Origin of the sequence: Pseudomonas sp. BN414, assembly GCF_029871275.1 — a bacterium.
GTDB lineage: Bacteria > Pseudomonadota > Gammaproteobacteria > Pseudomonadales > Pseudomonadaceae > Metapseudomonas > Metapseudomonas resinovorans_C.
The window spans coordinates 288,358-400,912 of the sequence record NZ_SSOL01000078.1; the positions used below are offsets into that span (position 1 = coordinate 288,358).

A 112,555-nucleotide genomic window follows, 5' to 3' on the forward strand; every position below is an offset into this window, starting at 1 on the left:
CAGCGCTATAGGTGAATGCCTCATAGGGCTGGAATTTCGGCAAGGGTTCGATGGAGCCCTTGGGGCGAGCGCGAACTTCGTCCATGTAGGCTTGCAGATCGCCAAAATCGTTGCCGACACCGCAGCCGGAAAGGCCGGCCAGCATCAGGGCACAGAGCGCCAGACGGGCGCGAGGACTACTCATTTCTGCAGCCCCTTGTCGTTGTAACGGTAGGTCTTGGCCAGGATCGACATACGCAGTTTGGAACCGCTTTCGTTGGATAGCGGTTTGATCTCGAAATCATGCAACGTCACGATTCGCGGCAGGCTGGCGACGCCACTGACGAAGGTAGCGAGGTCGTGATAGCCGCCCACCACCGAAATCTGGATCGGCAGCTCGATATAGAACTGCTGCACCACTTCCGGCAGCAGCTTGATCTCTTCGAACTCGAGGCCACTGCCCAGACCGGTACGGGTAATGTCTTCCAGCAGGCCCGGCACTTCGGTGTCGCTGGGCAGTTGGCGCAGCAACGCACCAAAGGAGGTTTCCATCTCCTTCATCTGCTCCTTGTAGGCTTCCAGGTTTGCAGCCTGGAACGCCTTCGCGGCGAACTGCTCCTTCAGCGTCACTTCTTCGGCACGCTTCGAGTCCCACTGGAGCTCGAGGTCCTTGAGGTGGAAGTTGTAGCCCAGCACCAGCACGAGAATCAGCAGCAGGATGCAGGTAATGACCTTGACCGCAATGGGCCAGGAACCGAGGTTATTGACGTCAAGATCGGCCAGATCGATCTTGCGCAGGCTTTCCAGGGAGTCGGAGAAACTCATTTCGCGGCTCCTTTGTTGGCGGTGTTCACGGCTCCAGACTTGCCGATTTCTTCCTCAGAACCTGGCAGGGTCTGCTGCACAGTCAGCTGGAATACGTTGGCCTGATCTACCGCGCCAGCCGTGACCGCCTTGACTCCGGTGAGGTTTGGCGAGGTCAGCCACTCAGAAGCATCCAGGTTACGCATCAGGTTGGAAACCCGGTTATTCGACTCGGCTGCGCCGACGATGTCGATGCTCTTGCCAGTCATCTTCACGCCGGTGAAGAAGACGCCATCGGGCAGCGTCCGCACCAATTGATCGAATACACGACCGATGATCGGTCGGTTGCCCTGCAGATCCTGGATGATCTTCATCCGCTCGAGAAGCTGCTGGCGGCGGGTCTTCAGCTCGCTGATTTCCTTGATCCTGGCGTCCAGGACGGCGATTTCCTTGCGAACGAAGTCGTTGCGTGCCTGCTGGTTCTCGATAGCGTTGTTCAGGTATTGGTCACCGAGGAACACCGCGCCGGCGCCCAGCGCCAGTACGGCTCCCAGTGCGACCAGGAACCGCTGCTTGCGCTCCTCGCGCAGCTGCTCACGCCAGGGGAGTAGGTTGATGCGCGCCATCAGTCGAAACTCCTCATCGCCAAGCCGCAAGCAATCATCAGGGCAGGAGCATCGCTGGCCAGGGCGCCCGCATTGACCTTGCTACTGAGCGCCATATCGGCGAAGGGGTTGGCAACCAGAGTCGGAGTACCGATCTTCTGCTGAATCAGGCGATCCAGGTCAGGAATCGAGGCGGTACCGCCGGCCAGGAGGATGTAATCCACGTCGTTGTACTGACCCGCGGCGAAGAAGAACTGCAGGGAACGGGATACCTGCTGAACGACTGCATCCTTGAACGGTTGCAAAACCTCGCTGTCGTAGTCATCCGGAAGACCACCTTGCTTCTTGGCAAGACCAGCTTCCTCGACCGAAAGCCCGTAGCGGCGCTGGATCTCCTCGGTCAGCTGACGCCCCCCGAAAAGCTGCTCCCGCGTATAGATGGTGCGACCGTTGTGCAGCACGCTGAGGGTGGTCATGGTCGCGCCGATGTCGACGACAGCCACGGTGAGCTCGTCATGGGAATCGCCGAGCTGGGCCGAAAGCAGTGAATAGGCGCGTTCCAGCGCATAGGCTTCAACGTCGACCACCTTGGCGGCGAGACCGGCCAGGGCGAGCGCTGCCTCCCGCACTTCGACGTTCTCCTTCCGGCAAGCAGCCAGAAGTACGTCGACCCGCTCCGGGTTGCGCGCCGAGGCGCCCTGCACTTCGAAGTCGATGGCGACTTCTTCCAGCGGATAGGGAATGTACTGGTCAGCTTCGATTTTCAGCTGGTTCTCCAGATCATCATCGGAGAGACCGGCTTCCATCTCGATTGTCTTGGTGATCACGGCCGAACCGGCCACGGCGACCGCAGCGACCTTGACCCCGGTTCGCGCCTTCGTGACCACACGGGAAAGCGCCTGCCCGACGCCCTCAAGTTCAGCGATGTTCTTTTCGACGACTGCGTTCGGAGGGAGTGGCTCGACGGCATAGGACTCCACTTTGAAGCGGCTTCCCGAGCGACTCAATTCAAGGAGCTTGACTGAGGTCGAGCTGATGTCGATCCCCAACAGCGAATTCGCTTTCTTATTGAAGAGCCCTAGCACGACCGATTTCCTATCAGCGTCCGAGACTTACGGACGATTTATGTTTTTCCACATTAAATAGCAGTCTTGACAGAAGCGCAAATGGCTCCCCCGGAAAAAAAACGCTTATAATGTGATCGGCTTTTGCCTTTTATCATCGCCTTTCGTTTAACTCATTCTTTTGTCTGGAAATCCACAAGCCTTGATGCGCCTGCTGAAGTTCTTCTGGTGGTCTTTCGTTGCCGTTTTCTGTGGCCTGTTGCTCAGTTTCAGCGGCGCTTACCTCTATCTTAGCCCCAGCCTTCCGTCCGTCGACTCGCTACGCCGGATCCAGCTCCAGATCCCGCTGCGCGTGTATAGCAGCGATGGCAAGCTGATAGCTGAGTTCGGCGAGATGCGCCGTTCTCCCGTGCGTTTCGCCGACATTCCGCCCGATTTCATCCAGGCTCTGCTGGCTGCCGAGGACGACAATTTCGCGAACCATTATGGCGTCGACCTCACCAGCCTGATGCGCGCTGCCACGCAATTATTGAAGACCGGCCACATCCAGACGGGCGGTAGTACCATCACCATGCAGGTGGCGAAGAACTACTTCCTCACCAGCGAAAGAAGTTTCTCTCGCAAGATCAATGAAATATTGCTGGCCCTGCAAATTGAACGGGAACTCAGCAAAGACGAAATTCTTGAACTTTATGTGAACAAGATCTACCTCGGTAACCGCGCATACGGTATCGAGGCCGCCGCCCAGGTCTATTACGGCAAGTCCATTCGCGAAATCAGCCTGGCGCAAATGGCCATGATCGCCGGCCTGCCCAAGGCGCCCTCCCGCTTCAACCCGCTGGTCAATCCGACCCGCAGCAAAGAGCGTCGCGACTGGATTCTCGGCCGTATGTACAAGCTGGGACGAATCGACGAAGCCCGCTATCAGCAAGCCATCAATGAGCCGATCGACGCCAGCTACCACGTTCCGACCCCGGAACTCGCCGCGCCCTACATCGCCGAGATGGCCCGGGCCGAAATGGTTGGCCGCTACGGCAGCGACGCCTATACCGAAGGTTTCCGGGTCACCACCACCGTTCCCAGCGACCTTCAGCAGGCAGCCAACTCCGCTTTGCGCGAGGGCCTGATCGATTACGACCAGCGCCACGGTTACCGCGGACCCGAAACCCGCCTGCCGGGCATGACCAAAGAGACCTGGCTGCAGGAGCTGGCCAAGCAGAAATCCCTCGGCGGCCTGGAACCGGCCATCGTCACCCAGGTAGAGAAGAGCGGCATCCTGGTCCTGACCCGCAACGGCCGGGAAGAAGCCGTGAGCTGGGACAGCATGAAATGGGCCCGCCCCTTCCTCAACACCAACAGCCTGGGCGCTCGCCCTCAGCAGCCTGCCGATGTCACCCAGGTGGGCGACCTGGTCCGCGTGCAGCGCCAGGCCGATGGAAGCCTGCGCTTCGTCCAGCTGCCGGCGGCACAGAGCGCGCTGGTCTCGCTGGACCCGATCGACGGCGCCATTCGCGCCCTGGTGGGTGGTTTCTCCTTCGAACAGAGCAACTACAACCGCGCCGCCCAGGCCAAGCGCCAGCCGGGCTCCAGCTTCAAACCCTTCCTTTATGCCGCCGCGCTCGATAACGGCTTCACCGCCGCGAGCCTGGTGAACGACGCCCCGATCGTCTTCCAGGAAGCGGGCATGGAAGAAGCCTGGCGTCCGAAGAACGACAACAACACCTTCCTCGGCCCGATCCGCCTGCGCGAAGCCCTGTACAAGTCACGCAACCTGGTTTCGATCCGCGTCCTGCAGGCAGTCGGGATCGACTATGCACTGAATTACGTCAGCCGCTTCGGCTTCAACAAGGATGACTTGCCGCGCAACCTGTCCCTGGCCCTCGGCACCGCCAACCTCACACCGCTGGAGATCGCTGGCGGCTGGAGCACCTTCGCCAACGGCGGTTACAAGGTTCAGCCCTACCTGATCGATCGCATCGAGAGCCGCGACGGCAAGACGCTGTTCGTTGCCAATCCCCCACGAGTTCCGGAGGGGGAAGTGCAACCCACCGAGGTGGCACAAGCCAACGCCGCGCCAGACACCCTGCTCGCCTCTGCCGATGCCGCAGCACCTCAAAGCCAGGCGCCGGCCGTCGCTGAGCGCATCGTCGACCCGCGCACCACCTTCATCCTGAACAGCATGCTGCAGGATGTGATCAAGCGCGGCACCGGCCGCCGCGCGCTGTCCATGGGTCGCAGTGATATCGCCGGCAAGACCGGGACCACCAACGAGTCCAAGGACAGCTGGTTCTCCGGCTACAACGCTGACTACGTCACCACGGTCTGGGTCGGCTTCGACCAGCCGGAGAGCCTGGGTCGCCACGAGTATGGCGGCACCGTGGCACTGCCGATCTGGATGAACTACATGAGCAGCGCACTGAAAGACAAGCCGGCTCACGTCCAGCCCGAGCCTGCTGGCCTGCTGACCCTGCGCATCGACCCACTCAGCGGCCGCGCCGCCAGCCCCGGCACGCCGGATGCGTTCTTCGAACTGTTCAAGAGCGAGGACACACCGCCACCCATGAGCGAACTCGAACCCGGCCTGGCCATTCCAGGCAGCCCGCTGCCAGCCGACGAAGCAGCCCCCATCGACCTGTTCTGAGAACAGGCCAATAAAAAAGCCCCGCATTTGCGGGGCTTCTTTTTGCTTCCGGACTTAGCCGTTGAACACTTCGTCCACCGAATTCAGCGGATAGTGCTTCGGATAAGGCAGGGTCGCTACGCCGGATTCGATGGCGGCCTTGGCCACAGCATCGGAAACGACGGTGATCAGACGCTTGTCCATGGGTTTCGGAATGATGTACTCACGGCCGAATTCCAGGGAGTCCACGCCGTAGGCGTCGCAGACGTCCTTCGGTACCGGCAGCTTGGCCAGATCGCGCAGGGCGTTGGCGGCGGCGATCTTCATCTCTTCGTTGATGCGGGTGGCGCGTACGTCCAGAGCACCGCGGAAGATGAAGGGGAAGCCCAGCACGTTGTTGACCTGGTTCGGGTAGTCGGAGCGACCGGTAGCCATGATCACGTCGTTGCGGGTCTCGTGAGCCAGTTCCGGCTTGATCTCCGGGTCCGGGTTGGAGCACGCGAAGACGATCGGGTTGGCCGCCATGCGCTTCAGGTCTTCCGGGCTCAGCAGATTGGCGCCGGAGAGGCCGACGAACACGTCAGCGCCATCCAGGGCTTCGGACAGGGTGCGCTTGTCGGTTTCGTGAGCGAAGACGGCCTTGTACTGGTTCAGGTCGTCGCGACCGGCATGGACTACGCCCTTGCGGTCGATCATGAAGATGTTCTCGACCTTCGCGCCCATGCTCACCAGCAGCTTCATGCAGGAGATGGCGGCCGCCCCGGCGCCGAGGCAGACGATCTTGGCTTCGGCCAGGCTCTTGCCGGCGATTTCCAGGGCGTTGAGCATGCCAGCGGCAGTCACGATGGCGGTGCCATGCTGGTCATCGTGGAAGACCGGAATGTCGCACTGCTCGATCAGGGTGCGCTCGATCTCGAAGCACTCGGGTGCCTTGATGTCTTCGAGGTTGATGCCACCGAAGGTGATGGAGATGCGCTTGACGGTGTCGATGAAGGCCTGAGGACTTTCAGCGTCAACTTCAATGTCGAATACGTCGATGCCAGCGAAACGCTTGAACAGGACACCCTTGCCTTCCATTACCGGCTTGGAGGCCAGCGGGCCGAGGTTGCCCAGGCCGAGGATTGCAGTGCCATCGGAAATGACCGCTACCAGATTGCCCTTGCCGGTGTACTTGAAGGCCAGCTCGGGATCACGCGCGATCTCGCGTACCGGCTCGGCGACGCCCGGGCTGTAGGCCAGCGACAGGTCGCGGGCGGTGGCGGTCGGCTTGGTCAGCTCGACGCTGAGTTTCCCGGGGCGGGGCTGGGCATGGTATTCGAGAGCGGCCGTTTTCAGATCAGACATTTTGGCATTTCCGCTTTTGCTTGTGACAGACGTGACGGGCGAGCATACGCAAGATGCTGGGGGCTAACAAGACCGTTCAGTCACTCCACGTCAACCCCTCTAACGTACGACTTTTAGCCAGTCTCCGGGCTTTGGCTCGCCGATTGGATACAAATTATTAAGCAATCGGATACGATTTTCCAGATCCGCTTGAGGTCCTGGTAATTTGCTTTCCCGGGCCAGGCTGGCCACGGTCTGGCCGGCCTTCACCTGGATCAGATGGAGGCGCAGCGGCTGGCCCAAGGCCATTTCCTCCTTCTTCATCGGACGGAAGCTACGGATCACAGAGAGAAACTTGTCGTCTTCGCTTTCCAGGGACGCCTTATTGCGGATGGCTCCCACAAAAAGATAAGCCTTGTCTTCCTTGTAGATCACCGCCACACGTCGCGCGGGACTCCCCGCCAACACGGCCGTGGCGCCCTGGAGGCCGGCCTGCTGCAGCGGCTCTTCCATGGACAGGCGCTGACTGCCAGCCTTCTGCCGCAGGTAGTCTGCGGGCGCCAAGCTGGGCTTGCTGCCATCCATGGTCATGGCGATGAAGGCCTGTTGGTCTGCGCTGTGGGTGATCACCGCATCCGGGCGATTGACCAGGCCCCAGCCATCAGGGAAATGGAAAGTGAAGTCCAAGCCGGCGTGATAGAAGTCCTGCCCACGACGCACACCGGTTTCAGCCGAATCACCGAACGGCAGTCCCTCGAGATGCTTGAGGAAGACCTCCCGGTTCACCACCTGATTACTGCCAGCCAGCGACTTTGCCGGCCCCACTACCTGTTTCAGCCGGGTATCGTTGTCCGGGTGGGTATCGAACAGCCCGTGATAACCCGACGGCGGCGCCTCCTGCCCCTTGCGCTGCGCCTGGCTACGGGCAAATTCCTCCTGGTTCTTCAGAACTTTCACCACTTCGATCATGGCTTGCGGGTCATAGCCGCTGCGCGCGAGGTACTGGGCGCCGAGGCCGTCAGCCTCCAGTTCCATGTCGCGACCATAGCCGCGCACGAAGGCAGTCCCCAGCACGTTGGTCAGATCACCGGCGGCGCCGACGCCAGTACCGATGGCGACCGCCTGACCCAGGATGTTCCAGGCGGTGGACTGGCTCTGCTGCTGCACGCTGTGCCGGGCAGTAACGTGCCCCACCTCGTGCCCCAGCACAGCGGCGAGCTCCGCTTCCGAGTTCAGGTACGCCAGCAGGCCGCGATGGATATAGATGTAGCCGCCCGGCAGGGCGAAGGCGTTGATATCCGGCGAATCAACCAGTGTGAAGTGGTAAGGGATAGCGCTGCGATGGCTGTGACTGGCGACGCGCTGCCCGACCTCCTGCACATAAGCCTGCAGTTTCTGGTCGGCATAGGGCGGGTTCTGCTTGACGATTTCCTGGTTGTAGCGGCGACCGAGGTCCAGCTCCTGCTGCTCGCTCATCATCACGAAATTGGTCTTGCCGGTGGCAGGGTTGACTGCACAGCCAGCCAGCAGGGAAGAAGCGAGAAGCAGCGCCATGACGAGCGCAGGGAATCTCATCGAATCACCTCGAGCATTCCATTGTGGGTAAGGGGGAGCATCCAGCGGGAAACCTTCGTATTTACGCCGCCGCCGCGTGCACGGTCAATGACCCAACCCCTCGCCTCCACTCGCCTACCGACCAGCCGTTGCAGCGCGGCGGCATTGAACTGGTGCTGGTGCTTGAGGTTGATCCGCAGTACCAGCGGCCCCTCCAGTTCCAACCAGATTCCACCCCGGTTGCGCTCCACCCGGGCGACCCGCCCCTGCACCAGCGCGAATCCGCTGCGGCGCAGTTGCCAGGGCGTCTGCTGAGGCGCCTGGCGCCAAAGCCCCCGACCGGCGCGACGAGCTGAACGTTCAGCCAGCGCATGACAGCCACTAAGGGCCGAATTGGGAGCGATGACGATACGAAAAGCCAGTCCGTCAGTGAGCAGGAACTCTTCGAGATTGCGCCCGCGATCGTCATAGAGATGGGCCAGCGTTCGACCGTAGCGATCCTTCGACTCGCGCCCCAGCCGAAGCGCGACGCGTCCGCCATTGGCTTGCACCAGCCCGGCGAGTCGCTGACGGGCGGCTACGGCGTAAGGCTCAGCCGACCGCCCCTTACGAGCCAACTCAGGCGCATTCAGACCGATCAGACGAACGCTTCGTCCATCAACCAGACGCAGCGTATCCCCATCGACGACTTGTCGGACTTGATAGGTAGGAAGTTTCCCGGGAACCGGGCAGGCAGCATGAAGGGAGAAACTCAGGAGCCAGAAAAAGAAAAAGGCGCCTGTCATAGGCGCCTTTTTCGTCAGCGGGGACTTGGCCATCAGGCCTTCCCAGGCTGTATCGGCTCTTACTTGGCGCCGAATACGCCGAAACGCTGCTTGAAGCGATCGATACGGCCGCCGGTGTCCAGGACCTTCTGCTTGCCGGTGTAGAACGGGTGGCACTCGGAGCATACGTCGAGGCTGATGTTCTTGCCGAGGGTGGAGCGGGTCTTAATGACGTTGCCGCAGCTGCAGGTAGCTTCGATCGCGACGTACTCGGGATGGATTTCCGGTTTCATTGCTTGATCCTCAGGTCTGGCGTGCCGCCACCCGACCCTATGTCGAGTACCGCACGGAAACAGGCGGCGGATGATACCAGAGTGAGTGTGCGTTGCAACCTGCCGGCCGCGCCGGCTGTCGCGCTGGGCCGTGCTAAGATCGCGCCTTTTCCGACAGGACCGCCGCTTGCCTGACGCTCCCATCTTGCGCCTCGCGCTGCCCTCCCCGCTGCGCCGCCTGTTCGACTACCGTGCGCCCGCCGGCGTACCCCGCGCTGCCTTGCAACCGGGCGTGCGCCTGCGGGTGCCCTTCGGTCGCCGCGAGATTATCGGCGTGCTGGTGGAGCTGGCCGAGAAAAGCGAGGTGCCGGCCGACAAGCTCAAGCCTGCGCTGGAATTGCTGGACAGCCGCCCCCCGCTCCCACCGGCGCTGTTCAAGCTGTGCCTGTGGACCGCCCAGTATTACCAGCACAGCCTCGGCGACACCCTGAGCTGGGCACTGCCGGTGCTGCTGCGCCAGGGCGAGCCAGCGGAAGCCCGCCAGGAGCGTTTCTGGCACGCGACGCCTGGCGCCAGCCTCGAAGATCCACGCCTGGCCCGCGCCCCGCGCCAGCGCCAGGCCCTGGCCACGCTCGCGCAGCATCCCCACGGCGTTGCCCACCAGCTGCTCGCGCAATTGCAGCTGAACAAGGACAGCCTCGAAATCCTCCTGGAGAAGGGCCTCGCCCGAGTGGAAGTGCGCCGCCACGCGCCCAGCGAACGCCATGGTCCGCTGCTGGCTCAACCGGAGCTGCCGCTCAACGCCGAGCAACGCGCTGCCTTTGACGCAGTGCATGCCTCATTCGGCAGCTTCAACGCCCTGCTCCTGGCTGGCGTCACCGGCAGCGGCAAGACCGAGGTCTACCTGCAACTGATCCGCCAGACCCTCGAAGCCGGCAAACAGGCGTTGGTGCTGATCCCCGAGATCAACCTCGGCCCGCAGACCCTCGAACGCTTCTCCCGCCGCTTCAATGCGCGCATCGCCCTGCTGCACTCGGCGGTGAACGACCGCGAACGCCTGGACGCCTGGCTAGCGGCCCGCGACGGCGAGGCTGACATCATCATCGGCACGCGTTCGGCGCTGTTCACGCCACTGAAGAACCCGGGACTGATCATCATCGATGAGGAGCACGACGCGTCCTATAAACAGCAGGAGGGTCTGCGCTACCACGCTCGCGACCTCGCTCTGGTGCGCGCTCGCCAGGAGAACATTCCGATCCTGCTGGGCTCGGCCACGCCCTCCCTGGAAAGCCTGCAGAACGCACACGCCGGGCGCTACGGCCTGTTACGCCTGACCCAGCGCGCGGGGGGTGCCAAGCAGCCGCGTTTCCTGCGCCTGGACGTGAAGAGCCTGCCGCTGGATTCCGGCATCTCGATGCCGCTGCAACAGGCCATCGCCCAGACCCTGGCCGCCGGCCAGCAAGTGCTGGTGTTCCTCAATCGTCGCGGATTCGCCCCCACCCTGCTGTGCCATGACTGCGGCTGGATCAGCCAGTGCCCGCGCTGCGACGCACGCATGACCCTGCACCAGCGCTTCAACGAATTGCGCTGCCACCATTGCGGCCATACCCAGCGCCAGCCGGCCTGCTGTCCCGACTGCGGCAAGGTCGATCTGCGTCCAGTCGGCGCCGGCACCGAGCGCGCCGAGGAACGCCTGGCGATCCTCTTTCCGAAGACGCAGGTGCTGCGAATCGACCGCGACAGCACATCGCGCAAGGACGCCATGGACAAGCTGTTCGCCACCATCCAACGCGGCGAACCCTGCATCCTCGTCGGCACCCAGATGCTCGCCAAGGGGCACCACTTCCCCCGTGTGACCCTGGTGGCCATCCTCGATGCAGACGGCGGGCTGTTCTCTGCGGACTTCCGCGCCAGCGAACGTATGGCCCAGCTCATCGTCCAGGTCGCAGGCCGGGCCGGGCGCGCCGAAGAGCCGGGCAAGGTGATCATCCAGACCCACCTGGCCGAGCATCCACTGCTGGTGCAGCTCACCGAGCAAGGTTATTTCGCCTTCGCCGAACAGGCCCTGTCCGAACGCCGCGCCGCCGGACTGCCGCCCTTCGCTCACCTGGCCCTGCTGCGCGCGGAAGCGCACAAGCCGGGGCAGGCGGAAGAATTCCTCGACAGCGCCTGCGGGGAAGCCGAACAACAACTGGCCGAGATGGGACTCAACAACGTCGAACTCCTCGGCCCCGTGCCCGCGCCCATGGAACGCCGCGCCGGCCGCTATCGGGCGCAGCTGCTGCTCCAGGCCAACGCCCGGGCGCCGCTGCACCGGCTGCTGACGCCCTGGAGCCAGGCCCTGGAACAACTCCCCGGCGGCCGTGCAGTGCGCTGGTCGCTGGATGTGGACCCCATCGATCTGTTCTAGAACGACCACCCGGCCGATATTGCCCACTGGTCCTTGCAGGCCGCCGCTTAAAACTTGAAGCTGCGGCCGCAGCCCGCCGATAATGCACAGTTTTCAACCAGCGCCAGCCCTTCCCGGGCGGCCGGAAGAGCAGAAGATGAAAGACACCATTCGCCAGCTGATCCAGCAAGCCCTGACCCGACTCGCCAGCGAGGGCGTGCTGCCCGAGGGCCTCAGCCCGGCTATCCAGGTGGAAAACACCAAGGACAAGAGCCACGGCGACTTCGCCAGCAACATCGCCATGATGCTGGCCAAACCCGCCGGCATGAAGCCGCGCGACCTGGCGGAAAAGCTGATCAACGCCCTGCCCCAGGACGAGCAGGTCGCCAAGGTCGAGATCGCCGGCCCCGGCTTCCTCAACTTCTTCCAGAACAGCCAGGCACTGGCCCAGCGCCTCGAAGCCGCGCTGGCCGACGAGCATCTCGGCGTGCGCAAGAATGGCCCGCAACAACGCGTGGTCGTCGACCTGTCGGCGCCGAACCTGGCCAAGGAAATGCACGTCGGCCACCTGCGTTCCACCATCATCGGTGACGGCGTCGCACGCGTCCTGGAGTTCCTCGGCGACACCGTGATCCGCCAGAACCACGTGGGCGACTGGGGCACCCAGTTCGGCATGCTGCTGGCCTATATGCAGGAACAGCCGGTCGGCAGCGACGCCGAACTGTCCGACCTGGAATCCTTCTACCGCGCCGCCAAGAAGCGTTTCGACGAGTCCGCCGAGTTTGCCGACCGCGCCCGCGAGCTGGTGGTCAAGCTCCAGGCTGGCGACCCCGACTGTCTGAAGCTCTGGACCCGCTTCAACGAGATTTCACTGAGCCATTGCCAGGCCGTCTACGACCGCCTGGGCGTGAAACTCACCATGGCCGACGTGAAGGGCGAGAGCGCCTACAACGACGATCTGGCCAACGTGGTCACCGACCTGCGCGCCAAGGGTCTGCTCACCGAGAGCGACGGTGCCCTGTGCGTGTTCATGGATGAGTTCAAGAACGCCGAAGGCAACCCGCTGCCGCTGATCGTGCAGAAGGCCGGTGGCGGCTACCTCTACGCCACCACCGACCTGGCGGCGACCCGCTACCGCAGCGGCGTGCTCAAGGCCGATCGCGCGCTCTACTTCGTCGACCAACGCCAGGCCCTGCACTTCCAGATGGTCTTCGCCTGTGCCCGCCTTGCCGGGTTCGTACCCGACAGCTTCGAGATGGAGCACATGGGCTTCGGCACCATGAACGGCGCGGACGGCCGTCCGTTCAAGACTCGCGATGGCGGCACCGTGAAGCTCATCGAACTGCTGGACGAAGCCGAACAGCGCGCCTATGACCTGGTGAAGGGCAAGAACCCCGACCTGGACGAGGCTGAGCTGCGCCAGATCGCGCGGGCCGTGGGCATCGGCGCGGTGAAGTACGCGGACCTGTCCAAGCACCGCACCAGCGACTACAGCTTCAACTTCGAGCTGATGCTGAGCTTCGAGGGCAACACCGCGCCCTACCTGCTTTACGCGTACACCCGCGTGGCCAGCGTGTTCCGCAAGCTCGGCAAGGACTTCTCCGAGATCGACGGCCAGATCATCCTCGCCGCAGAACAGGAGCAGGCCCTGGCCGCCAAGCTGGCGCAGTTCGCCGATACGCTCGGCAATGTGGCCGAGAAAGGCGTACCGCATATCCTCTGCGCCTACCTCTACGACCTGGCCGGCCTGTTCTCCAGCTTCTACGAGAACTGCCCGATCCTCACCGCCGAAGACCAGGCCACCCAACAGAGCCGCCTGCGCCTCGCCGCGCTGACCGGCCGCACCCTCAAACAAGGCCTGGAGCTGCTCGGCCTGCAAACCCTGGAACGCATGTAACGGACTATGGCGAAGAAAAAACCTGCACCCAAGCGCGGGGCCAGCCGCTACCAGGCACCGGCCAAGAAACCGGTGCCCGGCTGGGTCTGGTTAGCCATCGGACTGGTCATCGGTGGCTTCGTGGTCTTCCTCAACCAGCTCGAGCCCGGCCGCGACGAAGTGCGCCGGACCAAGCCCGAGCAGGCCACGAACGGTGCCGCCAGCGGCAAGGCCAGCAGTGATGCCGGCAAGGCCCAGGCCAAGCCGGCGACACCGCCAGCCCCGGAACCGGCGAAGCCGAAGTACGACTTCTACACCCTGCTGCCGGAGTCGGAAGTGATAGTGCCGCCGGAAGCTGTGGCCAAGGAGACGCCGGCCACGCCGCCTGCGCAGAAGCCGGTCACCCCGGAAGAAGCCGCCAAGATCGACGCTGCGCGCGCCCAGGCCGCCCTCAACGGCGAAACCCCGCCGCCCGCGCCGGTGGTGGCCAAGGCGCCAGTCACCAACCAGTTCTTCCTCCAGGCCGGCTCGTTCCGCAAGCGCGACGACGCAGACCGGGTGCGGGCGCAGATCATTCTTCTGGGACAGAACGTCCAGGTGGAATCCGGCACTGTGCGCGAGGAAACCTGGTACCGCGTACTGGTCGGTCCCTACGCCAACCGCGAGCAACTCGCCTCGGCGCAGAAGCAGCTGGCCGGCAGCGGTTTCAGCAACCTGCTGTTACAGCAGCGCCAGAGCCGTTGAGCTGTTGATTACCGCGCCCGGTTGAAAAGCCGGGCACGGCCCCCCATCTGAGTTTCCATTCGGGCATTTTCGCCCCGCTGCGTGGAGACTCTCCCCTTGACCACCATCGTTTCAGTCCGCCGCAACGGCAAAGTCGTCATGGGCGGCGACGGCCAGGTTTCCCTCGGCAACACCGTCATGAAGAGCAACGCCCGCAAGGTCCGCCGTCTTTACCACGGTCAGGTCCTGGCCGGCTTCGCCGGTGCCACTGCCGATGCCTTCACCCTGTTCGAGCGCTTCGAAGGCCAACTGGAAAAACACCAGGGTCACCTCGTCCGTGCCGCCGTCGAACTGGCCAAGGACTGGCGTACTGATCGCTCCCTGAGCCGCCTGGAAGCCATGCTCGCCGTGGCCAACAAGGATGCCTCGCTGATCATCACCGGCAATGGTGACGTGGTCGAACCCGAGCACGGCCTGATCGCCATGGGCTCCGGCGGCGGGTTTGCCCAGGCCGCCGCCATGGCGCTGCTGCAACACACCGAGCTGTCCGCCCGCGAAGTGACCGAGACAGCCCTGAACATCGCCGGCTCCATCTGCGTGTTCACTAACCAGACCCTGACCATCGAGGAGCTGGACAGCGCCGAGTAAGGCCGCCGTCCCGCATTGGAGCAACATTCATGTCCATGACGCCCCGCGAAATCGTCCACGAACTCAACCGCCACATCGTGGGCCAGGATGACGCCAAGCGCGCCGTCGCCATCGCCCTGCGCAACCGCTGGCGCCGCATGCAGCTGCCGGCCGAGCTGCGCGCCGAGGTGACGCCGAAGAACATCCTGATGATCGGACCGACCGGTGTCGGCAAGACCGAAATCGCCCGTCGCCTGGCCAAGCTGGCCAACGCACCCTTCATCAAGGTGGAAGCGACCAAGTTCACCGAAGTGGGCTACGTCGGCCGCGACGTCGAGTCGATCATTCGCGACCTGGCCGATGCCGCCGTGAAGATGATGCGCGAGCAGGAAATGCATCGCGTGCGCTACCGCGCCGAAGATGCCGCCGAAGATCGTATCCTCGACGCCCTTCTACCCCCGGCACGTACCGGCTTCGGCGACGAGCAGCCGCGTGAGGATTCCAACACCCGCCAGCTGTTCCGCAAGCGTCTGCGCGAAGGCCAGCTGGACGACAAGGAAATCGATATCGAAGTGGCCGAATCCCCGGCCGGCGTGGAAATCATGGCCCCGCCCGGCATGGAGGAGATGACCAACCAGCTGCAGAACCTCTTCTCCAACCTCGGCAAAGGCAAGCGCAAGACCCGCAAGCTGAAGGTCAAGGAAGCGATGAAGCTGGTGCGCGACGAAGAAGCCGCGCGCCTGGTCAACGAGGAAGACCTGAAAGCCGCTGCGCTGGAAGCCGTGGAACAGAATGGCATCGTCTTCATCGACGAGATCGACAAGGTGGCCAAGCGCGGAAACGTCGGCGGCGCCGATGTCTCCCGCGAAGGCGTGCAGCGTGACCTGCTGCCGCTGATCGAAGGCTGCACCGTGAACACCAAGCTGGGCATGGTGAAGACGGACCACATCCTGTTCATCGCCTCCGGTGCGTTCCACCTGTCCAAGCCCAGCGACCTGGTGCCGGAACTGCAGGGCCGCCTGCCGATTCGCGTGGAGCTGAAGGCACTGTCGCCGGAAGACTTCGAGCGCATCCTCACCGAGCCCCATGCATCGCTGACCGAGCAATACAGCGCGCTGCTGAAGACCGAAGGCCTGAACATCGAGTTTGCCCAAGACGGCATCAAGCGCCTGGCCGAGATTGCCTGGCAGGTCAACGAGAAGACCGAGAACATCGGTGCCCGTCGCCTGCACACGCTGATCGAGCGCCTGCTGGAAGAGGTTTCCTTCAGTGCCGGCGATCTCGCCGCGCAACACGACGAAACGCCGATCCACATCGATGCCGCGTACGTGAACGGCCACCTCGGCGAGCTGGCCCAGGACGAAGACCTGTCGCGCTACATCCTCTGACAGGTGCACACTGAAGATAGCCGGCACGCCGGCTATCTTCGTTTGGAGACCCCGACATGCGCATCCCCAGCGGTATCGAACTTCACAAGGCCTCCAGGACCTTGACGCTGAAGTACGGTCCGGACGAAAGCTACACGCTGAGCGCCGAATTCCTGCGCGTGCATTCCCCCTCGGCGGAAGTACAGGGGCACGGCAAACCCATCCTGCAGTACGGCAAGCTGAACGTCGGCCTGACCAAGCTCGAGCCGGCCGGCAACTATGCCCTGAAATTGACCTTCGATGACGGCCACGACAGCGGCCTGTTCACCTGGGATTACCTCTACGAACTCGCCACCCGCGAGCAAGCGCTGTGGAACGACTATCTGCAGGAGCTTGCGGCCGCAGGCCGCTCCCGCGATCCGGACGAATCCGTCGTCAAGCTCATGCTCTGAAGCGGTGCGCAACGCGCCCCATTCCCGCCCTGACCGCCCAAGGTTAGGGCGCTTTTTCTAAATGCTCGCGACATACTCCCGCTGCAGCGAACTCTCTGCGGTCCGCTTGCGCAAACTGACAAACTCGGGTAACCAAGTTCTGGCAAGTTCCATGCATTTGGCATCGCCAGATACAGAGAAATTCGCGAAGTTCGCTTCGCCTTCCCGGTAACCCGAGCGTATCAGCGCGCTGTTCCGCCAGAGCGCTGTTCGACTCAGGACAATGGAGCGTCGTAGATGAGCAACAAGAACAATGAAGACCTGCAGCACCAAGCCTCGGATAACACCCTGAACCTCAATCCGGTCATAGGGATCCGCGGCAAGGACTTGCTGTCTTCAGCGCGGATGGTGCTGTTGCAGGCCATCAAGCAGCCTTTTCACAGTGCAAAACACGTCGCCCATTTCGGTCTGGAATTGAAAAACGTTCTGCTTGGCCAATCCGGTCTGCATCCGGAAGCCGATGACCGCCGCTTCAATGACCCGGCCTGGAGCCAGAACCCGCTCTACAGACGCTACCTGCAGACCTACCTCGCCTGGCGCAAGGAACTGCATAGCTGGATCTCCGAAAGCAACCTGTCGAGCCAGGACGCCAGCCGCGGACACTTCGTCATCAACCTGATGACCGAAGCCATGGCACCGACCAACAGCATGGCCAACCCCGCTGCGGTCAAGCGCTTCTTCGAGACGGGCGGGAAGAGCCTGCTGGATGGCCTCTCCCACCTGGCCAAGGACATGGTGAACAACGGTGGCATGCCCAGCCAGGTGAACATGGATGCCTTCGAGGTCGGCCAGAACGTCGCCACCACCGAAGGTGCCGTGGTCTATCGCAATGATGTCCTCGAACTGATCCAGTACAAGCCCATCACCGAAAGCGTGCATGAACGTCCATTGCTGGTGGTACCGCCGCAGATCAACAAGTTCTACGTCTTCGACCTGTCACCGGAAAAGAGTCTGGCGCGCTTCTGCCTGCGCAACGGCCTGCAGACTTTCATCATCAGTTGGCGCAACCCGACCAAGGCACAACGCGAATGGGGTCTGTCCACCTACATCCAGGCCCTCAAGGACACGATCGACGTGGTCTTGAAGATCACCGGCAGCAAGGACCTCAACATGCTTGGGGCCTGTTCCGGCGGCATCACCACCGTCGCCCTGCTTGGCCACTACCAGGCCATTGGCGAGAACAAGGTCAATGCCTTCACCCAGATGGTCAGTGTGCTCGACTTCAACCTCGACACCCAGGTCGCCCTGTTCGCCGATGAACAAACCCTGGAAGCCGCCAAGCGCCGCTCGTACCAAGCCGGCGTGCTGGAAGGCAAGGACATGGCCAAGGTCTTCGCCTGGATGCGCCCCAACGACCTGATCTGGAACTACTGGGTCAACAACTACCTGCTGGGCAACGAGCCGCCGGCCTTCGACATCCTTTATTGGAACAACGACACCACGCGCTTGCCCGCCGCCTTCCACGGCGAGCTGGTGGAGATGTTCAAGACCAACCCGTTGACCCGGCCCAATGCCCTGGAAGTCTGCGAAACACCCATCGACCTCAAGCAGGTCACCTGCGACTTCTACTGCCTCGCAGGCACTTCGGACCACATCACCCCCTGGGAAGCCTGCTACCGCTCGGCGCGGCTGCTGGGTGGCAAGTGTGAGTTCGTGCTGTCCAACAGCGGCCACATCCAGAGCATCCTCAACCCGCCTGGCAACCCCAAGGCGCGTTTCTCCACCAGCAGCGACATGCCGGCAGACCCGAAAGTCTGGCTGGAGAACGCCACCAAGCACGCCGACTCCTGGTGGCTGCATTGGCAGCAGTGGATCGGCGAGCGCTCCGGCAAAACCAAGAAAGCCAACTTCACCCTGGGCAACAAGGCCTTCCCGGCCGGTGAAGCTGCGCCTGGCACCTACGTGCACGAGCGATGACAGACTGCGCCCTGCGCACCACTGCCCATGGCACCAGGAAGTGCCCTACGCGCCGCCGGTATCTGCCGGCGGTGCCGGTCAGGCACCGCCTGGCAGATTCGGGGGGCGCTCGCGAACGCTTCCCCCGGCGTTTTAATCAATAGGGCTTTGCGCATGCCGCTACCTTTCGTATTCCGCACCATCGAGCTGGATGGCCAGACCATCCGAACCGCCGTTCGCCCCGGGCAGTCGCACATGACGCCGCTGCTGATCTTCAACGGCATCGGCGCCAACCTCGAACTCGTGTTTCCCTTCGTTCAGGCCCTGGACCCGGACCTGGAAGTGATCGCCTTCGACGTACCCGGTGTCGGTGGGTCGTCCACCCCGCGTACGCCGTACCGTTTCTCCGGCTTGGCCAAGCTCGCCGCGCGCATGCTGGACTACCTGGATTACGGCCAGGTCAGCGCCATTGGCGTGTCCTGGGGCGGTGCGCTGGCACAGCAGTTCGCCCACGACTACCCGGAACGCTGCAAGAAACTGATTCTCGCCGCCACCTCGGCCGGCGCCGTGATGGTGCCCGGCAAACCCAAGGTGCTCTGGCGCATGGCGAGCCCGCGACGTTACATACAACCGTCCTACGGCGTGCACATCGCACCCGACATCTACGGGGGCGCCTTCCGCCGCGACCCGGGCCTGGCCATGGCTCACGCCAGCAAGGTGCGCTCGTCCGGCAAGATGGGCTACTACTGGCAACTGTTCGCCGGTTTCGGCTGGACCAGCATCCACTGGCTGCACCGCATCCGCCAACCCACGCTGGTGCTGGCAGGCGACGACGATCCGATCATTCCCCTGGTGAACATGCGTCTGTTGGCCTGGCGGATTCCGAATGCGGAACTCCATGTCATCGACGACGGTCATCTGTTCCTCGTGACCCGCGCCGAAACGGTGGCGCCGATCATCATGAAGTTCCTCGCCGAGGAGCGTCATCGTGCCGTGATCCATCCACAGGCATTGCCGCTGCGTAATAGCTGAGAACCTGCCGCTCCCTTGTGGGGCGGCCGCATGACGCCCGAACCAGACCGGTGCGTGCTGTCATCAACTTGAATTTTGCTGGAGATAGTCTGGAATGCCCTTCGGGCTCCTGGTGGTACAAGCCTTGCTGTAGTCCTCCTGAACCACGGACCGAATACGGAGCGTTGCCCCATGCGAGAAAAACAAGTCCCGGGCACCTTGCCGGCACCAGCCGCTTTCATGAACGCGCAAAACGCCATCGTCGGCCTGCGCGGCAAGGATCTGCTTTCCACCGTACGCAACCTGGCGCTACAAGGGCTGCGGCATCCGGTGCACAGCGCACGGCACATGCTCGCGTTCGGCGGCCAGGTCGGTCGTGTGCTGCTTGGCGATACCCTGCATCAGCCCAATCCGCAGGACAGCCGCTTCGCCGATCCTTCCTGGCAGCACAACCCCTTCTACCGTCGTGGCCTGCAGGTGTACCTCGCCTGGCAGAAGCAACTCAGCACCTGGATCGACGAGAGCGACCTCAGCGACGACGACCGCGCCCGCGCGCGCTTCGTCATGGCCCAACTCAGCGACGCACTGTCGCCCACCAACAGCCTGCTCAATCCGCTGGCCGTTAAGGAGCTGTTCAACACCGGCGGCCTCAGCCTGATCAAGGGACTCAGTCATCTGGTGGACGACCTGCTGCACAACGACGGCATGCCCAGCCAGGTCAGCAAGCATGCCTTCGAGATCGGCCGCAACCTCGCCAACACGCCGGGTGCAGTGGTCTACCGCAACGAGCTGCTGGAGCTGATCCAGTACAAACCAATGAGCGAAAAGCAGTACCTGCGCCCATTGCTGGTGGTGCCGCCGCAGATCAACAAGTACTACATCTTCGACCTCGCCCCGGATAAGAGCTTCGTCCAGTACGCCCTGAAGAATGGCCTGCAAGTGTTCATGGTGAGCTGGCGCAACCCGGATGCGCGGCACCGTGAATGGGGCCTGTCGACCTATGTGCAGGCCCTCGAAGAAGCCTTCGAAGCCTGCCGCGCCATCACCGGCAGCAAGGAAGTGAACCTCGCGGGAGCTTGCGCTGGCGGCCTCACCATCGCCGCATTGCAGGGACACCTGCAGGCGCGCCGGCAGTTGCGCAAGGTCACCAGCGCCACCTACCTGGTCAGCCTGCTGGATAGCCAGGTGGACAGTCCCGCCGCGCTTTTCGCCGATGAGCAGACCCTGGAAGCCGCCAAGCGTCGCTCGTACCAGGCCGGCGTTCTGGACGGCAAGGACATGGCGAAGATCTTCGCCTGGATGCGTCCCAACGACCTGGTGTGGAACTACTTCGTCAACAACTACCTGCTGGGCCGCGAGCCCCCGGCGTTCGACATCCTCTACTGGAACAACGACAACACCCGGCTGCCCGCCGCCCTGCATGGCGACATGCTGGATTTCTTCAAGCACAACCCGCTGACCCGCAGCGGTGGCCTGGAGATCTGCGGCACCGCCATCGACCTGCAGAAGGTCACGGTGGACAGCTTCAGCGTGGCGGGCATCAACGACCACATCACCCCGTGGGACGCCGTCTACCGCTCCGCGATGCTGCTGGGCGGCGACAGCCGCTTCGTGCTGTCCAACAGCGGCCACATCCAGAGCATTCTCAATCCGCCGGGAAACCCCAAGGCCAATTTCTACGAGAACGGCAAGCTCAGCTCCGACCCACGCGCCTGGTACTACGACGCCAAGCACGTACAAGGCAGTTGGTGGAGCCAATGGCTGGGCTGGATTCAGGAGCGCTCCGGCGAGCAACGGGAAACCATCATGGCGCTGGGCAACCAGGACTACCCGCCGATGGAAGCCGCGCCTGGAACCTACGTTCACGTGCGCTGAAAAACATGCGTGATCGGCCGCGCGAGACGCCGGCCGGTCCTTCACTTTCTCTTTGAATGCCTGACAAGAAACCTGGATGAAGACCCGCGACCGCATCCTCGAATGCGCCCTCGAGCTGTTCAACCTCAACGGCGAACCCAACGTCACCACCCTGGAAATCGCCACTGAACTGGGCATCAGCCCCGGCAATCTCTACTACCACTTCCACGGCAAGGAACCGCTGGTGATGGCGCTGTTCGAGCGCTTCCAGGAAGAGCTGGCGCCGCTGCTCGACCCACCGGCCGATGCGCAACTCGACGCCGAGGATTACTGGCTGTTCCTGCACCTGATCGTGGAACGCCTGTCGCAGTACCGCTTCCTGTTCCAGGACCTGTCCAACCTGGCCGGCCGCCTGCCCAAGCTGGCCCGTGGCATGCGCAACTGGCTGAACCACCTCAAGCGCACCCTGGCCGCCCTGCTGGCTCGTTTGAAGTCCGAAGACCAGTTGGTCAGCGATACCGAAGCCCTTGGCCAACTGGTGGAGCAGATCACCCTGACCCTGCTGTTCTCACTCGACTACCAGCGGGTACTGGGCAGCGGAGGCGAGATACGCCTGGTGGTCTATCAGGTGATGATGCTGGTCGCTCCGCACTTGCGACCCGGCTCCCGCCACGCGGCGGAGAACCTCGCCCGGCGCTACCGGGAGACCTGAAACGAAAACGCCCGGCAATGCCGGGCGTTTTCGTCATACCGATACAGCTCAGGACTGGCTGGCCGGCGGAGTTGCCGGTACTGCCGGAGTCGGAGCCGGTGCTGCTGCCGGTGCTGCGCTGGGAGCCGGAGTAGCAGCTGCTGCGGTCGGTGCTGCGGGAGCAGCAGCCGGTGCGGCAGGCTTGGCGGCCTTGGGCGCGGCGGGTTTCTTCACGGCCGGTTTCTTCGCGGCTGCCGGCTTCGCAGCAGGTTTCGCTGCAGCGGGCTTGGCAGCTGTCGCCGGTTTGGCAGCGGCAGGCTTGGCAACCGGTTTAGCAGCAGGCTTGGCTGCAGCTGCCGGCTTGGCGGCGGGTTTCGCCGCAGCTTTTGCCGCAGGCTTGGCTGCCGGTTTAGCAGCAGGCTTGGCAGCGGCTGCCTTGGGCGCCGGTTTGGCAGCAGCGACTTTCGCAGCCGGTTTTGCAGCAGCTTTAGCGGCTGGCTTGGCGGCGGGCTTCGCAGCAGCTTTGGCAGCCGGCTTGGCGGCAGTCTTGGCAGCAGCGGGCTTGACCGATTTCGCCGACACGCCAGTGAGTTTCTCGAGCTGCTTGGTCAGGGTATCGACCTTGCCTTGCAGGTCCTTCACTTCACTGCGGCTGGGCACGCCGAGACGGGAAATGGCGCTGTTCAGACGCTTGTCGAAAGCCTCTTCCAGCTCGCCCCATTTGCCAATCGCCTTGCCCCGGACCTCTTCGACCTTGGACTTGGCCGTGCCCACGCGGGCGCCGACCTTCGACTTGACCGCGTCTACCTGCTTGTCCACTTCGGTCTTGGCCTGCTTCTCAGCCTTCTCACCATCCTTGACCAGCGTATCGAACAGCTTGGAGCCGTCGTTGCTGACCTTCGAGTAGGCCCCCAAGCCAGCCAGCCAGATCTGGCGCGAGTATTTCTCGATCTCGCCGATCCAGGAGTTGGTGTCTTTATCGGTTTTCTTCTTGCCAGCCATCCTGCTCTCCTTATTTGGTTCGCGCGACGTGCTCGAGCAACGCGCTCAGCTCATCAAGCTTAGCAGAGAGTGCCTCAACGTCCTGCCGGGAGGGAATACCAATGCGGTTGAGCGCGCTGGCTACTCGGTTGTCGAACGCCTTCTCGATCTTGTCGAGTTGGACTTCGACTTTTTCCTTCACGCCGGTGACGCTGTTCTTCACGCTGTCGAACTGGCTGTTGGCGGCTTCGACCTGCTCATCGACGAGCTTCTTGCCTTGCTTCTCGACGCCTTCGCCGGCCTTCACCAGCTCCTTGAAGTAGTCGACGCCTTCGGCGCCGGCCTTGGCGTAGGCACCCAGGCCAGCCAGCCAGATCTTGCGGGCGTAGAGCTTCACGTCGCCGATGACAGTGGACTTGCTTTCGGCTTTCTCGAGTTTCTTCTTGACGGCTACTTTGGCCATGGTGCACCTCACGCGGAATGGTAGATGACTCGCCCTTTTTCAGGACTTGAGCGCAAGGTAGCGAGGAAAATTAGAAACCGCATACTAGCCGCGAAAGTGGCCGTTCAGGTGGGCGCGGATTCATTCGCGAAGGGCCGCCAGGCGGCCCTGGGAAGGGATGGGGCTCAGACCAGGTATTCGTCCAGCGCCTTCTCGATCTCGCGCTTGATGCTACCGCTCATGGCCGACAGCAACAGGCCCAGCTTGACCTCCACGCGCACCTTCGAATCGCTTACCTCGATCTGTCCGTCGGCGCCGCTGCGCTTGAATTCCAGGGTGTCTCCGCGCCATTGGTAACGCACGTCGTATTCGCGCGCCAGGCGCTCGGCCAGTTTCTCGGCTTTCCCACGGACGGCTTCGCGACCGAGGGCATGGGAACGTTCGACTTGGATGCGGGACATGGGGGGTTCCTGAACTGCGACCTTTGGTCGCGTGAATATACCAGTGCCCGCGGCCCCTGACCGCGTCCGCCGCCGTCGGGCGCCAAGACAAAGCCGGACGCGGGCATTAGAATGGCCGCCATTCAATTCCGGTGGCAGCGACATGAACGATCAGCGCAAAGGCAACGACGCCGAACCCACGACCCACTTCGGTTATCAGCAGGTCCCCGAAAGCCAGAAGGCCGACAAGGTCGCCGAGGTCTTCCACTCGGTAGCGGCCAAGTACGACCTGATGAACGACCTGATGTCCGGGGGCGTCCACCGCCTGTGGAAGCGCTTCACCATTGAGCTGTCCGGCGTTCGCCCGGGCAACCGCGTGCTGGACATCGCCGGCGGTACCGGCGACCTCACCCGCCAGTTCTCCCGCCTGGTCGGCATGACCGGCGAAGTGGTACTCGCCGACATCAACGCCTCGATGCTCAAGGTGGGCCGCGACAAGCTGCTGGACAGCGGCGTGGCCGGCAACGTCAGCTTCGTCCAGGCCGACGCCGAGAAGCTGCCCTTCCCCGATAACCACTTCGACGTGGTCACCATCGCCTTCGGTCTGCGCAACGTCACGCACAAGGACGAAGCCATCCGTTCGATGCTGCGTGTACTCAAGCCGGGCGGCCGCCTGCTGGTATTGGAGTTCTCCAAACCCACCAGCGGCCTGCTGTCCAAGGCCTACGACGCCTACTCCTTCAGCCTGCTGCCGCTGATGGGCAAGCTGATCACCAACGACTCCGAAAGCTATCGCTACCTCGCCGAGTCGATCCGCATGCACCCGGACCAGGAAACCCTGAAGGCGATGATGGTCGAAGCCGGCTTCGAGCGCGTCACCTACCACAACATGACCGGCGGCATCGTCGCCCTGCACCGTGGCATCAAGCCCTGATGCTGACCCAGGCGCTGCTGGCCGGTATCGAGCTCGGCCTGAACCGGGTGCTGACACTGGACAGCACGGCGCTGCCGCGCATGGCATCCCTTGAAGGCAGCGTCATCAAAGTGGACTGCCAGAGTCCGGCCCTGACCCTTTTCCTGCTCCCCGGCGGCGACGGCCTGAAGCTGTCCGCCCACTGGTCCGCTCCCGCCGATTGCCGCCTGCGCGCGCCGGCCAGCAGCCTGCTGAAGCTGGCCACCACGCGGGAAAAGACCGCCGTCCTGCATAGCCCGGAAGTCACCCTCGAAGGCGACAGCGGAGTGCTCCTGGAGCTGGCCGCTATCCTCCAGGACCTCGAGCTGGATTGGGAATACGAGCTGTCGCGCTGGCTCGGCCCGGTCGGTACCCAGTTGCTCGCCGGCCACCTGAAGCTGCGCGCCAATTGGGCAGGCCAGGGCCTGGAAAGCCTGCGCCAGAACCTCGCCGATTACCTGGCCGAAGAGTCGCGCACCCTCGTGGGCCGCCGCGAAGCCGACGCACGCTTCGCTGAACTGGATCGCCTCAAGCTCGCCCTCGATCGCCTCGACGCCCGCGTCGAACGCCTGAACCAGAGAACCAAACCCTTAGCATGAAGCTGCTCGCCGCCCGCCGCCTGTTGCGCATCCAGCAGGTCGTCATCCGCTACCGCCTCGACGACCTGCTGCTCGAACTGCCGCTGCCCTGGTGGCTGCGCACGCTGAGCCACGTCCTGCCCTGGCGCTGGCTGCCGCGCAAGGAACTCAGCCTGACCCGTGGCGAGCGCCTGCGCCTAGCCCTGGAAGACCTCGGTCCGATCTTCATCAAGTTCGGCCAGCTGCTTTCGACCCGCCGTGACCTGATGCCGCCAGACATCGCCGATGAGCTGGCGCGCCTGCAGGACCAGGTACCGCCCTTCGCTCCGGAGAAAGCCGTCGCACGCATCGAGGAACAACTCGGCGCCAGCGTCAGTGAAGTATTCGCCCGCTTCGACGTGGAGCCGCTGGCTTCGGCGTCGGTGGCGCAGGTCCACGCCGCGCAGCTGAAAAGCGGTGAAGAAGTGGTGGTGAAGGTGATCCGCCCGAACCTGCGGCCGATCATTCGCCAGGACCTCGCCTGGCTGTTCATCCTCGCCCGGCTCGCCGAGCGCGTCTCCGCCGATGCCCGCCGCCTGCGCCCGGTGGAAGTGGTGGACGACTACGAAAAGACCATCTACGACGAACTCGACCTGCTCCGCGAGGCGGCCAACGCAAGCCAGCTGCGCCGCAACTTCGATGGCTCGCCGCTCCTCTACGTGCCCCAGGTCTACTGGGACTGGTGCCGTCCCAAGGTGCTGGTGATGGAGCGCATCTACGGCATCCCGGTGACCGACCTCGCCACCCTCGCCGACCAGCGCACGGACATGAAGCTGCTGGCTGAACGCGGTGTGGAAATCTTCTTCACCCAGGTGTTCCGCGACAGCTTCTTCCACGCCGACATGCACCCCGGCAACATCTTCGTCGCCACCCGCCAGCCCTGGAACCCGCAGTACATTGCCATCGACTGCGGCATCATCGGCAGCCTCACCCCCGAGGACCAGGACTACCTCGCCCGCAACCTGATCGCCTTCTTCAAGCGCGACTACCGGCGCGTGGCCCAGCTGCACATCGACTCCGGCTGGGTACCGGCGGAAACCAAGGTCAACGATTTCGAGGCGGCCATCCGCACCGTCTGCGAACCCATCTTCGAGAAACCGCTGAAGGACATTTCCTTCGGCCAGTTGCTGTTGCGCCTGTTCCAGACCGCACGCCGCTTCAACATGGAAGTCCAGCCGCAGCTGGTGCTGCTGCAGAAGACCCTGCTCAACATCGAGGGCCTCGGCCGCCAGCTCTACCCGGACCTGGACCTCTGGACCACGGCCCAACCGTTCCTCGAGCGCTGGATGCGCGAGCGCGTCAGCCCAAGAAGCCTGTTGAACAACCTGCAATCCCAGGTGGAACAGGTGCCCCACCTGGCAGGCATGACCCGCGACCTTCTGGAGCGCATGAGCCAGCCGCACGCCGCCGACCCGCCGCCGACCTGGCAGAAGCGCAACGACGGCCTGGCCCTGCGCCTGCTCGGCGTCGGCCTGCTGCTGGGCGCCGCCAGCCTGGGCCTGGAGCAGCACCTGCAGGCCTGGCCGAGCTGGCTGATGCTGGCCGGCGGTCTATATCTGGTGCTGCGCCGATAGCCAGCCCCGAATGGCACTGGCACACTAGTTCGAATCCGAGCGCCGGCCCCTGAGGCCGGCACAGTTGTGGAAGACGCAATGAAAGACTGGCTGGAAGAGATTCACTGGAACGCCGATGGCCTGGTCCCGGCGATCGCCCAGGACTACAAGACGGGCCGCGTGCTGATGATGGCCTGGATGAACCGCGAAGCCCTCACCCTTACTGCCGCCGAGAACCGTGCCATTTACTGGTCACGCTCCCGTGGCAAGTTGTGGCGCAAGGGCGAGGAGTCCGGTCATGTACAGCGTCTCCACGAATTGCGCCTGGATTGCGACGCCGATGTCGTCATCCTGATGGTCGAACAGCTGGGCGGCATCGCCTGCCATACTGGACGCGAAAGCTGCTTCTACCGTGTCTTCGAGAATGGCGGCTGGAAGACCGTCGACCCCGTACTCAAGGATCCGCATGCCATCTATGCCGCAGGACACAACCATGAGTGATACCCTCGCCCGCCTGGCCGAGGTGCTGGAGGAGCGCAAGAACGCCGCCGCCGACAGCTCCTACGTCGCCAGCCTGTACCACAAGGGCCTGAACAAGATTCTGGAAAAGGTCGGCGAAGAAGCGGTGGAAACCATCCTCGCCGCCAAGGATGCAGCCGTCAGCGGCGATTCCAGCGACCTGATCTACGAAACCGCCGACCTCTGGTTCCACAGCCTGGTCATGCTCGCCGCCCTCGGCCAGCACCCCCAGGCCGTACTGGACGAACTGGACCGTCGCTTTGGCCTGTCCGGGCACGCCGAAAAGGCCGCTCGCCAGCCCTCCGCCTGACAAAGACAATCAAGAGGAATACACCATGGGCATCTTCGACTGGAAACACTGGCTGGTCATTCTCATCGTCGTTGTACTGGTCTTCGGCACCAAGCGCCTGAAGAACCTCGGTTCCGACGTCGGCGAAGCCATCAAGGGCTTCCGCAAGGCCATGAACACCGAGGAAGGCGACAAGGCCCCCGAGCAGACCACCACCGCCCAGCAACCCGGCGCCACGCTGAACCAGCCGCACACCATCGACGGCCAGGCGCAGCAGGTGCAGGACCCGGTGACCCGCAAGGACTGATGACCCATGTTCGGTATCAGCTTCGGTGAACTGCTGCTGATCGGCCTGATCGCCCTCCTGGTGCTCGGGCCCGAGCGGCTGCCCGGCGCGGCGCGCACGGCGGGTCTCTGGATCGGCCGTCTCAAGCGCAGCTTCAACGCGATCAAGACCGAGGTCGAGCGCGAAATCGGCGCCGACGAGATCCGTCGCCAGCTGCATAACGAACACATCATGGCGCTGGAAAAGCAGATCAAGGAAAGCATCGTGCCTCCCACGGTCGAATCCCTGCTTTCCGAGGCAGAGCCTGAAAGCGACGCCGCACCGGCAAGTCCCGCGCCCGTCGCCCCGGCTACGCAACCCGCACAGGCAACACCGGCACCGGCCACCGCCAAGGCGCCGACAGCTGCAGGTGTGGCGGCTCCCAACCAGGCCGCCCCGACTGCGCCTGGCCAGGCCCCCAGTGCCGCGTCGACGTCTCAGCCATCGCCCCAGGCGCCCATTGAACCGCAGCAGCCGTCCCGCACCCCATGAGCGACCAGAAGCCGGAACAAGACCAGGAAATGCCCCTGGTCTCGCACCTCACTGAACTGCGTACGCGCCTCCTGCGCTGCGTGGCGGCGATCTTCCTGATCTTCGCGGGCCTGTTCTACTTCGCCCAGAAGATCTACACCCTGGTATCGGCGCCCCTGCGCCAGTACCTGCCGGAAGGCGCGACCATGATCGCCACCGATGTGGCCTCGCCCTTCCTCACGCCCTTCAAGCTGACCATGGTGGTGGCGCTGTTCCTCGCCATGCCAGTGATCCTGCACCAGGTTTGGGGTTTCATCGCGCCCGGCCTGTACAAGCACGAAAAGCGCATCGCCCTGCCCCTGCTGGTCTCGAGCATCGTGCTGTTCTATGGCGGCATGGCCTTCGCGTACTTCCTGGTGTTCCCGCTGATCTTCCACTTCTTCGCCAGCGTGACGCCCGAAGGCGTGTCGATGATGACCGACATCAGCAGCTATCTCGACTTCGTGATGACGCTGTTCTTCGCCTTCGGCGTCGCCTTCGAGATTCCCGTGGCCGTCATCCTGCTGATCTGGATCGGCGTGGTCGACGTCAGCTACCTCAAGCGCATCCGCCCCTACGTGATTATCGGCTGCTTCGTGGTGGGGATGGTCCTGACGCCTCCGGACATCTTCTCCCAAACCTTGCTGGCCGTGCCCATGTGGCTGCTGTTCGAGGTCGGCGTGTTCTTCGGTGGCATGATCCGCAAACGCGGTGATCATCCGGAAGACGACGCCGAAGAGCCCGGCGACCAGCCGCCCGCTACCCGCCCGTGAACCTGCTGCTTCTCGAAGACGCCGATTTCATCGCGGCGGACCGGGTGCGCCTGGAAGGCCGGCGCCTCAAGCACCTGCATGAAGTCCACCGCGCCGAGGCCGGCGACAGCCTGCGGGTGGGTCGCCTGGGCGGCCAAATGGGCCAGGGTCGCTTGCTGAGCCTCGAAGCCAGCTGTGCGGAGCTGGAAGTCAGCTTCGACCAGCCGCCGCCAGCCAAGCTGCCCATCACGCTGCTGCTGGCCCTGCCCCGTCCGAAGATGCTCCGCCGCGTGTTCCAGACCGTCGCCGCCATGGGCGTTCCGCGCCTGGTCCTGCTGAACAGTTACCGGGTGGAAAAGAGCTTCTGGCAGACCCCTTTCCTCGATCCGGCGGCCATCCGTGAACAGCTGATCCTGGGTCTGGAGCAGGCACGGGACACCGTGCTGCCCGAAGTCGTCATCGAGAAGCGTTTCAAGCCCTTCGTCGAAGATCGCCTGCCGCAGCTCGCCTCCGGCACCCTGGGCCTGGTAGGTCACCCCGGTGACCACCCGCCCTGTCCCCGCGCCGTGAACGAGCCCATCACCCTGGCCATTGGCCCCGAAGGCGGCTGGATTCCCTACGAGGTCGAGAAACTGCACGAGGCCGGCCTGCAGCCCGTTCAACTCGGCGAGCGCATCCTGCGCGTGGAGACGGCGGTAACGGCGTTGCTCGCCCGGCTGTTCTGAGGCGCGGCGCTGGCGTAGGCTGGCAACATCCTCTCCGCTATCGAGATTGAGCCATGCGCCCGCTGACCATCGACCTCGACCAACTCGCCTTCGCCCTCAACACCTTTGGACTCGACCACTACCTCGACCTGCTCAGCGGCAAGGTGCTGCTAATCCCCGAAGAAGACACCGATCCCGAACTGGAAGCCCTGCTGCGCGAGGAGCCGGAGCGGTTCCTGCTGGTGGAACCCCTCGGTCAGGCCGACGAACTGCGGCTGATGCAGGAGTTTCTCCATGAAGTGGTCCATCCCCACGCCTATTCCGCCCTGGAACAGGCCTTGGCAAGCCGCAAGCCGGCGCGCACGTTCCGCCACGTGCTGATGGAATACCCAGTGCTGCTGGAAGCCTGGCACGCCTACGAGGCAGCCCGCCTGCGCGAGCTGGCCCAGGACTGGTTGGCGGAGAATGAGCTGCAACCGGCGACGCCACTGCACTGAGCCCTAATGGGGCTCGGGATGGTCGTAGGTTGTGGCTGAGGTCACGAAGCCCAACATTGTGGACGCCGAGCTTGGCTTTGTTGGGCTTCGCTCCGCTCAGCCACAACCTACAAAAGGCCGGTTCCGCTGGCCTGATCAGAGCACCTGCCGCAGGAAGCTCTGCGCGCGCGGGTCCTGGGGCTTGTCGAAGAACTGCGCGGGAGGGGCGTCTTCCAGCAGCTTGCCGTGATCGAAGAACAGCACCCGGTCGGCCACTTCGCGGGCGAAGCCCATTTCGTGGGTCACGCAGACCATGGTCATGCCTTCCTGGGCGAGCTGCTTCATCACGTCCAGCACCTCGCCGACCATTTCCGGGTCGAGAGCGGAGGTCGGTTCGTCGAACAGCATCACCTTGGGCTCCATGCACAGGGCACGGGCAATGGCGACGCGCTGCTGCTGGCCGCCGGACAGGCGCGAAGGGTATTCGTTGGCCTTCTGCGCGATGCCGACCTTGGCCAGCAGCGCCTGGGCCTTGGCCTCGCGTTCGGCCTTGCCACGCTTGCGCACGACTTTCTGGGCCAGGCAGAGGTTCTCCAGCACGGTCATGTGCGGGAACAGGTTGAAGTGCTGGAACACCATGCCCACTTCGCGGCGGTAGGCGTTCACGTCGGTCTTCGGGTTGGCGAGGTCGACGCCGTCGATGCTCACCGAACCGGAATCCAGCTCCTCCAGGCCGTTGAGGCAGCGCAGGAAGGTGGACTTGCCGGAGCCCGACGGGCCGATCACCACCACCACTTCGCCACGCTTCACCTGCGTGGTGACGTTATCCACAGCCCGCACCTCTTGGCCGCGAGCATCGAAGACTTTCACCAGGTTTCGGACTTCAATCACTTTTCCCGAGCCTCCGCTCCAGACGGCTGGCGATTTGCGACAGCGGCAGGTTGATGACGAGGTACAGCGCAGCGACGCAGAACCAGATCTCGAAGGTAGAGAAGGAGGTCGTGATTGCCTCGCGGCCGCTCTTGGTCAGTTCGGTAATGGCGATGACCGACACCAGCGACGTGTCCTTGACCAGGCTGATGAACTGCCCGGCCAGCGGCGGCAGCACACGCTTGAACGCCTGCGGCAGGATTACGTGACGCATGGACTGGCCCGCGGTCAGGCCCAGGGAGCGTGCCGCCTCGTTCTGGCCACGGGCGATGGACTGCACGCCCGCGCGGACGATTTCGCCCACGTAGGCGCCGGTGAACAGCGCCAGCGCCGCCACCCCGGCGAACTCGCGGGAGAGGTTCAGCACGGTGCCGATGAAGAAGTAGAAGATGAAAATCTGCACCAGCAGCGGCGTACCGCGCACCAGCTCGACGTAGACGGTGGACAGGTCGCGCAGGGTGGGGTTGCTGGACAGTCGGCAGAGGCCGGTGAACAGGCCAATCAACAGGCCGAAAGCGCCGGATACCACGGAAATCCACAGGGTGGTCCAGAGGCCCCAGAGCAGCGGGCCGGCGGCCCAGTGGCGGGTCACACCGATCTGGTCGCCTTCGGAAACATCATCGCCCTGGCTCACCTGCAGGCTGTCGCGAGCGACTTCCAGCACCTGTTCCTCACCGCCCTCGGCGGTCAGGGTCACGCGGGCATTGTCGCCGGCGTCGGCAATGGCGCTGACGGTGCCGTAATCGGCAGCGCGCTGACTTTCCTCCGCCTGGTAGGCGAAGTACTGGGGTACGCGATTCCAGCGCCATTCGTAGGAAATCAGTGAGGTGGAGTACCAGAGTCCCCAGCCCACCACGACCAGGATCAGACCGGTCAGGATGTGCCAGGGCCAGTTACGGCGATGTTTTCTAGTCACGGGAAATCTCGCTCATGGCGGGTAACAAAAGGCAGGCCCGGCCTTGTGGGCCGGGCCTGTCATAACCAACGCGGCCCTGAAGCCGGCGCGGCCTTATTCCATCTCTTTCAGCCAGTCGTTCTTCTTGAACCACTTGGTGTGGATGCGATCGTAGGTGCCGTCGTGGCGGATCTGGTTCAGCCAGTTGTTGACCCAGTTGATGCTGTCGTAGTCACCCTTCTTCAGGCCGTAGGCCAGGGGTTCGAAGGTGAAGGGCTCTTCCAGGAACACCAGTTTGCCCGCACCGGCCTTGTTCACCGCGACCACGTTGTACGGGGCGTCGTAGATGAAGGCGTCGGCCTTGCCGTTGACCACGTCCATCACCGCTTCCTGCTCGTTGTCGAAGCCGTGGTACTGGGCCTTGGAGATCAGCTTCTTGGCGACCATCTCGCCGGTGGTGCCGATCTTGGAGGTGATGCGGTACTTGGCATCGTTCAGGTCCTTGTAGGACTTGATGTCGCCTTGCAGCTCCTTGCGGATCAGCAGGGTCTGGCCGACCACGATGAAGGGCTCGGAGAAGTTGATGCGCAGGTTGCGCTCCTGGGTCAGGGTCATGCCGGAACCGATCATGTCGAACTTGTCGGTCAGCAGGGCCGGGATGATGCCGTCGTAGCTGGTGGACACCAATTCCAGCTTCACGCCCATGGCCTTGGCCATGGCTTTGAGCAGGTCGACTTCGAAGCCGATGATCTCACCGCGCTTGTTGGTCATTTCGAAGGGCATGTAGGTCGGGTCCATGCCGACACGCAGGGTGCCGCGCTTGACTGCATCATCGACCATGCCAGCGTGGGCCAGGCCAGTCAGTGCGCTGGCGGCGAACAGCAGTGACGCGAGAAACTTTTTCATTCTTTCTCCTAATGGGGCGGCTCGTTGAGAAACGTTTACGAGGCAGTCGAGGCGACGCCTCGGCCACGCAGGTAGCGTTTCAAGAGCCTGCCAATGGGGCAGCTCGTTGTTGTTGTGCAGCCCACGAACGACGGGGCATGGCGCGCATGCTAAACCGCATCTTCGTGGATGGCGAGTCGCAGGAAGCAGATATCGGGCCAGCTCAGCTTTCGAGCAGGAAAGTGACCGGTCCGTCGTTGACCAGGTGCACCTGCATGTTGGCGCCGAAGCGGCCAGTGGCGACCTGTGGATGCTTGAGGCGGGCCTGCTCCACCAGATAATCGAACAGCTCCTCACCGCGCGCCGGGGATGCTGCGGTGGAAAAGCTGGGGCGCAGGCCACTCTTGGTATCGGCGGCCAGGGTGAACTGGGATACCAGCAACAGCCCGCCGCCGACCGCGCCGAGGGACAGGTTCATCTTGCCCTCGGTATCGGCGAATACGCGGTAGTTGACCAGTTTGTGCAGCAACTTGTCGGCGCTGGCCTCGGTGTCCTGGGGCTCGACGCCGACCAGCACCAGCAGGCCCTGGTCGATGGCCCCGACCACTTCACCTTCCACCTCGACGCGGGCGGCACTAACCCGTTGCAGCAGTGCCTTCATCAGGCGTCTTCCTCGGGCGGCAGTTCCAGCAGGCGGCGCGCCATCTGGTTGGCGGCGCGTACCAGGGCATCGGTGATGCCGGCCTCGGACGCGGCGTGGCCCGCGTCCCGAACGATCTGCAGCTCGCTGTTCGGCCAGGCCTTGTGCAGCGCCCAGGCGTTATCCAGGGGGCAGATGACGTCATAGCGGCCGTGCACGATCACGCCCGGCAGATGCGCGATGCGCGGCATATCGCGGAGCAGCTGATTAGGTTCGAGGAAGGCGTTGTTGACGAAGTAGTGGCATTCGATACGGGCGATGGACAGGGCGCGCATCGGTTCACTGAAGCGCTCCACCACCGGCGCGCTCGGGCGCAGGGTAGCGGTGCGGCCCTCCCAGGTGGACCAGGCCTTGGCGGCGTGCATCTGGGCGATCTGGTCAGGGCCAGTCAGGCGTTTGTAGAAGGCCTGCATCAGGTCGCCATGTTCCTCGGCCGGGATCGGCGCCAGGTAATCTTCCCAGTAGTCGGGGAACATGCGGCTGCAGCCTTCCTGGTAGAACCACTCGAAGTCCTGCGGACGGCACAGGAAGATACCGCGCAGAATCAGGCCAAGCACGCGATCCGGATGCGCCTGGGCATAAGCCAGGGACAGGGTGGAACCCCAGGAACCGCCGAACAGGACCCACTTGTCGATCCCGAGGTGCTGGCGAATGCGCTCGAGGTCCGCCACCAGGTCCCAGGTGGTGTTCTTTTCCAGGCTCGCATGGGGCGTCGAGCGGCCGCAGCCACGCTGGTCGAAGGTGACGATGCGGTACAGGTTCGGATCGAAGAAGCGCCGGCTCAGGGCGTCGCAGCCGGCTCCCGGGCCACCGTGGATGAACACCACCGGCAGCCCTTCCGGCGTGCCGCTCTCGTCCACGTAGAGCACGTGCGGCGCATCCACCGCCAGCTCGTGCCGGGCGTGGGGTTTTATCTCCGGATACAAAGTCTGCATTCTTGGCTCCCGAATCTGTGCGAAAGGTCGACTCCTGGGCGAGTCCGGCCTTTTAATCTGCCGGGCATCATAACGAGGAAAAAGGAGTTCAGCATGCTACTCAGGAAGTTCGCTCTGCCGACATTATGCGTTCTGGCAATCCTAGCCGGTTGTGGCCGGAACGACCCGGCAGCGGAGCTGGATGCAGCGGTGCAACAACTGCAGGACAACCTCGAAGCGAAGAAAACCGCTGCGGTGCTGGAGCAGTTGCACCCGCAGTTCATTGCCCAGCAACAGAACGACCGCGACTGGGCCAAGCGCACCATGACCCTGCTGTTCATGCGCCACAAGAATGTCAGCGTGCTCGCCCTCAGCAAGGCGAACAGCCTCGACCCGACCTACCGCGAGAAGGGCTACACGGATGCCCAGGTGGCGCTCACGGGTGCCGAGGGGCTGATTCCCGACAGCGCACGCCATTACGGGGTGAAGCTGGAGTGGTGGCTGGACGATGGTGAGTGGAAGCTCGCCCGGATGGATTGGCAATGAGCACTCCCCTCACCCATCGCATCCGCGCTGCCGGGCTGCTGGTACACGAGGGCCGCATCCTGCTGGTCAAGCACGTGGTCGGCGGCGATACCTACTGGATCCCGCCAGGCGGCGGCTTCGAATCGGTCAGCGACGAATGCACCCGCGATACGGTGCGCCGTGAGTTCAGGGAAGAAACCGGACTCGACGTCGACGTCGGCCCGCTGGTCTACGTCCGCGAATTCTCCGAACCGGCCATGGGGCGCTTCCACATGGAACTGTTCTACCGGATCGACGCCTGGCGCGGCGAACTCAGCCTGGCCAACCTGAACGGCCTGGGTGGCGACGAGTTCGAGATCAGGGAAGTGGGCTGGATCAGCCGTGAGGCGCTTGCCGCCCTGCCTTTCTACCCGGCCGAGTTGCTGGATGATGTGTGGGAACGGGTGGCGGCCGAGGAGGTGGTGATCCGTCACCTGGGGTTGCAGCGCTAGAGCCCTTGGCTATCGTCGCAATCAGCTCTTGATCTGGAGTGCCGGGTTCACGGGGCTAGCCTTGGGGTTTTGGGGGCTTCCACTTTCGCGAGGACAGTCGCCATGCGCCCGGACCTGTTGGAGACCGACTATCTGGTGATCGGCGCCGGCGCCGCGGCGATGGCCTTCGTCGATACCTTGCTCAGCGAATCCGACGCCACCGTGCTGATGGTGGACCGCCACGCCCAGCCCGGCGGCCACTGGAACGACGCCTACCCCTTCGTCCGGCTTCACCAGCCCTCGGCCTGCTACGGCGTGAATTCCCGTGAATTGGGCAGTGGCAAGAAAGACAGCTCCGCGCTGGGGGAGAACCTCTTCGAACTGGCCTCCGGCACGGAAATCCTCAGCTATTACGAGCAAGTGATGAATCAGCGGTTCCTGCCTTCGGGGCGAGTGCGCTACTTCCCCATGTGCGACTACGTCGGGGATCGCGCAGCGGACCATCGTTTCGTTTCCCTGCTTGGCGGCGCTGAGTATCGCGTACAGGTACGGCGGAAACTGGTCGACGCCACGCACGCCCAGACCCAGGTGCCTGCCACTCATCCGCCGAAATACCGGGTGGCTGCCGAGGTAACCTGCGTGCCACCCAACGCGCTGCCACAGATCCGCCAGCCACATCCCGCCTATGTGGTGGTCGGGTCCGGCAAGACCGGCATCGATACCTGCCTGTGGCTGCTGCAGAACGGTGTGACGCCGGAGGCGATCCACTGGATCATGCCCAGCGATCCCTGGCTGGTGGATCGCGCCACCCTGCAACCCGGCCTCGAATACTTCGAGCAGTGCGTGCGTGGCGTCACCGCGCAGTACTCGGCCCTTGGCGCCGCTACTTCGCTCGCAGACCTGTTCGACCGGCTTGAACAGTCGGGCCAGCTGCTGCGTATCGATCCTTCCGTCACGCCACGGGCCTATCGCGGCGCCACCGTTACCCGAAGCGAGCTGAACGCCCTGCGTGGCATCGGACACAAGGTTCGGCTGGGCCATGTCGAGGCGATCGAGCCAGGAAGGGTTCTACTGGACGGTGGCAGTATCGAGGTGCCCGTAGGGGCCTTGTTCATAGACTGCAGCGCCAACGGCCTGGCCGGTTGGGGCGTGGCGCAGGTGTTCGACGGGAACAGGATCAACCTGACCTTCGTCAGCAACAACCAGCCGGTGTTTTCAGCCGCCCTGATCGCCTACGTCGAATTTCACCTGGCCGACGACGCGGCGAAGAACGCCTGCTGCCAGCCGGTCCCGGTGCCACGGGTTGCGGAGGACTGGCTCAGGGTATGGGGCGTCTACCTGGGCAACTTCCAGCGCTGGCGCGAAAACCAGGCCCTGACCCAATGGCTGTTCAGCTCCCGCCTGTTCCTGATGACCACCGTGGTACGCGACGTCCGGCCGGACGACAGTGAGCGCCATGCCCTGCTCCACGAGCTGACCCTCGCCCGGCAGCAGGCAGCGGTGAACCTGCCCCGGCTGATGGCGCTGCTCGCCTGAGCAGAAGGCGTGGACATGGGCACCCCGACGCTGGAAACCCTCACCGTCAACGGCATCCGCATGCGCGTCGCGATGCAGGGCGAAGGGCCAATGGTGCTGCTATGCCACGGCTTCCCGGAGCTGTGGTACGCCTGGCGGCACCAGCTCGATGCCCTCGCGGCGGCTGGCTTCAAGGTGGTCGCCCCGGACATGCGCGGCTACGGCGGAACCGACGCCCCGCAAGCCGTGGAGGCCTACTCCAGGCTGCACCTTGTCGGGGACATGGTGGACCTCGTGCGGGTGCTGGGGGAGCGCCAGGCGGTCATCGTCGGGCACGACTGGGGAGCCATGGTGGCCTGGACCGCCGCCCTGCTGCGGCCGGACCTGTTTCGCGCGGTGATCGGCATGAGCGTGCCCTTCGCGCCACCCGACCCGACGGACATCCTCAAGTTGCTGGAGGAGCGGGGCATCCAGGATTACTACATGCAGTACTTCCAGGCCCCCGGCGTGGCGGAAGCCGAACTGGAGCGGGATGTCAGCGCAACCTTCCGCCGCATGCTCTTCTGCGGTTCCGGTGATTGGCAGGGCCTGCCGGCATTCGGCCGCCTGCAGCCCGGCCAGGGCTTCCTGGGCCACATGAAAGAGCCCGACGTGCTGCCGGCCTGGCTCACTGAAGACGACCTCGATTACTACGTGCAGGCATTTCGCCGAAGCGGTTTTCGCGGTGGGCTGAACTGGTACCGGACCATGCGCCTCTCCAGCGAACTCATGGCACCGTGGCGCGGCGGAATCATCCGCCAGCCGTCGCTGTTCATGGCTGGAACCCGGGACTCGGTGCTCGCTTTTCCGGTCATTCCCCAGTTGATCGCCGCGTTCCCGCGAACGCTGCCCGGGCTACGCGGCTGCCACCTTCTCAATGGCGCCGGGCACTGGATTCAACAGGAGCGGGCGGAGGAAGTCAGCAGCCTGATGCTGGATTTCCTCCGCGCCCTTTGAGGCAACGACGGCACTCACCGTTGCCTGTCAGGGAGGTCAGCGGCCGTAGCGCTGCTGCCCCCACGCCAGCATCGCCTGCAACAGCTTCTCCAGCACCGCCTGAGTCGGCACCGCAAGGTCCTCGCGGTAGTCGAAGGGCACCTGCTCATCCATGTAGGTGCACTGCGCGAGCTCCAGCTGCACGGCATGGATGTGCTGGTCCGGCTGGCCGTAGTGGCGGGTGATGTGACCACCCTTGAAGCGGCCATTGAGCACGTGGCTGTAGTCCTGCGCGTCGGCGCAAACCGCCACCAGGGCATCGGCCAGACCCGAATCGCAACTGGCGCCGGCGTTGGTGCCAAGGTTGAAGTCCGGCAGCCGGCCATCGAACAGGCGGGGGACAAAGGAGCGGATGGAGTGGGCGTCGAACAGCATGGCGTAGCCGAATTCGTCCTTCATCCGCGCCAGCTCATCGCTGATGGTCTGGTGATAGGGCGTCCAGATATCCGCCAGGTAGCGCGCCCGCTCCGCCGCGGAAGGCTCCTCGCCCGCCCGGTACAACGGCTCGCCATCGAATAGCGTCGCGGGGTAGAGGCCGGTGGTGGCGGTGGCATAGAGCGGCTTGTCGTCGGCTGGGCGGTTCAGGTCGATGACGTAGCGCGAATACTGCGCCGCCAGCGTGCTCGCCCCCAGCTCGGTGGCGAAGTCGTAGAGGCGCGGGATATGCCAGTCGGTGTCGGTGAGGTCCCAGCCAGCTTCCACCATCCCGGCTTCCACCGCCGGGGTCAGGTGGGTGCCGGGGTGCGGCATGCTGATCAGCAATGGAGCGTTGCCGCGACTGAAATTCAGTACGTTATCCACAGTCGATCTCCTGTCCATGTCGAATCACCCGCTTGGGCAGGTCGCCGCCCAGCCAATAGGCGAGTTCCGCCGGGCGTTGGATGTCCCAGGCGATGAAGTCGGCCACTTTGCCGTTCTCCAGGCTGCCATGGCTGTCGGCCAGGCCCAGGGCCTTCGCGGCGTGCAACGTGGCGCCGGCCAGCGCCTCCTCCGGGGTCAGGCGGAAGGAGGTGCAGGCCATGTTCAGCATCATCCGCAGTGACAGCGCCGGGGACGTACCGGGGTTGAGATCGGTCGACACCGCCATCGCCACACCGTGCTTGCGCAGGGCATCGATGGGCGGCAGCTGGGTTTCCCGCAGCAGGAAGAAGGCGCCCGGTAGCAGCACGGCAACGGTGCCGGCCTCAGCCATGGCGATGGCGTCGTCCTCAGTCATGTATTCCAGGTGGTCCGCCGACAGCGCCTGATAGCGTGCGGCGAGGGCGGAACCATGCAGGGAGGACAACTGCTCGGCATGCAGTTTCACCGGCAAACCGAGCGTCTTCGCGACCTTGAAGACGCGTTCCACCTGGGCCGGAGAGAAGGCCAGGTGTTCGCAGAAGGCGTCCACCGCATCCACCAGCCCCTCATCGGCGAGCGCCGGCAGCATCTCGTTGCAGATGTGGTCGATGTAATCATCGGCGCGACCGGCGTATTCCGGCGGCAGCGCGTGAGCCGCCAGGCAGGTGGCGCGCACGGTGATCGGCAGGGTCTCGCCCAGGCGCCTGGCGACCCGCAGCATCTTGCGCTCGCTGGCCAGGTCCAGCCCGTAACCGGACTTCACCTCCAGGGTGGTGACGCCATCGCGCAGCAGCTGGCGCGCACGACGGCTGGCGCTCTCCAGGAGCTCCTCCTCGCTGGCCTCACGGGTGGCGCGCACAGTGCTGGCGATGCCGCCGCCCTGGGCGGCAATCTCGGCGTAGCTGACGCCTTCCAGGCGCTGTTCGAACTCGCGGCTGCGGTCACCGCCGAACACCAGGTGCGTGTGGCAGTCGATCAGTCCCGGAGTCAGCCAGGCGCCACCGAGATCGACTTCGACATCGTAGGGAATGGCGGGCAGTTCAGCGCGCGGGCCGATCCACTCGATGCGCCCGGCGTAGGTCAGCAGCACGGCATCTTCGATGATCGAGTACTTGCCGCCCCGCATGGTGGCGGCGTGGCAGTTGTGCCAGAGGTGTTTCATTGCAGGCCTCCGGTGCGAACGGAAATCCCTTCCAGCGCAGCACCGTCACGTAGCAGGTCGGTGGCACGGGCGATATCCGGTGCCAGCCAACGGTCCTGGTCATAAGCCGGCACCTGTTCGCGCAGGGTTTCCCACGCGGCCGATGTGCCGACACCGAAGCCCCTCGGCTTGTGGAACTCGAAAGCCTGGGCGGCAAACAGATATTCGATGGCAAGGATACGGCGGCAATTCTCAACCGCCTTGCCCAGCTTGAGGGCGGCGCTGGTGCCGAGGCTGAGGTGGTCTTCCTGCAGGCCGGAGGTAACGAAGTTATCCACAACGGCCGGCTGCGCCAGCTGACGGTTTTCCCCGACCAGGGCAGCGGCGACGTACTGGGCGATCATCATTCCCGAGTTGACCCCGGGCTGGCTCACCAGGAATGCCGGCAGGCCGCTGACCAGCGGGTTGACCAGGCGATCCAGGCGGCGCTCGGCGATACCGCCAATCTCGGCCACGGCGATGGCCAGCAGGTCGGCTGCCATGGCCACAGACTCCCCGTGGGGGTTGGCCTGGGAAACGATCTTGTAGCTGTCCGGGGTCCCCAGCAGCAGCGGGTTGTCGTTGGCCGAAGCCAGTTCGGTATCCACCTGCTTCTCGGCATGGGCCAGCTGATCTCGGCAGGCGCCATGCACTTGCGGGATGGAGCGAATGCTCAGGGCGTCCTGGGTGCGGACACCCTTGCTTGCAGCGATCACTTCACTACCGGCCAACAGAGCCAGCAGGTTGGCGCCCACCGCCTGCACGCCGGGGTACGGTTTGAGGGCGATGATGTCCGGATCGAAGGCGGCGATCTGTCCGCGCAGGGCTTCGAAACTCATGGCGCCGATCACATCGGCCCAGCGCATCAGGCGCTCGGCATCATCCAGGGCGAGGCAGGTCAGACCGGTCATGCAAGGCAGGCCGTTGACCAGGCAGAGCCCGTCCTTGGCGCCCAGACGCACGGGTTCGAGGCCTTCGGCCGACAGCGCTTCGGCAGCGGGCACTACGCGACCGCGATAGCTCACTTCGCCGACGCCGAGCAGGGCGATGCCGACGTGGGCCATGTGGGTGAGATAGCCCACCGACCCCTGAGACGGCACCTGCGGGGTGATGCCGCGTTCCAGCAGCGCAAGCAGCGCTTCCACCACCTGCCGCTGCAGGCCGGAGCGGCCGTGGCTGTAGTTGGCGATGGCGCAGCAGATGATGGCGCGGGTCTGCTCTTCGGCCAGCACCGGGCCGACTCCGCAGGCGTGGCTGAGCAGGGTGTTGCGGGACATCGTGGCGAACTGCTCGGCGGTCAGCACGACTTCGCTGAGTGCGCCGAGACCGGTGCTGATCCCGTAGGCGCGCTCGCCCCGCTCGACGATGCGGTCGACGATGCCGCGGGCATTGTCGATGCGCGCCCAGGCCGACGGCGCCAGCTCCAGGCGCGCGCCGTGGCGCGCCACCGCCACCACCTGGCGCCAGTTCAACGGCGAATCGCCCAGCAGGACTTTCTCGGGTAACGACATTCAGCTGTTCCTTACAGATTGGCCACGCGGCGCTGGACGAAGCGATCGACGTAATCGTCCGCCGGCTGATGGAGGATCTCTTTCGGCGTGCCAACCTGGATCAGTTGGCCGTCCTTGAGGATGGCGATGCGGTTGCCGATGCGCACGGCCTCGTCGAGGTCGTGGGTGATGAAGACGATGGTCTTCTGCAGGGTCTTCTGCAGCTCCAGCAACTGCTCCTGCATGTCGGCACGGATCAGCGGGTCGAGGGCGCTGAAGGCTTCGTCCATGAGGATGATGTCAGTGTCCGAGGCCAGCGCCCTGGCCAGGCCGACGCGCTGGCGCATGCCGCCGGAAAGCTGGTGCGGGTAGGACTTCTCGTAGCCCTTCAGGCCCACGGTGGTGATCCAGTGCTGGGCGCGCTCCAGGCAGTATTCCTTGGTCTCGCCGCGCACCTTGAGGCCGTAGGCGACGTTGTCGATCACCGACTTGTGCGGCAGCAGGCCGAAGCTCTGGAACACCATGCTGATCTTCTTGCGACGGAATTCGCGCAGCTCTTCCATGTCGTAGCGCAGGATGTCTTCGCCATCAACCAGGATCTGCCCGCTGGTGGGGTCGATCAGGCGATTGAAGTGGCGCACCAGGGTGGACTTGCCGGAACCGGACAGGCCCATGATCACGAAGATCTCGCCCGCGCCGATGGACAGCGACAGGTCATTGACCCCGACCACGCAGCCGGTGTTGGACAGCACGTCCGCCTTGCTCTTGCCCTGCTGGATCAGCGCCAGGGCTTCGTCGGCGCGCTGGCCGAAGATCTTGAATACGTTCTTGACGACGATCTTGCTCATGTTCTCGCCACTCATTTGCTGGCTGCGTGCCGCGAACGGCCGTAAGCCTGGGTGATGCGGTCGAAGACCACGGCCAGGATGACGATGGCCAGGCCCGCTTCGAGGCCCTTGCCGACGTTGAGGGTCTGGATGCCCACCAGGACGTCCTCGCCGAGACCACGGGCGCCGATCATGGAAGCGATCACCACCATCGACAGGGCCATCATGGTGGTCTGGTTGATGCCGGCCATGATGCTCGGCATCGCCAGTGGCAACTGCACGCCGAACAACTGCTGCCAGCGGTTGGCGCCGAAGGCGTTGATGGCTTCCATCACCTCGCCGTCAACCTGGCGGATGCCGAGGTCGGTCAGGCGGATCAGCGGCGGCGCAGCGTAGATCACGGTGGCGAAGATGGCCGGCACCTTGCCCAGGCCGAAGAGCATCAGCACCGGGATCAGGTACACGAAGCTGGGCATGGTCTGCATGATGTCCAGCAGTGGCATCAGCACCGCACGCAAACGGTCGCTGCGGGCCGCGAGGATGCCCAGCGGAATGCCGATCAGCACCGAAATGAAAGTGGCCACCAGCATCAGCGCCACGGTCTGCATCAGTTTGTCCCAGAGCCCCACGGCGCCTACGAGGAACAGCAGACCGGTGATCACCACCGTCGGCAGGATGCGCCGAGTGGCGTGCCAGGCAATCCCGGCGATCACGATCAGCACCAGCCACCAGGGTGTGGCGCGCAGCAGGCCTTCGAGGTAGACGATGGCGTAGAGCAGGGTGTCGGAGATGTGGCGGAACACGTCGCCGTAGTTGGTCACCAGGCTGTCGACCCAGCTGTTGACCCAATCGGCGATGGAGAAGGTGAAGCGTTCAGGGAACATGGCTCGCTCCGGTCAGGTGATGGGCCCTCTCTTCCGTCCGAAGAGCGGGCCGTGATAGGGGGACTGCCTCAGCCTCAGAGGGCGGCTTCGATCTTCTTCGCCGCATCCTCGCTGACCCAGGCGTGCCACACCTCCGGGTGCTCCTTGAGGAAAACCTTGGCCAGGTCGGCCGAGTCCATCTTCTCCTTGGCCATCTTCGCCAGGTTCTGGTTCAGCAGGTCGATCGGCAGGTTGACCTTCTTCAACACGTCCACCAGTTCCGGGGCCTCGTCATGGAAGGTCTTGGACAGGCCGACCTGGATGGTCACGCTCTTGTCCACGCCGGGCTTCTCCTCCAGCTTGACCAGGTCCGCCTGGCCCATCAGCGGCGTCGGCGACCAGTAATAGAAAAGAATAGGCTCGCCACGGCGATAGCTCGACAACACGGCCGCATCCAGGGCCGGGCCGGTGCCGGGGCGGAAGTTGGTGAACTTCTCTTCCAGGCCGTAGCTCTTCAGCATTTCGCTGTTGTCCAGCTCGCAGGTCCAGCCAGCCGGGCAGTTGTAGAAGCGCCCCTTGCCCGGCTCCTCCGGGTCGCGGAAGAGTTCGGCGTACTGGCCCAGGTCGGCGATGGACTTGAGCTGCGGCGCCTTGGCCTCGATGCCGCGCTTGGCGTCGCCCTCGATCACGTAACGCGGTACGTACCAGCCTTCGGTAGCGCCGACGATCGGTGCACCCACGCCCACCACCTTGCCGGCGGACGCGGCCTTGTTCCAGGCGTCGCTGCGGCCGATCCATTCCTCGGCGAATATCTGGATGTCGTTGTTGCCCAGGGCCTGCTCCATGGTGATGGAGTTGCCCGGCAGGCTGTCGGTCTCGCAGCCGTAACCGTTCTTCAGCACCAGTTGCAGCACGTCGGTGAGCAACATGCCGCTTTCCCAGTTGAGCCCGGCGAACTTCACCGGCTTACCGGATTCACACCAGCCCGCCGCCTGGGCGGAAGCCGCCCCGGCCAGCAGACCCGCTGCACACATGAGGCCCAACACTCGCTTCTTGAATTGCATGTTCCGACGCTCCTGAAACTTGGTAAGGGTTAAGGCAGTTCGTTCATCGACAGAAGCCGGTTGTGCCGGCTCCCGGTGCCAGTGACTGGCAATTGTTGTTTTGACGACCGGTGACGACTCGTGATCGTCCCGGGTACCTCAAGCAGTTGCGGTCTTCCCGACCGGGGCAGGACGCGTGCGCCCCACCCTCCCGCTCCCTACTTCAGGTTCACAGGCTCGGCAGCAGCGTTGCCGGGACCAGCGCGTTCAGGCATCCGCTGGCCAGCAGGTCACTTGCCGTTTCGATGTCCGGGGCGAAGAAGCGGTCTTCCTGGTAGTAGGAGACCTTGGCGCGCAGCAGGCCGCGGGCTTCTTCGAGCTTCGGCGAGCTCTTCAGGCCGGTGCGGAAATCCAGGCCCTGGCAGGCACCCAGCCATTCGATGGCGAGGATGCCGCGCACGTTTTCGGCCATGGCCCAGAGACGCTTGCCGGCGTTCGGCGCCATGGACACGTGGTCTTCCTGGTTGGCCGAAGTCGGCAGGCTGTCGACGCTGGCCGGGTGGGCCAGGGCCTTGTTGTCGCTGGCCAGGGCGGCGGCGGTGACCTGGGCGATCATGAAGCCGGAGTTGACCCCGCCGTTCTCCACCAGGAAGGGCGGCAGCTGGGACATGTGCATGTCCATCATCAGCGAGATACGACGCTCGGACAGCGAGCCGATCTCCGCGATGGCCAGCGCCAGGTTGTCAGCGGCCATGGCCACCGGCTCGGCATGGAAGTTGCCGCCGGAAATCACATCGCCCTCTTCGGCGAACACCAGCGGGTTGTCCGAGACCGCGTTGGATTCGATCTCCAGCACCTCGGCAGCCTGGCGCAACTGGGTCAGGCAGGCGCCCATGACTTGCGGCTGGCAGCGCAGGGAGTACGGGTCCTGCACCTTGTCGCACTTCTCGTGCGAGCGGGCGATTTCGCTGCTGGCGGTGAGCAGTTCACGGTAGGCGGCCGCCACGTCGATCTGGCCGCGCTGGCCACGGGCGGCATGGATGCGCGCATCGAAGGGTGCACGGGAACCGAGCATGGCTTCGACGCTGAGACCGCCGCAGACGGTAGCGCCGGCGAACAGATCCTCAGCCTCGAACAGGCCACGCAGGGCATAGGCGGTGGAGACCTGGGTGCCGTTGAGCAGGGCCAGGCCCTCCTTGGCGGCCAGGGTCAGCGGCTCAAGCCCGGCAATGGCCAGGGCCTCGGTCGCCGGCAGCCACTGGCCCTTGTGACGCGCCTTGCTTTCGCCGAGCAGCAGCAGGGACATATGCGCCAGGGGCGCGAGATCGCCGGAAGCGCCTACCGAGCCCTTCAGCGGGATATGCGGGTAGACCTCGGCGTTGACGAGGGCGATCAGTGCATCGATCACCTTGCGACGGATGCCGGAGAAGCCACGCGCCAGGCTGTTCACCTTGAGCAGCATGATCAGACGCACCATGGCGTCATCCAGCGCTTCGCCAACACCGGCGGCGTGGGACAGCACCAGCGAACGCTGCAGCTTTTCCAGGTCGGCCGGGGCGATGCGGGTCGAGGCCAGCAGGCCGAAGCCGGTGTTGATGCCGTAGGCGGTACGGCCTTCGGAAACGATGCTCTCGACGCAGGCAACGCTGGCGTCGATGGCCTTGCCGGCGCTGGCGTCCAGGGTCAGCCGCAGGGGCTGCTGGTACACCTTGCGCAGGTCGGCCAGGGTCAGTTGGCCTGGTTTCAGATTCATATTCATCGAGGTTCTCCTTGGCCGCTTTTCGGCCTTGTCCGCCGCCGCCTTCCGCTGGCGACGTGCTTTAAAAAGTGGAGGCGGCGATCACACCGCATCCCGTTTCGAATACCCGACTCAAGCGCCGTTGGCGGCCTTGTTCAGGTTCATGGAATCCGCCGGCAGCACCATGTGCTCCGGCACCGCCCGGGCGCTGCGGCGAGCAACCAGGTAGTAGAGGACGCTGGGTACGACCAGGCCGATGATCCAGGAGATATCCACGCCGTCCAGGTGCGCCACCATCGGCCCGGTGTAGAGCTTGGTGGAGATGAAGGGCATCTGCACCAGCACGCCGATGGTGTAGACGATGATGCCCGGCATGTTCCAGCGGCCGTAGCGGCCATTGGGATCGGACAGCGCCGGTACGTCGTAGCGCTCCTTGGTGATGAAGTAGTAATCCACCAGGTTCACCGCACTCCAGGGCGTAAAGAAGGCCAGCAGGAACAGGATGAAGGACTTGAACGCACCCAGGAACGAATGCTGGCCGAGCAGCGCAACCAGGGTGGAGGCGCCCACGATGCCGATCACGAAGCACAGGCGCTGGGCGCGCGACACTTCGATGTGCCCACGGAAGCCACTGATGATGGTGGCGATGCACATGAAACTGCCGTAGGAGTTCAGGGTGGAGATGGTCACCTTGCCGAAGGCGATGCTGAAGTACAGCAGCGCAGCGACAGCGCCGGTGCTGCCCAGACCGACGATGTAGGCCACCTCGCGGCCGGCGAACTGACCATTGGCCATGGCGGCGGCAAACACCCCGAGCACCATGGCGACCTGAGCGCCGATCACCGAGCCGAGGCCGGCGGCGAGGAAGGTCTTCACGGAAGAGGTACCACTGGGCAGGTAGCGCGAGTAGTCGGCCACGTAGGGGCCGTAGGCGATCTGCCAGGAAGCGGCCAGGGACACCGCGAGCAGGAAGCTGGACCAGCTGAAGTGGCGGTTCTGCAGCAGCTCGCTGATGTCGCTCAGCACCATGACGCGACTGAACAGGTAGATGAACGCGATGATGCCGAGCACGCTGGCGATGCGGCCGATGTAGTGGATCACGCGGTAGCCGAACGCGGTGGCCAGGACGATCACGGCGGCGAAGATGAGGATGCCGGCGCTGTCACTGACACTCAGCAGTTGGCCGATGGCCTGACCGGAAAGCACGGTGCCGGTAGCGGTGAAGCCGAGGTACATCAGGCACACCAGGACGATCGGGATGGCCGCGCCATAAACACCGAACTGCACCCGGCTGGAGATCATCTGCGGCAGGCCGAGCTTGGGCCCTTGGGCTGCGTGCAGCGCCATCACCGCGCCGCCGAAGAGTTGGCCGATGAACAGGCCGATCAGCGACCAGAACACGTCGCCGCCCAGCACCACGGCAAGCGCGCCGGTGACGATGGCGGTGATCTGCAGGTTGGCGCCCAGCCACAGGGTGAACTGGCTGTAGAGGCGACCGTGGCGCTCGGCCTCTGGAATGTAATCAATCGAGCGACGTTCGATCAGGGGCTTGGCCGAAGGCTCGTGGGACTGGGTCATCTAACTGTTCTCCGATACGGCTGTAGTGACGATCTCTTGTTTTTGTCCGTGTGCAGATTCGAGAACTGTCTTGCCTGCCTGGCGCTCTGCGGCGCCTCCATTGCGGGCATAGGGCCCATGCGCAAGGCTCCGATCCTGGAGCTGACATCTGCGCATGGGCCTCGACCTCAGCGTTTGCCGGTGATCATCGGCAGGTTCAGGCCCTGTTCCTTGGCGCAGTCGATGGCGATCTGGTAACCGGCATCGGCATGACGCATGACGCCGGTGCCTGGGTCGTTGGTGAGGACGCGGGCGATGCGTGCCGCGGCTTCGTCAGTACCGTCGCAGACGATGACCATGCCCGAGTGCTGGGAGAAGCCCATGCCCACGCCGCCGCCATGGTGCAGGGAGACCCAGGTGGCGCCGCTGGCGGTGTTCAGCAGGGCGTTGAGCAGCGGCCAGTCGGAAACGGCGTCGGAACCGTCCTGCATGGCTTCGGTTTCGCGGTTCGGGCTGGAGACCGAGCCGGAGTCCAGGTGATCGCGGCCGATGACGATGGGCGCGGACAGCTCACCGCTGCGGACCATTTCGTTGAAGGCCAGGCCGAGCTTGGCACGCAGGCCCAGGCCGACCCAGCAGATACGCGCCGGCAGGCCCTGGAAGCTGATGCGCTCGCGGGCCATGTCCAGCCAGCGGTGCAGGTGGGCGTCGTCCGGGATCAGTTCCTTGACCTTGGCGTCGGTCTTGTAGATGTCCTGCGGATCACCGGACAGGGCAGCCCAGCGGAACGGGCCGATGCCACGGCAGAACAGCGGGCGGATGTAGGCCGGGACGAAGCCGGGGAAGTCGAAGGCGTTGGCCACGCCCTCTTCCTTGGCCATCTGGCGGATGTTGTTGCCGTAGTCGAAGGTCGGCACGCCCTGCTTCTGGAAGTCGAGCATGGCCTGTACATGCACGGCCATGGACTGCTTGGCAGCCTTGACCACGGCAGCCGGCTCGGTCTGTGCGCGGTCGCGGTACTGTTCCCAGGTCCAGCCGATCGGCAGGTAACCGTTCAGCGGGTCGTGGGCGCTGGTCTGGTCGGTGACCATGTCCGGGCGTACGCCACGGCGCACCAGTTCCGGCAGGATTTCAGCAGCGTTGCCCAGCAGGGCGATGGAGATGGCCTTGCCTTCGCCGGTGTACTTGGCGATGCGCGCCAGGGCGTCGTCCAGGTCGGTGGCCTGCTCGTCGACGTAGCGGCTGCGCAGGCGGAAGTCGATGCTGGTCTGCTGGCATTCGATGTTCAGCGAGCAGGCGCCAGCCAGCGTCGCGGCCAGGGGCTGGGCGCCGCCCATGCCGCCGAGGCCGGCGGTGAGTACCCAGCGACCGGCGAGGTTGCCGTTGTAGTGCTGGCGGCCCGCCTCGACGAAGGTTTCATAGGTGCCCTGGACGATGCCCTGGCTGCCGATGTAGATCCAGCTACCGGCGGTCATCTGGCCGTACATGGCCAGGCCCTTGGCATCCAGTTCGTTGAAGTGTTCCCAGGTCGCCCAATGGGGTACCAGGTTGGAGTTGGCGATCAGCACGCGCGGTGCGTTGGCGTGGGTCTTGAAGACGCCGACCGGCTTGCCGGATTGCACCAGCAGGGTCTCGTCTTCGTTCAGCTCTTTCAGGGTCTCGACGATCTTGTCGTAGCACTCCCAGTTGCGCGCGGCACGGCCGATGCCGCCATACACCACCAGCTCCTTCGGGTTCTCCGCTACCTCGGGGTCGAGGTTGTTCATCAGCATGCGCAGCGGCGCTTCGGTCAGCCAGCTCTTGGCGTTCAGCTTGTTGCCACGCGGGGCGCGGATTTCGGTGTCACGGAATTTGGTCATGCCTGGCTCCTCGTAGGGTGGTTGCGGTGGCAACGTTACTGCCTGACTGCGCGGGAAAAGCAGTGCACATCTGCACACATATAAACTTGTACATACAAGCATATGCAAGCTAGGGGCCAAATCCATTCAGGCGAGTGGCAAAGGCAGGGGAAAGCCTTGCGGCGCAAGGGTTACAGCGCAGCAAGATGTATAGACAAGTGAAGAAGCAGACAGCGGAAAAACTGTTACCGCGCAGGGGAAACGCCCGCTTTCGAAGCAGGCGCGCCCCGAACTGGGGCCTTAGGTAACAACTACTTCAAGGAGGCATCGATTCGCTGCGCGACGTCCGCCGGCACCCAGCGCGACCAGACATCGCGATGCTGGCGATAGAAGTCGACGGCCACGGGCGCAGCCTCGGCATGCTCCTCCGCCATGCGCGCCAGAATGCCGTTGAAGAGCGGCAGGGGGATTTCCAGCTTGGCGAAGGCGTCCACCAGGGGCTGTGCCTTTTCATGCAACTCGCGGGACACACCGATGGAGATCTTCGCCGGTAGCGAGCGGGTGCCGATGGGTTTGGGGTTGTTCGGGTCGATCAGGGTTTCCCAGGCCTTCTGGTCGAAAGGCGGCTCTTCCAGCTGTACCAGCTGGTAGCGGCCCATCAGCGGTGTGGGCGACCAGTAGTAGAAGAGAATCGGCTGGCGCTGGCGGATCGCCGAGGTGATGGCCGCATCCAGCGCCGGTCCGGTTCCGGTGCGGAAGTTCACATAGCTGTCTTCCAGGCCGTAGGCCTTCAGCTTCTGGGTGTTGACCCCTTCGCAGGTCCAACCCGTGGGGCAGTTGTAGAAGCGCCCCTTGCCGGGCGACTCCGGGTCCTTGAACAGCGCCTTGAAGCGCGGCAGGTCGCTCACCGAACGCAAGTCGGCAGCGGGCGCGCCCTCCCCTTTCACCAGGTAATCCGGCACCCACCAACCTTCTGTGGCGCCCTTGACCGGCTCGCCCACGGCGAACACTTCACCCGCCGCCTCGGCCTTGCGCCACAACTCGCTGCGTCCGGCCCACTGCTCGGCGATCACCTGGATATCGTTCTGCCGCAGGGCGTTCTCCATGGTCAGCGTGTTACCCGGCAGCACATCGGTCTTGCAGCCGTAGCCCTTCTCCAGCAGATAGCGCAGCACTTCGGTGGTGAACATGCCGCTTTCCCAGTTCAGCCCGGCCAGCACCACGGGTTTGGGATAAGGACATTCGGCAGCGGAGGCGGAGGTGGGCAGCACCAGCGACAGGGCGATGGCAGCGAGGACGCTGTGGCGTGGCATGGGGCAGCTCCGAGAGGCGTGGCGGGCGACAGGTTAGGTGTAGACCCTGTGGCGCGGTCATGCCCGATTACGGAGCGGCGAAAAGGCTTCTACTGTGGGGGCGAATTCATTCGCTGTGTCTGCATTGAGCGTGCAAGTAGCTGAATTGCCCGTAGGAGCTGGCTTGCCAGCGAATAGCCCCTTTTCGCTAGCAAGCTAGCTCCTACAAGGTTCCTGGACCGATGGGCGATCTCTGGCAACAGCTAACGCAGACATAGCGAATGAATTCGCCCCTACAAAATGAATCGGCCGCCTGCCTTAGCGAGGCATCAGCTCGATCAGGCAGCACGCGGCCGTGCCATCCAGCTTCAGCTCGGCCAGAGCGCCGGTGGTTTCCAGATGCAGGCAATCATGTTGGCCCAGCACTTCGGAGCGCTGGCCATCAAAGGTGAGGCTGACGCCCGGTTCAGCGGCGAACAGCAGCAAGGTGCTGGCAGCACTGAACAGCTTATGTTCGCCATCGACCCGCAGCCATTGCAGACGCGCGGCATAGCGTTGCGGCGAATAGATGAGGTTGAAGTCACGGATCGGGCCGTCGATCAGCTCGCAATGCACGGTGCTGCCGCCATCGAAGGCAAAGGCGTCGAGGGCGGTCAGGTCGCGGGATTGCTGCCCATCCACCGCAAGGCGCATACCGGCACCTTCAAGCACCGTGATCACCCGTTGGTAGCCGGTGAAGGCAGAGAAACCGCCCGACTCGCCGACGTCGGCAATGGACAACCGCCAGCCGAAGCCGTCGAGACCGTCGCCGGCATCGCGGGCGATTTCCAGGGTGGAACCGGCGCCGTTCTTCCACGGCATACGGGGGTAGTCGGCGGCACGCAGCAGGCGGGATTGGGTCATGAACCGAAACGTCCTTCGAGGCGGTAGCGGGAACCGGGATAGAGCAGGCGCGCGCTGGTCACGGTATTGCGTCCGGACCAGGTACGCCGGCGAATCAGCAGGCAAGGCTCGCCGCGCTCGATCAGCAGCAGCTTGCATTCATCAGCGTCGGCCAGGATGGCTTCCACCACATGCTCGCCTTCGGTCAGTGGCGCGACCTGAGACAGGTAGGCGTAGGGCGTCTGGCGAGTGAAGTCCTGCTTCAGGTAATCGGGGGCGACCGCGGGATTCACGAAGCGATCTTCGATCTGCACCGGCACATCGTTCTCGAAGTGCACGATGCGCGAGTGGAATACGCGTTGTCCTTCGCGCAGGTCGAGCGCCAGCGCCCGCTCTGGGCCCGCCACCTCGTCGACCAGGCTGACCACCACGCAGTGATGGCGATGGCCACGGGCGGCGATCTCTTCGGCGATGTTATGCACTTCGAACAGGGCCGACTGACCCTTGGGTTCGGCGACGAAAGTGCCGACACCCTGCATGCGCACCAGAAAGCCTTCGGCGGTCAGCTCGCGCAGGGCGCGGTTGATGGTCATGCGGCTGAACCCCAGCTCGTTGACCAACTCGCTCTCGGAAGGCACCCGATAATGCGGCGGCCATGCGCCACTCTGGATCTGCTGGCTGATCATCTGTTTGACGCGGGCATAGAGCGGCGCGGGGGTTTCCCCCATCTGGGCGGCCAGCGAGGAAGGCGCTGTAGGCGAACTGGACACGAGATTCTCCTTGTCGGCGAAGAGGCAGGACTGGCGGTGCCCGGAACGTGGCGCCCGTCACCGGCATGTACCGGATTCGACAACTCCAGACAAGTGCGCGACTGACGGTGAGTTTACGTTACACGCAAACGTCTGTATATGTATATACAAATAAAACCACCCATCCAGGGGCCCCTCACCATGTCCGCATTCTTCGCCGAACGTGCCTTGCTGCCGCAGGGCTGGGCGCGCAACGTCCGCTTCGAAGTCTCCTCCGATGGCCTGATCCAGCAGGTCCTGGCCGATACCGACGCGGCCGGAGCCGAACGTCTGCAAGGCCCGGTTCTGGCGGGCATGCCGAACCTGCACTCCCATGCATTCCAGCGCGCCATGGCCGGGCTGGCAGAGGTGGCAGGCAATCCCAATGACAGCTTCTGGACCTGGCGCGACCTGATGTACCGACTCGTGGGACGGCTGTCGCCGGAACAAGTCGGGATCATCGCCCGGCAGCTCTATATCGAGATGCTCAAGGCCGGCTACACCAGCGTCGCCGAGTTCCACTACGTGCACCACGATGTCGATGGCCGCCGTTATGCCGACCCCGCCGAGCTGTCCCTGCAGGTCAGCCAGGCCGCCCGCGATGCCGGCATCGGCCTCACCCACCTGCCGGTGCTTTACAGCCACGCCGGCTTTGGCGGCCAGGCACCGAATGACGGACAGCGTCGCTTCATCAACAGCACCGACAGCTACCTGGCCCTGCAGGAACGCCTGCAGGCGGAAATCGCCCGCCAGCCCAACCAGCGCCTTGGCCTGTGCTTCCACTCGCTGCGCGCGGTAACACCTGACCAGATCAACGCGGTCCTGGCTGCGGAACAGGGCACGCGCCCCATCCATATCCATATCGCCGAACAGCAGAAGGAAGTGGCCGATTGCCTGGCCTGGAGCGGCCGCCGTCCCTTGCAGTGGCTTTACGAGAATGCCCCGGTGGATGAGCGCTGGTGCCTGGTCCACGCCACCCATGCAGAGCCGGACGAAGTGGCCTCCATGGCATCCAGCGGCGCAGTGGCCGGGCTCTGCCTGACCACCGAGGCCAACCTGGGTGACGGCATCTTCCCGGCGGTGGACTTCCTCGCCCAAGGCGGTCGCCTTGGCATCGGCTCCGACAGCCATGTGTCGGTCAGCGTGGTGGAGGAACTGCGCTGGCTGGAGTACGGCCAGCGCCTGCGCGACCAGCGTCGCAACCGCCTCTATCGCGCTGACCAGCCCCAGGTCGGCCGTACCCTGTTCGATGCGGCCCTGACCGGCGGTGCCCAGGCCCTCGGTCAACCAGTGGGCGCCCTGGAAGTCGGCAAGCGCGCCGACTGGCTGGTGCTGGATGGCAACGACCCCTACCTCGCCACGGCGGAGGGCGACGCCCTGCTCAACCGCTGGCTGTTCGCCGGCGGCGACCGTCAGGTACGCGACGTGATGGTGGGCGGGAAGTGGGTGGTGCGCGATGGCCAACATGCGGCCGAAGTGGAAACCGCGAAGGCGTTTGCCGGGGTGTTGCGGGAAGTCTTGCGCTAACGCCGAACACAGACTTCCGTAGGTTGCGGCTGAGCTACGCGAAGCCCAACATTCGCCGGCTGGCAGATGTTGGGCCGCGCTGCGCTTGGCACCAACCTACGGATGGTGCGCCGAATCGTTGAGGGCACTGTCCGGCACGCGCCAGATCAGCCGGTCCGTGTCATACCCCTGCTCTTCCGCCACTTCCAGCAATTGCTCGCGGGTCTTCTCCGATACCACTGGCGTGCGCGACAGCAGCCAGAGGTACTTGCGGTCCGGGTTGCCGACCACGGCAGTGCGGTAGTCGTCGTCCAGATAGAGCACCCAGTAGTCGCCCTTGGCGATGCCTGGCGCAAGCCGGGAGAACCAGTTGTCGAAACGCACCCAGAGCTTATCGGTGCGCCCCTCCACCTGCGGCACGGCGTTGCCGCGTGCTTCTTTCCAGCCTCCATCAAGCGTCCGGCAGCGGTTCAGCACCTCCAGTTCACCATCGCCTTGCAGGCGGTAGTGGGCTTCGGACTGGGCGCATCCGCGCTGGAAGAACATCGGCAATCGCGCCAGCTCGTACCAGGTGCCCTGGTAGCGCGTGAGGTCCACCGCCGACACAGTGCGCGGCGCGGGCGCTTCGCCATGGCTGGCACAACCGGCCAGCAACAGGGCCGCCAGCAGCGCGCCGGCGCGTTTCACTTGAGTCCCTTGCCGGAGAACATCAGCACCTTCTCCCCGGCGTACTGCACGCTGACGAAGGCCTTCTCGTCACCCCAGGTGCAGCTGGTGAAGCCCACAGCGCCGGAGCACTCGGTCGGGCTGCCGAGCAATTGCTCCACCTCGGCCTTGGTCATGCCGGACTTGAGCTTGGAATAGTTCTCCTGGTTGAGCTTGTTGCAGGCGGCCAGCACCAGGCAGCAGGACAAGAGGGCGAGGGTACGCAGCGACATGAAGCACTCCTTGGCGGATGGAACGCGACCTGCCAGAGAGGGCGGGTCGCAATATTGTTCCATTCGATTCTAGAAGCGCGAACCGGGTTCCCGCAGGAAAGCGTTTTCTTCGTCGCTGGAAACGCGACCAAGTACCGCGTTGCGATGGGGAAAGCGGCCGAAGCGGGCGATGACGACCCGATGGCGCTCGGAGAAATCGAGGAAGTTTTCGAACAGCGCCCGCTCGGCGGCATCGGCGCCATCCAGCAGCAGGCGGTAGCGGTACAGGGCGCGCTCCTGGCTGGCGAGGTCCTCGGCGTGCTCCAGTACCAGGCAGATGAACACCTGGCGAATAGGGCTGAGAGACCGGTCCAGGCCGCGAGCCAGGCCGTCGGCGACCAGCGCCTGGGCGCGGGCGTCACCGGAGAAGCCTCGCGGGTCGTTGCGGAACAGCATGCGGGGCAACTGATCCAGCAGCAGCACCAGCGCCAGCCAGCCGTCCGGCTGTGCGCTCCAGTCGGCAAGGCCGCCTTCCAGTGCCTGTTCGACCAGGCCACCGAAGCGCTCACGGGCTTCGGCGTCCTGATGGTCTTTCTTGCCGAACCACAGACCCTGGCGCGCCGCGGCGACCTGGTTGGCGGAGGCCTCAGGGCCGAACCACCAGTCCAGTAGCGGCTGCCAGGGCTGCATGGGTTACTCCTGGTGGTAACCGGTGACGCGGGCGACTTCTTCCTTGGAACCCAGGAAGACCGGCACGCGCTGGTGCAGGGAGGTCGGCTCGATGTCGAGAATGCGCCGACGACCATCGGTGGAGGCGCCGCCGGCCTGCTCGATGATGAAGGACATCGGGTTGGCCTCGTACATCAGGCGCAGCTTGCCGGGCTTCTCCGGTTCACGGGCGTCCCAGGGGTACATGAAGATGCCACCGCGGGTGAGGATACGATGGACGTCGGCCACCATGGAGGCGATCCAGCGCATGTTGTAGTTCTTGCCCAGTTCGCCTTCCTTGCCGGCCAGCATTTCGCTGACGTAACGCTTCACCGGGGCTTCCCAGTGGCGCTGGTTGGACATGTTGATGGCGAATTCGGCGGTGGTTTCCGGTACGCGGATGTTGTCGTGGGTGAGCACGAAGGAACCCAGCTCGCGATCCAGGGTGAAGCCCTTCACGCCGTCACCCAGGGTCAGCAGCAGCATGGTCTGCGGACCGTAAATGGCGTAGCCGGCGGCCACTTGCTTGGTACCCGGCTGGAGGAACGCCTTCTCGTCCAGACTGTCGTTCTGCGACAGGTACTGATCCGGGCAGCGCAGCACGGAGAAGATGGTGCCCACGGACACGTTGACGTCGATGTTGGAGGAGCCGTCCAGCGGGTCGAATACCAGCAGGTAGGCACCCTTCGGGTACTTGCCGGGGATCTGGTAAGCGTTGTCCATTTCCTCGGAGGCCATGCCGGCCAGGTGGCCGCCCCACTCGTTGGCTTCCAGCAGGATTTCGTTGGACATCACGTCCAGCTTTTTCTGCACTTCGCCCTGCACGTTCTCGGTGCCCATGCTGCCGAGCACGCCGCCCAGCGCGCCCTTGGACACCGCATGGCTGATTTCCTTACAGGCGCGCGCGACAACCTCGATGAGGAAGCGCAGATCGGCAGGAGTGTTGTGGCTTCTGGTCTGCTCGATCAGGTAGCGACTCAGGGTAACGCGGGACATGGAATGGCTCCGGAGGGTGGAAAAATGCGCGCAGTTTAGCGCGAGTCGAATGGCATTGCCTCTCAGCGGGATGGAAGGTGCTGAAACGGCAGTGAATGCGGGCCATGGAGGCCCCGAAAATATCTGACGCTGCTGTCGGCCACTGGTTCAGCCATCAATCGACATCACTCGCGGCGAGCCGGCTCACCTGGTTGCGGCCATTGCGCTTGGCCTCGTAGAGCGCGGCATCCGCCACCTGCATCAGCTCCTCCAGGGCCTGACCCTGCATCGGCCAGACCGCCAGGCCGGCGGACAGGGTCACCGACAGCGGTCCTTCGCGGGTAGGCAGCGGCTGGCCGGCAAGTGCCCGGCAGAGCGCCTGCAGCCGCGCGAATGCCTCATCGCCGGTGGCGCCGGGCAGGAGCAGGAGGAACTCCTCGCCGCCGATACGGAACACCGCATCGCTGCCGCGCAGGTTGCCGGTGAGGTGGATGGCCACCGCGCGCAACACATCGTCGCCGACCAGGTGGCCGTGGCGGTCGTTGAGTTGCTTGAAGTGGTCGAGGTCGATCAGTGCCAGGGCGATGGGGGTGCGCTCGCGCTGGCTGCGGGCCTGCTCGCGAGCGAACAGTTCGCTGAGGTGGCGGCGGTTGTAGAGGCCGGTCAGCGGGTCCCGCAGCGCCTGCTCCTGCAATTGCTCGTGCAGACGGGTGATGGTGCGCAGGCGCTCTTCGCTGGTTGCCAGCGCCTCCGCCAGCTTGAGCTCACTGCAATGGCGCTCGGTGATGTCACGCAGGTAGAGCATCTGTCCCAGGATGGACGTGCCACTGCGGGTAACCCGCTCGATATCGCGGGAGCGGACCTCGAAATAGCGCGAGGAGCTGGCCGGCACCAGAAGCATCTCCTTTTCCGCCGCCACCAGCATCGCTTCCAGCTCCAGGCCGTACACCGGCCACCTGGAAAGCGTCATGCCCTGCCAGCCTCCGGGTTGCCCGGCCAGCGTCAACGCAGCGGGGTTGGCATCGATCACACGACGCTTCGGGTCGACCACCAGCACCGGGTCGGGCAGCTCCTCCAGCAGCAGGTGGCGCGCCACCGGTACCAGGTCGAAAAGGCGCACGCCGAGAATCAGGAAGGTGAACGCCACCAGGGTGAAGGCGAAGCTGAAGGGTGTCGGGTCGAAGCCGAACAGGGTCCAGCCGTAAACCACGTAGCTCAGGTTGACGGCCCAGGGCACGCAGGTGACCACCACGAAGGCCAGGTAGTGACGGCGGTGCACGCCTTGGCTGGCCAGCGCGGCGCGGGTCACCACGGCCAGGCAGAACACCATGAACAGGTAGACGTAAGCGGCCACGGCATCGAAAAGCGGGCCATGGTCGTAGCGGATCGCCGCGCCCAGCGTATCGTCCACCGGCAGGGTGCCGGGGCCATAGAACAGCTGGTGCCAGGGGTTGCTCAGCGCCATGGCAGAGGCCACCAGCGGGCCAATACCCAGGAGCAGGAAGGCGCGCAGCCTCAGGGGCTCGCGAATGCTGTTGACGTACTGCCAGAGAAACACGGCCCAGAAAGTCGGCACGCCGATGATGCCCGGCCAGGCCATGCTGGCCCAGAGCACCTTGCACTGCGGACCCTGTGCGGCCAGCTCCAGGCCGGCAGCCGCGAGCCACCAGCAGATGCCGGCATGCAGGACGAGAAAGCTCTCGCGGCCAGGGAAATGACGCTGACGGCGAACCCAGAGGGCGATCAACACCACACCGATGCCGACGGCAATGGTCAGCGCCACCGGCCCGTTGAGGCTCCAGCCACCGGCCAGGCAGGCGTTCATCGCCGGGCTCCGGAGAGCACGGCGCGGGGAGACAGGGATTCCGGATGGAGCGGCTGGAGGCTGGGCACCTGATCGTCCTGACCTGACGTGGAGCCGCCTGCTGCGGCCTTTGGAATGACAGGACAAAGATACATCAAAAAGCCACTATCCCTGCATGGTCATTCGCACATCATCAGGACCGCGCCTCCGGACGCCTCAGCAGGCTGAACGCCATGGCCCCCAACAGACCGACGCCAAGCAGCAACACCGCCCAGAGCCCGACGCGCTTCCACACGACCTGACCGGCGGTCTGCCGCTCAACTGGATGGACGCCGGTCTGCCCGGGAATCGCCACCGCTTCGGCGCGCCCCATCTTTCCCAGGCTGGAGCTGTCGAAACCCGGCACCAGCGTGGACAGGGGCAGTTCAGCGCGGCTGACCTCGAGATTGCCCAGGGCGAGCGTGAAGGGCGGATTGCCCCGAGCGAGGAAGACCACCTGGGTGGCATGCATGCCCACCTCCAGGCGGGGCACCTGCTGGCCAAAGCCGCCGGCACGCTGGTCGACCGTCAGGCGCAGCTGTTTGATCGCCATCCAGCCCGCAAGGTCCAGCTCTTCCTGGGCGACTTCCTTGCCTTCCTGGGGTAACCGGTAAAGCAGGCCGGACATTACCGGCTGCCATTGCGGGGCACCGTCGCGGCGAGCTTCCACCTGCACTGGCAGCAAGCTGCCGGACCGCTCCACGGCGATCCGCAGGCGCTCGATAGGCAGCCCCAGCGGCAGGTCCCAGACGTACTGGCCATCCTTGCTGCTGATCGGTTCCAGCGGCGCGGACCAGGCCATCGCCGCCGGGAGACTTTCACGACTGGCGCTGAACACCTTCACCCCAGTCAGGTCCGCTGCGCGCCGGGGGCTCTGCCAGAGCAGTCGGAGGTAACGTGCGGAGCGTCCGGGAAGGGTCACTTCGCGCTGGTCTATGCGTTGGTCAGCAAACGACAGGCGCGCCACCTGTCCATCGCCCCACGACTCCCAATGCTGCAGGTCATCGCTGGCCTCGATGCTGAAATGCTGGAAGCCGTCCGCTGCGCTGCTCCAGTCCAGGCTGAGCTTTTCCAGTGGGGCCTGCACGCCGCTGGTGTCCAGCAGCCAGCCACGCAATTGCTCACCTTCGGCCGCTGGACTCTCCGGCACCACCTGCACGACGGTCCCGGTCGTGCTGCGCTCGATCCTCACGCTGGGCAAGGCACCACTCCCATCCGCCGGGCCGCGCAGGGGGAACCAGCGCACTGCGTGCTCGTGACGGGCACGACGTTCGCTGGCGCTGCTGCGAGTCAGGGCGTAGGCCAGGGACTCACCCTCCGCGTTGAACACGCGCAGGTCGCGCAGGTCGGCATGACGCGCGGCGAAGTGCAGCGCCATTGGCAGGTCCATGCGATACCAAGGGCCCTGCCCGTCCAGGCGCAGTTCGACGCGGGTAGTGAAGTCCTCCAGTTGCTCGGCGGCGAGCAGCGGCTGGCAGAGCAAGCCCAGGCTGGCCAGCAAGGCCAGTGCGGGGCGGCGCAGACAAGACGATCCGATCATGCGTTGACCTGTTCCTGTTCAGATTCCGCGCGCCTTGGTGGCAGCGGCGCAAAGTAGCCGACGACCAGCAGCAGGACGCCGACGCCGATGAAAGACACGATGCGTTCCAGGCCACCGCGATTGCCCAGTTCGACGAAGAACAGCTTGGCCACCACCAGCGCGATCAGCGCCGCGCCCACCAGCCAAAGTTCGCGCCGCGCCCGCAGGTGGCCGCCAACCATCAGGCCCAGGGCGATGCTGGTCCAGACAATGGACAGGCCGGCCTGCACCAGCATGGAATCCAGCTGCGCGTCCAGTTGATAGGGCACGCCACCCCAATGGTGCACGCAGCGGAACACGGCCGCGGTCGCCAAGGCGAACAGTGATATGCCGGCGACGCCCTGGGGCAGCCAATCCGGCAATGCGCGCAGACCGAGTTGCGGCAGGCAATCACGCAGCCAGAGACAGACACCCAGCAGCGCGAACAGCAGTCCCAGTTCCAGCGGGTTGAGCAGCGGCAGGTAAGGCAGCGGTTCGGCGGCGCCGTCGCTCCAGGCGTTGGCGATCCAGAACCAGGCGAGCATCAGCAGGGCCAGTGGCAACGACGCCCACAGGCGGTATTCACGCGGATAGGCCGCCACCGGCCAGGGCAGACGCGGGCGCAAGGCCACCAGCAACAGCCAGGCGCTCGGCAGCAGCGCCCAACCCAGCCAGCGCCAGGCGTTGTACTGCTCGGAAAGCAGCATCAGCAGGTAGCGCAACTCCAGCGCCAGCACGCCGAGCAACAGCCAGCAGCCCAACACATGGGCGGAACTGCGCGCCCCCGCGGGCAGCAGCCCATCCAGCCTGCGACGGGCCAGCAGGTGCACGACGAACAAGGCGCCCCACCCAGCCCAGCCGAAGTTTGCCGCCGGGTGATAGTGCGGTTCCCAGGCAACGGCCAGCGCCACCACCCCTGCCGGCACCAGCACCAGGCAGAGAACGGCCAATGCTCGCCACTGTTCGCGCCCTGCCAGCCAGACGGCGAACGCCGCACTGCCCGCCGCCAGCAACAGGGCCAGGGGGATTTGCAGTTCAGGCGTGGCGAAACGCGCGATCTCCGCCAACCAGGCCAGCGCCCACCAACCGGCACTCCAGGCCAGCAGCAACTGGGCCAGATGGGCGAGGCTCAGCCCGCCCACTGCCGCTTCCGTGCGCGCGGCACGCTGCAGGCGCCAGGCACCGACGAAGGCCGCCAGAGCCAGCACGGCCGGCGTCCAGAAGCCGGCATGGGCCAGTGGTCGCAGGCCTTCGGGGCTCAGCTCGCCCAGCAGCAGCGGACTCACCGCGAGGAAGCTCATGCCCGCGAGCAGCTGCAGGACCAGGCCAAACCAGAAGCCTGCGCGCTGTTGCAGGCGCAGGCTGAGCCAGAGGATCAGCAGCCCACTGCCGGCCCAGACCGCAGCGGCGGTGCGCCAGGGCAGCACGAAGAGCACCGCGAGATTGACGAACGCCAGTCCCGCCAGCAGCACCAGCGACAATCCGCGCAGCAGTCGCGCATCGCTGCGTGCCAGCGGGTGGCGAGCAGCCAGGATCATCCCGGCAATCAGCGCCAGGCCGATCAACGACGCCACCATCAGTCCGCGCCAACCCGGAACGGAACCGCTGCCCAGGCCTGAGCCATCGAGATCGAGCAGGAAAATCGCGCCACCCAGCAGTTGCACGGCGAATGCGCTGAAGAGGAAGGTGCGCGAGCCCAGCCGCAACCCGGCGAAGAGCGTCGCGAGGCCGGCCAGCGCCCAGGCAATGGCGGTTCCTTCCGCCGCGAAGGCGAGAGGCGCCATCAGGTAGAGGAATGACAGGCCCGCACAGGCAAGTGCCGGAACGAAGCGCCGCTCCAGGTCCGTAGCGGCTTCGTCCGGTGCCCGACGCAGTTGCCAGAACACAAACAGCAGCGCCGCGCCCAGCATCAGGGCACCCAGGGGCGAGCCGTCGAGCAGCGTATAGGTGCCGGCGCGTAACCCACCCAGGAACGCAACCGCGGCACCGAACTGCAGCAACAACGCGAACGCCCGCGCCAACGGACGGCCCTGGCGCAGGCCGAGCCAGTAGATACCGGCGCCTTCCACTGCCCAGGCGGCGGAAGTCCAGCGCGCATCCAGCCCCAGCGGAATGGCCAGACTGCCGAATACCACACCAAGGGCGAGGCAGGTTTCCACCAGCAACAGGGCGCGGCCGGCGGTACGGCCAGCCAGGGCCCGTGCCAGAACGATGTAGAACAGCCCCAGGGCCAGTGCGCTGAAGGCCGCGCCGAACTCGATATGGCGGATCAGCGCCACCTGCAAACCGAAGCCGATGATCGGCGGGCCGAACAGCACGGTGCCGTCCACCGTGTCGCCCTGACGTGCCGACCAGCGCAGCAGTTGATCACGATCCTCTGGCGCGTCCGCCGCCTCAGCCAGCTTGCGCCGGGCGAACAGCAGGCCGATGCCCACGTACATCAGGAAAAACAACACCAGGAAAGGCTCGGTGCTGGCGAAGAGCTCCGGCTGGTAGGAGCGCAGGCCCCAGGCAAAACCGATCCCGAACGTGCCGACGAAGCCGATCAGGTTGAGCAGGCGCCAGGCCTTGAACCAGGCAATGGCGAAGATGCCGGCATTGAGCAGCGCGAAGTAGCTGAACAGCGCCACATGGTTGCCGCTGCCACTGGAGGTGAGGATGGGCGCGGCGAAACCGCCCAGCGCGGCGGCGGCGGCCAGGCCCAGGGCGTCCTGGGCCACGGCGAGGATGGCGGAAAACAGGGTTACCGCCACCAGCAGACCGAAGGCCATCTTCGGGTCCAGCAAGGGGTGCAGGCGCATGGCGGCGAACACCGTCAGATAGAGCACGGCGATCCCCGCGCCCTGAAGCATCAGCCCGTAACTGGGATTGCGCCCGCGCAGCCACCAGCCGAGGCCGAGCAGCGCGATGGCGGCCAGGGCCACGCCGGCGTAGCGGAGTTCCACAGGCACCACCATGCCTTCGGTGGCATAGCGCAGCAGGAAGGCCAGGCCGAGGAACAGCAGCACAACGCCGATGCGCAACACGGTATTGCCGCCGAATAGCCAGTTTCGAGCAGCCGCGAAGCCCCTTCCGAGCAGGGACGGTTCGCGGGGTTTCGGGGGGATCGGCGGAGCCTTGGGAGAAACACCCGGGCGGGCTTCCTGGCCCCAGGCATCGGCTGACGCCGCAGCAACTGGTGCAGGTTGGGGCGCTGGCGTGGCGGCGGCAACGGGCTCGGTCAGCACATCCGCCGGCAGCTCCCAGACCAGATCGGAATCGTCTTCGGTAACAACCTCGGGCGCCGCTTCTGCCGAAGGCACCACGGGTTCGGGAACAGGCGGAGGCGGCACACCCTCGGCCGGTGGCACCCTGCCCTGCTCCACCTTGAGCAGGCGCTCATGGATGGCCTGGGTGCCCTTGTCGAACCGGGCGGCGAAACTGGCGAGCGACTTGCGCAGCTCGGCATTTTCCCGCGTCAGCCACTGGAGCCGGATGGCCTGCCCCAATCCCAGCCCCATCAGGCCGCCGAGCAGGGCTCCGGTGACGCTTTCATCAATCCCGGCCCCGAAGGCCAGGCCAACCAGCATGAAGATCCATTGCATGCAGCGTTTACTCGGATGATTGAGCACTCTGGGCCGCATCCATCGCAGCCACGACCGCCCGGAAGCTACAGGAAACCGGCATCGACCCCATAGAGACGCCTGAGTCCTGGCTCACAGACACAGAAGATTCCTACAACCCAGTCACGCATCGATACAAATCCGGCGAGACAAAGGGAAATTTCGCGTTCCCCGACGGGAAACTGTTCACTTTTTCACCGACACCGCTATGATGCCCGCCCTTCTACCCTAGCCTGCTCGCCGACCATGAAAACCATGATGATCGTCGGTGCCGACCTCGACCGGACGGACACCTGGATCAAATACGAAAAGACCATGTGCCACGCATGCGTCTCCAGCTGCTGCACCATGCCGGTCGAAGCGCGTCTGAGTGACCTGATCCGCCTGGAACTGGTCGCAGAGTTCGAGCGTGGCGAGCCGCCGAAGAACATCGCGAAACGGTTGATGAAGGATGGCGTGGTAGAGCGCTTCAACCAGAAGTCCGGCATCTTCACCCTCACCCGGATGGGCAACAACGACTGCTACTTCCTCGACCGCAAGAGCCGTCTGTGCACCGTTTACGACAAGCGCCCGGATACCTGCCGCAACCACCCGCGGATCGGCCCACGCCCGGGTTACTGCGCGTTCAAGCCGAAGGATTGAGCCTTCGGCTTCAGCGGGTCATTTTCTTCACGAACACCACCACGAACAGCGCCATCGTGAAGCTGCCGACGAAGGCCTCGAAGGCCGCCAACGGTCGCGACAGGCCGAGCGGCGCGATGTCGCCGTAGCCAAGGGTAGTGAAGGTCACCACGCTGAAATACATGCAGGCGCTTAGCTCTGTGAGATTGGTGAGCAGGTCCTGATCCAGGGCGAAAGCCAGCTTGACTGCACCGTGGTGGATGCCCATCGCGAAGAAGAGCAAGCCGCAGAACAGCACGAAGCCCAGGGAAAACAGCACCACGCGCAGGGGCTGTTCGCCATAGCCGCAAAACAGGTCCACCAGCCAGGAAAAAAGCCGTCGGGTTGACCAGCGCGGCATCTGCAGACGGCGCGTGACCATCTCGCGGTAGAAGAAGCGCCCCGCCTCTTCGAACAACCCAGCCTTCTCCAGGTGAATACGCAGGTTGCGATAGACCTCTTCGGCCTGCTGCAAGAGGTCCAGCATCAGCGCGGGCTGTCGGCTCCTGCACGCCTCGCGGGCCTCGCGCTCCTGTAGCACGTGTTCGTCCCAGACCACGTTATCCAGGCGAGCGCCATCGAGCTTCACACCGAGCAGATTGGCGTCACGCAAATCGGCGCAGTGCAGGTTGGCATCACGTAGATCGGCCTTCATCAGCGAGGCGCCGCGCAGGTTGATGGCGAACAGATGGGCGCCGCGCAAGTTGGCGCGGTAGAAGTCGCTTCCGGAAAGGTCGTACCCGGTGTGGCTGCCACGGTGCACCAGATCGAGACCGGCCAGCTGGCACCTCTTCAGGCTGAACCCGCGCATCGGCGCCCCATTGCGGGCACGCGCCTCCAGGGCCGGGCCGAGTTCCGGCGTTCCCGATTTGTCCTGTTTGGCATCCCGCCAGAAGTCGTCCTCAGGGGGGATGTCGAGCATGTTGGCAAACCCAGGGTACGGATTTTCAGCCTAGCCCAAAGCCCGAAAATCGCGCCGGAACGGCACCGATGGCTCGCTCGGAACCTTGTAGGAGCTAGCTTGCTAGCGAAAAGGGGCCATTCGCTGGCAAGCCAGCTCCTACGGGCGATGCAGCTACTTGCAACACTTGATGCAGCCCCAGAAAAACGCCTTACAGCTAACAGCTCGCAGGGGCTCAGCCCTTCACCGCCGACAGTACCTTTTTCACCACACTCACCCCAGCCAACACCAGCGCACCAGCAGCAATGCCCGCCAGGCCGTCCACCAGTAGCTGCACCAGCCAGGCGAATCCGCCAACCCCGGCCAACACCGGCTCCAGCAGGTGATGGGCCGCTGGGATGCCGTGCAGGATGATGCTGCCGCCCACCAGGAACATCGCGGCGGTACCGAGCACCGACAGCCCCTTCATCATCCAGGGTGCGGCGGCGAGGATGGCGCGGCCGATGGCCTGGGCCGTCGAGCTGGCCTGGCGCACCAGGTAGAAGCCGAGGTCATCCAGTTTGACGATGCCGGCCACCAGGCCGTAGACGCCGACGGTCATGATCAGCGCGATACCCACCAACACCGTCACCTGCTTGCCGAAAGCGGCATCGGCCACCGTGCCCAGGGTAATGACGATGATCTCGGCGGAAAGAATGAAGTCGGTGCGGATGGCGCCCTTGATCTTGTCCTTCTCCATGGCCACCAGATCCACTTCCGGATCGGCCACGGCTTCGACAAGTTTCGCATCGTGCTGCGCGTCTTCCGCCTCGCTGTGCAGCCACTTGTGTGCCAGCTTCTCGAAGCCTTCGAAGCAGAGGAAGGCACCGCCCAGCATCAGCAGCGGGATCACCGCCCAGGGGATGAAGGCGCTGATCAGCAAGGCCGCAGGCACCAGGATGGCCTTGTTCACCAGGGAACCCTTGGCCACCGCCCAGACCACCGGCAACTCACGCTCGGCACGTACGCCGCTGACCTGCTGGGCATTCAGCGCCAGGTCATCGCCCAGTACACCAGCGGTTTTCTTCGCGGCAACTTTGGTCATTACCGAAACGTCATCGAGCAACGTCGCGATGTCGTCGATCAGGGTCAGCAGGCTGGCTCCGGCCATGGGATGTCCTTGCAGAGGGAGTGACGGGGCGCCGCAGTCCGGCGAAGGCGAACTACAGACAAAAACGCCCCGGCGGTCAACCCGGTGGAGCCTTTCTGCCGGCCGGTTCACGCTCCCCGCTGACCACTTCCATATCCGGCGTCTTGGCCTTTGGCTTGATCAGGCTGAAATCGATCAGCGTCTTCGGCTGATAAGGGTTGCCGATCAGCAGCGGGCGCGCCTGGAAGTCGGCGTTGACCACGCTGCGACTCGGGTCGAAGTCATCGAAACCGATCCCGGCCAGGTCCGCCCAGGTGTGGATGAAACTGGAGCTGCTGTAGGGCCGCTTCAGGCTGGCGGAGAGCTCCTGTGGATGCGCTGCGCGCCATTGTGGGGAGCGCCAGAGCATGAAGGGGATGGTGTACATGGGCGCGGTTGGCGCCGCCTCATTGCGCCCCAGGACCTCCGGCTGCTCAGGATCGAATACCGCTTCGCCGTGGTCGGAGAGGTAGAGCAGGAAGCCGTTGGCGTTGCTCCCGGAGAATCGCTCGATCAGGCTGGAAACCACGTGATCGTTGAACAGTACGGCGTTGTCGTAGCTGTTGTAGGTGGGCAACTGATCGTCAGTGACCGAGTCCGGAACGCCCTGGCGATCGGTAAAGCGGTCGTACTCCTGCGGATAGCGGTACTGGTAGCTCATGTGGGTACCCAGCAGGTGCACCACGATGAACTTGCGCGGTGCCGGGTCGGCCAGCACCTTCTCGAACGGCGGAAGCACGTCATCGTCGTACTGGCGCGCGTTCTGGTTGCGGTTGTTGTTCAGGTAGAACTGCTCGTCCGCCTGCTTGGAGAAGGTGGTGAGCATGGTGTTGCGCTTGGTCAGGGTCTGCTGGTTGGTGATCCAGTAGGTCTTGTACCCCGCCTGTTTCATCATGTTCAGCAGCGAAGGCTTGGTCAGGTAGAGGTTCGGATTGCGCTCGTCCGCGAAGGTCAGCACCTGCTGCAGGGCTTCGATGGTGTAGGGGCGCGGCGTGATGACGTTGTCGAAGACGTCCAGCTGATCACGGATGCGGTCCAACTTCGGTGTAGTCGCGCGCGGATAACCATAGAGGCTCATGCGCTGGCGATTGGTGGATTCGCCGATCACCAGCACCAGGGTCGCCGGCAGCCCTGCATTGGCGTCCTGTAGGTTGGCAAGGGGAGCGATGTTGGCACTGCTCTCCAGCAAGTCATGCATGTCCGCCAGTTGTTGGCGGTACTGGCGATAGCCGACCAGCAACTGCCAGGGCACTGCCGGCTCCATGCGCTTCTCGAAACTGTCGCGCGCCGCCTCGAAGGTATCGTTGCCAAGCCCCTGCTTGACCGCCGGATAGCCGACCAGCGCAGCCAGCAGCGCCAGGCTGGCAAGCATCGCCTTGCTACGAGGCACATGAACCGGCCGCAGCCGCGTCCACAGCAATACGCCGCCCAGCGCATAAGCAAGAAACGCCGGCACCATCCACCAGGCGAAGTACTGCGCCATGTACTCCGAACCTTCGGCCACGTTCGATTCGAACATGATGAAGATGACGCTCTGCGAGAACTCCTGGCCGTAGACCAGGAAGTAGCCAAAGGCCGGTAGCGACGCGAGCCAGAGCAGCAGGCCCAATCCCGCAGAGATAGCCCGGGTGCGCCCCGGGAAGAGCAGCACCGGAATCAACCACAGGCCGCTGAGCAGGAAGGCCTGACGGAATCCGCTGAAACCGCTGGTACCCGTCACCTGGATCAGGAACTGGGTGACACCCGAGAAATACCAGAAGAAGAGGAAGAGCCAGCCGAGCCCGGCCCAGTCGAACCGACGCCCCCCAGCCTTATGTAGATCGAACTTCATAGACATCCGCCCTAGTCGAGCCTTGACCAGTCCATCTGATCGAAAAGCAGGGAATATGACTATGAATGTGTGAAAAGTTCGTCAAAGGTTGTGGGAAATGGTGAGTTTCCATTGAAGCGTTGCAGAGTCGCCGCCGAGAGGAGACGACGCTCTGGAAGGTCTCGACGGGCGGCCTAGAAGGCGGCGCTGCATTGCGCGGCGGTCGGGGCACATAAAGGAAAGGGACAGATTTGTATCGTGTACAGGCCAATTCGTTCAGGACCGCAGTGCCGAATGACCTTCTGAGCCCCCAAAGAAAAAGCCCCCGCCGAATCGCTCCGGCGGGGGCTTTTTCATTCACTGATCGGAGATCAGACCTTGGTGCGCTCGTAGCGCTTGCGGTCGTTCTCGTTCAGCATTTTCTTGCGCAGACGGATGGACTTCGGAGTCACTTCCACCAGCTCGTCATCAGCGATGAATTCCAGAGCCTGCTCCAGGGTGAAGCGGATCGGCGGAACCAGGGCGATGACTTCGTCCTTGCCGGAAGCGCGCATGTTGTCGAGCTTCTTGCCTTTGGTGGGGTTGATCACCAGGTCGTTGTCACGGCTGTTGATGCCGGCCAGCTGGCCTTCGTAGATTTCGTCGCCTGGGCCGAGGAACAGCTTGCCGCGGCTTTGCAGGGTTTCCAGCGAGTAGGTCAGGGCGGTGCCGGTGGCCATGGAGACCAGTACGCCGTTCTGACGGTTGCTGACTTCGCCGGCCTTGATCGGGCCGTAGTGGCTGAAGGTCGAGGTCAGGATGCCGGTACCCGAGGTCAGGGTCAGGAAGTTGTTACGGAAGCCGATCAGGCCACGCGCCGGGATGGTGTATTCCAGGCGCACGCGGCCCTTGCCGTCGGGGATCATGTTGGTCAGATCGCCCTTACGCAGGCCCATCTGTTCCATCACGGAGCCCTGGTGCTGCTCTTCGATGTCGATGGTGACGTTTTCGTACGGCTCTTGCTTCTCGCCGTCCTTCTCGATGATCACCACTTCCGGACGGCCAACGGCCATCTCGAAACCTTCGCGGCGCATGGTTTCGATCAGTACGGACAGGTGCAGTTCACCACGGCCGGAGACCTTGAACTTCTCGGCAGAATCGCCCGCTTCAACGCGCAGGGCCACGTTGTGCAGCAGTTCCTTCTCCAGACGGTCCTTGATGTTGCGGCTGGTGACGAACTTGCCTTCCTTGCCGGCGAACGGCGAGTCGTTGACCTGGAAGGTCATGCTCACGGTCGGCTGGTCAACGGTCAGCGGCGGACGGGCTTCGACGTTCTGCGGGTCGCACAGGGTGTCGGAGATGAACAGCTCTTCCATGCCGCTCACGCAGACGATGTCGCCGGCTTCAGCATCGGCCACTTCAACGCGCTGCAGACCGGAGTGGCCCATGATCTTGAGGATACGGCCGTTGCGGCGGGTGCCGTCGTCGCTGACTGCAACTACCTGGGTGTTGGCCTTGACGCGGCCACGGGCGATACGGCCGATGCCGATCACGCCGAGGAAGCTGTTGTAGTCCAGCTGGGAGATCTGCATCTGGAACGGACCGTCGACGTCTACGTCCGGTACCGGAACGTGGTCGATGATGGCCTGGAACAGGGCGTCCATGTTGTCGTCCATCTTCTCGTGGTCCAGACCGGCGATGCCGTTCAGGGCGCTGGCGTAGACGATCGGGAAGTCGAGCTGCTCATCGGTGGCACCGAGGTTGTCGAACAGGTCGAAGATCTGGTCGATGACCCAGTCAGGGCGCGCGCCCGGACGGTCGATCTTGTTGACGACGACGATCGGACGCAGGCCGGCCTTGAAAGCCTTCTGGGTCACAAAGCGGGTCTGCGGCATGGGGCCGTCCTGGGCGTCGACCACCAGCAGAACGGAGTCCACCATGGACATCACACGCTCAACCTCACCGCCGAAGTCGGCGTGGCCGGGGGTGTCCACGATGTTGATGTTGAAGCCGTTCCATTTGATGGCGGTGTTCTTCGCCAGAATGGTAATGCCGCGCTCTTTTTCCTGGTCGTTGGAGTCCATCACGCGCTCGCTTTCCGCTTCTTTGCGGTCGAGGGTGCCGGACAGCTTCAGGAGCTTGTCTACCAGGGTGGTCTTGCCATGGTCGACGTGGGCGATGATGGCGATGTTACGGAGTTTTTCGATCACGTTTGTATCTCGATCAGAGGATTCGGTTTGCCGCGAAGTCTAGGCGGCGCATATGAATGAACTGCGACTCAGGGCCGGCAATCGGGAGGGCGGTGGCGGATGCTGCCGCCGAACAGCCCGGGCTGTTTAGGCCGGGCGATAAACGCGCACATTGGCGTGTCCCTCGCTGAGCAGGTGGTGAGCGTGCAAGCGGCTCATCACGCCCTTGTCGCAATACAGGAGGTACTGGCGGTTGGCATCCAGTTCCTTGAAACGGTTGTTGACCGCATAGAACGGCAGGGCCTGCACTTCGACGCCAGGCAGTTCCAGCGGGTCGTCTTCCTGCGCATCGGGGTGGCGGATGTCGATGACGATCTGCCCCGGCAGGGCTTCGCGCACTTCTTCCACGGCCACGTCCTGGCCCAGTTCGTCGATCACCCGGTCGATGGGCACCAGGCGCGCGCGCTCCAGGGCACGCTCGAGGATGGCCATGTCGAACTGCTCTTCCTCGTGTTCGATGCGACCGATCTTGGCCTTGGTGGTCGGGTTCACCGAGATCACACCGCAGTACTCGGGCATGTGCTTGGCGAACTCGGCGGTGCCGATGCGGGTGGCGGTGTCGATGATGTCCTGCTTGTGGCTGGCGATCAGCGGACGCAGCACCAGCATTTCGGTGGCCGAATCGATCACCGAGAGGTTGGGCAGGGTCTGGCTGGATACCTGGGAAATGGCTTCGCCGGTCACCAGCGCATCCAGGGTCAACTTGCGCGCCATGTGGGTGGAGGCGCGCAGCATCATGCGCTTGAGCACCACGCCCATCTGGCTGTTGTCGACCTTGCTGAGGATTTCACCGACCACTTCCTCGAAGGGCACGCTGATGAACAGCACGCGCTGGGAGCGACCGAACTTTTCCCACAGGTAATGGGCCACTTCCATCACGCCCAGTTCGTGGGCACGACCGCCGAGGTTGAAGAAGCAGAAGTGGGTCATCAGACCACGACGCATCATCTGGTAGGCAGCGACGGTGGAGTCGAAGCCGCCGGACATCAGCACGAGGGTCTGCTCCAGGGAACCCAGCGGGTAACCACCCATGCCGTCGTGCTGGTGGTGGATGACGAACAGGCGCTGGTCGCGCACTTCCATCCGTACTTCCACTTCCGGGTTCTTCAGAGAGATGCCGGCCGCGTTGCACTCCTGGCGCAGGCGGCTGCCGACGTGGCGCTCCAGCTCCATGGAGGTGAATGTGTGCTTGCCTGCACGCTTGCAGCGCACGGCGAAGATCTTGCCGGGAATCTGGTCGGCGTAATGCAGCTTGCACTTTTCCAGTACGTCGTCGAAGTCGCCCAGCGGGTACTCGTGCACTTCCAGGAAGTGGGTGATGCCCGGGGTGCAGGTCAGCCGCTCGATCATCTCGCGCAGCAGCTTCGGCTCGGTCTGCCGCGTCTGCACTTCCAGGTTGTCCCAGACGCCAGTCACCTCGAGCTCCGGGTCCAGGTCTTTCAGGACCGCGCGGATGTTCTTCGAGAGCTGGCGGATGAAATGCTTGCGCACCGGCCGGCTCTTGATGGTGATTTCCGGGAAGACTTTGACGATCAGTTTCATGAAAACAGCGCCTGCAACGGCGGCCGAAAAAGAGGGGCGCGGATTATAGCGGAAATTGTTCAAGCTTTGACCAAAATCATTCAGGAAAGCTTTCGCTGCACCAAAACGGAGCGCATGCACCATGCAGGGCACGAAAACGGTGCGCAAAACTGTGCACAAACGGAGCGAAGCCCCCGCCAGGCGCGAGTTTTGGGCCATCTGCCCATTCCGGGGCACTGGCACGCAATTTGCTCCCTTGTGAGGCAGGTCGCCCTGGCGGACTATCCCGCCCCGGCTTCAGCCCGATTTTATGGGAGGCAAGGTTTCTGCCCCCAACCACCTGGAGGACAACATGTCGAAGTCGCTTCAACTGATTAAAGAACACGACGTGAAGTGGATTGATCTGCGCTTCACCGATACCAAAGGCAAGCAGCAGCACGTGACCATGCCGGCCCGTGACGCCGATGACGATTTCTTCGAACACGGCAAGATGTTCGACGGCTCCTCCATCGAAGGTTGGAAAGGCATTGAAGCTTCCGACATGATCCTGCTGCCGGACGACAGCACTGCCGTTCTGGACCCGTTCACCGAAGAGCCGACCATTATCCTGGTCTGCGACATCATCGAGCCGAGCACCATGCAAGGCTACGATCGCGACCCGCGCGCCATCGCCCGCCGCGCCGAGGAATACCTGAAGACCACCGGTATCGGTGACACCGTATTCGTGGGTCCGGAGCCGGAGTTCTTCATCTTCGACGAAGTGAAGTTCAAGTCCGACATCTCCGGCTCCATGTTCAAGATCTTCTCCGAACAGGCTTCCTGGAACACCGACGCCGACATCGAAGGCGGCAACAAGGGCCACCGTCCGGGCGTCAAAGGCGGCTACTTCCCGGTACCGCCGGTCGACCACGACCACGAAATCCGTACCGCCATGTGCAACGCCCTGGAAGAAATGGGCCTGGTGGTAGAAGTTCACCACCACGAAGTGGCCACCGCTGGCCAGAACGAGATCGGTGTGAAGTTCAACACCCTCGTTGCCAAGGCTGACGAAGTTCAGACCCTGAAGTACTGCGTGCACAACGTGGCTGACGCTTACGGCAAGACCGTGACCTTCATGCCGAAGCCGCTGTACGGCGACAACGGTTCGGGCATGCACGTTCACATGTCCATCTCCAAAGATGGCAAGAACACCTTCGCTGGCGAAGGCTATGCCGGCCTGTCCGATACCGCCCTGTACTTCATCGGCGGCATCATCAAGCACGGTAAGGCCCTGAACGGCTTCACCAACCCGGCTACCAACTCCTACAAGCGTCTGGTTCCTGGCTTCGAAGCTCCGGTAATGCTGGCCTACTCCGCCCGCAACCGTTCCGCCTCGATCCGTATCCCGTACGTGAACAGCCCGAAAGCCCGCCGCATCGAAGCGCGCTTCCCGGACCCGGCTGCCAACCCCTACCTGTGCTTCGCAGCTCTGCTGATGGCCGGTCTGGACGGTATCCAGAACAAGATTCACCCCGGCGATGCCGCTGACAAGAACCTGTATGACCTGCCGCCGGAAGAGGCGAAGGAAATCCCGCAGGTTTGCGGCAGCCTGAAAGAAGCCCTGGAAGAGCTGGACAAGGGCCGTGCGTTCCTGACCAAGGGCGGCGTGTTCTCCGACGACTTCATCGATGCCTACATCGAGCTGAAGAGCGAAGAAGAAATCAAGGTGCGCACCTTCGTGCACCCGCTGGAATACGACCTGTACTACAGCGTCTGATCCACGAATACCTATAAATAGCGTCAACATTAAGGCCTCCTTCGGGAGGCCTTTTTTATTGAGGAAACACGGAGCATGTCCGTGCGGTAGGTTGGCGTAGAGCGCAGCGAAACCCAACGATTAGCGGTGCGGTCCGGTGCGCACCCTTGTTGGGTTTCGTACCTCTACCCAACCTACGCTGGGGCAACCTTTCTGCTGCCCGGACACCCTGTGGGGGCGATTTCAATCGCTTAGCAGACCGCAGGTCTGCCCCTGAACACTGCAGGGGGCTGCTGCGCAGCCCATAGCGAATGAATTCGCCCCCACAACCAGCAGTCCACCGCCTCAGCTAGATTCCCCCATCCGCCAGCACGCCCTGCCCTTCCGGCGGCTCGGCCCTTGGCTGGCGCACGCGGCTGAGCTGCACGTTCAGGCGTGGCATCGCCAGTTCCAGGCCCGACTGGTCGAGACGTCTGCGCAGGCGCAGATTGAACGCCCGCTGCACTTCCCATTGCTTGATCGGCGCGGTCTTGAAGCGGAAGCGCAGGATCGCCTGGCCATTGTCGAAGCTCTCGACGCCCTGCAATTCCAGCGGCGACCACAGGCTGCGGTAGACCAACGGATCGCTGCGCAACTCCTTCGCCACGTCCTGCACCAGCGCCACGGCGTCGTCGATCGGCATGCTCGAGGGGACCGGCCAGCGGAACATCGCGTAGCCGAACTGCCGTGAGTAGTTCTTGATGCTCTTGATCTCGCTGAACGGGATGGTGTGCACCACGCCGTCCAGGTCGCGCAGGCGCACGGTGCGGATGGTCAGCCCCTCCACCGTGCCAAGGTGGCCGCCGACGTCGACGTAGTCGTCGATGGACAGCGAGTCCTCGATGATGATGAACAGGCCAGTGATCAGGTCCGCCACGAGGGACTGCGCACCAAAACCGATCGCCAGGCCGATCACGCCGGCACCGGCCAGCAGCGGCGTGACATTCATGCCCATATTGGCGAGGGCGACGATCAGGGCGATCACCGCGATGGTGACGAACAGTACGTTTCGGATCAGCGGCAGCATGGTCAGGGCGCGCGTGTTCGCGCGATTCCGACTGCCGACACCCAGGCTGTGCTGAACCGCCGTGTCAGCGAGAATCCACACCAGCCAGGCCACCAGCAGCGTGGTGCCGAAGCTGACCATCTTCATGCTGATTTCAGAGCCCTCGCCTTCGGCGTAACGGATCAGCGACATGCCCCAGACCCGCAGCCCCACCTCGATGAAGAACAACGCCACGAAGAGGTGCACCAGGGTGAGGCCGAACTTCTGCAACTGATCGACGTACGGCGCACTCCGCCGGCCGTCACCCGTTCGGCCGGAACGGCGACTGAGCAGGCCGATCACTGTCATGGCGACCACCGCCAGCACGGCGCAGACCAGGGCGCGGCGCAGGGCGACACTGCTGTCGGCGGCCGATACGAAAGTGGCGAACAGCGAGGTACCCACCAGCAATAGCACCGGCACGAACCACAGGGAGCCGACCAGCTCCACCAGTTCGTGCAGGCCCCGACGCTTGAGACGACGCTCCAGCGGCTGGTTGCGGATCAGGTGGGCAATGGGGCGGCGGAAGCGCAGCACGAACAGAGCGGTTAGAACGGCCGCGGTGGCGTTGGCCAGGGTGCTGAGGCAGATCGCCGTGTGCTCGCCGAGGCCCGCGATCAGTCGTGGGTCGTGGGCCGCCTCGCCAAGTGCTGCCAGGCTGCCGATCAGCCACAGCGGGCGGAAGGCCTGGCGGCGCAGGATGTCCAGTGCACGAATACGGTGCGGACCGCTGAGCAGCGACAGGCAGATCACGCAGAGCGCGGAGAACAGCGTGCCGCAGACCAGCACGTAGGCCATCAGCATCGCCAGCATCTTGCTCAGCGAGCTGGGCAGCACAAACGACAGGTAAAGGGTGATGAAGAAGGCGATCAGCCAGGGCCCCAGCTTGCGCAGGGCGAATAGCACGAGGTCGCGGGTCTTCGGGTGCTGCGGCAGCTCCGCCGACAGTCCGAAGCGCTCGCGCATGCGCCGCCCCAGCCACAGCAGGGCGCTGGCCAGGCAGGCCCAGAGCAGGATGACCACGGCAAAGTTGAAGACGATGCCCGGCCAGTCGCGCCATCCGGGGAGACGCTCCTGCACTTCGGCGCTCGCCAGCCGGAACTGGTTGCTCCAGATCAGCAGCGGGCTGTTGTCGCCCTGGAACTGCTTCTCGAGGCTGCTCAGGGTGTCGCCGATCAACCCGAGCACCCCGCTTTCGCTCTCCTTTTCCTTGCCGGTGACGTCGCGCAACTGTTTGAGCTTTTTCAGCAAGTCGGCGCGCTGCTGGTCGTTCTCCAGGGTCTTGATCACCTGGTTGAGCGACTGTTCGAGCTGGGCATTGCTGACCGGCTCACCGCCTGCGGCACTTCCCGCCAACGGATTGGGCAGCGCCGCTTGCCCCTGCGCCGGACAGAGCAGGCCGACAAGGAGGCAGAACAGCAAGAAATAGAGGAAACGAGGGGCGATAAAGGATGGTATCGGCACGAGAAAGTCATCCCACAAACGATGAAAGCGATCCGCATCATACAAAAGCCGCCTCCGCGCCCATCCGCAAGCGGCGGACGGTGGAGCGACCCACGAAGGCAAGACTGACAGCAGCGATCGCCCACAGTTCGCTCGGGCCGGGAGTGGCACGGGTATTCCAGAAATGTCCCAACGTGTTGCAGCGCACACCGATCGCCCCGACGCTGTCGCACAATGCCCGACTTGCCAGCTCGCCATCCGGGTGCAAGGCTTGGCATGACCTTCCGGAGACCGCCACCATGCGCCTCATCATCAGTTGCCTGCTGCTTGCGGTCGCGCTCCCCGCCGCCGCACAGATCTACAAGTACACGGACGCCAACGGCAACACGGTATTCACCAACCAACCTCCGGATGGCACCCCCACCGAGAAGGTGGAGCTGCCGCCGACTAACGCGGTACAGATCCAACCACCAAGCCAGCCCGCCAATGACGACGCCAGCGCCGAGCAACAGGCGGCCTACAACCTGGTGGAGCTGACCAACCTCCCGGACGAAGAGGCCCTGCGCGCCAATAACGGCACCTTCAGTGTCGGCGTGCGCCTGGACCCGCGCCTGCAACCCGGCCACAGCCTGCGTCTGCGCCTGGATGGCGAGCCCTATGGGCAACCGACCAACGTGCCGCGCCTGCAGGTGCAGAACGTCGACCGTGGCGAGCACACCCTGATGGTGGATGTCCTCGCCGGCACCACTGTGGTGCAGAGCAGTGCCCCGATCACCTTCACCGTACAGCGCGTCAACACCAGCAGCCCGGCGCTACGCCCGCCGCCCCCCACCCCACGGCCCAACAACTGACCGATGACACGATTCCTGCTCCTTGCCCTGCTGCTCCTGGGCCAGCCCGCGCTGGCCGAGGTCTACACCTACATCGACGCTGAAGGTAACCGCGTCTTCACCGACCAGCCCAAGCCGGGCAACGCCAAGCGCCTGGAAATCACCCCCGCGCCCAACGAAATGAATGCACCCAGGGATATCCAACCGCCGCCGCTCTACCCCAAGCCCATTCCTCGCGAACAGGGCTATCAGGTCCTGCGTATCCTGGTTCCCGAACCCGATGCGACTATCCGCGACGGTGAAGGCAACCTGATCGTCAGCGCGGTGAGCGAACCCGGCCTGCGCGCCAACCACAGCTATCGCCTGCTGCTGGACGGCCAGCCGGTCGGCGAACCCGGTCGCAGCCCGGTGTTCCCGCTGAAGAATTTAGATCGTGGCACTCATCAGTTGGCGGTGGAGATCATCGACGACCAGGGCCGCATGGTTGAGCGCACTCCCGGTCAGCCTGTGCATATCGTGCGCATGTCGCTGTCGCAGAAGCGCCTTGCGCGCCCCTGCAAGAAAGACGACTACGGCGTTCGCCCGGAATGCCCGATGAAGGACAAGCCCGAGGAAGAGGATGACGACATCGCCATCCTGCCGTTCATCTGACTCCGCTCTCTCAGCGATGGGCTGACCGCATCGGCCCACTCGCCCGCAATACGCACCATTCCGGTGCAATGCTCTGCACCGCTTTCTATACTCTCCCCATTTTGGTTCACCTCGAACCGGACGATCTGCTCTGAAAAGCGGCCGGCGCCGGCATAAATCCTGTTTCAGCGCGACTTTTCAGGGCTTTGGTTTGCTTCTTGCATTTTCCTGTCATCGCCACGAGCGCGGAAGCCATGACCATCAACGACGCCCTGCACCGACTGCTGCTCGACAACCTGACCACTGCGGTGATCCTGCTCAACGCGGACCTGCGTCTCGAGTACATGAACCCGGCGGCTGAAATGCTCCTGGCCGTCAGCGGTCAGCGCAGCCATGGCCAGTTCATCAGCGAACTGTTCACCGAATCTCCCGAGGCCCTGGCCTCCTTGCGGCAGGCCGTCGAACAGGCGCACCCCTTCACCAAGCGCGAGGCCATGGTCACCTCGCTGTCCGGCCAGACCCTTACCGTGGATTACGCGGTAACGCCTGTGCTCAATCGCGGCGAAACCCTGCTGCTTCTGGAAGTCCACCCGCGTGACCGCCTGCTGCGTATCACCAAGGAAGAGGCGCAGCTGTCCAAGCAGGAAACCACCAAGTTGCTGGTCCGTGGCCTCGCTCACGAGATCAAGAACCCCCTGGGGGGTATCCGCGGTGCTGCCCAGCTGCTTTCCCGCGAACTGCCGGAAGAGTCCCTGAAGGATTACACCAACGTCATCATCGAAGAGGCCGACCGCCTGCGGAACCTGGTGGACCGCATGCTCGGCTCGAACAAGCTGCCGTCGCTGGCCATGACCAACGTTCACGAAGTGCTGGAGCGGGTCTTCAGCCTGGTGGAAGCGGAAAGCCAGGGCGGCATCAATCTGGTGCGCGACTACGACCCGAGCATTCCTGACGTGTTCATCGACAAGGAACAGATGATCCAGGCCGTGCTCAATATCGTGCGCAATGCCATGCAGGCCCTCTCCGCACAGAGCGATTTGCGCCTCGGCCGCATCACCCTGCGCACCCGCACCCTGCGCCAATTCACCATCGGCCATACGCGCCATCGGCTGGTGACCAAGGTGGAGATCATCGACAACGGCCCGGGAATCCCGGCCGAGCTCCAGGAAACCATCTTCTATCCCATGGTCAGTGGTCGCCCGGACGGTACCGGGCTGGGCCTGGCCATCGCCCAGAACATCATCAGTCAGCACCAGGGCCTGATCGAGTGTGAAAGCCATCCCGGCCACACCGTCTTCTCGATCTTCCTGCCGCTGGAACAAGGAGCTTCCTCGTCATGAGCCGTAGTGAAACCGTCTGGATCGTCGACGACGACCGTTCCATCCGCTGGGTCCTGGAAAAGGCCCTGCAGCAGGAAGGCATGACCACCCAGAGTTTCGAGAGCGCCGATAGCCTGCTCGGACGCCTCGCCCGGCAACAGCCGGACGTGATCATCTCCGACATCCGCATGCCCGGCGCCAGCGGTCTCGACCTGCTCGCGCAGATCCGCGAAGTGCATCCGCGCCTGCCGGTGATCATCATGACCGCCCATTCCGACCTGGATAGCGCGGTCGCGTCCTACCAGGGCGGCGCCTTCGAGTACCTGCCCAAGCCGTTCGACGTCGACGAGGCGGTTTCCCTGGTCAAGCGCGCCTTCCAGCACGCCCAGGAACAGCAGGGCCTGGAAGCACCCGCCAGCCAGACGCGCACACCGGAGATCATCGGCGAAGCGCCGGCCATGCAGGAGGTCTTCCGCGCCATCGGCCGCCTCAGCCACTCCAACATCACCGTGCTGATCAACGGCGAGTCCGGTACCGGCAAGGAGCTCGTGGCCCACGCCCTGCACCGCCATAGTCCGCGCGCGGCGTCTCCCTTCATCGCACTGAACATGGCGGCGATCCCGAAGGACCTGATGGAATCCGAGCTGTTCGGCCATGAGAAAGGCGCCTTCACCGGTGCGGCCAACCAGCGTCGCGGCCGTTTCGAGCAGGCCGACGGCGGCACCCTGTTCCTCGACGAGATCGGCGACATGCCAGCGGATACACAGACCCGCCTGCTACGGGTGCTGGCCGACGGCGAGTTCTATCGGGTCGGCGGCCACACACCGGTGAAAGTGGACGTGCGCATCATCGCCGCGACCCACCAGAACCTGGAAAACCTGGTGCAGGCCGGCAAGTTCCGCGAAGACCTGTTCCATCGCCTCAACGTCATCCGCATTCATATTCCGCGCCTGTCCGATCGCCGCGAAGACGTCCCGACGCTGGCCCGGCACTTCCTCGCCCGCGCCGCCCAGGAACTGGCGGTGGAGCCCAAACTGCTGAAGGGTGAAACCGAGGACTACCTCAAGCACCTGCCCTGGCCGGGCAACGTGCGCCAGTTGGAGAACACTTGCCGCTGGATCACCGTGATGGCTTCGGGTCGCGAGGTGCATGTCGACGACCTGCCGCCGGAACTGCTCACCCAGCCCCAGGACGCCGCACCGGTGACGAACTGGGAACAGGCCCTGCGCCAGTGGGCCGACCAGTCCCTCGGCCGGGGCCAGTCCAGCCTGCTCGACACCGCCGTACCGGCTTTCGAGCGGATCATGATCGAGACCGCCCTCAAGCACACCGCCGGACGTCGCCGCGACGCGGCCGTTCTGCTGGGCTGGGGCCGCAACACCCTGACCCGGAAGATCAAGGAACTGGGTATGAAGGTGGACGGTGGTGACGAGGACGACGGCGACGACGCCTGATGGCTGATGCCTGATGCCTGGGGGCGGGGTGCAATGCCCCGCCCTTCCCGTTTTCAGCCCCACGACTCGTGATTCGTCCTACACGCCGGCGGCTATCGCCCGTGCGTTCCCCCTACACCTTTGCTGCATGAATCATCTGGTTCTTCCGAAGCCCCGGCGCGGTCTTGTTCCATTTGCCAGGCATTCGATTCCCGCTGCAAAAGGACCATCCCTGGTGCCCGAATCATGCTGGCGCCTCAAAAAAGTGCTCCTCTGCCAGGCACTCGCAACGCTGAAACCCTGCCGTTGGCGCCCTTCCCAACCACGCTCTCTCTCCTTCAAAGCCAAAGGCTACGCGGCCTCCAGCCGAGCAAAGGAATCTGATCCGGCACCATGGGAAGAATTGGCACGCCCCCTGCAATAGTCCATACAACAGTGGTTTTGGGGCCCCTGGTACAGGCAGGCCGGGGAATCCCCACTCTTATGACAGGCAGGCTGACCTCCAGCCGCCACGGCCCCAGAAGGGCCGGGAGCAACACAGTGTCGCCCTGGGGTGACCAGGTTTCAGGGGGCCTTGGTACAGGCAGGCCGGGGATCCCCTCTTTTATCCACAGGCGCGCTGGACTCCAGCCGCCTCGGGCTCCGCAAGGGCCCGGTGCAGGACCGCGTCACTCGCCTCGGCGGGTGACCACCCTTCAGGGGGCCTTGGTACAGGCAGGCCGGGGAATCCCCTCTTTTATCCAAAGGCGCGCTGGACTCCAGCCGCCTCGGGCTCCGCAAGAGCCCAGTGCAGGACTGCGTCACTCGCCACAGCGGGTGGCCACCCTTCAGGGGGCCTTGGTACAGGCAGGCCGGGGAATCCCCTTTCTTATTCGGCGCTCAGGCTGACTTCCAGCCGCCAGCGCCCATCTTCCGCGGCCCCGCGCCACTCTCCGCGCAAGGGCCGCGCCGCCACGAAGCGCACCATCACCCCCTGGGTCGAACGCAGCACTTTCCAGCTCACTGGCGCGGAGCCGAGGGTCAGCTGCCCCTTGGCGGATTGCCCTTCCGCGCCCAGCATCAGCGCGTAGGCACCTTCCAAGGCTTCCACGCGGACCTCGGGCTCGTGGTCGAACCAGAGCGCCAGGCCGTCCTGGCGTACCTCGATCTGCTCCAGGTGCACGGGTTCCGGCGCCGTGAGGCGGCCGAGCATCATTCCAACCAGCAGGCCCAGCAGGGCAAGGGAGAACAAAAAGCGCGGCCACAGGCTCGGTCGCGGATCATCATCGGGAGTAGAATGCCGCCCGTCTTCGGGCCCGGGGCTACTCATGTTTCACGTCATCCTGTTTCAACCGGAAATTCCGCCGAATACCGGCAACATTATCAGGCTGTGCGCCAATTCTGGCTGCCACCTTCACCTGATCGAACCACTCGGATTCGAGCTGGACGACAAGCGTCTGCGCCGCGCCGGACTGGACTACCACGAGTACGCCACGCTCAAGCGCTACAGCGACCTGGAAAGCTGCCTCGAGGCCCTGGGCCAACCCCGCGTATTCGCCTTCACCACCAAGGGCACCAAGCTGTTCCATGAAGTGGCCTTCGAGAAGGGCGATGCCTTCCTCTTTGGCCCGGAAAGTCGTGGTCTGCCCGAGGAAGTGCGCGAGAGCCTGCCGCCCGAGCAGCGGCTGCGCCTGCCGATGCGCCCCAACTGCCGCAGCCTGAACCTCTCCAATACCGTTGCCGTGGCGGTATACGAGGCCTGGCGGCAGCATGATTTCAGCCTGGACTGAATCGGGTGCTGCTTTTCTGTGGGGGCGAATTCATTCGCTATACAGCCCGCAGGGCTGCCTTTAACGCCACAGGGGTCGCTTCGCGTCCCTTAGCGAATGAATTCGCCCCCACAGATACCCCCATCTTTGTCCACCCCAACAAAAAAGCGCCCCGAAGGGCGCTTTTTCGTGGGGCCTGAAAATCAGGCCTGGGCTTCGCCAGCGGCCTGCAGACGCGCCAGTTCCTGGGCGTACAGGGCGTCGAAGTTCACCGGGGAGAGCATCAGCGCCGGGAAGGAGCCGCGGATAACCAGGCTATCCAGGGTTTCACGGGCATAGGGGAACAGGATGTTCGGGCAGAAGGCACCCAGGGTGTGGCTCATGGAAGCCGCATCCAGACCTTTGATCAGGAAGATACCGGCCTGCTGCACTTCAGCGATGAAGGCGGTTTCTTCGCCGTTCTTCACGGTCACGGACAGGGTCAGCACGACTTCATGGAAGTCGCCGTCCAGTTGCTTCTGACGGGTGTTCAGGTCCAGGGAAACGTTCGGAGCCCACTCCTGGCGGAAGATTTCCGGGCTCTTCGGCGCTTCGAAGGACAGGTCGCGCACGTAGATGCGCTGCAGGGAGAACTGAGGGTTATTGGCGCCGTTGCTTGCTTGTTCTGTCATGGTTCTGCCTTGTTCTAGTGCGTTTCCGTTTACGGATTGGCCTGGAGCAACGCGTCGAGCTTGCCGGCACGTTCCAGGGCGTACAGATCGTCACAGCCGCCCACGTGGGTCTGGCCGATCCAGATTTGCGGCACCGAGGTGCGCCCGGCCTTGCGGGTCATCTCGGCGCGAATTGCAGGGTTGCCGTCGACGCTGATCTCTTCATAGCGCACGCCCTTGCTGTCCAGCAGGTGCTTGGCACGGATGCAGAAGGGGCACCAGGCGCTCGAATAGATGACAGTCCCGGCCATCTCACTTCACCAGCGGCAGGTTGTCGCCACGCCAGGTGCCGATACCACCGGACAGCTTGATGGCGTTGAAGCCGGCCTTCTGCAGGTCGCGGCAGACGGTGCCGGCGTGCTGGCCCATGGAGTCGACCACGATGATGGCCTTGTCCTTGTACTTCTCCAGCTCGGCGATGCGGCTGGCGAGTTTTTCATAGGGGATGTTCAGGGCATCGACGATATGGCCACCGGAGAAATCCTTGGTGCCGCGCACGTCCAGCACCACGGCCTGGCCGCCGTTGACCAGGGAGGTCAGCTCGCGAGTGGAGATGGCGCGGCCACTGCGGCGCAGTTCGTGGGCCAGCAGCAGGGCCAGCAGCAGCACGAACGATCCACTCAGTACATAGTGGTTAGTGGCAAATTCAATCAGCTTAGCGAGCATCGTCGGCTTCCGGGACGGTAAAATGCCGGCCAGTATACACAGCCCCACAGGTCGGCCAAACCCCGTCCAGCGGTGACGCCGATGGAACCAGAACGTAGAATGCCGCGTCTTTTTTTCGGGGCCTTGCCCGCAACTTTCAACCCATTGCCGCAGACGAGTCGGACACTATGACAGCCACGCCCAAACCCCTGGTCCTGATCATCCTGGACGGTTTCGGTCACAGTGACAGCCCCGAATACAACGCCATCCATGCCGCCAGCACCCCGGTCTATGACCGCCTGCGCGCCACTCAGCCCCACGGCCTGATTTCAGGCAGCGGCATGGACGTCGGCCTGCCCGACGGCCAGATGGGCAACTCCGAAGTCGGCCACATGAACCTGGGTGCAGGTCGCGTGGTGTACCAGGACTTCACCCGCGTGACCAAGTCGATCCGCGACGGCGACTTCTTCACCAACGCGGAAATCACCACCGCTGTGGACAAGGCCGCGGCTGCCGGCAAGGCCGTGCACTTCATGGGCCTGCTTTCCGATGGCGGCGTCCACAGCCACCAGGACCACCTGGTCGCCATGGCCGAGCTGGCCGCCCAGCGCGGTGCCGAGAAGATCTACCTGCACGCCTTCCTCGACGGCCGCGACACGCCGCCCAAAAGCGCCGAGCCCTCCATCAAGCTGCTGGACGAAGCCTTCGCCCGCCTCGGCAAGGGCCGCGTCGCCAGCCTGATCGGCCGCTACTTCGCCATGGACCGCGATAATCGCTGGGACCGAGTGGAAGCCGCCTACAACCTGATCACCGAAGGCCAGGCCGAATTCACCGCCGCCACCGCCGTCGAAGGCCTGACCGCTGCCTACGAGCGCGGCGAGAGCGACGAGTTCGTCAAGGCCACCCGTATCGGCGATGCCGTAAAGGTGGAGAATGGCGACGCCGTGATCTTCATGAACTTCCGCGCCGACCGCGCTCGTGAACTGTCCCGCGCCTTCGTCGAGCCCGGTTTCAAGGAATTCCCCCGCCAGCGCGAGCTGAAACTGGCCGGCTACGTGATGCTGACCCAGTACGCGGCGAGCATCCCCGCCCCGAGCGCCTTCAAGCCGGAATCCCTGGAAAACGTGCTGGGCGAATACCTGGCGAAGAACGGCAAGACCCAGCTGCGCATCGCCGAGACCGAGAAGTACGCCCACGTGACCTTCTTCTTCTCCGGCGGCCGTGAAGAACCCTTCGAAGGCGAAGAGCGCATCCTGATCCCGTCGCCCAAGGTCGCCACCTATGACCTGCAGCCCGAAATGAGCGCCCCCGAAGTCACCGACAAGATCGTCGACGCCATCGCAAACCAGCGCTACGACGTGATCGTGGTGAACTACGCCAACGGCGACATGGTCGGCCACACCGGAGTGTTCGAAGCCGCGGTCAAAGCCGTGGAATGCCTGGACAGCTGCGTCGGCCGCATCGTCGAAGCCCTGGACAAGGTGGGCGGCGAAGCGCTGATCACCGCCGACCACGGCAACGTCGAGCAGATGGAAGACGAGATGACCGGCCAGGCGCATACCGCTCACACCTGCGAACCGGTGCCGTTCATCTATGTCGGCAAGCGTCCGGCGACGATCCGCGAAGGCGGCGTCCTGGCCGACGTGGCCCCGACCCTGCTGACCCTGATGGGCCTGCCGGTGCCGGCCGAGATGACCGGCAAGACCATCGTCGAACTGCAATGATCGACGCGGGCCGACGCCACGGCGCGGCCCCAGTGCAGGAAATCTGCGCGGCCTGTCAGGAAACGCCCCGAACCCCTGGTCCGGGGCGTTTTTTTTGCCCCGCACCACGGGCATACTAGGCCGGTCCTCCCCCCTGGTGCCCCACACCCCATGCTTCGCGCCCTCGCCCTCGTTATCTTCGCCAGCCTGATCACTCCGGTCATGGCCGACCAGCGCGCCGAAACCCAGCAGCAGCTGGACCAGGCCGGCAAGGATGTCGCCGAGCTGAAAAAACTTCTGAAGCAGCTGCAGGACGAAAAGTCCGGCGTCCAGGCCGACCTGAAGAAGACCGAAACCGAAATGGGCAACCTGGAGCAGCAGGTCAAGGACCTGCAGCAGGAGCTCAAGAGCAGCGAAGGTGAGATCCAGCGGCTGGATGAGGAGAAAAAAAAACTCCAGGACGCGCGCGCTGAACAGCAGCGCCTGATCGGCATCCAGGCTCGCGCTGCCTACCAGAGCGGTCAGCAGGAATACGTCAAGCTGCTGCTCAACCAGCAACACCCCGAGAAGTTCGCCCGCACCCTGACGTACTACGATTACCTGAGCAAGGCGCGCCTCGAGCAGCTTGCCGCGTTCAACGAAACCCTGCGCCAGCTGAACAACGTCGAGCAGGAAATAACCGCCCAGCAGAATCAGCTCAACGAGCAGAAAGCGGCCCTCGATGGCCGTCGCGAGCAACTGGCGGCGGCACGCAAGGAGCGCCAACAGGCGCTGGCCAAGCTCAACCAGGACGTCAGCGACCGCGACAAGAAGCTCAAGTCGCGCCAACAGGACCAGGAACAGCTGGGCAAGGTCCTCAAAACCATCGAAGAAACCCTGGCCCGCCAGGAGCGTGAGGCCCGCGAAGCTGAAGAAGCCCGCAAGCGTGCACTGGCCGAGCAGCAGCGCCAGCTACGCGAACACCCGGCCGGCAGCCCGGCCAGGCCCGTCACCGGCCCGATGGTATCCAGCACCGGCGGCAATTTCGGCGGCCCCTTCGCCCAGGCGCGCGGCAAGCTGCCCTGGCCGGTGGACGGCCGACTGGTGGCGCGTTTCGGTTCGGCCCGTGGCGGCGATTCCCGCGCGAAGTGGGATGGCGTGCTGATCGGTGCGTCCGAAGGCAGCTCCGTTCGGGCCGTACACGGCGGTCGCGTGGTTTTCGCTGACTGGTTGCGCGGCGCCGGGCTTCTGGTCATTCTCGACCATGGCAACGGCTATCTGAGCCTCTACGGACACAATCAGCGTCTATTGAAAAGTGCCGGCGATATCGTCAAGGCAGGCGAATCCATCGCCACCGTCGGCAATAGCGGCGGGCAGGACACGCCCGCGCTGTACTTCGCCATTCGCCAGCAGGGCCGACCCACAGACCCGGCACAGTGGTGCCGCGCGCAAGGATAGGCGCCATCTCATCTAGCAGGAGTTTCGCATGCCGCATCTGTCCCGCCTCACTTCCCTGGCCATGGCTCTGGCGCTGCTCGGCGGCGCCCCACAGCTGCTGGCCGCCGAGGAGCCGGCAACCCTCCCCGCTACTGCGGTGAACGGCAAGGCACCGCTGCCCCTGGATGAGCTGCGGACCTTTGCCGAGGTGCTGGATCGCATCAAATCCGCCTACGTCGAGCCGGTCGACGACAAGACCCTGCTGGAAAACGCCATCAAGGGCATGCTCAGCAACCTCGACCCGCACTCCGCTTATCTGGAACCGGAAGACTTCCAGGAGCTGCAGGAAAGCACCAGCGGCGAGTTCGGCGGCCTCGGCATCGAGGTCGGCACCGAGGACGGCTTCGTCAAGGTGGTTTCCCCCATCGATGACACCCCCGCATCCAAGGCCGGCATCCAGCCGGGCGACCTGATCGTGAAGATCGACGGCCAGCCGACCAAGGGCATCTCGCTGATGGAAGCGGTGGACAAGATGCGCGGCAAGGCCGGCAGCAAGATCACCCTGACCCTCGTTCGCGATGGCGGCCAACCCTTCGATGTGGAACTGGTCCGCGCCGCGATCAAGGTCAAGAGCGTGAAGAGCCAGCTGCTGGAGAAAGGCTACGGCTACCTGCGCATCACCCAGTTCCAGGTCAACACCGGCGAAGAAGTCGGCAAGGCCCTGGCCAAGCTGCGCAAGGAAAACGGCAGCCGTCTTTCCGGCCTGGTGCTCGACCTGCGCAACAACCCCGGCGGCGTATTGCAGTCGGCGGTGGAAGTCTCCGACCACTTCCTGCGGAAGGGCCTGATCGTTTACACCAAAGGCCGCATCGCCAACTCCGAACTGCGCTTCTCCGCCGATCCGGCCGATGCCAGCGATGGCGTACCGCTGGTGGTGCTGATCAACGGCGGCAGTGCCTCGGCGGCGGAGATCGTTGCCGGTGCGCTGCAGGACCACAAGCGTGGCGTGCTGATGGGCACCGACAGCTTCGGCAAGGGTTCGGTGCAGACCGTGCTGCCGCTGAACAACGACCGCGCCCTGAAGCTGACTACCGCGCTCTACTACACGCCGAACGGCCGCTCGATCCAGGCCCAGGGCATCGTCCCGGATATCGAGGTGGCGCGCGCCAAGGTCACCCGCGAGCAGGACGGCGAGACCTTCAAGGAAGCCGACCTCGCCGGTCACCTCGGCAACGGCAATGGCGGCGCCGACCGCCCGAGTTCGAGCAAGAAATCCGCGGGACCGCGTCCGCAGGACGACGACTTCCAACTGAGCCAGGCCCTCAACCTGTTGAAAGGCCTGAACGTCACCCGCAAGAACTGACATGAAATGGGGTACCTGGCTGCTGGCGCTGTGGTTGAGCGCAACGGCAGCCGGTGCCTGTGCCGCCCCTGTCGCGCGGTTGGCCCTGGTGATCGATGACCTGGGCCAGACACCGGCCCGCGACCAGCGCGCCCTTGCCCTCCCCGGCCCGGTGGCGCTTTCCATCCTGCCGGATGCCCGCCACTCCCGCGAACTGGCAGAGGCCGCCCACGCCGCCGGCAAGACCGTGATGCTGCATCTGCCCATGGACCCGGCTACCGGCCCGTATGCCTGGCACCCGGGGCTGTCCACCGCCGAGCTGGAAAAGCGACTGGACGCCGCCCTGCGCCAGGTGCCGTACGCCCGAGGCCTGAACAACCACATGGGCAGCCGCATGACCGCCCAGCGTCCGGCCATGACCTGGCTGATGCTTCGGCTGCAGCAGGAACGCCTTTTCTTCATCGACAGCCGCACCAGCGCCGCCACGGTGGCGGCCGCCGAAGCCCAGAAAGTCGGGCTGGCCAGCCTCTCGCGGGACATCTTCCTCGACGACGACCAGAGTCCGGCCGCAGTCGCCGCGCAGTTCGACGCCGCCCTCAAGCTGGCACGCAAGCAAGGCTCGGCACTGATGATCGGCCATCCGCATCCGGCGACCCTGGCGCTGCTCGAACGCGAGCTGCCGCGCCTGAAGGAACGGGGCTTCGAACTGATCGGTGTGGAAATGCTGATCGCCCTGCGCGGCAATCGCGCCATGGCAGCTCATGGCAAGGCGGGGGTTTATCGGTAGTTCCCCGATGAACTCCTTTTGGGGGCGAATTCATTCGCTGTGGGCCGCGAAGCGGCCCCTTAACCTCGAAAGTCAGGCCTGCGGCCTGATTAGCGAATGAATTCGCCCCCACAAAGAAAGGCGAACCTGCAGCGTTGTCACAGATAGTTCTGGGTGATCTCGTCGACGTAGCCATCGCTGCGCATCTGGTCGAGGGCTTTCTGCAGACGCTCGATGACCTCGTCCGGGGTGTCCTTGTTGAAGGCCAGGTAAAGCTCGGCGCTGTTGAAGCGCAGCACGGTCTGCAGGCCCGTCACGCCCTCCTGTTTGGCCAGGTAGCGGCCCACCGGATCGGTAGTGGCCCAGAGGTCGATCTGGCCCTTGATCAGCTTTTTCACGTTCTCCTGGTCACGCAGGGCGTTCTGCGGTGCCATGCCCTGGGTTTCCAGGTGCTGGCTGACGGCGTCGTTCTTGTACGCGCCGATGCGGTACTGGGAGGCGCTCTTCAGGTCCTTGATGCTGAGGTTGTTGCCCGGCGCGGCGAGCAGCACCCACTCGGTCTTGGCAATCGGGCCGACCCACTTGAACAGCGGCTGGCGCTCGGCGGTGAAGGTGGTGGAGAACAGGCCATAGTTGGGCTTGTCCAGGGTCAGGCGATAGAGGCGGTCCCAGGGGAAACGCAGGGTCAGGCTGTAGTTGATGCCGGCACGCTTGAACATCTCGCGGACGATATCGGTGCTGATGCCGTCGATGCCGTCGTCACGGGCGAAGTTCTTGTCATCCACCGCCATGTTGAACGGCGGGAAGTTTTCGGTGAGCAACACCACCTTGTAATCCGCAGGGACTTCGGCGCGCGCCGTGAAGGCGAGGAACATCAGGCCCAGGGTCAGGGCACGTTGGATCAACTTCTGCATTGTCATACCGCTCGCTTGATTTGTGGTTGTGGCTAAGCGGCTTCCTTGCGCGGGCTCCCCACCCACGGACGTACGGCTCGACCCGTCCTGCCTTCCTTGGCAAGCGACCGGCTTTTGGCCGGTCGCTGGAGTCTTTAACTACTTTCGATGCGCTACCCGTTACAGGTAGCTGTTGAGGATCTCGTCGACGAAGCCCTCGGCGCGCATCTGGTCCAGCGCGCCCTGCAGTTTCTTCACAACTTCGTCGGGGACCTCTTTGTTCAGCGCCAGGAAAAGCTCGGCCTGGTTGAAGCGCAGCACGGTCTTCAGGCCGCCCACGCCTTCCTGCTTGGCCAGGTAACGGCCAGCCGGGTCGCCGGTAGCCCAGAGGTCGATCTGGCCCTTCTCCAGCTTCTTCGCGTTTTCCTGGTCGCGCAGGGCGGTGACGGGCTCGAGTTTCTGCTGGGCAAGGTACTCGGCGATCGCGTCGCCCTTGTAGGCACCAACCTTGTACTTGCGCGCGTCTTCCAGGCTGCCGAGGGCGATCTTGCTGTCGGCACGGGCCAGCATGATCCAGTCGTCCGGACCGATCGGGCCAACCCATTTGAAGGACTGCTCACGCTCGGGCAGCCGCGCGGTGACGAAGACGCCATAGTCCGGCTTTTCCAGTGCCAGCTTGTAGATACGGTCCCAGGGGAAGCGCAGGGTCAGGCTGTACTTGACGCCGGCGCGCTTGAACATTTCACGCACGATGTCGACGGCGATGCCGTCGATGTTGTCTTCCTGGGCGAAGTTCTTCCCATTGATCGACATGTTGTACGGAGGGAAGTTTTCGGTCAGGAGAACGACGCTGTAGTTCTCATCCACTTCGGCGCGGGCAGCACCGGCAAGCACCATAAGGGTACCGGCCAGCGCCAGCAGCAGGCGTTTCGACATAAGCGGCTACCTTCCAGGAGAGATGGGAAATGCGCTGAGCTTAACCTCGCGAGAGCGAGGCTCGGGCATCAGCAACCCAGGCTGCGAAGTCCGTCACGCGGGCAGCCTGGGCGAATGCTAGGCAAGAATCGTGCTCAGCGCACGAGGATTCCACGGCTGGCCAGATAGGCCTTCGCCTCGGGCACGGTGTACTCACCGAAGTGGAAGATGCTGGCCGCCAGCACGGCGTCGGCCTTGCCTTCGAGAATGCCGGCTGCCAGGTGCTCAAGATTGCCGACGCCGCCGGAGGCGATCACCGGAATCCCGACGGTTTCACTGATGGCACGGGTTACGCCGAGGTCATAACCGCTCTTCACGCCGTCCTGGTCCATGCTGGTGAGCAGGATCTCACCGGCGCCCAGGTCTTCCATCTTTTTCGCCCAGGCCACAGCGTCGAGGCCGGTGGGTTTGCGTCCGCCATGGGTGAAAATTTCCCAGCGCGGTGTTTCCCCGGGGGCGGATACCTTCTTCGCGTCGATGGCGACCACGATGCACTGGGAGCCGAAACGGGCGGCGGCCTCGCCAACGAACTCGGGCGTGAACACCGCGGCCGTATTGATCGACACCTTGTCGGCGCCGGCATTGAGCAGGTTGCGGATGTCCTGCACGGTGCGCACGCCACCGCCCACGGTCAGCGGGATGAACACCTGGCTGGCCATGCGCTCGACGGTGTGCAGGGTGGTGTCGCGGCCGTCAACGCTGGCGGTGATGTCGAGGAAGGTGATTTCGTCGGCACCCTGCTCATCGTAGCGACGGGCGATTTCCACCGGATCGCCGGCGTCGCGAATGTTCTCGAACTTGACGCCCTTGACCACGCGGCCATTGTCCACGTCGAGGCAGGGGATGATGCGTTTTGCGAGAGCCATAACAGTGTCCCGTAAGGTGCGCAGCGCGCACCGTTAGCCGTCGATCAACCCTTGTAGCTGTCGCAGAAGGCCTGGGCCTCGGCGACGTCCAGGGTGCCTTCGTAGATGGCGCGGCCGGTGATGGCGCCGATGATGCCGGGGGCCTTGGCGGCCAGCAGCTTCTCGATGTCACCGAGGTTGTGGATACCGCCGGAAGCGATCACCGGGATGCGGCTGGCAGCGGCCAGGGCAGCGGTGGCTTCGACGTTGCAGCCCTGCATCATCCCGTCCTTGGCGATGTCGGTGTAGACGATGGCGGACACGCCATCGGCCTCGAAGCGGCGAGCCAGATCAACCGCCTGCACACTGCTCACTTCAGCCCAGCCGTCGGTGGCGACGAACCCGTCCTTGGCATCCAGGCCGACGATGACCTTGCCCGGGAAGGCCTTGCAGGCCTCGGTGACGAACTCGGGCTCTTTCACCGCCTTGGTGCCGATGATCACGTAGCTGACGCCGGCCTTGACGTAGTGCTCGATGGTTTCCAGGGAGCGGATGCCGCCACCGATCTGGATCGGCAGGTTCGGGTAGCGCTTGGCGATGGCGGTGACCACTTCACCGTTCACCGGCTTGCCCTCGAAGGCACCGTTGAGGTCCACCAGGTGCAGGCGGCGGCAACCACCTTCCACCCATTTGGCGGCCATGCTCACCGGGTCGTCGGAGAACACGGTGGAGTCTTCCATGCGGCCCTGGCGCAGACGCACACAGGCGCCGTCCTTCAGATCGATAGCGGGGATAATCAGCATCGGTTCAACCTGTAAGAAGTCAGTGGAATCGGCTTGGCGCTCAGTCTTTCTCGAGCGCCCACAAGTCGCTTTCGATGCTCTCGAACCTGTCTTTCAGGTGCGCCTGCACATCGAAGATCGCCTTGTTGTAGAAATGCGGCGCGAATTCCCGGGCGAAGAAGTCGAGCACTTCCTCGGCCTCGAAGGAACCCAGCTCCAGCTCGAAGCGATCCGCCATGAAACGCTTGATCGCCAGCACCGCGTCGTTGGTCTGGGCGGCGTCGAGTTGCAGGCTCGGGGCCTTCTTCGCGCGGCTCATGCTTACCAGCGGCCATCCCAGGCGGCGAAGTTCTGCAGCAACTGCAGGCCGTGGGTGTGGCTTTTTTCCGGGTGGAACTGCACGGCAAAGCGCGAACCCTCGGCCAGCGCAGCGGCGAAGTCCTTGCCGTAATGACCGCGGCCCACCACCTGCTGCGGATTGCCGGCCTCAATGTAGTAGCTGTGCACGAAGTAGAATCGCGCGCGGTCGGGAATGTTGTGCCAGAGCGGATGGGCGACGCCCTGCTCCACCTCGTTCCAGCCCATGTGCGGCACCTTCAGGTGCTCGCCATCTTCCACCAGGTTCTTGCCGAAGAAGCGCACCTGGCCGGGAAACAGGCCGATGCAATCAACGCCGTCGTTCTCTTCGCTGCGTTCCAGCAGTGCCTGCATGCCGACACAGATGCCGAGGAACGGGCGGTCCTGGCTGACTTCGCGGACCAACTCGTCGAAGCCCAGGCGACGAATCTCGGCCATGCAATCGCGGATCGCGCCGACGCCGGGGAAGACCACCCGGTCGGCTTCGCGGATCACATTCGCGTCACTGCTGACCAGGACGCGGCCGGCGCCGACGTGTTCCAGGGCCTTGGCAACCGAGTGCAGGTTGCCCATGCCGTAGTCGATGACTGCAACCGTCTGCATCAGAGCACGCCCTTGGTGGAGGGCATCTGGCCGGCCATGCGCGGATCACGCTCGACGGCCATGCGCAGGGCGCGGCCGAAGGCCTTGAACACAGTTTCGATCTGGTGGTGGGTATTGTGGCCACGCAGGTTGTCGATGTGCAGGCTCACCAGGGCATGGTTGACGAAGCCCTGGAAGAATTCCTGGAACAGGTCGACATCGAAGCCACCGACCACGGCGCGGGTGAAAGGAACGTGCATCTGCAGGCCGGGACGGCCGGAAAAGTCGATGACCACGCGGGACAGGGCTTCATCCAGGGGCACATAGGAATGGCCGTAGCGGACGATGCCCTTCTTGTCGCCGATGGCCTGGGTGAAGGCCTGGCCGAGGGTGATGCCGACGTCTTCCACGGTGTGGTGATCGTCGATATGCAGATCGCCCTTGCACTCGATATCCAGGTCGATCAGGCCATGACGGGCGATCTGGTCGAGCATGTGCTCAAGGAAGGGGACGCCAATATCAAAGCGCGCCTTGCCAGTGCCATCCAGGTTGATCGAAACCTTGATCTGGGTTTCCAGGGTATTGCGTTCGACGGATGCCGTACGTTCGGCCATCACCAGCTCCACAAAAAGGCTCACGAAAAAGAGCGCCATTATAGGCCGCAGGCTCTTGGTGCCGCTACCGACGGCGGTCGGCGGCGTTTACACTGCCGGCCCGCCCCCGCAATGCCCTTCAGGAGCCCCCATGCCCGTGATCGTCGAGACCCTGAACAGCCCGTCCGAGCAGGACCTTGGCGACCTGGCGAAGATCTACGCCGACGCCCCGGACTGGCTGCTGGCACCCTATGCCAGCGCGGCGGAACTGGTGAAGTGCGGCTTGGCCGAGGGTCAGTTGGTCGTGGGGCGCTTCAACGACCGTCTGCTGGGCGCGGCCCTTCTGCTGCGCGGCGAGCCTCACTGGCGACTGTCCCATTTGTGCGTACGCAAGGTGACCCGCCGCCGCGGCGTCGCTCGTCGACTGGTTGAAGAAACCGCACGCCTGGCGCGGGAATCGGGCAGATCGCTGCATCTGGCCGCCCCGCAGGGCCACCTGGAATCCCAGGCCCTGGCCGCGCATCTGCACCTGCCGCTGGAAAGCCTCTGAGGCGACGTCCAGCCCCTGAGCTGAACCGACGGCCAAAATCACTATCCAAAGTCCCTGACCAGGGCGCCGAGCCACGTGCTGCCGCGCACCAAGGCTGATGGCCCGGCGCTATACTCGGCACCTTCAATTCACGCGACCCATCACAAGGACTGGCCAATGAAAGCCTTCGGCAAAATCCTGGGCCTCATCTTCCTCGGGCTGTTGCTGATCATAGTGGCGGGGGGCTTCGCCCTGACCCACCTGTTCGACCCGAACGATTACAAGGATGAAATCCAGCAACTGGCCCGCGACAAGGCCAACCTCGAACTGACCCTGAACGGCGACATTGGCTGGAGCCTGTTCCCCTGGCTCGGCCTCGAATTGCACGAGGCGACCCTGGCCAGCGCCGTTACCCCGGAAAAGCCTTTCGCCAACCTCGACATGATTGGCCTGTCGGTGCGCGTGCTGCCGCTGTTGCGCCGCGAAGTGCAGATGAGCGACATCCGCGTAGAGGGCCTTAACCTCGACCTGCAACGTGACGAAAAAGGCCGCGGCAACTGGGAAGATATCGGCCGTCCCGCCAAGGCCCCGGACACGGCCCAGACCGGGACGCCGACCACTCCAGCGCCAGCTGAAGAGGCCAAACAAGCGCCCGCCGCCGACGAACCTGCGCGCCCGATCAAGCTGGATATCGACAGCCTCACCGTGCACAACGCCCGCATCGACTACACCGATGCCAAGAGCGGCAAGCAATTCAGTGCAGAAGGCATTGAGCTGACCACCGGCGCCATCCGCGAAGGCGCCAGCATCCCGTTCAAGCTCAGCGCCTTCTTCGGCACCAATCAGCCGGTAGTGCGTGCCAAGACCGATCTCACCGCCAATCTGCGCTTCGAACGCGCCCTCAAGCGCTATCAGTTGGAAGATCTCAAGCTGAACGGCGAGGCCTCGGGCGAGCCGCTCAAGGGCAAGACGCTTACCTTCAACGCCCAGGGCCAGTTGCTGGCCGATCTGGCCGCCAACGTCGCCGAATGGAACAGCCTGAAGCTCTCCGGCAACCAGTTGCGCGCCCTCGGCGAGCTGAAAGTGCATGACCTGGACAAGGACCCGCGCCTGGAAGGCGGCCTGTCCATCGCCCCGCTCAACCTGCGCGAGTTCCTCACCGGCATCGGGGTCGAGCTGCCGCCGATGAGCGATGCAGCGACTCTGCAGAAATTCGAACTGGTCACCAAGCTCAACGGCAGCGCCAACAGCCTGGCCCTCGAGGGCCTGAACCTGAAGCTGGATGACAGCACCTTCAACGGCCGACTGGCCGTGGCCGACTTCGCCAAAAAAGCGGTACGCGTTCAGCTCAAGGGCGACAAGCTGGACCTCGACCGCTATCTGCCGCCCAAGTCCAAGGCCAAAGAGGCCGTCCAGACTGCGCGCCAGGCCGAGGTCAAGCCCGCCGTGGCCGCCGCCACCCAGGGCGCCACGCCGCTGCCCAACGCCCCCACCCAGGCGGCCTGGAGCGAAACCCCGATTCTGCCTGTGGATCAACTGCGCAAGGTCGATCTGGAAGCCACCCTCAATTTCGGCCAGTTCACCGTCGACAAACTGCCCCTGGATGACGTCAGCCTCAAGGCCAATGGCAAAGCCGGCCTGGTGACACTGGAAGACCTGCGCGGCGGCCTGTTCGGCGGCAGCTTCGTCGCCAATGCGCAGATCGACGCGCGTCCGGCCGTACCGCTACTCAAGGCGCAGAAACGCATCAACAACGTGCCGGTGGAGAAGCTCCTGAAGGCGCAGGAGCAGAAGCCGCCGGTGCGCGGCCTGCTCGACCTGAACGCCAACATTACGAGCAGCGGCAACAGCCAGAAGGCCTGGGTGGATGGCCTCAACGGCACCGCCAGCTTTGCGCTCAATGACGGCGCCTTGCTCGATGCCAACCTCGAGCAACAGATCTGCCAGGGCATCGCGACACTCAACCGCAAAGGCCTGGAAAGCACCCGTGGCGGCAGCGAAACCCCCTTCCGCGAACTCAAGGGCTCCCTCGCCTTCAACAACGGCGTCGCCACCAACCCCGACATGGTCGCCAGCATCCCCGGCCTCAGCGTCAAGGGCGACGGCGCCATCGACCTGCGTGTGCTCGGCCTGGACTACCGCGTCGGCGTGATCATCGAAGGCGACAAGAGCGAGATGCCGGACCCGGCCTGCCAGGTCAACGAGCGCTATGTCGGCATCGAGTGGCCGCTGCGCTGCCGTGGCCCGCTGGAACTGGGCGCCAAGGCGTGCCGCCTGGACAAGGACGGTATGGGCAAGGTCGCCGCCAAGTTGGCCGGCGACAAGCTCAACGAGAAGCTGGAAGAGAAGCTGGGCGACAAGGTCAGCCCGGAACTCAAGGACGCGCTCAAGGGGCTGTTCAAGCAATGAGTCCCGAGCAGTTTTCCGGCGCCGTACTCGATTGGTACGACAGCCACGGTCGCAAGGATCTGCCCTGGCAGCAGGGCATCACCCCCTATCGCGTCTGGGTGTCCGAAATCATGTTGCAGCAAACCCAGGTCAGCACGGTCCTGGGTTATTTCGACCGCTTCATGGAAGCCCTGCCCAGCGTGCAGGACCTGGCCGCCGCACCTGAAGACGAAGTGCTGCACCTCTGGACCGGCCTCGGCTATTACACCCGCGCCCGCAACCTGCAGAAGACCGCGAAGCAGGTAGTGGCCGAACACGGCGGCGAATTCCCGCGCGATGTGGACCAGCTTGCGGAGCTGCCTGGCATTGGTCGCTCCACCGCCGGCGCCATCGCCAGCCTGTCCATGGGTTTGCGCGCGCCGATTCTCGACGGCAACGTCAAGCGCGTGCTGGCCCGCTACGTCGCCCAGGACGGCTACCCGGGCGAGCCGAAAGTGGCGAAGCAGCTCTGGGAAGTGGCCGAGCGCTTCACCCCGCACGCGCGGGTCAACAATTACACCCAGGCGATGATGGATCTGGGCGCCACCCTTTGCACCCGCAGCAAGCCCAGCTGCCTGCTGTGCCCACTGCAGAGCGGCTGCCGCGCGCACCAGCTTGGCCGGGAGACGCATTACCCCGTGCCGAAACCGCGCAAGGCTCTGCCGCAGAAGCGCACGCTGATGCCCCTGCTGGCCAGCCGCGATGGCTCCATCCTGCTTTACCGCCGTCCCTCGAGCGGGCTCTGGGGCGGGCTCTGGAGCCTGCCGGAAATGGACGATCTCGACGCTCTCGCTCCGCTGGCCAGCCAGCACGCACTGCACCTTGGCGAGCGCCGCGAACTGCCCGGACTGACGCACACATTCAGCCACTTCCAACTGGCCATCGAACCCTGGCTGGTGACCGTGGAAGGCAGTGCCCCCGCCGTGGCCGAGGGCGACTGGCTCTGGTATAACCTCGCCACCCCGCCGCGCCTGGGCTTGGCCGCCCCGGTGAAGAAGCTGCTCAAGCGCGCGGCCGACGTATTGAACGCAGGAGAACCGCGATGACCCGCACCATCATGTGCCGCAAGTACAAAGAGGAACTGCCGGGCCTGGAGCGTCCGCCGTATCCGGGCGCCAAGGGCGAGGACATCTTCAACAACGTCTCGAAGAAGGCCTGGGATGAGTGGCAAGCCCACCAGACCATGCTGATCAACGAGCGTCGCCTGAACATGATGAACGCCGAGGATCGCAAATTCCTCCAGGCGGAAATGGACAAGTTCCTTTCCGGTGAGGATTACGCCCAGGCAGAGGGCTACGTCCCCCCGAGCGCGTAAGCGCCCGGAATAACTAAAAAAATTTTCAAAAGGGTGTTGACGAGGGGCCGGCAAATCCGTTTAATAGCGCCCCGTTGCCCAGGTAGCTCAGTTGGTAGAGCAGGGGATTGAAAATCCCCGTGTCGGCGGTTCGATTCCGTCCCTGGGCACCACTAATACCAAACAAAAAACCCCAGCCATGTGCTGGGGTTTTTTGTTTTCAGCATCCCTCACAGCCGCCGGGCACGATGCGAACGGCGCTGCTAACCTCATCTCGAAGCGCCTCGAGGCAACCCCGAAGGGACTCGACCCGAGGGCGCCAGGGGGTTGCATGAAGGGAATCGTCTTCAACCTGCTCGAAGAAGTGGTCACCCGGCACCAGGGCGAAGATGCCTGGGACGCCCTTTTGGATGGCACCGGCCTGGACGGTGTCTACACAGCCCTCGGCAGTTACCCCGATGACCACATCTACCGCCTCGTGGCAGCCGCCGCCGAAGCGCTCGACATGTCCTCATTCGAAGTCCTGCGCTGGTTCGGCCGCGAAGCGATGCCGTCGCTGGCCAGCCGCTACCCCGCCTACTTCGATCCCCACGACTCGACGCACTCCTTCATCCTCAGCGTCAATCAGATCATCCATCCCGAAGTCCGCATGATCTATCCAGGCGCGGACGTCCCCACCTTCGGCTTCCGTGATGAAGTCGACGGCACGCTGATGATGACTTATCGCTCTCCCCGCCGACTCTGCGCCCTGGCTCACGGCTTCATCGAGGGCGCAGCGGTGCATTTCGGCGAGTCACTGGCCGTCGACCACCTCGCCTGCATGCATCGCGGCGATAGCGAATGCCGCTGCCGAGTCACCTTCCACGGCAAGACCCGGGGCTGAGCGCATGGACGGCGTATCGCGCGATCCGGAAGCCGACAAACTCCGCCGGCGCCTGCAGCGTGAACACCAGGCGCGTCTGGAAGCGGAGCAGATCGCCGAGCACGGTCTACGCGAGCTCTATGAAAAACAGCTGCAATTGCAGCTGCTCGAATCCATCGCCGACGCTGCCAACGGTGCGGCTACGGTCGCTGACGGACTGAGCTTCACGGTATCCAGCGTCTGCCAGTACACCGGCTGGCAGATTGGCCACGCCTACCTGACCGGCCACGTCGAGGGCGAAGCGCGCCTGCGCTCGGCCACCATCTGGCACTACGCCGACGAGCAGCGCTTCCACCACTTCCGCCAGGTAACCGAAGCCATGGAGTTTCCGCCGGGTTTCGGCCTGCCCGGCCGCGTGCTCGCCAGCGGTACCCCGGCATGGATCGCCGACATCAGCCAGACCCCGGAATTCTGCCGCGTGGACGCAGCGGGCGAGGCTGGACTGAGGGCCGCAGCGGCCTTCCCGGTGCTCGCGGGCAGCGAAGTGGTCGGCGTTCTCGAGTTCTTCGCCAACTGCGTGCTGGAGCCCGATGAAACGTTGCTGCACCTGATGGCGCAGATCGGCGTGCAGATGGGACGGGTGGTGGAACGCAAACGCGCCGAAGAACAACTGATCGATGCATTCCACGACCCCCTGACCGGACTGCCTAACCGCGCCCTTTTCTCCGATCGACTGTCCCGCGCGGTCGCCCGATGCAACCGGCACCGGGAAGCGGCGTTCGCGGTCCTGTTCATTGACCTCGACCGTTTCAAACTGGTCAACGACAGCCTCGGACATTTGGCCGGTGACCTGCTGATCATCCAGGTCGCCACGCGCCTGGGTGGCTGCCTGCGGCAGACCGACACCCTCGCGCGCATGGGCGGCGATGAGTTCACCATCCTGCTGGACTGCATCGGCAACCCCGAGGCTCCGGTACGGGTGGCCGAGCGTCTGCTCGAAGCCCTGGAGCCGCCCTTCCTGATCAATGGCGAGCAGCTCTACATCAGCGCCAGCATCGGCATCGCCCCCAGTGACCTGGGCTACGAATCGGCCGAAGAAATCCTGCGCCACGCAGACCTCGCCATGTACCGCGCCAAGACACTGGGCAAGCACCGCTTCGAGCTGTTCGATCACAGCCTGCATGATCTGGCAGTGGGCCGGCTGACCCTGGAAACCCGCCTGCGCAATGCCCTGCAGAACGGTGAGTTCGTGCTCCATTACCAGCCCATCGTGCACATCACCAGCGGCGAACTGGTCGGTGTCGAGGCCCTGGTGCGCTGGCAGGTCCCGGGAGGCGAACTGGTCTATCCGGGCGACTTCATCCAGGTCGCCGAAGACACCGGACTGATTCTGCCTCTCGGCCTCTGGGTGCTGCGCGAAGCCTGTCGAAGCGTCGCTCGCTGGCATCGCGAGCTACCAGGTCAATTGCCGCTGACGGTCAGCATCAACCTCTCCGCTCGGCAGTTCGCCCAGCACGATCTGGTATTGCAGGTGAGCGCCATCATCGACGAAGCCGGCATTCCCGCTGGATGCGTGCATCTGGAAATCACCGAGAGCGTTTCGATGGCCGACTCCGAGCGGACCATCATCGTGCTCCAGCAGCTTCACGATCTCGGCGTGCGCATCAGCATCGACGACTTCGGCACCGGCTATTCCTCCCTTAGCTACCTGCACCGCTTCCGCCTGGACGTCCTGAAGATCGACCGCTCTTTCATGATCCAGCTCGACCAGTGCCCGGAAGGCCTGCAGATCGTGCAAACCATCCTCAGCCTGGCCCGCAATCTGGGACTGGAAGTGGTCGCCGAAGGTGTCGAGACCCAACGGCACCTGATGATTCTCAAATCCCTGGGTTGCGATTTCGGACAGGGTTACCACTTCGCCAGACCGCTGCACGAGTCGGCGCTAACCGCACTGCTGCGGAAACGACCGCAGCCCCTTGGACAGACAGGGACCGATCCTGAAGTTTTCGTCACGCCGTTCCCATAAATGATTGATGCGTAAGGAAAAAGGCAAAGAGCTTGGGTAAAGGCGCGAATTCCGGGCATTTCAGCCTGCGACAGGGGCTTTTTTGCTACCGCGACAACCAACTGCAGCGATGCGACAAACTCGCCCACAGAGCTATCCAGGGGGCCTCGGGCGGCTTTCGCGTGGCAAAGCGCTATGCTAGCTTGCCCCTCGCCAGGAAGGCCGCCCCACCGCCAGAGTGCCCACGAAAACAAGAGGACCCCCCATGGCCCAAGCCACGCCAGCGCTTGAAATCCGCAACCTGCATAAACGCTACGGCGATCTCGAAGTGCTCAAGGGTATATCCCTCACCGCCAACGACGGTGACGTGATCTCCATCCTCGGCTCCTCCGGCTCCGGCAAGTCCACCTTCCTGCGCTGCATCAACCTCCTGGAAAACCCGCACGAGGGCCAGATCCTGGTAGCCGGCGAAGAGCTCAAGCTCAAGCAGAGCCGCACCGGCGAACTGGTCGCCGCCGACAACAAGCAGATCAATCGCATGCGCAGCGAGATCGGCTTCGTCTTCCAGAACTTCAATCTCTGGCCGCACATGACGGTGCTCGACAACATCATCGAAGCGCCGCGCCGCGTGCTTGGCCAGAGCAGGGCCGAAGCCACCGAGATCGCGGAAGCCCTGTTGGCCAAGGTCGGTATCGCCGACAAGCGCCACGTCTATCCGACCCAGCTTTCCGGCGGCCAGCAGCAGCGCGCGGCCATCGCCCGCACCCTGGCCATGCAGCCGAAGGTCATCCTGTTCGATGAACCCACCTCGGCGCTGGACCCGGAAATGGTACAAGAAGTGCTTAACGTGATCCGCGCGCTGGCCGAGGAAGGCCGGACCATGCTGCTGGTCACCCATGAAATGAACTTCGCCCGGAACGTCTCCAGCGAAGTGGTTTTCCTTCACCAGGGACTGGTAGAAGAACAGGGCCCGCCAGAGAAGGTATTTGACAACCCGCAATCGGCGCGCTGTAAACAATTCATGTCCAGCAATCGCTAAAACACGGAGTAAAGAGCGCAATGAAGAACTACAAGAAGATTCTGCTGGCTGCGGCCGCCACCCTCGCTTTCGGCACCACCGCCGTCGCCGCCGACAAGCTGAAGATCGGCACTGAAGGCGCCTATCCCCCCTTCAACCTGATCGATGCCAGCGGCCAGGCCGGCGGCTTCGACGTCGAGATCGCCCAGGCCCTCTGCGCCAAAATGAAGGCCGAGTGCGAAGTGGTCACCTCCGACTGGGACGGCATCATCCCCGCCCTGAACGCCAAGAAGTTCGACTTCCTCGCCGCCTCCATGTCCATCACTGAAGAGCGCAAGCAGGCCGTCGACTTCACCGACCCCTACTACACCAACAAGCTGCAGTTCATTGCCCCGAAAGGCACTGACTTCAAGACCGACAAGACAAGCCTGAAAGGCAAGGTGATCGGCGCCCAGCGCGCGACCATCGCCGGTACCTGGCTGGAAGACAACATGAAGGACGTTGTCGACATCAAGCTGTACGACACCCAGGAAAACGCCTACCTCGACCTGTCCTCCGGCCGCGTCGATGGCGTGCTGGCCGACAAGTTCGTGAACTGGGAATGGCTCAAGAGCGACGCAGGCAAGGACTTCGAGTTCAAGGGTGACCCGGTATTCGACAACGACAAGATCGCCATTGCCGTGCGCAAGGGCGACCCGCTGCGCGAGAAGCTGAACGCCGCGCTGAAGGAAATCGTTGCCGACGGCACCTACAAGAAGATCAACGACAAGTACTTCCCCTTCAGCATCTACTGACCTGCCCGTCCGGTGCCGCCCCTGCGCGGCACCGGCGCCTGAGCCCACATGACCCTCGATCTCTACGGATTCGGCCCTGCCCTGGTCGCGGGCACCCTCATGACCATCAAACTGGCGCTTTCCGCGCTGACGGTTGGTCTGGTGCTCGGCCTGCTCGGTGCATTGGCCAGGACTTCTTCCATCAAGCCGCTGCAATGGCTTGGTGGCACCTATTCCACCCTCGTGCGCGGGGTCCCGGAGTTGCTCTGGGTACTGCTGATCTACTTCGGTACGGTCAACCTGATGCGCGCCCTCGGTGAATGGCTGGGCTACCCCGAGCTGGAGCTGAACGCCTTCGCCGCCGGCACCATCGCCCTCGGACTGTGCTTCGGTTCCTACGCCACCGAAGTGTTCCGCGGCGCCATCCTGGCCATTCCCAAGGGGCACAGAGAGGCCGGCATGGCCCTCGGCTTGTCCAGCGGACGTATTCTCTGGCGCGTGATCCTGCCGCAGATGTGGCGCATCGCCCTGCCGGGCCTGGGCAACCTGTTCATGATCCTGATGAAGGACACCGCCCTGGTCTCCGTGATCGGCCTCGAGGAAATCATGCGCCGTTCGCAGATCGCCGTGACCGCCAGCAAACAGCCTTTCACCTTCTACATGGTGGCCGCCTTCATCTACCTGGGCCTGACCATCCTCGCGATGATCGGCATGCACTGGCTTGAGAAGCGCGCAAGCCGTGGCTTCAAGCGGAGCGCAGCATGAACTGGGAAGTCATCCTCAAATACCTGCCGCAACTGTCCCAAGGTGCAATCCTGACCCTGGAGCTGGTTGCCATCGCGGTGGTCGCCGGCCTGATCCTCGCGGTGCCAATGGGCATCGCCCGCGCATCGCGCCACTGGTACGTGCGCGCCCTGCCCTACGGCTACATCTTCTTCTTCCGTGGCACGCCGTTGCTGGTGCAATTGTTCCTGGTCTACTACGGCCTGGCGCAGTTCGAAGCGGTACGCAAAGGCCCGCTATGGCCCTACCTGCGCGACCCGTTCTGGTGCGCCGTGATCACCATGACCATGCACACCGCCGCCTACATCGCGGAAATCCTGCGTGGCGCCATCCAGGCCGTTCCGCCGGGTGAGATCGAGGCAGCCCGGGCCCTCGGCATGTCGCGCTTCCAGGCACTGGTCTACATCATCCTGCCGCGCGCCGCGCGCATCGGCCTGCCCGCCTACAGCAACGAAGTGATCCTGATGATCAAGGCCAGCGCCCTGGCCAGTACCGTGACCCTGCTGGAACTCACCGGCATGGCACGGACCATCATCGCCCGCACCTACCTGCCGGTAGAGATCTTCTTCGCGGCTGGCCTCTTCTACCTGCTGATGGCGTACGTGCTGGTTCGGGCCTTCCGCCTGCTCGAGCGCAAGCTTCGCGTGGATGCCCTGCAAGGACGTTAAGCCTCGACCGCTCCTCGTCCCCGGATGAGGAGCGGACTTGGCGGCGCTACAATCGCCACCCCTGATTCCCACCGTTTCGCCAGCATGACCAGCTCCGCGCCCCTCCGAGGCCCGCACCTGCGGGAACGCTTTGCCGCCCTGGATGAGTTCCTGCGCGAGCATCAGGCGATCTGGCGCCCAATCCCCTTTACAGAACTTCGATTGTCCTGGGAAAACCAACTTCCCGAACTGGCCGCATGGCTCCGCGAGCGCAGCCTGGCCGATGCCGATGCCATCCACAACCGGCCCGAAGACCTGCAGGCACCCGCACCTTATCCACAGCTTGCAGCGCGTTCTGTCGAACTCTGCCGATTAGGTGAGCTGCCTGCCGTACAGGCCGAAACGCTACCCAATGCTTTCACGGTGGACGTCCCCGGGCGCAAATGGCAGCAGATCGACGCCTTCGCCAGCCGCCTGGATTTTCGTCAGCCGCCCGAGCACTGGCTGGACTGGTGCGCCGGCAAGGGGCATCTCGGTCGACGCCTGGCCCATGGCGGCACACAGCTGACCTGCATAGAGCTCGACCCGCAGCTCGTCGCTGGCGGCCAGCAACTCAGCCAGCGCCTGGGCCTCGCCGCCCAACACCGTGAACAGGACGCCCTGGCAGACGACGCCCTGCGCCACCTGACAGCCGAACACACAGCGGTCGCCCTGCATGCCTGTGGCGATCTCCACGTGCGCCTGCTGCAGCTGGCCAGCGAGACCGGTTGCCGCCAACTGGCCGTCGCCCCTTGTTGCTACAACCGCATCCGCACGCCGAACTATGAGCCCCTCTCCGAGACGGCCAAAGCTTCCACACTGCAACTCAGCCATTCCGACCTGCGCCTGTCCATCAGCGAAACCGTCACCGCAGGCGCCCGCGTCCGCCGCCAGCGCGACCAGTCCATGGCGCGTCGTCTGGCCTTCGACCTGCTGCAACGAGAGCTGACGGGGGAGGACCGCTATCTTCCCGTTCCCTCCCTCGCAACCAGCTGGCTGGACAAGTCATTCCCCGACTTCTGCCGCGATCTCTGCGAACTCAAGCAGCTCCCCGCCCCAACTGACCGCGACTGGCAGGCGCTGGAAACCGCAGGCTGGCAACGCCTTGCCATAGTCCGCAACCTGGAACTCCCCCGCAGCCTGTTCCGCCGCCCCCTGGAACTCTGGCTGGTACTGGACCGAGCCCTGTTCCTCGAAGAGCGGGGCTACCAGGTCACCCTCGGCAGCTTCTGCCCGCCCTCCCTCACCCCGCGGAACATCCTGCTACTGGCCGAGCGCTGAGGCTTACCCACAGAAGCTGTGGATAACTTTGTTGATGAAATCTGGGCAAACCATTGAAATGCCTTTCTCGGCTCAATCGGAGCCCGGTGATCATTTTTTAATCTCACTTGGAAAACCGAATAAATACAGAAGCCTGCTAAATTCCGAGACGCAGCGCACAAAATTCCAGAGCCGACGTACCAGAACACATCACCTTTGTGCATAAGCCGCTGGCCGCTGATGCTGGAAACTGCCTCAACCTGCTTCACAGAGGTTTACTCGCCCCGCCCAATCGATATAATGGCGGCCCCTTCTGGCCGGTATAGCTCAGCTGGTAGAGCAACTGACTTGTAATCAGTAGGTCCCGGGTTCGATTCCTGGTGCCGGCACCATAAAATCCAAGCAAAAGACCCGCTCTGCAGCGGGTCTTTTTGCATCTAAGTCTTTTTTCGCAATTGTCTGTTTGGTGTTTCGGCAGTACATATCTTCCGCCTGGCCGGAGTCACGGGATACGAACAGCCAGGTAAGAGAGCCACTCAGACATCGAGCGCAAAGCTCTGTCATTTGCACCCAACGCGTTCGGCCCCACGATACCCAGTGATCGGCGCTACCTGCGGGTACAACAGAGATTGGATCTCGGCCATGCGAGCAGTAATCCGCAGCGCTTGGATAGGCCAAGCTTCGGCTGAAGAAGGAGCCCACCTGAGTTACCATTGCGAGAATCTTTGTCGGTACAGCGTCTGCCGGTTGGCAACATCCGCGAAAGGAAATCCATATGCGAATTTTAGTGACCGGCGGAGCCGGTTTCATTGGCTCCGCACTTATCCGCCACCTTATGGTGGGAACGGCACATCAAGTCCTCAATGTGGATAAACTCACCTACGCGGGCAATCTCGAGTCATTGCTGGAAGTAGAAAGCAATCCACGTTACGAATTCCTGCAGGCCGACATCGCAGACAGCGCGCAAATCTCTGTTGCGCTTGCACGTTTCCAGCCCGACGCTGTCATGCATCTGGCAGCCGAATCCCACGTCGATCGCTCTATCGATGGTCCAGCAGCTTTCATCCAGACCAACATCGTCGGCACCTATAGCCTGCTGGAAAGTGTCCGCGCCTATTGGCTTGGCCTTGATGCAGAGCGCAAGGCTGCTTTCCGCTTCCACCACATTTCCACCGACGAGGTGTATGGCGACCTGCATGGCGTCGATGACCTCTTCACCGAAACCACACCCTATGCACCCAGTTCGCCCTACTCCGCCAGCAAAGCGGCCTCGGACCACTTGGTCCGTGCCTGGCAGCGCACCTATGGCCTGCCGGTCCTATTGACGAACTGCTCGAACAACTACGGCCCCTATCACTTCCCCGAGAAGTTGATTCCGCTGATGATCCTCAACGCCCTCGAAGGGAAGCCGCTGCCGGTTTACGGCAATGGCCAGCAAATCCGCGACTGGCTGTTCGTCGAGGACCACGCGCGTGCGCTGGTCGAAGTGGTTACCCGCGGCACTGTGGGCGAGACCTACAACATCGGCGGACATAACGAGCAGAAGAACCTCGATGTGGTTCGGGCCATCTGCGCCCTGCTGGAAGAACTGGCACCGCAGAAACCGGCTGGGATCACTCGCTTCGACGAGCTGATAACTTTCGTCAAGGACCGCCCAGGCCATGATGTGCGCTATGCCATCGACGCTGGAAAGATCGAGCGTGAGCTCGGCTGGACACCTCGGGAGACTTTCGAGAGCGGCCTGCGCAAGACAGTCGAGTGGTACCTCAATAACCTGGAATGGTGCCGTCGTGTGCAAGACGGCAGCTATCAAAGAGAAAGACTGGGAGCAACAGAATGAAAGGGATAATCCTCGCCGGCGGCTCCGGCACTCGACTGCATCCGATTACCCTGGGTGTGTCCAAGCAGCTCCTACCGATCTACGACAAACCGATGATCTACTACCCGATCTCGGTCCTGATGCTCGCCGGCATCCGCGAGATTCTGGTTATCTCTACCCCCCAGGACCTTCCGCAGTATCGCAACCTGCTGGGTGACGGTAGCGCGTTCGGGGTGTCTTTCACTTATGCCGTCCAGCCATCGCCTGACGGACTCGCCCAAGCCTTCATCATTGGCGAAGACTTTGTAGGCGACGACTCCGTATGCCTGATCCTTGGCGACAACATCTTCCACGGCACGTACTTCAGGGACATGCTGAAGCGCGCCGCCAGCCACCAGACAGGTGCAACGGTCTTCGGCTACCTGGTGAAGGATCCGGAACGCTTCGGTGTCGTTGAGTTCGATGGCGAGGGCAAGGCGCTGTCGATCGAAGAAAAGCCCAAACAGCCCAAATCGCCCTACGCGGTAACTGGCCTGTACTTCTACGACAATGACGTGATCAAACTGGCCAAGGCAGTCAAACCTTCCGCGCGCGGCGAGTTGGAGATCACCGATATCAACAACGCCTATCTCCAGCGTGGTGATCTGCGCGTCGAACGTTTTGGTCGTGGTTTCGCGTGGCTGGATACCGGTACCCACGACAGCCTGCTGGATGCGTCGCAGTATGTGCAGACCATTGAACATCGCCAGGGTTTGAAGGTCGCCTGCCTGGAAGAAATTGCTTTCCAGAACGGCTGGATCACCAAAGAAAGGCTACTTGAGCAGGCCAAGACCTTCGGCAAGACTGGCTACGGACAGTACTTGCTCAAGCTGGCCGGGGAGCATGAGTGAAAATCGTTGAGACTCAATTGACCGACGTTGTGGTCCTCGAGCCCAGAGTGTTTGGCGATGATCGCGGCTTCTTCTTCGAAAGCTTCAATGCTCGAACTTTTGCAGAAGCAACCGGCGTTACACGTGACTTCGTACAGGACAACCACTCGCGCTCCCAACGCGGCGTCCTGCGCGGACTTCATTACCAGTTACAGCAGCCGCAAGGAAAACTGGTACGCGTAACCGCGGGCGAAGTCTTCGATGTTGTAGTAGATCTACGTCGCAGCTCGCCGAGTTTTGGCAAATGGGCCGGTATCGTTCTCTCCGCCGAAAACAAGCGCCAGCTCTGGGTCCCCGAGGGGTTCGCGCACGGTTTCGTGGTCCTGAGCGATTACGCCGAGTTCCTCTACAAGACCACCAACTACTACGCCCCCGAGCATGAGCGCTGCATTCGCTGGGACGATCCCGATCTCGCCATCGACTGGCCGCTCACTGAAGCGCCGCAGCTGTCCGCCAAGGACAAGGCCGGGGTCAACTTCAAGGACGCGGACCTGTTCGAATGAAGATTCTGGTAACCGGCAATAGCGGCCAGGTGGCACGGGAACTCCAGCTCGCCCTCGCCGGCAAGGCAGCGGTCGTGTCCCTGGGGCGTGACCGGCTTGATCTCGCCCATCCCGAGCAGATCCGCCAGCAGGTCCGTGCCCTGGCCCCCGACCTGCTGATCAACGCCGCCGCGTACACCGCGGTGGACCAGGCCGAGACCGATGCGGAAGCCGCCGTCGCAATCAACGCCACGGCCCCCGGCGTACTCGCTGAAGAGGCGGCCGCACTCGGTATTCCGCTGTTCCACTACTCCACCGACTACGTCTTTGACGGTGCCAAGCACGGCCGCTACGTCGAGGACGACCCGACCCAGCCGCTGGGCGTCTACGGCACCAGCAAACTGGCCGGCGAGCAGGCGATCCAGGCCGTCGGCGGGCAGTACCTGATCCTCCGGACCAGCTGGGTCTATTCGCTGCACGGGCGCAACTTCCTGCTCACCATGCAGCGCCTGCTGCAGGAGCGCGAAGAGCTGCGCGTGGTGGATGACCAGGTGGGGGCGCCGACCTGGGCTGGCAGCATCGCCCAGGCCACGGCCCAGTTGATCGATCAGTGGCAGGCGGGCAATCGCCATTGGGGCGTCTATCACCTGACCAACCGCGGCGAGACCTCCTGGTTCGGCTTTGCCAGTGCCATCGCTGACCAGCTGAAAGCCGCCGGCAAGCCCTGTGCTCGTCTGCTGCCGATTCCGTCCAGTGAGTACCCGACGCCGGCCCGGCGCCCGCTGAATTCGCGGCTGGATGGCCGCAAGCTGGCGAACGACTGGCAGGTCGCTCTGCCCGATTGGCGTATTGCCCTGGCCGAGTGCCTCCGTCAGCCACGCTGACCCTCGGGGAGGCGCTCGCTCCTCCCCGTGGCTTCCACCTCTCGTATCAGCCACGCCACGGGTCCCGGGCGTCGATGCCATAATGCGCCTCATCGACCGGCGCACAGTGATCGCATGACTGCCACCCCCATTCCCCACCGCCCACGCTGGCGCAGCCTGGTGCTCCTGGCGCTGCTGCTCGCGCCGCTGCTCTGGCCGCTGCAGCATTTCAGCGAGCGCTACTACAGCGAGTCTCTGGCTGAGCAGAATCGCCAGACCCTCGATCTGTACGTCGCCAATCTGCTCGGCACCCTGCACCGCTACGAGGTGCTGCCGCCCATCCTGGCCGACCTGCCGCCGCTGCGGGACCTGCTTGCCGCGCCCGACAGCGAAACCCTGCGGGCCAAAGCCAATCGCGTGCTGGCTGAAGTTCGCCAGCACACAGGGGCCGATGTGATCTACCTGATGAGCCCCGCCGGCCTCACCCTGAGCTCTTCCAACTGGGATCAGACAGACAGTTTCGTCGGCCGCAGCTTTCCTTTCCGCCCTTACTTCCGCGAAGCCCTCGCAGGCAAGCAGGGCCGCTTCTTCGGCCTCGGCACCACCTCGCGCAAACGCGGTTACTTCTTCGCCAGCCCGGTACGCGACGGCACACAGATCATCGGCATACTCGTGGTGAAGGTGGATCTGGACGACGCGGAAACCCTCTGGGGCAAGACCCCGGAGCAGCTCATGGTGACCGACGCCAATGGCGTGGTGATCATCTCGTCGCGCAGCGATTGGCGCTTCCATGCCACCCGCCCGCTGGATAACGCCGAACGCTCGGCGATAGTCGCCAACCAGCCCTACCCGACCCAGGCGCCGCCACCGTTGAAACTGGACGACGGCGACTGGCTCACCCAGAGCCGCGAGCTCCGCGAAACCGGGTTGACCGCCAGCATCCTGGCCCCGCGCCAACTGGTGGACCGCCAGGTGACCACGACGGTCGCCATCGGCGGCGCCACGCTGCTGACCCTGCTGCTGCTACTCGGCCTGATGATGCAGCGCCGCCGTCACTACCTGGATCGCATCGCCCTCGACGCCAAGGCACGCCGCGAGCTGGAAATGCGCGTGCTGGAACGCACCCAGGACCTCGAGGCGCTGAACAGCCGGTTGAAGGACGAGGTGCTGGAGCGCGAGCAGGCGCAGCAGGAGCTGGTCAGCGCCCAGGACGAACTGGTTCAGGCGAGCAAACTGTCCGCCCTGGGCACCATGTCGGCGAGCATCAGCCACGAGCTGAACCAGCCCCTGGCGGCGATCCGCAGCTATGCCGACAACGCCGGGGTGCTGCTGGACCACCAGCGCCTCGACGATGCCCGCGGCAACTTGCGCCAGATCAGCGAGCTAACCGGCCGCATGGCGTCGATCATCGCCCACCTCCGTGCCTTTGCCCGTCGCGATCGTCACGCGCCGGAAAGCGTCGCGCTGCAGCCGGCCCTGGATGATGCCCTGGCCCTCGTTGCACAACGCCGCCGGGCCATGGACGTGGAACTGATCCGCGACCTGCCAGACGCACCGCTCTGGGTCCAGGCCGGTGAAACCCGACTGCGCCAGGTACTCGGCAACCTGCTCGCCAATGCCCTCGATGCGCTCAAGGAAAAACCCCATCCGCGCCGCATCTGGTTGAGCGCCGGAACCACTGCCGACGGTGTGGAATTGCACCTGCGCGACAACGGCCCCGGCTTTTCCGAAGAAGCCCTGCGCCATGCCCGCGAGCCCTTCTTCACCACCAAGACCAGCGCCCAAGGCCTTGGCCTGGGTCTCGCCATCTGCGACAGCCTGATGCGCGCTCTTGACGGCGAGTTGCTGTTCGCCAACCACCCTGACGGTGGTGCCCTGCTCACCCTGCGCATGCGCAACGCCGCGCCCGGCGTCATCCCACAGCCCCCTGAGGACCTCTCTGCATGACCAACGCCCTCGATGCCCGAACCCAGGTGCTGCTGATCGACGATGACCCGCACCTGCGCCAGGCCCTCAGCCAGACCCTCGACCTGGCAGGCCTCAAGGTGCAAGCCCTCGGCGATGCCCAGGGCGTGGCGGAGAAGATCGACAAGGACTGGCCGGGGGTGGTGGTCACCGATATCCGCATGCCCGGCATCGACGGCCTCGAATTGCTGAAGCAACTGCGCGAACGCGATCCCGATCTGCCGGTGCTGCTGATCACCGGCCATGGTGATGTTCCGCTGGCCGTCCAGGCCATGCGCGCAGGCGCCTATGACTTCCTGGAGAAACCTTTCCCCAGCGACCAGTTGCTGGACAGCGTGCACCGCGCCCTGGACCTGCGCCGCCTGGTGCTGGAAAACCGCAGCCTGCGCATGGCCCTGTCCGATCGCCAGCAACTCAGCGGGCGCCTCGTAGGGCAGTCGCCCGCCATGCAACGGTTGCGCGAGCAGATAGGCGCCCTCGCCGCCACCAATGCCGACGTGCTCATCCTGGGTGAAACTGGAGCCGGCAAGGAAGTGGTAGCCCGCGCCCTGCACGATCTGTCGGCACGCCGCGACGGACCCTTCGTCGCCATCAACGCCGGCGCCCTGGCCGAATCGGTAGTGGAGAGCGAGCTGTTCGGCCACGAACAAGGTGCGTTCACCGGCGCGCAGAAGCGCCGCATCGGCAAGTTCGAGTTCGCCAATGGCGGTACGGTATTCCTCGATGAGATCGAAAGCATGAGCCTGGATGTCCAGGTCAAGCTGTTGCGCCTGCTGCAGGAACGCGTCGTGGAGCGCCTTGGCGCCAACCAACTGATCCCACTGGATATCCGCGTGATCGCCGCGACCAAGGAGGACCTGCGCCACGCCGCCGACCAGGGCCGGTTCCGCGCCGACCTCTACTACCGCCTGAACGTGGCCAGCCTGCGCATTCCCCCCTTGCGCGAACGCGGTGA

At 64.0% G+C, this 112,555-nt stretch carries 106 protein-coding genes and 2 tRNA genes (2 of these 108 running past the window's edge); 56 read left to right on the forward strand and 52 right to left on the reverse strand.

Translation table 11 applies throughout. From position 1 onward, the window contains the following. The 4 genes in view from pilP to E8E95_RS26600 are tightly spaced (each overlapping or abutting the next) and all read right to left on the reverse strand, a layout consistent with a single transcriptional unit that may run on beyond the window. Positions 1 to 184, reverse strand: the start of a protein-coding gene (pilP, locus tag E8E95_RS26585; RefSeq protein WP_077524751.1) for a type 4a pilus biogenesis lipoprotein PilP. 350 nt of this gene lie to the left of the window's left edge; the window shows 184 of its 534 coding nt (coding positions 1-184); the start codon lies at positions 182 to 184; its stop codon lies beyond the left edge, outside the window. Beyond that, positions 181 to 804, reverse strand: a complete 624-nt coding sequence (pilO, locus tag E8E95_RS26590; protein ID WP_280355144.1) for a type 4a pilus biogenesis protein PilO — start codon at positions 802 to 804, stop codon at positions 181 to 183. The genes pilP and pilO overlap by 4 nt, the downstream gene beginning before the upstream one ends. Then, entirely contained in the window at positions 801 to 1,409 is a 609-nt protein-coding gene (locus tag E8E95_RS26595; RefSeq protein WP_280355145.1) for a PilN domain-containing protein, read from the reverse strand. The genes pilO and E8E95_RS26595 overlap by 4 nt, the downstream gene beginning before the upstream one ends. Then, the gene (locus E8E95_RS26600) at positions 1,409 to 2,473 is read right to left on the reverse strand and encodes a pilus assembly protein PilM (RefSeq protein WP_280355146.1); all 1,065 of its coding nucleotides are present in this window, start codon (positions 2,471 to 2,473) and stop codon (positions 1,409 to 1,411) included. Before E8E95_RS26600 ends, E8E95_RS26595 begins: the two co-directional genes overlap by 1 nt. A gap of 184 nt (positions 2,474 to 2,657) precedes the next feature. On the opposite strand from E8E95_RS26600, the gene E8E95_RS26605 reads away from it, so the two are divergent. Continuing rightward, the gene (locus E8E95_RS26605) at positions 2,658 to 5,093 is read left to right on the forward strand and encodes a penicillin-binding protein 1A (protein WP_280355148.1); all 2,436 of its coding nucleotides are present in this window, start codon (positions 2,658 to 2,660) and stop codon (positions 5,091 to 5,093) included. A gap of 54 nt (positions 5,094 to 5,147) precedes the next feature. On the opposite strand, the gene E8E95_RS26610 is transcribed toward E8E95_RS26605, so the two are convergent. From E8E95_RS26610 to rpmE, 4 genes are all read right to left on the reverse strand, one after another. Beyond that, positions 5,148 to 6,416, reverse strand: coding sequence for a malic enzyme-like NAD(P)-binding protein (locus E8E95_RS26610; RefSeq protein ID WP_280355149.1), 1,269 nt, complete (start codon positions 6,414 to 6,416; stop codon positions 5,148 to 5,150). A 99-nt stretch (positions 6,417 to 6,515) separates the two neighbouring features. Further along, positions 6,516 to 7,970, reverse strand: coding sequence for a M48 family metalloprotease (locus E8E95_RS26615; RefSeq protein WP_280355150.1), 1,455 nt, complete (start codon positions 7,968 to 7,970; stop codon positions 6,516 to 6,518). After that, positions 7,967 to 8,767: a thermonuclease family protein gene (locus tag E8E95_RS26620; protein WP_280355152.1), complete on the reverse strand. Its 801-nt coding sequence runs from the start codon at positions 8,765 to 8,767 to the stop codon at positions 7,967 to 7,969. The genes E8E95_RS26615 and E8E95_RS26620 overlap by 4 nt, the downstream gene beginning before the upstream one ends. 26 nt (positions 8,768 to 8,793) lie before the next feature. Then, positions 8,794 to 9,006 (reverse strand): 50S ribosomal protein L31, encoded by a 213-nt coding sequence (rpmE, locus tag E8E95_RS26625; RefSeq protein ID WP_003453200.1) that lies wholly within the window; start codon positions 9,004 to 9,006, stop codon positions 8,794 to 8,796. A 166-nt stretch (positions 9,007 to 9,172) separates the two neighbouring features. Here rpmE and E8E95_RS26630 point away from each other — a divergent pair, with 166 nt between their 5' ends. The 10 genes from E8E95_RS26630 to E8E95_RS26675 all read left to right on the forward strand — a co-directional run bounded on the left by E8E95_RS26630 (position 9,173) and on the right by E8E95_RS26675 (position 21,931). Beyond that, positions 9,173 to 11,395, forward strand: a complete 2,223-nt coding sequence (locus E8E95_RS26630) for a primosomal protein N' (protein ID WP_280355153.1) — start codon at positions 9,173 to 9,175, stop codon at positions 11,393 to 11,395. A 136-nt stretch (positions 11,396 to 11,531) separates the two neighbouring features. Further along, positions 11,532 to 13,271, forward strand: a complete 1,740-nt coding sequence (gene argS, locus E8E95_RS26635; protein ID WP_280355155.1) for an arginine--tRNA ligase — start codon at positions 11,532 to 11,534, stop codon at positions 13,269 to 13,271. Positions 13,272 to 13,277: 6 nt separating this feature from the next. After that, positions 13,278 to 13,994 carry an SPOR domain-containing protein gene (locus E8E95_RS26640; protein ID WP_280355157.1) on the forward strand — a complete coding sequence of 239 codons (717 nt, stop codon included), beginning with the start codon at positions 13,278 to 13,280 and terminating at the stop codon, positions 13,992 to 13,994. Positions 13,995 to 14,090: 96 nt separating this feature from the next. Then, positions 14,091 to 14,621: an ATP-dependent protease subunit HslV gene (hslV, locus tag E8E95_RS26645; protein ID WP_280355158.1), complete on the forward strand. Its 531-nt coding sequence runs from the start codon at positions 14,091 to 14,093 to the stop codon at positions 14,619 to 14,621. A 29-nt stretch (positions 14,622 to 14,650) separates the two neighbouring features. After that, positions 14,651 to 15,988 (forward strand): HslU--HslV peptidase ATPase subunit, encoded by a 1,338-nt coding sequence (gene hslU / locus E8E95_RS26650; protein WP_280355159.1) that lies wholly within the window; start codon positions 14,651 to 14,653, stop codon positions 15,986 to 15,988. Between the two features lie 56 nt (positions 15,989 to 16,044). Beyond that, entirely contained in the window at positions 16,045 to 16,419 is a 375-nt protein-coding gene (locus E8E95_RS26655; RefSeq protein ID WP_280355161.1) for a DUF971 domain-containing protein, read from the forward strand. A gap of 276 nt (positions 16,420 to 16,695) precedes the next feature. Then, positions 16,696 to 18,375, forward strand: coding sequence for a class II poly(R)-hydroxyalkanoic acid synthase (gene phaC / locus E8E95_RS26660; RefSeq protein ID WP_280355162.1), 1,680 nt, complete (start codon positions 16,696 to 16,698; stop codon positions 18,373 to 18,375). Positions 18,376 to 18,528: 153 nt separating this feature from the next. Then, positions 18,529 to 19,386, forward strand: a complete 858-nt coding sequence (gene phaZ / locus E8E95_RS26665) for a poly(3-hydroxyalkanoate) depolymerase (protein ID WP_179062514.1) — start codon at positions 18,529 to 18,531, stop codon at positions 19,384 to 19,386. A gap of 171 nt (positions 19,387 to 19,557) precedes the next feature. Then, on the forward strand, positions 19,558 to 21,240 hold the full coding sequence (gene phaC, locus E8E95_RS26670; RefSeq protein ID WP_280355165.1) for a class II poly(R)-hydroxyalkanoic acid synthase: 1,683 nt from the start codon (positions 19,558 to 19,560) through the stop codon (positions 21,238 to 21,240). A gap of 76 nt (positions 21,241 to 21,316) precedes the next feature. Beyond that, positions 21,317 to 21,931 carry a TetR/AcrR family transcriptional regulator gene (locus E8E95_RS26675; protein ID WP_120654153.1) on the forward strand — a complete coding sequence of 205 codons (615 nt, stop codon included), beginning with the start codon at positions 21,317 to 21,319 and terminating at the stop codon, positions 21,929 to 21,931. 48 nt (positions 21,932 to 21,979) lie between these two features. Here E8E95_RS26675 and E8E95_RS26680 read toward each other — a convergent pair whose 3' ends face one another. The 3 genes from E8E95_RS26680 to E8E95_RS26690 all read right to left on the reverse strand — a co-directional run bounded on the left by E8E95_RS26680 (position 21,980) and on the right by E8E95_RS26690 (position 23,794). After that, positions 21,980 to 22,912 carry a phasin family protein gene (locus tag E8E95_RS26680; protein WP_280355167.1) on the reverse strand — a complete coding sequence of 311 codons (933 nt, stop codon included), beginning with the start codon at positions 22,910 to 22,912 and terminating at the stop codon, positions 21,980 to 21,982. A 10-nt stretch (positions 22,913 to 22,922) separates the two neighbouring features. Continuing rightward, positions 22,923 to 23,354 carry a phasin family protein gene (locus E8E95_RS26685; protein ID WP_280355168.1) on the reverse strand — a complete coding sequence of 144 codons (432 nt, stop codon included), beginning with the start codon at positions 23,352 to 23,354 and terminating at the stop codon, positions 22,923 to 22,925. Positions 23,355 to 23,518: 164 nt separating this feature from the next. Further along, complete coding sequence (locus tag E8E95_RS26690) at positions 23,519 to 23,794, reverse strand: polyhydroxyalkanoic acid system family protein (protein WP_077524731.1); 276 nt, start codon at positions 23,792 to 23,794, stop codon at positions 23,519 to 23,521. 142 nt (positions 23,795 to 23,936) lie between these two features. Between E8E95_RS26690 and ubiE the strand changes: the two genes are divergently transcribed. The 10 genes from ubiE to E8E95_RS26740 all read left to right on the forward strand — a co-directional run bounded on the left by ubiE (position 23,937) and on the right by E8E95_RS26740 (position 30,491). Beyond that, positions 23,937 to 24,707: a bifunctional demethylmenaquinone methyltransferase/2-methoxy-6-polyprenyl-1,4-benzoquinol methylase UbiE gene (gene ubiE / locus E8E95_RS26695; RefSeq protein WP_077524730.1), complete on the forward strand. Its 771-nt coding sequence runs from the start codon at positions 23,937 to 23,939 to the stop codon at positions 24,705 to 24,707. Continuing rightward, a complete protein-coding gene (locus tag E8E95_RS26700; RefSeq protein WP_280355169.1) occupies positions 24,707 to 25,324 on the forward strand; it encodes an SCP2 sterol-binding domain-containing protein in 618 nt (205 codons plus the stop codon). Before ubiE ends, E8E95_RS26700 begins: the two co-directional genes overlap by 1 nt. Next, the gene (gene ubiB, locus E8E95_RS26705) at positions 25,321 to 26,916 is read left to right on the forward strand and encodes a ubiquinone biosynthesis regulatory protein kinase UbiB (protein ID WP_280355171.1); all 1,596 of its coding nucleotides are present in this window, start codon (positions 25,321 to 25,323) and stop codon (positions 26,914 to 26,916) included. Before E8E95_RS26700 ends, ubiB begins: the two co-directional genes overlap by 4 nt. A gap of 78 nt (positions 26,917 to 26,994) precedes the next feature. Beyond that, positions 26,995 to 27,396, forward strand: coding sequence for a phosphoribosyl-AMP cyclohydrolase (hisI, locus tag E8E95_RS26710; protein ID WP_077524727.1), 402 nt, complete (start codon positions 26,995 to 26,997; stop codon positions 27,394 to 27,396). Next, positions 27,389 to 27,724 carry a phosphoribosyl-ATP diphosphatase gene (locus tag E8E95_RS26715; protein WP_179062520.1) on the forward strand — a complete coding sequence of 112 codons (336 nt, stop codon included), beginning with the start codon at positions 27,389 to 27,391 and terminating at the stop codon, positions 27,722 to 27,724. Before hisI ends, E8E95_RS26715 begins: the two co-directional genes overlap by 8 nt. 25 nt (positions 27,725 to 27,749) lie before the next feature. After that, complete coding sequence (locus tag E8E95_RS26720) at positions 27,750 to 28,010, forward strand: twin-arginine translocase TatA/TatE family subunit (RefSeq protein WP_179062521.1); 261 nt, start codon at positions 27,750 to 27,752, stop codon at positions 28,008 to 28,010. 6 nt (positions 28,011 to 28,016) lie between these two features. Beyond that, on the forward strand, positions 28,017 to 28,520 hold the full coding sequence (tatB, locus tag E8E95_RS26725; RefSeq protein WP_280355172.1) for a Sec-independent protein translocase protein TatB: 504 nt from the start codon (positions 28,017 to 28,019) through the stop codon (positions 28,518 to 28,520). Continuing rightward, positions 28,517 to 29,311, forward strand: coding sequence for a twin-arginine translocase subunit TatC (tatC, locus tag E8E95_RS26730; RefSeq protein WP_179062523.1), 795 nt, complete (start codon positions 28,517 to 28,519; stop codon positions 29,309 to 29,311). Before tatB ends, tatC begins: the two co-directional genes overlap by 4 nt. Then, positions 29,308 to 30,015 carry a 16S rRNA (uracil(1498)-N(3))-methyltransferase gene (locus E8E95_RS26735; RefSeq protein ID WP_280355174.1) on the forward strand — a complete coding sequence of 236 codons (708 nt, stop codon included), beginning with the start codon at positions 29,308 to 29,310 and terminating at the stop codon, positions 30,013 to 30,015. Before tatC ends, E8E95_RS26735 begins: the two co-directional genes overlap by 4 nt. Before the next feature lie 53 nt (positions 30,016 to 30,068). Continuing rightward, complete coding sequence (locus tag E8E95_RS26740) at positions 30,069 to 30,491, forward strand: UPF0158 family protein (RefSeq protein WP_280355176.1); 423 nt, start codon at positions 30,069 to 30,071, stop codon at positions 30,489 to 30,491. Between the two features lie 135 nt (positions 30,492 to 30,626). Here the strand turns inward: E8E95_RS26740 and E8E95_RS26745 are convergent, their stop codons facing one another. The 5 genes from E8E95_RS26745 to pip form a co-directional block, all read right to left on the reverse strand. Then, entirely contained in the window at positions 30,627 to 31,361 is a 735-nt protein-coding gene (locus E8E95_RS26745; RefSeq protein WP_179062526.1) for an amino acid ABC transporter ATP-binding protein, read from the reverse strand. Further along, positions 31,354 to 32,316 carry an amino acid ABC transporter permease gene (locus E8E95_RS26750; protein ID WP_280355178.1) on the reverse strand — a complete coding sequence of 321 codons (963 nt, stop codon included), beginning with the start codon at positions 32,314 to 32,316 and terminating at the stop codon, positions 31,354 to 31,356. Before E8E95_RS26750 ends, E8E95_RS26745 begins: the two co-directional genes overlap by 8 nt. A gap of 93 nt (positions 32,317 to 32,409) precedes the next feature. Further along, positions 32,410 to 33,201 (reverse strand): transporter substrate-binding domain-containing protein, encoded by a 792-nt coding sequence (locus tag E8E95_RS26755; protein WP_280355179.1) that lies wholly within the window; start codon positions 33,199 to 33,201, stop codon positions 32,410 to 32,412. Positions 33,202 to 33,403: 202 nt separating this feature from the next. Next, on the reverse strand, positions 33,404 to 33,841 hold the full coding sequence (gene dtd, locus E8E95_RS26760) for a D-aminoacyl-tRNA deacylase (RefSeq protein ID WP_280355180.1): 438 nt from the start codon (positions 33,839 to 33,841) through the stop codon (positions 33,404 to 33,406). Then, the gene (gene pip / locus E8E95_RS26765; protein WP_280355181.1) at positions 33,841 to 34,815 is read right to left on the reverse strand and encodes a prolyl aminopeptidase; all 975 of its coding nucleotides are present in this window, start codon (positions 34,813 to 34,815) and stop codon (positions 33,841 to 33,843) included. Before pip ends, dtd begins: the two co-directional genes overlap by 1 nt. 93 nt (positions 34,816 to 34,908) lie before the next feature. On the opposite strand from pip, the gene E8E95_RS26770 reads away from it, so the two are divergent. From E8E95_RS26770 to E8E95_RS26785, 4 genes are all read left to right on the forward strand, one after another. Further along, positions 34,909 to 35,340, forward strand: a complete 432-nt coding sequence (locus tag E8E95_RS26770) for a hypothetical protein (protein ID WP_179062530.1) — start codon at positions 34,909 to 34,911, stop codon at positions 35,338 to 35,340. Then, a complete protein-coding gene (locus E8E95_RS26775; RefSeq protein WP_280355183.1) occupies positions 35,337 to 35,810 on the forward strand; it encodes an NUDIX hydrolase in 474 nt (157 codons plus the stop codon). Before E8E95_RS26770 ends, E8E95_RS26775 begins: the two co-directional genes overlap by 4 nt. Before the next feature lie 102 nt (positions 35,811 to 35,912). Continuing rightward, on the forward strand, positions 35,913 to 37,325 hold the full coding sequence (locus E8E95_RS26780) for an NAD(P)/FAD-dependent oxidoreductase (protein WP_280355185.1): 1,413 nt from the start codon (positions 35,913 to 35,915) through the stop codon (positions 37,323 to 37,325). 15 nt (positions 37,326 to 37,340) lie between these two features. Further along, complete coding sequence (locus E8E95_RS26785) at positions 37,341 to 38,300, forward strand: alpha/beta hydrolase (RefSeq protein WP_280355187.1); 960 nt, start codon at positions 37,341 to 37,343, stop codon at positions 38,298 to 38,300. Between the two features lie 36 nt (positions 38,301 to 38,336). Here E8E95_RS26785 and hutG read toward each other — a convergent pair whose 3' ends face one another. From hutG to hutC, 12 genes are all read right to left on the reverse strand, one after another. Then, positions 38,337 to 39,140, reverse strand: coding sequence for an N-formylglutamate deformylase (hutG, locus tag E8E95_RS26790; RefSeq protein WP_280355189.1), 804 nt, complete (start codon positions 39,138 to 39,140; stop codon positions 38,337 to 38,339). After that, positions 39,133 to 40,341 (reverse strand): imidazolonepropionase, encoded by a 1,209-nt coding sequence (hutI, locus tag E8E95_RS26795; protein ID WP_280355191.1) that lies wholly within the window; start codon positions 40,339 to 40,341, stop codon positions 39,133 to 39,135. The genes hutG and hutI overlap by 8 nt, the downstream gene beginning before the upstream one ends. Further along, positions 40,338 to 41,870: a histidine ammonia-lyase gene (hutH, locus tag E8E95_RS26800; RefSeq protein ID WP_280355192.1), complete on the reverse strand. Its 1,533-nt coding sequence runs from the start codon at positions 41,868 to 41,870 to the stop codon at positions 40,338 to 40,340. Before hutH (E8E95_RS26800) ends, hutI begins: the two co-directional genes overlap by 4 nt. A gap of 11 nt (positions 41,871 to 41,881) precedes the next feature. Further along, positions 41,882 to 42,712: a glycine betaine/L-proline ABC transporter ATP-binding protein gene (locus E8E95_RS26805; RefSeq protein ID WP_077524708.1), complete on the reverse strand. Its 831-nt coding sequence runs from the start codon at positions 42,710 to 42,712 to the stop codon at positions 41,882 to 41,884. Next, positions 42,709 to 43,560: a proline/glycine betaine ABC transporter permease gene (locus tag E8E95_RS26810; RefSeq protein WP_280355195.1), complete on the reverse strand. Its 852-nt coding sequence runs from the start codon at positions 43,558 to 43,560 to the stop codon at positions 42,709 to 42,711. Before E8E95_RS26810 ends, E8E95_RS26805 begins: the two co-directional genes overlap by 4 nt. Before the next feature lie 74 nt (positions 43,561 to 43,634). Further along, complete coding sequence (locus tag E8E95_RS26815; protein ID WP_280355196.1) at positions 43,635 to 44,603, reverse strand: ABC transporter substrate-binding protein; 969 nt, start codon at positions 44,601 to 44,603, stop codon at positions 43,635 to 43,637. A 208-nt stretch (positions 44,604 to 44,811) separates the two neighbouring features. Then, entirely contained in the window at positions 44,812 to 46,341 is a 1,530-nt protein-coding gene (gene hutH, locus E8E95_RS26820; protein WP_280355197.1) for a histidine ammonia-lyase, read from the reverse strand. Between the two features lie 111 nt (positions 46,342 to 46,452). Further along, positions 46,453 to 47,898 (reverse strand): cytosine permease, encoded by a 1,446-nt coding sequence (locus tag E8E95_RS26825; protein ID WP_280355199.1) that lies wholly within the window; start codon positions 47,896 to 47,898, stop codon positions 46,453 to 46,455. Positions 47,899 to 48,065: 167 nt separating this feature from the next. Continuing rightward, positions 48,066 to 49,736 (reverse strand): urocanate hydratase, encoded by a 1,671-nt coding sequence (hutU, locus tag E8E95_RS26830; RefSeq protein WP_280355201.1) that lies wholly within the window; start codon positions 49,734 to 49,736, stop codon positions 48,066 to 48,068. Positions 49,737 to 50,026: 290 nt separating this feature from the next. Continuing rightward, entirely contained in the window at positions 50,027 to 51,028 is a 1,002-nt protein-coding gene (locus E8E95_RS26835; RefSeq protein WP_280355203.1) for an ABC transporter substrate-binding protein, read from the reverse strand. Between the two features lie 297 nt (positions 51,029 to 51,325). Then, on the reverse strand, positions 51,326 to 51,910 hold the full coding sequence (locus E8E95_RS26840) for a HutD family protein (protein WP_280355205.1): 585 nt from the start codon (positions 51,908 to 51,910) through the stop codon (positions 51,326 to 51,328). Further along, positions 51,907 to 52,659, reverse strand: coding sequence for a histidine utilization repressor (gene hutC / locus E8E95_RS26845; RefSeq protein ID WP_179062545.1), 753 nt, complete (start codon positions 52,657 to 52,659; stop codon positions 51,907 to 51,909). Before hutC ends, E8E95_RS26840 begins: the two co-directional genes overlap by 4 nt. Positions 52,660 to 52,839: 180 nt before the next feature. On the opposite strand from hutC, the gene E8E95_RS26850 reads away from it, so the two are divergent. Then, on the forward strand, positions 52,840 to 54,204 hold the full coding sequence (locus E8E95_RS26850; RefSeq protein WP_280355207.1) for a formimidoylglutamate deiminase: 1,365 nt from the start codon (positions 52,840 to 52,842) through the stop codon (positions 54,202 to 54,204). Positions 54,205 to 54,300: 96 nt separating this feature from the next. Here the strand turns inward: E8E95_RS26850 and E8E95_RS26855 are convergent, their stop codons facing one another. From E8E95_RS26855 to E8E95_RS26885, 7 genes are all read right to left on the reverse strand, one after another. Further along, positions 54,301 to 54,870: a lipocalin family protein gene (locus E8E95_RS26855; protein ID WP_280355208.1), complete on the reverse strand. Its 570-nt coding sequence runs from the start codon at positions 54,868 to 54,870 to the stop codon at positions 54,301 to 54,303. Beyond that, positions 54,867 to 55,121: an outer membrane protein assembly factor BamE gene (gene bamE, locus E8E95_RS26860; protein ID WP_120654120.1), complete on the reverse strand. Its 255-nt coding sequence runs from the start codon at positions 55,119 to 55,121 to the stop codon at positions 54,867 to 54,869. Before bamE ends, E8E95_RS26855 begins: the two co-directional genes overlap by 4 nt. Positions 55,122 to 55,190: 69 nt before the next feature. Continuing rightward, entirely contained in the window at positions 55,191 to 55,790 is a 600-nt protein-coding gene (locus E8E95_RS26865) for a DUF924 family protein (protein WP_280355210.1), read from the reverse strand. 3 nt (positions 55,791 to 55,793) lie between these two features. Continuing rightward, positions 55,794 to 56,804: a class 1 fructose-bisphosphatase gene (locus E8E95_RS26870; RefSeq protein ID WP_077524697.1), complete on the reverse strand. Its 1,011-nt coding sequence runs from the start codon at positions 56,802 to 56,804 to the stop codon at positions 55,794 to 55,796. Positions 56,805 to 56,958: 154 nt separating this feature from the next. Beyond that, the gene (locus E8E95_RS26875) at positions 56,959 to 58,608 is read right to left on the reverse strand and encodes a histidine kinase N-terminal 7TM domain-containing protein (RefSeq protein ID WP_280355212.1); all 1,650 of its coding nucleotides are present in this window, start codon (positions 58,606 to 58,608) and stop codon (positions 56,959 to 56,961) included. Between the two features lie 172 nt (positions 58,609 to 58,780). Next, positions 58,781 to 60,166, reverse strand: a complete 1,386-nt coding sequence (locus tag E8E95_RS26880; protein ID WP_280355213.1) for a DUF3999 domain-containing protein — start codon at positions 60,164 to 60,166, stop codon at positions 58,781 to 58,783. Beyond that, positions 60,163 to 63,768, reverse strand: a complete 3,606-nt coding sequence (locus E8E95_RS26885; RefSeq protein WP_280355214.1) for a DUF2339 domain-containing protein — start codon at positions 63,766 to 63,768, stop codon at positions 60,163 to 60,165. Before E8E95_RS26885 ends, E8E95_RS26880 begins: the two co-directional genes overlap by 4 nt. A 264-nt stretch (positions 63,769 to 64,032) precedes the next feature. On the opposite strand from E8E95_RS26885, the gene E8E95_RS26890 reads away from it, so the two are divergent. Beyond that, complete coding sequence (locus E8E95_RS26890) at positions 64,033 to 64,428, forward strand: YkgJ family cysteine cluster protein (RefSeq protein WP_179062554.1); 396 nt, start codon at positions 64,033 to 64,035, stop codon at positions 64,426 to 64,428. Between the two features lie 10 nt (positions 64,429 to 64,438). Here the strand turns inward: E8E95_RS26890 and E8E95_RS26895 are convergent, their stop codons facing one another. The 5 genes from E8E95_RS26895 to thiI form a co-directional block, all read right to left on the reverse strand. Beyond that, positions 64,439 to 65,368, reverse strand: a complete 930-nt coding sequence (locus E8E95_RS26895; protein WP_280355217.1) for a pentapeptide repeat-containing protein — start codon at positions 65,366 to 65,368, stop codon at positions 64,439 to 64,441. A gap of 214 nt (positions 65,369 to 65,582) precedes the next feature. Then, positions 65,583 to 66,497 carry a DUF808 domain-containing protein gene (locus E8E95_RS26900; protein ID WP_280355219.1) on the reverse strand — a complete coding sequence of 305 codons (915 nt, stop codon included), beginning with the start codon at positions 66,495 to 66,497 and terminating at the stop codon, positions 65,583 to 65,585. A 76-nt stretch (positions 66,498 to 66,573) separates the two neighbouring features. After that, on the reverse strand, positions 66,574 to 68,346 hold the full coding sequence (cptA, locus tag E8E95_RS26905; protein WP_280355221.1) for a phosphoethanolamine transferase CptA: 1,773 nt from the start codon (positions 68,344 to 68,346) through the stop codon (positions 66,574 to 66,576). 350 nt (positions 68,347 to 68,696) lie between these two features. Further along, positions 68,697 to 70,514 (reverse strand): translational GTPase TypA, encoded by a 1,818-nt coding sequence (gene typA, locus E8E95_RS26910; protein ID WP_077524679.1) that lies wholly within the window; start codon positions 70,512 to 70,514, stop codon positions 68,697 to 68,699. Between the two features lie 126 nt (positions 70,515 to 70,640). Then, entirely contained in the window at positions 70,641 to 72,095 is a 1,455-nt protein-coding gene (thiI, locus tag E8E95_RS26915) for a tRNA uracil 4-sulfurtransferase ThiI (protein ID WP_280355222.1), read from the reverse strand. Between the two features lie 331 nt (positions 72,096 to 72,426). Between thiI and glnA the strand changes: the two genes are divergently transcribed. Then, a complete protein-coding gene (gene glnA / locus E8E95_RS26920; protein ID WP_069086056.1) occupies positions 72,427 to 73,830 on the forward strand; it encodes a glutamate--ammonia ligase in 1,404 nt (467 codons plus the stop codon). 328 nt (positions 73,831 to 74,158) lie between these two features. Here glnA and E8E95_RS26925 read toward each other — a convergent pair whose 3' ends face one another. Beyond that, positions 74,159 to 76,315, reverse strand: a complete 2,157-nt coding sequence (locus E8E95_RS26925) for a mechanosensitive ion channel family protein (RefSeq protein ID WP_280355440.1) — start codon at positions 76,313 to 76,315, stop codon at positions 74,159 to 74,161. A 320-nt stretch (positions 76,316 to 76,635) separates the two neighbouring features. Between E8E95_RS26925 and E8E95_RS26930 the strand changes: the two genes are divergently transcribed. The 4 genes from E8E95_RS26930 (at position 76,636) to ntrC (ending at position 80,569) form a co-directional block, all read left to right on the forward strand. Continuing rightward, positions 76,636 to 77,187 (forward strand): DUF4124 domain-containing protein, encoded by a 552-nt coding sequence (locus E8E95_RS26930; RefSeq protein WP_280355225.1) that lies wholly within the window; start codon positions 76,636 to 76,638, stop codon positions 77,185 to 77,187. A 3-nt stretch (positions 77,188 to 77,190) separates the two neighbouring features. Then, on the forward strand, positions 77,191 to 77,817 hold the full coding sequence (locus E8E95_RS26935; protein WP_179058923.1) for a DUF4124 domain-containing protein: 627 nt from the start codon (positions 77,191 to 77,193) through the stop codon (positions 77,815 to 77,817). A 233-nt stretch (positions 77,818 to 78,050) separates the two neighbouring features. Next, entirely contained in the window at positions 78,051 to 79,136 is a 1,086-nt protein-coding gene (gene glnL / locus E8E95_RS26940; protein ID WP_179058924.1) for a nitrogen regulation protein NR(II), read from the forward strand. Then, positions 79,133 to 80,569 carry a nitrogen regulation protein NR(I) gene (gene ntrC / locus E8E95_RS26945; protein WP_280355229.1) on the forward strand — a complete coding sequence of 479 codons (1,437 nt, stop codon included), beginning with the start codon at positions 79,133 to 79,135 and terminating at the stop codon, positions 80,567 to 80,569. Before glnL ends, ntrC begins: the two co-directional genes overlap by 4 nt. Positions 80,570 to 81,416: 847 nt before the next feature. Here ntrC and E8E95_RS26950 read toward each other — a convergent pair. Next, positions 81,417 to 81,857 (reverse strand): hypothetical protein, encoded by a 441-nt coding sequence (locus E8E95_RS26950; protein ID WP_280355231.1) that lies wholly within the window; start codon positions 81,855 to 81,857, stop codon positions 81,417 to 81,419. Between E8E95_RS26950 and trmL the strand changes: the two genes are divergently transcribed. Further along, positions 81,856 to 82,317, forward strand: coding sequence for a tRNA (uridine(34)/cytosine(34)/5-carboxymethylaminomethyluridine(34)-2'-O)-methyltransferase TrmL (gene trmL / locus E8E95_RS26955; RefSeq protein WP_077525699.1), 462 nt, complete (start codon positions 81,856 to 81,858; stop codon positions 82,315 to 82,317). The two genes, E8E95_RS26950 and trmL, sit on opposite strands and share 2 nt — an antisense overlap. 182 nt (positions 82,318 to 82,499) lie before the next feature. On the opposite strand, the gene secB is transcribed toward trmL, so the two are convergent. Genes secB through E8E95_RS26970 form a run of 3 tightly spaced genes read right to left on the reverse strand, consistent with a single transcriptional unit; the run spans position 82,500 to position 83,672 of the window. Then, positions 82,500 to 82,967, reverse strand: a complete 468-nt coding sequence (gene secB / locus E8E95_RS26960) for a protein-export chaperone SecB (protein ID WP_077525698.1) — start codon at positions 82,965 to 82,967, stop codon at positions 82,500 to 82,502. Between the two features lie 29 nt (positions 82,968 to 82,996). After that, positions 82,997 to 83,257, reverse strand: a complete 261-nt coding sequence (gene grxC, locus E8E95_RS26965; RefSeq protein WP_077525697.1) for a glutaredoxin 3 — start codon at positions 83,255 to 83,257, stop codon at positions 82,997 to 82,999. Position 83,258: 1 nt separating this feature from the next. Further along, the gene (locus tag E8E95_RS26970) at positions 83,259 to 83,672 is read right to left on the reverse strand and encodes a rhodanese-like domain-containing protein (RefSeq protein WP_280355234.1); all 414 of its coding nucleotides are present in this window, start codon (positions 83,670 to 83,672) and stop codon (positions 83,259 to 83,261) included. A 167-nt stretch (positions 83,673 to 83,839) separates the two neighbouring features. On the opposite strand from E8E95_RS26970, the gene gpmI reads away from it, so the two are divergent. The 4 genes from gpmI to E8E95_RS26990 all read left to right on the forward strand — a co-directional run bounded on the left by gpmI (position 83,840) and on the right by E8E95_RS26990 (position 88,899). Further along, entirely contained in the window at positions 83,840 to 85,375 is a 1,536-nt protein-coding gene (gene gpmI / locus E8E95_RS26975; protein ID WP_280355236.1) for a 2,3-bisphosphoglycerate-independent phosphoglycerate mutase, read from the forward strand. 150 nt (positions 85,376 to 85,525) lie between these two features. Further along, complete coding sequence (locus tag E8E95_RS26980; protein ID WP_280355237.1) at positions 85,526 to 86,791, forward strand: murein hydrolase activator EnvC; 1,266 nt, start codon at positions 85,526 to 85,528, stop codon at positions 86,789 to 86,791. 28 nt (positions 86,792 to 86,819) lie between these two features. Beyond that, the gene (locus tag E8E95_RS26985) at positions 86,820 to 88,133 is read left to right on the forward strand and encodes a S41 family peptidase (protein ID WP_280355238.1); all 1,314 of its coding nucleotides are present in this window, start codon (positions 86,820 to 86,822) and stop codon (positions 88,131 to 88,133) included. Position 88,134: 1 nt separating this feature from the next. Beyond that, entirely contained in the window at positions 88,135 to 88,899 is a 765-nt protein-coding gene (locus tag E8E95_RS26990; RefSeq protein ID WP_280355239.1) for a divergent polysaccharide deacetylase family protein, read from the forward strand. A gap of 137 nt (positions 88,900 to 89,036) precedes the next feature. Here the strand turns inward: E8E95_RS26990 and E8E95_RS26995 are convergent, their stop codons facing one another. The 7 genes from E8E95_RS26995 to hisB form a co-directional block, all read right to left on the reverse strand. After that, positions 89,037 to 89,792 (reverse strand): ABC transporter substrate-binding protein, encoded by a 756-nt coding sequence (locus tag E8E95_RS26995; protein WP_077525691.1) that lies wholly within the window; start codon positions 89,790 to 89,792, stop codon positions 89,037 to 89,039. A 159-nt stretch (positions 89,793 to 89,951) separates the two neighbouring features. Next, complete coding sequence (locus E8E95_RS27000; protein ID WP_280355240.1) at positions 89,952 to 90,707, reverse strand: ABC transporter substrate-binding protein; 756 nt, start codon at positions 90,705 to 90,707, stop codon at positions 89,952 to 89,954. Positions 90,708 to 90,841: 134 nt separating this feature from the next. Further along, positions 90,842 to 91,612, reverse strand: a complete 771-nt coding sequence (gene hisF / locus E8E95_RS27005) for an imidazole glycerol phosphate synthase subunit HisF (protein ID WP_077525689.1) — start codon at positions 91,610 to 91,612, stop codon at positions 90,842 to 90,844. A gap of 44 nt (positions 91,613 to 91,656) precedes the next feature. Beyond that, positions 91,657 to 92,394: a 1-(5-phosphoribosyl)-5-[(5-phosphoribosylamino)methylideneamino]imidazole-4-carboxamide isomerase gene (gene hisA / locus E8E95_RS27010; RefSeq protein WP_016495212.1), complete on the reverse strand. Its 738-nt coding sequence runs from the start codon at positions 92,392 to 92,394 to the stop codon at positions 91,657 to 91,659. Positions 92,395 to 92,434: 40 nt separating this feature from the next. Beyond that, entirely contained in the window at positions 92,435 to 92,692 is a 258-nt protein-coding gene (locus tag E8E95_RS27015; RefSeq protein WP_077525688.1) for a DUF2164 domain-containing protein, read from the reverse strand. Positions 92,693 to 92,694: 2 nt separating this feature from the next. After that, a complete protein-coding gene (hisH, locus tag E8E95_RS27020; protein ID WP_077525687.1) occupies positions 92,695 to 93,333 on the reverse strand; it encodes an imidazole glycerol phosphate synthase subunit HisH in 639 nt (212 codons plus the stop codon). After that, positions 93,333 to 93,926, reverse strand: a complete 594-nt coding sequence (gene hisB, locus E8E95_RS27025; RefSeq protein WP_028629882.1) for an imidazoleglycerol-phosphate dehydratase HisB — start codon at positions 93,924 to 93,926, stop codon at positions 93,333 to 93,335. The genes hisH and hisB overlap by 1 nt, the downstream gene beginning before the upstream one ends. Positions 93,927 to 94,056: 130 nt before the next feature. On the opposite strand from hisB, the gene E8E95_RS27030 reads away from it, so the two are divergent. The 19 genes from E8E95_RS27030 to E8E95_RS27120 all read left to right on the forward strand — a co-directional run. Beyond that, positions 94,057 to 94,455, forward strand: a complete 399-nt coding sequence (locus tag E8E95_RS27030) for an acetyl-CoA sensor PanZ family protein (protein ID WP_280355242.1) — start codon at positions 94,057 to 94,059, stop codon at positions 94,453 to 94,455. Positions 94,456 to 94,611: 156 nt separating this feature from the next. Continuing rightward, complete coding sequence (locus tag E8E95_RS27035; RefSeq protein ID WP_280355244.1) at positions 94,612 to 96,843, forward strand: AsmA family protein; 2,232 nt, start codon at positions 94,612 to 94,614, stop codon at positions 96,841 to 96,843. Continuing rightward, positions 96,840 to 97,907, forward strand: a complete 1,068-nt coding sequence (gene mutY, locus E8E95_RS27040) for an A/G-specific adenine glycosylase (RefSeq protein WP_280355246.1) — start codon at positions 96,840 to 96,842, stop codon at positions 97,905 to 97,907. The genes E8E95_RS27035 and mutY overlap by 4 nt, the downstream gene beginning before the upstream one ends. Beyond that, a complete protein-coding gene (locus E8E95_RS27045) occupies positions 97,904 to 98,176 on the forward strand; it encodes an oxidative damage protection protein (protein ID WP_077525683.1) in 273 nt (90 codons plus the stop codon). The genes mutY and E8E95_RS27045 overlap by 4 nt, the downstream gene beginning before the upstream one ends. A 76-nt stretch (positions 98,177 to 98,252) precedes the next feature. After that, positions 98,253 to 98,328: transfer RNA gene (locus E8E95_RS27050), tRNA-Phe, on the forward strand. A 158-nt stretch (positions 98,329 to 98,486) separates the two neighbouring features. Beyond that, positions 98,487 to 99,038, forward strand: coding sequence for a heme NO-binding domain-containing protein (locus E8E95_RS27055; protein ID WP_280355248.1), 552 nt, complete (start codon positions 98,487 to 98,489; stop codon positions 99,036 to 99,038). Between the two features lie 4 nt (positions 99,039 to 99,042). Next, positions 99,043 to 101,043 carry an EAL domain-containing protein gene (locus tag E8E95_RS27060; RefSeq protein WP_280355249.1) on the forward strand — a complete coding sequence of 667 codons (2,001 nt, stop codon included), beginning with the start codon at positions 99,043 to 99,045 and terminating at the stop codon, positions 101,041 to 101,043. 244 nt (positions 101,044 to 101,287) lie between these two features. Continuing rightward, positions 101,288 to 102,061, forward strand: a complete 774-nt coding sequence (locus E8E95_RS27065) for an ABC transporter ATP-binding protein (protein ID WP_179058937.1) — start codon at positions 101,288 to 101,290, stop codon at positions 102,059 to 102,061. Positions 102,062 to 102,081: 20 nt separating this feature from the next. Beyond that, positions 102,082 to 102,834, forward strand: a complete 753-nt coding sequence (locus tag E8E95_RS27070; protein WP_280355251.1) for an ABC transporter substrate-binding protein — start codon at positions 102,082 to 102,084, stop codon at positions 102,832 to 102,834. A gap of 48 nt (positions 102,835 to 102,882) precedes the next feature. Continuing rightward, positions 102,883 to 103,578: an ABC transporter permease gene (locus E8E95_RS27075; RefSeq protein ID WP_280355252.1), complete on the forward strand. Its 696-nt coding sequence runs from the start codon at positions 102,883 to 102,885 to the stop codon at positions 103,576 to 103,578. Next, complete coding sequence (locus tag E8E95_RS27080; RefSeq protein ID WP_280355253.1) at positions 103,575 to 104,264, forward strand: ABC transporter permease; 690 nt, start codon at positions 103,575 to 103,577, stop codon at positions 104,262 to 104,264. The genes E8E95_RS27075 and E8E95_RS27080 overlap by 4 nt, the downstream gene beginning before the upstream one ends. A gap of 84 nt (positions 104,265 to 104,348) precedes the next feature. Then, entirely contained in the window at positions 104,349 to 105,563 is a 1,215-nt protein-coding gene (locus E8E95_RS27085; protein ID WP_280355255.1) for a methyltransferase, read from the forward strand. A gap of 295 nt (positions 105,564 to 105,858) precedes the next feature. Beyond that, positions 105,859 to 105,934 (forward strand) — tRNA-Thr (locus tag E8E95_RS27090). Positions 105,935 to 106,317: 383 nt separating this feature from the next. Next, positions 106,318 to 107,382: a dTDP-glucose 4,6-dehydratase gene (rfbB, locus tag E8E95_RS27095; RefSeq protein ID WP_280355257.1), complete on the forward strand. Its 1,065-nt coding sequence runs from the start codon at positions 106,318 to 106,320 to the stop codon at positions 107,380 to 107,382. Then, positions 107,379 to 108,251, forward strand: a complete 873-nt coding sequence (gene rfbA, locus E8E95_RS27100) for a glucose-1-phosphate thymidylyltransferase RfbA (RefSeq protein ID WP_280355259.1) — start codon at positions 107,379 to 107,381, stop codon at positions 108,249 to 108,251. The genes rfbB and rfbA overlap by 4 nt, the downstream gene beginning before the upstream one ends. After that, positions 108,248 to 108,793, forward strand: a complete 546-nt coding sequence (gene rfbC / locus E8E95_RS27105) for a dTDP-4-dehydrorhamnose 3,5-epimerase (protein WP_280355261.1) — start codon at positions 108,248 to 108,250, stop codon at positions 108,791 to 108,793. The genes rfbA and rfbC overlap by 4 nt, the downstream gene beginning before the upstream one ends. Then, positions 108,790 to 109,656, forward strand: a complete 867-nt coding sequence (gene rfbD / locus E8E95_RS27110) for a dTDP-4-dehydrorhamnose reductase (protein WP_280355263.1) — start codon at positions 108,790 to 108,792, stop codon at positions 109,654 to 109,656. Before rfbC ends, rfbD begins: the two co-directional genes overlap by 4 nt. Before the next feature lie 114 nt (positions 109,657 to 109,770). Then, positions 109,771 to 111,582, forward strand: a complete 1,812-nt coding sequence (locus E8E95_RS27115; RefSeq protein WP_280355266.1) for an ATP-binding protein — start codon at positions 109,771 to 109,773, stop codon at positions 111,580 to 111,582. Then, a protein-coding gene (locus E8E95_RS27120; RefSeq protein WP_280355267.1) for a sigma-54 dependent transcriptional regulator crosses the window boundary here: on the forward strand, positions 111,579 to 112,555 show its 5' portion. Its footprint extends 397 nt past the window's final position; the window shows 977 of its 1,374 coding nt (coding positions 1-977); it begins with the start codon at positions 111,579 to 111,581; its stop codon lies off the right edge, out of view. Before E8E95_RS27115 ends, E8E95_RS27120 begins: the two co-directional genes overlap by 4 nt.

What these genes read in the sequence shown, in the direction of transcription:
- E8E95_RS26785 (WP_280355187.1), top strand. Translation starts at nt 37,341, where the DNA reads ATGGGCACCCCGACGCTGGAAACCCTCACCGTCAACGGCATCCGCATG.
- E8E95_RS26640 (WP_280355157.1), top strand. Translation starts at nt 13,278, where the DNA reads ATGGCGAAGAAAAAACCTGCACCCAAGCGCGGGGCCAGCCGCTACCAG.
- E8E95_RS26895 (WP_280355217.1), bottom strand. Translation starts at nt 65,368, where the DNA reads ATGCTCGACATCCCCCCTGAGGACGACTTCTGGCGGGATGCCAAACAG.
- phaC (WP_280355162.1), top strand. Translation starts at nt 16,696, where the DNA reads ATGAGCAACAAGAACAATGAAGACCTGCAGCACCAAGCCTCGGATAAC.
- E8E95_RS26885 (WP_280355214.1), bottom strand. Translation starts at nt 63,768, where the DNA reads ATGCAATGGATCTTCATGCTGGTTGGCCTGGCCTTCGGGGCCGGGATT.
- E8E95_RS26755 (WP_280355179.1), bottom strand. Translation starts at nt 33,201, where the DNA reads ATGAAAAAGTTTCTCGCGTCACTGCTGTTCGCCGCCAGCGCACTGACT.
- E8E95_RS26770 (WP_179062530.1), top strand. Translation starts at nt 34,909, where the DNA reads ATGCTACTCAGGAAGTTCGCTCTGCCGACATTATGCGTTCTGGCAATC.
- argS (WP_280355155.1), top strand. Translation starts at nt 11,532, where the DNA reads ATGAAAGACACCATTCGCCAGCTGATCCAGCAAGCCCTGACCCGACTC.
- hisF (WP_077525689.1), bottom strand. Translation starts at nt 91,612, where the DNA reads ATGGCTCTCGCAAAACGCATCATCCCCTGCCTCGACGTGGACAATGGC.
- hisA (WP_016495212.1), bottom strand. Translation starts at nt 92,394, where the DNA reads ATGCTGATTATCCCCGCTATCGATCTGAAGGACGGCGCCTGTGTGCGT.
- E8E95_RS26870 (WP_077524697.1), bottom strand. Translation starts at nt 56,804, where the DNA reads ATGTCCCGCGTTACCCTGAGTCGCTACCTGATCGAGCAGACCAGAAGC.
- E8E95_RS26900 (WP_280355219.1), bottom strand. Translation starts at nt 66,497, where the DNA reads ATGGCCGGAGCCAGCCTGCTGACCCTGATCGACGACATCGCGACGTTG.
- E8E95_RS26620 (WP_280355152.1), bottom strand. Translation starts at nt 8,767, where the DNA reads ATGGCCAAGTCCCCGCTGACGAAAAAGGCGCCTATGACAGGCGCCTTT.
- mutY (WP_280355246.1), top strand. Translation starts at nt 96,840, where the DNA reads ATGAGTCCCGAGCAGTTTTCCGGCGCCGTACTCGATTGGTACGACAGC.
- gpmI (WP_280355236.1), top strand. Translation starts at nt 83,840, where the DNA reads ATGACAGCCACGCCCAAACCCCTGGTCCTGATCATCCTGGACGGTTTC.
- cptA (WP_280355221.1), bottom strand. Translation starts at nt 68,346, where the DNA reads ATGAAGTTCGATCTACATAAGGCTGGGGGGCGTCGGTTCGACTGGGCC.
- grxC (WP_077525697.1), bottom strand. Translation starts at nt 83,257, where the DNA reads ATGGCCGGGACTGTCATCTATTCGAGCGCCTGGTGCCCCTTCTGCATC.
- bamE (WP_120654120.1), bottom strand. Translation starts at nt 55,121, where the DNA reads ATGTCGCTGCGTACCCTCGCCCTCTTGTCCTGCTGCCTGGTGCTGGCC.
- E8E95_RS26935 (WP_179058923.1), top strand. Translation starts at nt 77,191, where the DNA reads ATGACACGATTCCTGCTCCTTGCCCTGCTGCTCCTGGGCCAGCCCGCG.
- ubiE (WP_077524730.1), top strand. Translation starts at nt 23,937, where the DNA reads ATGAACGATCAGCGCAAAGGCAACGACGCCGAACCCACGACCCACTTC.
- E8E95_RS26825 (WP_280355199.1), bottom strand. Translation starts at nt 47,898, where the DNA reads ATGACCCAGTCCCACGAGCCTTCGGCCAAGCCCCTGATCGAACGTCGC.
- E8E95_RS27070 (WP_280355251.1), top strand. Translation starts at nt 102,082, where the DNA reads ATGAAGAACTACAAGAAGATTCTGCTGGCTGCGGCCGCCACCCTCGCT.
- ntrC (WP_280355229.1), top strand. Translation starts at nt 79,133, where the DNA reads ATGAGCCGTAGTGAAACCGTCTGGATCGTCGACGACGACCGTTCCATC.
- pip (WP_280355181.1), bottom strand. Translation starts at nt 34,815, where the DNA reads ATGCAGACTTTGTATCCGGAGATAAAACCCCACGCCCGGCACGAGCTG.
- E8E95_RS26835 (WP_280355203.1), bottom strand. Translation starts at nt 51,028, where the DNA reads ATGCCACGCCACAGCGTCCTCGCTGCCATCGCCCTGTCGCTGGTGCTG.
- ubiB (WP_280355171.1), top strand. Translation starts at nt 25,321, where the DNA reads ATGAAGCTGCTCGCCGCCCGCCGCCTGTTGCGCATCCAGCAGGTCGTC.
- thiI (WP_280355222.1), bottom strand. Translation starts at nt 72,095, where the DNA reads ATGAAACTGATCGTCAAAGTCTTCCCGGAAATCACCATCAAGAGCCGG.
- E8E95_RS26850 (WP_280355207.1), top strand. Translation starts at nt 52,840, where the DNA reads ATGTCCGCATTCTTCGCCGAACGTGCCTTGCTGCCGCAGGGCTGGGCG.
- dtd (WP_280355180.1), bottom strand. Translation starts at nt 33,841, where the DNA reads ATGAAGGCACTGCTGCAACGGGTTAGTGCCGCCCGCGTCGAGGTGGAA.
- E8E95_RS26715 (WP_179062520.1), top strand. Translation starts at nt 27,389, where the DNA reads ATGAGTGATACCCTCGCCCGCCTGGCCGAGGTGCTGGAGGAGCGCAAG.
- pilO (WP_280355144.1), bottom strand. Translation starts at nt 804, where the DNA reads ATGAGTTTCTCCGACTCCCTGGAAAGCCTGCGCAAGATCGATCTGGCC.
- E8E95_RS27075 (WP_280355252.1), top strand. Translation starts at nt 102,883, where the DNA reads ATGACCCTCGATCTCTACGGATTCGGCCCTGCCCTGGTCGCGGGCACC.
- E8E95_RS26615 (WP_280355150.1), bottom strand. Translation starts at nt 7,970, where the DNA reads ATGAGATTCCCTGCGCTCGTCATGGCGCTGCTTCTCGCTTCTTCCCTG.
- E8E95_RS26775 (WP_280355183.1), top strand. Translation starts at nt 35,337, where the DNA reads ATGAGCACTCCCCTCACCCATCGCATCCGCGCTGCCGGGCTGCTGGTA.
- glnL (WP_179058924.1), top strand. Translation starts at nt 78,051, where the DNA reads ATGACCATCAACGACGCCCTGCACCGACTGCTGCTCGACAACCTGACC.
- rfbB (WP_280355257.1), top strand. Translation starts at nt 106,318, where the DNA reads ATGCGAATTTTAGTGACCGGCGGAGCCGGTTTCATTGGCTCCGCACTT.
- E8E95_RS26865 (WP_280355210.1), bottom strand. Translation starts at nt 55,790, where the DNA reads ATGCAGCCCTGGCAGCCGCTACTGGACTGGTGGTTCGGCCCTGAGGCC.
- E8E95_RS27030 (WP_280355242.1), top strand. Translation starts at nt 94,057, where the DNA reads ATGCCCGTGATCGTCGAGACCCTGAACAGCCCGTCCGAGCAGGACCTT.
- E8E95_RS26700 (WP_280355169.1), top strand. Translation starts at nt 24,707, where the DNA reads ATGCTGACCCAGGCGCTGCTGGCCGGTATCGAGCTCGGCCTGAACCGG.
- E8E95_RS27055 (WP_280355248.1), top strand. Translation starts at nt 98,487, where the DNA reads ATGAAGGGAATCGTCTTCAACCTGCTCGAAGAAGTGGTCACCCGGCAC.
- E8E95_RS26780 (WP_280355185.1), top strand. Translation starts at nt 35,913, where the DNA reads ATGCGCCCGGACCTGTTGGAGACCGACTATCTGGTGATCGGCGCCGGC.
- E8E95_RS26610 (WP_280355149.1), bottom strand. Translation starts at nt 6,416, where the DNA reads ATGTCTGATCTGAAAACGGCCGCTCTCGAATACCATGCCCAGCCCCGC.
- phaZ (WP_179062514.1), top strand. Translation starts at nt 18,529, where the DNA reads ATGCCGCTACCTTTCGTATTCCGCACCATCGAGCTGGATGGCCAGACC.
- hslU (WP_280355159.1), top strand. Translation starts at nt 14,651, where the DNA reads ATGTCCATGACGCCCCGCGAAATCGTCCACGAACTCAACCGCCACATC.
- E8E95_RS27035 (WP_280355244.1), top strand. Translation starts at nt 94,612, where the DNA reads ATGAAAGCCTTCGGCAAAATCCTGGGCCTCATCTTCCTCGGGCTGTTG.
- E8E95_RS26970 (WP_280355234.1), bottom strand. Translation starts at nt 83,672, where the DNA reads ATGCTCGCTAAGCTGATTGAATTTGCCACTAACCACTATGTACTGAGT.
- E8E95_RS26595 (WP_280355145.1), bottom strand. Translation starts at nt 1,409, where the DNA reads ATGGCGCGCATCAACCTACTCCCCTGGCGTGAGCAGCTGCGCGAGGAG.
- E8E95_RS26805 (WP_077524708.1), bottom strand. Translation starts at nt 42,712, where the DNA reads ATGAGTGGCGAGAACATGAGCAAGATCGTCGTCAAGAACGTATTCAAG.
- E8E95_RS26985 (WP_280355238.1), top strand. Translation starts at nt 86,820, where the DNA reads ATGCCGCATCTGTCCCGCCTCACTTCCCTGGCCATGGCTCTGGCGCTG.
- E8E95_RS26810 (WP_280355195.1), bottom strand. Translation starts at nt 43,560, where the DNA reads ATGTTCCCTGAACGCTTCACCTTCTCCATCGCCGATTGGGTCAACAGC.
- E8E95_RS26950 (WP_280355231.1), bottom strand. Translation starts at nt 81,857, where the DNA reads ATGAGTAGCCCCGGGCCCGAAGACGGGCGGCATTCTACTCCCGATGAT.
- rpmE (WP_003453200.1), bottom strand. Translation starts at nt 9,006, where the DNA reads ATGAAACCGGAAATCCATCCCGAGTACGTCGCGATCGAAGCTACCTGC.
- E8E95_RS27060 (WP_280355249.1), top strand. Translation starts at nt 99,043, where the DNA reads ATGGACGGCGTATCGCGCGATCCGGAAGCCGACAAACTCCGCCGGCGC.
- E8E95_RS26690 (WP_077524731.1), bottom strand. Translation starts at nt 23,794, where the DNA reads ATGTCCCGCATCCAAGTCGAACGTTCCCATGCCCTCGGTCGCGAAGCC.
- hutU (WP_280355201.1), bottom strand. Translation starts at nt 49,736, where the DNA reads ATGACCAAATTCCGTGACACCGAAATCCGCGCCCCGCGTGGCAACAAG.
- E8E95_RS26980 (WP_280355237.1), top strand. Translation starts at nt 85,526, where the DNA reads ATGCTTCGCGCCCTCGCCCTCGTTATCTTCGCCAGCCTGATCACTCCG.
- E8E95_RS26815 (WP_280355196.1), bottom strand. Translation starts at nt 44,603, where the DNA reads ATGCAATTCAAGAAGCGAGTGTTGGGCCTCATGTGTGCAGCGGGTCTG.
- secB (WP_077525698.1), bottom strand. Translation starts at nt 82,967, where the DNA reads ATGACAGAACAAGCAAGCAACGGCGCCAATAACCCTCAGTTCTCCCTG.
- E8E95_RS27085 (WP_280355255.1), top strand. Translation starts at nt 104,349, where the DNA reads ATGACCAGCTCCGCGCCCCTCCGAGGCCCGCACCTGCGGGAACGCTTT.
- E8E95_RS26720 (WP_179062521.1), top strand. Translation starts at nt 27,750, where the DNA reads ATGGGCATCTTCGACTGGAAACACTGGCTGGTCATTCTCATCGTCGTT.
- E8E95_RS27115 (WP_280355266.1), top strand. Translation starts at nt 109,771, where the DNA reads ATGACTGCCACCCCCATTCCCCACCGCCCACGCTGGCGCAGCCTGGTG.
- rfbA (WP_280355259.1), top strand. Translation starts at nt 107,379, where the DNA reads ATGAAAGGGATAATCCTCGCCGGCGGCTCCGGCACTCGACTGCATCCG.
- E8E95_RS26880 (WP_280355213.1), bottom strand. Translation starts at nt 60,166, where the DNA reads ATGATCGGATCGTCTTGTCTGCGCCGCCCCGCACTGGCCTTGCTGGCC.
- E8E95_RS27015 (WP_077525688.1), bottom strand. Translation starts at nt 92,692, where the DNA reads ATGAGCCGCGCGAAGAAGGCCCCGAGCCTGCAACTCGACGCCGCCCAG.
- hutH (WP_280355192.1), bottom strand. Translation starts at nt 41,870, where the DNA reads ATGTCGTTACCCGAGAAAGTCCTGCTGGGCGATTCGCCGTTGAACTGG.
- hutH (WP_280355197.1), bottom strand. Translation starts at nt 46,341, where the DNA reads ATGAATATGAATCTGAAACCAGGCCAACTGACCCTGGCCGACCTGCGC.
- E8E95_RS26655 (WP_280355161.1), top strand. Translation starts at nt 16,045, where the DNA reads ATGCGCATCCCCAGCGGTATCGAACTTCACAAGGCCTCCAGGACCTTG.
- hisH (WP_077525687.1), bottom strand. Translation starts at nt 93,333, where the DNA reads ATGCAGACGGTTGCAGTCATCGACTACGGCATGGGCAACCTGCACTCG.
- E8E95_RS26890 (WP_179062554.1), top strand. Translation starts at nt 64,033, where the DNA reads ATGAAAACCATGATGATCGTCGGTGCCGACCTCGACCGGACGGACACC.
- E8E95_RS26675 (WP_120654153.1), top strand. Translation starts at nt 21,317, where the DNA reads ATGAAGACCCGCGACCGCATCCTCGAATGCGCCCTCGAGCTGTTCAAC.
- E8E95_RS27000 (WP_280355240.1), bottom strand. Translation starts at nt 90,707, where the DNA reads ATGTCGAAACGCCTGCTGCTGGCGCTGGCCGGTACCCTTATGGTGCTT.
- E8E95_RS26740 (WP_280355176.1), top strand. Translation starts at nt 30,069, where the DNA reads ATGCGCCCGCTGACCATCGACCTCGACCAACTCGCCTTCGCCCTCAAC.
- E8E95_RS26990 (WP_280355239.1), top strand. Translation starts at nt 88,135, where the DNA reads ATGAAATGGGGTACCTGGCTGCTGGCGCTGTGGTTGAGCGCAACGGCA.
- trmL (WP_077525699.1), top strand. Translation starts at nt 81,856, where the DNA reads ATGTTTCACGTCATCCTGTTTCAACCGGAAATTCCGCCGAATACCGGC.
- tatC (WP_179062523.1), top strand. Translation starts at nt 28,517, where the DNA reads ATGAGCGACCAGAAGCCGGAACAAGACCAGGAAATGCCCCTGGTCTCG.
- phaC (WP_280355165.1), top strand. Translation starts at nt 19,558, where the DNA reads ATGCGAGAAAAACAAGTCCCGGGCACCTTGCCGGCACCAGCCGCTTTC.
- E8E95_RS26875 (WP_280355212.1), bottom strand. Translation starts at nt 58,608, where the DNA reads ATGAACGCCTGCCTGGCCGGTGGCTGGAGCCTCAACGGGCCGGTGGCG.
- hisI (WP_077524727.1), top strand. Translation starts at nt 26,995, where the DNA reads ATGAAAGACTGGCTGGAAGAGATTCACTGGAACGCCGATGGCCTGGTC.
- E8E95_RS26605 (WP_280355148.1), top strand. Translation starts at nt 2,658, where the DNA reads ATGCGCCTGCTGAAGTTCTTCTGGTGGTCTTTCGTTGCCGTTTTCTGT.
- E8E95_RS27045 (WP_077525683.1), top strand. Translation starts at nt 97,904, where the DNA reads ATGACCCGCACCATCATGTGCCGCAAGTACAAAGAGGAACTGCCGGGC.
- E8E95_RS27080 (WP_280355253.1), top strand. Translation starts at nt 103,575, where the DNA reads ATGAACTGGGAAGTCATCCTCAAATACCTGCCGCAACTGTCCCAAGGT.
- E8E95_RS26840 (WP_280355205.1), bottom strand. Translation starts at nt 51,910, where the DNA reads ATGACCCAATCCCGCCTGCTGCGTGCCGCCGACTACCCCCGTATGCCG.
- rfbD (WP_280355263.1), top strand. Translation starts at nt 108,790, where the DNA reads ATGAAGATTCTGGTAACCGGCAATAGCGGCCAGGTGGCACGGGAACTC.
- tatB (WP_280355172.1), top strand. Translation starts at nt 28,017, where the DNA reads ATGTTCGGTATCAGCTTCGGTGAACTGCTGCTGATCGGCCTGATCGCC.
- E8E95_RS26995 (WP_077525691.1), bottom strand. Translation starts at nt 89,792, where the DNA reads ATGCAGAAGTTGATCCAACGTGCCCTGACCCTGGGCCTGATGTTCCTC.
- hisB (WP_028629882.1), bottom strand. Translation starts at nt 93,926, where the DNA reads ATGGCCGAACGTACGGCATCCGTCGAACGCAATACCCTGGAAACCCAG.
- E8E95_RS26930 (WP_280355225.1), top strand. Translation starts at nt 76,636, where the DNA reads ATGCGCCTCATCATCAGTTGCCTGCTGCTTGCGGTCGCGCTCCCCGCC.
- E8E95_RS27065 (WP_179058937.1), top strand. Translation starts at nt 101,288, where the DNA reads ATGGCCCAAGCCACGCCAGCGCTTGAAATCCGCAACCTGCATAAACGC.
- glnA (WP_069086056.1), top strand. Translation starts at nt 72,427, where the DNA reads ATGTCGAAGTCGCTTCAACTGATTAAAGAACACGACGTGAAGTGGATT.
- E8E95_RS26685 (WP_280355168.1), bottom strand. Translation starts at nt 23,354, where the DNA reads ATGGCCAAAGTAGCCGTCAAGAAGAAACTCGAGAAAGCCGAAAGCAAG.
- hutI (WP_280355191.1), bottom strand. Translation starts at nt 40,341, where the DNA reads ATGAAACACCTCTGGCACAACTGCCACGCCGCCACCATGCGGGGCGGC.
- E8E95_RS26680 (WP_280355167.1), bottom strand. Translation starts at nt 22,912, where the DNA reads ATGGCTGGCAAGAAGAAAACCGATAAAGACACCAACTCCTGGATCGGC.